Annotated in this window: 84 protein-coding genes, 1 tRNA gene and 1 pseudogene (1 of these 86 cut by a window edge); 56 read left to right on the top strand and 30 right to left on the bottom strand. The window is 65.3% G+C overall.

All coding sequences use genetic code 11. From position 1 onward, the window contains the following. The 10 genes from leuD to JJ959_RS05275 form a co-directional block, all read left to right on the top strand. A partial coding sequence (gene leuD / locus JJ959_RS05320) for a 3-isopropylmalate dehydratase small subunit (RefSeq protein WP_292880456.1) occupies positions 1–525 on the top strand: 525 nt, incomplete at its 5' end. A gap of 128 nt (positions 526–653) precedes the next feature. Continuing rightward, positions 654–1,772 (top strand): 3-isopropylmalate dehydrogenase, encoded by a 1,119-nt coding sequence (gene leuB, locus JJ959_RS05315; protein WP_292880453.1) that lies wholly within the window; start codon positions 654–656, stop codon positions 1,770–1,772. A gap of 101 nt (positions 1,773–1,873) precedes the next feature. Next, entirely contained in the window at positions 1,874–2,899 is a 1,026-nt protein-coding gene (locus tag JJ959_RS05310; protein WP_292880450.1) for an aspartate-semialdehyde dehydrogenase, read from the top strand. Positions 2,900–3,084: 185 nt separating this feature from the next. Next, entirely contained in the window at positions 3,085–3,813 is a 729-nt protein-coding gene (locus tag JJ959_RS05305; protein ID WP_292880447.1) for an RNA polymerase sigma factor, read from the top strand. A gap of 115 nt (positions 3,814–3,928) precedes the next feature. Further along, on the top strand, positions 3,929–4,264 hold the full coding sequence (locus JJ959_RS05300) for a RebB family R body protein (protein ID WP_292880444.1): 336 nt from the start codon (positions 3,929–3,931) through the stop codon (positions 4,262–4,264). A gap of 210 nt (positions 4,265–4,474) precedes the next feature. Beyond that, complete coding sequence (locus JJ959_RS05295) at positions 4,475–4,807, top strand: RebB family R body protein (RefSeq protein ID WP_193185284.1); 333 nt, start codon at positions 4,475–4,477, stop codon at positions 4,805–4,807. A gap of 90 nt (positions 4,808–4,897) precedes the next feature. After that, positions 4,898–5,248: a RebB family R body protein gene (locus JJ959_RS05290; protein ID WP_292880441.1), complete on the top strand. Its 351-nt coding sequence runs from the start codon at positions 4,898–4,900 to the stop codon at positions 5,246–5,248. Between the two features lie 26 nt (positions 5,249–5,274). Continuing rightward, entirely contained in the window at positions 5,275–5,502 is a 228-nt protein-coding gene (locus tag JJ959_RS05285; protein WP_292880438.1) for a RebB family R body protein, read from the top strand. A gap of 126 nt (positions 5,503–5,628) precedes the next feature. After that, positions 5,629–5,949, top strand: coding sequence for a RebB family R body protein (locus JJ959_RS05280; protein WP_193185295.1), 321 nt, complete (start codon positions 5,629–5,631; stop codon positions 5,947–5,949). A gap of 50 nt (positions 5,950–5,999) precedes the next feature. Continuing rightward, the gene (locus JJ959_RS05275) at positions 6,000–6,254 is read left to right on the top strand and encodes a RebB family R body protein (protein ID WP_193185298.1); all 255 of its coding nucleotides are present in this window, start codon (positions 6,000–6,002) and stop codon (positions 6,252–6,254) included. Between the two features lie 81 nt (positions 6,255–6,335). Here JJ959_RS05275 and JJ959_RS05270 read toward each other — a convergent pair whose 3' ends face one another. Beyond that, the gene (locus tag JJ959_RS05270; protein WP_292880433.1) at positions 6,336–6,584 is read right to left on the bottom strand and encodes a hypothetical protein; all 249 of its coding nucleotides are present in this window, start codon (positions 6,582–6,584) and stop codon (positions 6,336–6,338) included. A gap of 19 nt (positions 6,585–6,603) precedes the next feature. Here JJ959_RS05270 and JJ959_RS05265 point away from each other — a divergent pair, with 19 nt between their 5' ends. The 3 genes from JJ959_RS05265 (at position 6,604) to JJ959_RS05255 (ending at position 8,400) form a co-directional block, all read left to right on the top strand. After that, positions 6,604–6,939 carry a RebB family R body protein gene (locus JJ959_RS05265; protein WP_292880430.1) on the top strand — a complete coding sequence of 112 codons (336 nt, stop codon included), beginning with the start codon at positions 6,604–6,606 and terminating at the stop codon, positions 6,937–6,939. A gap of 182 nt (positions 6,940–7,121) precedes the next feature. Beyond that, positions 7,122–7,709 (top strand): hypothetical protein, encoded by a 588-nt coding sequence (locus JJ959_RS05260; protein WP_292880428.1) that lies wholly within the window; start codon positions 7,122–7,124, stop codon positions 7,707–7,709. A 25-nt stretch (positions 7,710–7,734) separates the two neighbouring features. Beyond that, complete coding sequence (locus tag JJ959_RS05255; RefSeq protein WP_292880425.1) at positions 7,735–8,400, top strand: hypothetical protein; 666 nt, start codon at positions 7,735–7,737, stop codon at positions 8,398–8,400. Here the strand turns inward: JJ959_RS05255 and pdxY are convergent. After that, positions 8,351–9,190: a pyridoxal kinase gene (pdxY, locus tag JJ959_RS05250; protein WP_292880423.1), complete on the bottom strand. Its 840-nt coding sequence runs from the start codon at positions 9,188–9,190 to the stop codon at positions 8,351–8,353. The genes JJ959_RS05255 and pdxY overlap by 50 nt on opposite strands. A 142-nt stretch (positions 9,191–9,332) precedes the next feature. Between pdxY and JJ959_RS05245 the strand changes: the two genes are divergently transcribed. After that, positions 9,333–10,214, top strand: a complete 882-nt coding sequence (locus JJ959_RS05245) for a CoA ester lyase (RefSeq protein ID WP_292880420.1) — start codon at positions 9,333–9,335, stop codon at positions 10,212–10,214. Between the two features lie 12 nt (positions 10,215–10,226). On the opposite strand, the gene JJ959_RS05240 is transcribed toward JJ959_RS05245, so the two are convergent. Next, positions 10,227–10,748, bottom strand: a complete 522-nt coding sequence (locus JJ959_RS05240) for a pentapeptide repeat-containing protein (RefSeq protein ID WP_292880417.1) — start codon at positions 10,746–10,748, stop codon at positions 10,227–10,229. A 696-nt stretch (positions 10,749–11,444) separates the two neighbouring features. Here JJ959_RS05240 and sdhC point away from each other — a divergent pair. From sdhC to lpdA, 15 genes are all read left to right on the top strand, one after another. Continuing rightward, positions 11,445–11,828: a succinate dehydrogenase, cytochrome b556 subunit gene (gene sdhC, locus JJ959_RS05235; protein ID WP_292880415.1), complete on the top strand. Its 384-nt coding sequence runs from the start codon at positions 11,445–11,447 to the stop codon at positions 11,826–11,828. Positions 11,829–11,870: 42 nt separating this feature from the next. After that, positions 11,871–12,260 carry a succinate dehydrogenase, hydrophobic membrane anchor protein gene (sdhD, locus tag JJ959_RS05230; protein WP_292880413.1) on the top strand — a complete coding sequence of 130 codons (390 nt, stop codon included), beginning with the start codon at positions 11,871–11,873 and terminating at the stop codon, positions 12,258–12,260. A 5-nt stretch (positions 12,261–12,265) separates the two neighbouring features. Then, a complete protein-coding gene (gene sdhA / locus JJ959_RS05225; protein ID WP_292880411.1) occupies positions 12,266–14,056 on the top strand; it encodes a succinate dehydrogenase flavoprotein subunit in 1,791 nt (596 codons plus the stop codon). Between the two features lie 35 nt (positions 14,057–14,091). Beyond that, complete coding sequence (locus tag JJ959_RS05220) at positions 14,092–14,874, top strand: succinate dehydrogenase iron-sulfur subunit (RefSeq protein ID WP_292880408.1); 783 nt, start codon at positions 14,092–14,094, stop codon at positions 14,872–14,874. Positions 14,875–15,255: 381 nt separating this feature from the next. Next, positions 15,256–15,960: a hypothetical protein gene (locus JJ959_RS05215; protein ID WP_292880406.1), complete on the top strand. Its 705-nt coding sequence runs from the start codon at positions 15,256–15,258 to the stop codon at positions 15,958–15,960. Between the two features lie 45 nt (positions 15,961–16,005). Continuing rightward, entirely contained in the window at positions 16,006–16,755 is a 750-nt protein-coding gene (locus JJ959_RS05210) for an SDR family oxidoreductase (RefSeq protein WP_292880403.1), read from the top strand. Positions 16,756–16,858: 103 nt separating this feature from the next. Then, positions 16,859–17,980, top strand: coding sequence for a cell division protein ZapE (gene zapE / locus JJ959_RS05205; RefSeq protein WP_292880400.1), 1,122 nt, complete (start codon positions 16,859–16,861; stop codon positions 17,978–17,980). A gap of 308 nt (positions 17,981–18,288) precedes the next feature. Continuing rightward, positions 18,289–19,191, top strand: a complete 903-nt coding sequence (locus JJ959_RS05200; RefSeq protein ID WP_292880397.1) for a hypothetical protein — start codon at positions 18,289–18,291, stop codon at positions 19,189–19,191. Between the two features lie 28 nt (positions 19,192–19,219). After that, positions 19,220–20,263, top strand: coding sequence for a hypothetical protein (locus JJ959_RS05195; protein ID WP_292880395.1), 1,044 nt, complete (start codon positions 19,220–19,222; stop codon positions 20,261–20,263). A 152-nt stretch (positions 20,264–20,415) separates the two neighbouring features. Then, positions 20,416–21,369 (top strand): malate dehydrogenase, encoded by a 954-nt coding sequence (gene mdh / locus JJ959_RS05190; RefSeq protein ID WP_292880393.1) that lies wholly within the window; start codon positions 20,416–20,418, stop codon positions 21,367–21,369. Positions 21,370–21,551: 182 nt separating this feature from the next. Next, positions 21,552–22,748, top strand: coding sequence for an ADP-forming succinate--CoA ligase subunit beta (sucC, locus tag JJ959_RS05185; RefSeq protein WP_292880391.1), 1,197 nt, complete (start codon positions 21,552–21,554; stop codon positions 22,746–22,748). Then, positions 22,748–23,623, top strand: coding sequence for a succinate--CoA ligase subunit alpha (sucD, locus tag JJ959_RS05180; RefSeq protein ID WP_292880389.1), 876 nt, complete (start codon positions 22,748–22,750; stop codon positions 23,621–23,623). The genes sucC and sucD overlap by 1 nt, the downstream gene beginning before the upstream one ends. A gap of 229 nt (positions 23,624–23,852) precedes the next feature. Continuing rightward, positions 23,853–26,771 carry a 2-oxoglutarate dehydrogenase E1 component gene (locus tag JJ959_RS05175; RefSeq protein WP_292880386.1) on the top strand — a complete coding sequence of 973 codons (2,919 nt, stop codon included), beginning with the start codon at positions 23,853–23,855 and terminating at the stop codon, positions 26,769–26,771. A 90-nt stretch (positions 26,772–26,861) separates the two neighbouring features. Beyond that, positions 26,862–28,142: a 2-oxoglutarate dehydrogenase complex dihydrolipoyllysine-residue succinyltransferase gene (odhB, locus tag JJ959_RS05170; protein ID WP_292880384.1), complete on the top strand. Its 1,281-nt coding sequence runs from the start codon at positions 26,862–26,864 to the stop codon at positions 28,140–28,142. A 69-nt stretch (positions 28,143–28,211) separates the two neighbouring features. Then, entirely contained in the window at positions 28,212–29,618 is a 1,407-nt protein-coding gene (gene lpdA / locus JJ959_RS05165; RefSeq protein ID WP_292880381.1) for a dihydrolipoyl dehydrogenase, read from the top strand. 163 nt (positions 29,619–29,781) lie between these two features. Here the strand turns inward: lpdA and JJ959_RS05160 are convergent, their stop codons facing one another. Further along, a complete protein-coding gene (locus JJ959_RS05160; protein ID WP_292880378.1) occupies positions 29,782–31,146 on the bottom strand; it encodes an FAD-binding oxidoreductase in 1,365 nt (454 codons plus the stop codon). Positions 31,147–31,287: 141 nt separating this feature from the next. Here JJ959_RS05160 and JJ959_RS05155 point away from each other — a divergent pair, with 141 nt between their 5' ends. Both JJ959_RS05155 and JJ959_RS05150 read left to right on the top strand, forming a co-directional pair. Further along, positions 31,288–31,794 carry a hypothetical protein gene (locus JJ959_RS05155; protein WP_292880375.1) on the top strand — a complete coding sequence of 169 codons (507 nt, stop codon included), beginning with the start codon at positions 31,288–31,290 and terminating at the stop codon, positions 31,792–31,794. Positions 31,795–31,820: 26 nt separating this feature from the next. Further along, entirely contained in the window at positions 31,821–32,324 is a 504-nt protein-coding gene (locus JJ959_RS05150; protein WP_292880373.1) for a hypothetical protein, read from the top strand. A gap of 6 nt (positions 32,325–32,330) precedes the next feature. Here the strand turns inward: JJ959_RS05150 and JJ959_RS05145 are convergent, their stop codons facing one another. Genes JJ959_RS05145 through fsa form a run of 3 tightly spaced genes read right to left on the bottom strand, consistent with a single transcriptional unit; the run spans position 32,331 to position 34,673 of the window. Continuing rightward, positions 32,331–33,278 (bottom strand): tyrosine recombinase XerC, encoded by a 948-nt coding sequence (locus JJ959_RS05145; protein WP_292880371.1) that lies wholly within the window; start codon positions 33,276–33,278, stop codon positions 32,331–32,333. Continuing rightward, positions 33,257–34,003, bottom strand: a complete 747-nt coding sequence (locus tag JJ959_RS05140; RefSeq protein WP_292880368.1) for a DUF484 family protein — start codon at positions 34,001–34,003, stop codon at positions 33,257–33,259. The genes JJ959_RS05145 and JJ959_RS05140 overlap by 22 nt, the downstream gene beginning before the upstream one ends. A gap of 16 nt (positions 34,004–34,019) precedes the next feature. After that, complete coding sequence (gene fsa / locus JJ959_RS05135) at positions 34,020–34,673, bottom strand: fructose-6-phosphate aldolase (RefSeq protein WP_292880365.1); 654 nt, start codon at positions 34,671–34,673, stop codon at positions 34,020–34,022. Positions 34,674–34,860: 187 nt separating this feature from the next. Between fsa and JJ959_RS05130 the strand changes: the two genes are divergently transcribed. The 6 genes from JJ959_RS05130 to JJ959_RS05105 all read left to right on the top strand — a co-directional run bounded on the left by JJ959_RS05130 (position 34,861) and on the right by JJ959_RS05105 (position 42,239). After that, entirely contained in the window at positions 34,861–37,086 is a 2,226-nt protein-coding gene (locus JJ959_RS05130; RefSeq protein ID WP_292880362.1) for a primosomal protein N', read from the top strand. 211 nt (positions 37,087–37,297) lie between these two features. Next, a complete protein-coding gene (locus JJ959_RS05125) occupies positions 37,298–37,849 on the top strand; it encodes a F0F1 ATP synthase subunit delta (protein WP_292880359.1) in 552 nt (183 codons plus the stop codon). Next, entirely contained in the window at positions 37,849–39,384 is a 1,536-nt protein-coding gene (gene atpA, locus JJ959_RS05120) for a F0F1 ATP synthase subunit alpha (protein ID WP_292880356.1), read from the top strand. The genes JJ959_RS05125 and atpA overlap by 1 nt, the downstream gene beginning before the upstream one ends. A gap of 32 nt (positions 39,385–39,416) precedes the next feature. Beyond that, a complete protein-coding gene (locus JJ959_RS05115) occupies positions 39,417–40,301 on the top strand; it encodes a F0F1 ATP synthase subunit gamma (protein ID WP_292880353.1) in 885 nt (294 codons plus the stop codon). Between the two features lie 76 nt (positions 40,302–40,377). Next, a complete protein-coding gene (gene atpD, locus JJ959_RS05110; protein ID WP_292880350.1) occupies positions 40,378–41,802 on the top strand; it encodes a F0F1 ATP synthase subunit beta in 1,425 nt (474 codons plus the stop codon). Positions 41,803–41,834: 32 nt separating this feature from the next. Beyond that, positions 41,835–42,239, top strand: a complete 405-nt coding sequence (locus JJ959_RS05105; RefSeq protein ID WP_292880348.1) for a F0F1 ATP synthase subunit epsilon — start codon at positions 41,835–41,837, stop codon at positions 42,237–42,239. Positions 42,240–42,294: 55 nt separating this feature from the next. Here JJ959_RS05105 and JJ959_RS05100 read toward each other — a convergent pair whose 3' ends face one another. From JJ959_RS05100 to rplU, 14 genes and pseudogenes are all read right to left on the bottom strand, one after another. Then, positions 42,295–43,524: a hypothetical protein gene (locus JJ959_RS05100; RefSeq protein ID WP_292880347.1), complete on the bottom strand. Its 1,230-nt coding sequence runs from the start codon at positions 43,522–43,524 to the stop codon at positions 42,295–42,297. A 111-nt stretch (positions 43,525–43,635) separates the two neighbouring features. Beyond that, complete coding sequence (locus JJ959_RS05095) at positions 43,636–44,115, bottom strand: RNA pyrophosphohydrolase (RefSeq protein ID WP_292880345.1); 480 nt, start codon at positions 44,113–44,115, stop codon at positions 43,636–43,638. Between the two features lie 29 nt (positions 44,116–44,144). Further along, positions 44,145–45,278, bottom strand: a complete 1,134-nt coding sequence (locus JJ959_RS05090) for a divergent polysaccharide deacetylase family protein (protein ID WP_292880343.1) — start codon at positions 45,276–45,278, stop codon at positions 44,145–44,147. A gap of 98 nt (positions 45,279–45,376) precedes the next feature. Further along, complete coding sequence (locus tag JJ959_RS05085) at positions 45,377–46,681, bottom strand: S41 family peptidase (protein WP_292880340.1); 1,305 nt, start codon at positions 46,679–46,681, stop codon at positions 45,377–45,379. A 17-nt stretch (positions 46,682–46,698) separates the two neighbouring features. Then, positions 46,699–48,024 (bottom strand): peptidoglycan DD-metalloendopeptidase family protein, encoded by a 1,326-nt coding sequence (locus tag JJ959_RS05080; RefSeq protein WP_292880337.1) that lies wholly within the window; start codon positions 48,022–48,024, stop codon positions 46,699–46,701. A 12-nt stretch (positions 48,025–48,036) separates the two neighbouring features. Further along, positions 48,037–49,596: a 2,3-bisphosphoglycerate-independent phosphoglycerate mutase gene (gene gpmI, locus JJ959_RS05075; RefSeq protein ID WP_292880335.1), complete on the bottom strand. Its 1,560-nt coding sequence runs from the start codon at positions 49,594–49,596 to the stop codon at positions 48,037–48,039. Positions 49,597–49,630: 34 nt separating this feature from the next. Beyond that, positions 49,631–50,089 (bottom strand): 23S rRNA (pseudouridine(1915)-N(3))-methyltransferase RlmH, encoded by a 459-nt coding sequence (rlmH, locus tag JJ959_RS05070; protein ID WP_292880333.1) that lies wholly within the window; start codon positions 50,087–50,089, stop codon positions 49,631–49,633. Positions 50,090–50,168: 79 nt separating this feature from the next. Next, positions 50,169–50,600: a ribosome silencing factor gene (gene rsfS, locus JJ959_RS05065; RefSeq protein WP_292880330.1), complete on the bottom strand. Its 432-nt coding sequence runs from the start codon at positions 50,598–50,600 to the stop codon at positions 50,169–50,171. Positions 50,601–50,652: 52 nt separating this feature from the next. Further along, positions 50,653–51,303 carry a nicotinate-nucleotide adenylyltransferase gene (locus JJ959_RS05060; RefSeq protein WP_292880328.1) on the bottom strand — a complete coding sequence of 217 codons (651 nt, stop codon included), beginning with the start codon at positions 51,301–51,303 and terminating at the stop codon, positions 50,653–50,655. A gap of 32 nt (positions 51,304–51,335) precedes the next feature. After that, positions 51,336–52,619, bottom strand: a complete 1,284-nt coding sequence (locus JJ959_RS05055; RefSeq protein ID WP_292880470.1) for a glutamate-5-semialdehyde dehydrogenase — start codon at positions 52,617–52,619, stop codon at positions 51,336–51,338. Between the two features lie 44 nt (positions 52,620–52,663). After that, positions 52,664–53,809, bottom strand: coding sequence for a glutamate 5-kinase (proB, locus tag JJ959_RS05050; RefSeq protein WP_292880325.1), 1,146 nt, complete (start codon positions 53,807–53,809; stop codon positions 52,664–52,666). Next, complete coding sequence (obgE, locus tag JJ959_RS05045) at positions 53,806–54,975, bottom strand: GTPase ObgE (protein ID WP_366816913.1); 1,170 nt, start codon at positions 54,973–54,975, stop codon at positions 53,806–53,808. The genes proB and obgE overlap by 4 nt, the downstream gene beginning before the upstream one ends. A gap of 37 nt (positions 54,976–55,012) precedes the next feature. Continuing rightward, a complete protein-coding gene (gene rpmA, locus JJ959_RS05040; protein WP_193185490.1) occupies positions 55,013–55,279 on the bottom strand; it encodes a 50S ribosomal protein L27 in 267 nt (88 codons plus the stop codon). Between the two features lie 111 nt (positions 55,280–55,390). Further along, positions 55,391–55,699, bottom strand: a pseudogene (gene rplU, locus JJ959_RS05035) (50S ribosomal protein L21); the annotation flags it as partial. A 262-nt stretch (positions 55,700–55,961) separates the two neighbouring features. Between rplU and JJ959_RS05030 the strand changes: the two are divergent. After that, positions 55,962–56,051 (top strand) — tRNA-Ser (locus JJ959_RS05030). 69 nt (positions 56,052–56,120) lie between these two features. Here JJ959_RS05030 and JJ959_RS05025 read toward each other — a convergent pair. Together JJ959_RS05025 and JJ959_RS05020 are read right to left on the bottom strand one after the other, a co-directional pair. Then, positions 56,121–58,667 carry an FtsX-like permease family protein gene (locus JJ959_RS05025; RefSeq protein ID WP_292880320.1) on the bottom strand — a complete coding sequence of 849 codons (2,547 nt, stop codon included), beginning with the start codon at positions 58,665–58,667 and terminating at the stop codon, positions 56,121–56,123. A gap of 1 nt (position 58,668) precedes the next feature. Beyond that, positions 58,669–59,349, bottom strand: a complete 681-nt coding sequence (locus tag JJ959_RS05020) for an ABC transporter ATP-binding protein (RefSeq protein ID WP_292880317.1) — start codon at positions 59,347–59,349, stop codon at positions 58,669–58,671. A 179-nt stretch (positions 59,350–59,528) separates the two neighbouring features. Here JJ959_RS05020 and JJ959_RS05015 point away from each other — a divergent pair, with 179 nt between their 5' ends. The 8 genes from JJ959_RS05015 (at position 59,529) to JJ959_RS04980 (ending at position 69,350) form a co-directional block, all read left to right on the top strand. Next, entirely contained in the window at positions 59,529–60,695 is a 1,167-nt protein-coding gene (locus JJ959_RS05015; RefSeq protein WP_292880314.1) for an alanine--glyoxylate aminotransferase family protein, read from the top strand. A 21-nt stretch (positions 60,696–60,716) separates the two neighbouring features. Next, a complete protein-coding gene (locus JJ959_RS05010; protein ID WP_292880311.1) occupies positions 60,717–61,505 on the top strand; it encodes a hypothetical protein in 789 nt (262 codons plus the stop codon). Positions 61,506–61,670: 165 nt separating this feature from the next. Continuing rightward, entirely contained in the window at positions 61,671–63,833 is a 2,163-nt protein-coding gene (locus JJ959_RS05005) for an ATP-binding protein (RefSeq protein WP_292880308.1), read from the top strand. Beyond that, positions 63,830–64,234, top strand: a complete 405-nt coding sequence (locus tag JJ959_RS05000) for a response regulator (protein ID WP_292880305.1) — start codon at positions 63,830–63,832, stop codon at positions 64,232–64,234. The genes JJ959_RS05005 and JJ959_RS05000 overlap by 4 nt, the downstream gene beginning before the upstream one ends. A gap of 107 nt (positions 64,235–64,341) precedes the next feature. Beyond that, a complete protein-coding gene (locus tag JJ959_RS04995; RefSeq protein WP_292880303.1) occupies positions 64,342–64,839 on the top strand; it encodes a PAS domain-containing protein in 498 nt (165 codons plus the stop codon). Positions 64,840–64,895: 56 nt separating this feature from the next. Beyond that, positions 64,896–66,974, top strand: a complete 2,079-nt coding sequence (locus JJ959_RS04990; RefSeq protein ID WP_292880300.1) for a hydantoinase/oxoprolinase family protein — start codon at positions 64,896–64,898, stop codon at positions 66,972–66,974. Then, a complete protein-coding gene (locus JJ959_RS04985) occupies positions 66,971–68,734 on the top strand; it encodes a hydantoinase B/oxoprolinase family protein (protein WP_292880297.1) in 1,764 nt (587 codons plus the stop codon). Before JJ959_RS04990 ends, JJ959_RS04985 begins: the two co-directional genes overlap by 4 nt. A gap of 163 nt (positions 68,735–68,897) precedes the next feature. Continuing rightward, positions 68,898–69,350 (top strand): hypothetical protein, encoded by a 453-nt coding sequence (locus JJ959_RS04980; protein WP_292880294.1) that lies wholly within the window; start codon positions 68,898–68,900, stop codon positions 69,348–69,350. A gap of 6 nt (positions 69,351–69,356) precedes the next feature. Here JJ959_RS04980 and JJ959_RS04975 read toward each other — a convergent pair whose 3' ends face one another. The 3 genes from JJ959_RS04975 to JJ959_RS04965 form a co-directional block, all read right to left on the bottom strand. Then, complete coding sequence (locus JJ959_RS04975; RefSeq protein WP_292880291.1) at positions 69,357–70,607, bottom strand: cyclopropane-fatty-acyl-phospholipid synthase family protein; 1,251 nt, start codon at positions 70,605–70,607, stop codon at positions 69,357–69,359. Positions 70,608–70,809: 202 nt separating this feature from the next. Further along, complete coding sequence (locus tag JJ959_RS04970) at positions 70,810–72,126, bottom strand: radical SAM protein (RefSeq protein WP_292880290.1); 1,317 nt, start codon at positions 72,124–72,126, stop codon at positions 70,810–70,812. A 257-nt stretch (positions 72,127–72,383) separates the two neighbouring features. Beyond that, the gene (locus JJ959_RS04965) at positions 72,384–73,001 is read right to left on the bottom strand and encodes a PAS domain-containing protein (RefSeq protein WP_292880287.1); all 618 of its coding nucleotides are present in this window, start codon (positions 72,999–73,001) and stop codon (positions 72,384–72,386) included. A gap of 300 nt (positions 73,002–73,301) precedes the next feature. Here JJ959_RS04965 and serA point away from each other — a divergent pair, with 300 nt between their 5' ends. Then, positions 73,302–74,555: a phosphoglycerate dehydrogenase gene (serA, locus tag JJ959_RS04960; RefSeq protein ID WP_292880286.1), complete on the top strand. Its 1,254-nt coding sequence runs from the start codon at positions 73,302–73,304 to the stop codon at positions 74,553–74,555. A gap of 55 nt (positions 74,556–74,610) precedes the next feature. After that, complete coding sequence (locus tag JJ959_RS04955) at positions 74,611–75,309, top strand: DUF599 domain-containing protein (protein ID WP_292880283.1); 699 nt, start codon at positions 74,611–74,613, stop codon at positions 75,307–75,309. Here the strand turns inward: JJ959_RS04955 and JJ959_RS04950 are convergent. Then, positions 75,306–77,345: an NADH:flavin oxidoreductase gene (locus JJ959_RS04950; RefSeq protein WP_292880280.1), complete on the bottom strand. Its 2,040-nt coding sequence runs from the start codon at positions 77,343–77,345 to the stop codon at positions 75,306–75,308. The genes JJ959_RS04955 and JJ959_RS04950 overlap by 4 nt on opposite strands. A gap of 89 nt (positions 77,346–77,434) precedes the next feature. Then, positions 77,435–77,899 carry a flavodoxin family protein gene (locus tag JJ959_RS04945; protein WP_292880277.1) on the bottom strand — a complete coding sequence of 155 codons (465 nt, stop codon included), beginning with the start codon at positions 77,897–77,899 and terminating at the stop codon, positions 77,435–77,437. A 187-nt stretch (positions 77,900–78,086) separates the two neighbouring features. On the opposite strand from JJ959_RS04945, the gene JJ959_RS04940 reads away from it, so the two are divergent. From JJ959_RS04940 to JJ959_RS04925, 4 genes are all read left to right on the top strand, one after another. Next, entirely contained in the window at positions 78,087–78,860 is a 774-nt protein-coding gene (locus tag JJ959_RS04940; RefSeq protein ID WP_292880275.1) for a nitroreductase family protein, read from the top strand. 48 nt (positions 78,861–78,908) lie between these two features. Next, positions 78,909–79,772 carry an isocitrate lyase/PEP mutase family protein gene (locus JJ959_RS04935; protein ID WP_292880272.1) on the top strand — a complete coding sequence of 288 codons (864 nt, stop codon included), beginning with the start codon at positions 78,909–78,911 and terminating at the stop codon, positions 79,770–79,772. A 369-nt stretch (positions 79,773–80,141) separates the two neighbouring features. Beyond that, positions 80,142–82,136, top strand: a complete 1,995-nt coding sequence (locus JJ959_RS04930) for a sensor histidine kinase (RefSeq protein ID WP_292880270.1) — start codon at positions 80,142–80,144, stop codon at positions 82,134–82,136. A 133-nt stretch (positions 82,137–82,269) separates the two neighbouring features. Further along, entirely contained in the window at positions 82,270–83,010 is a 741-nt protein-coding gene (locus JJ959_RS04925) for a TVP38/TMEM64 family protein (RefSeq protein WP_292880268.1), read from the top strand. Here the strand turns inward: JJ959_RS04925 and JJ959_RS04920 are convergent. After that, complete coding sequence (locus tag JJ959_RS04920; RefSeq protein WP_292880265.1) at positions 83,007–83,345, bottom strand: HNH endonuclease; 339 nt, start codon at positions 83,343–83,345, stop codon at positions 83,007–83,009. The two genes, JJ959_RS04925 and JJ959_RS04920, sit on opposite strands and share 4 nt — an antisense overlap. 65 nt (positions 83,346–83,410) lie before the next feature. Here JJ959_RS04920 and JJ959_RS04915 point away from each other — a divergent pair, with 65 nt between their 5' ends. After that, a complete protein-coding gene (locus JJ959_RS04915) occupies positions 83,411–84,388 on the top strand; it encodes a DUF2333 family protein (protein WP_292880262.1) in 978 nt (325 codons plus the stop codon). A 6-nt stretch (positions 84,389–84,394) separates the two neighbouring features. Here JJ959_RS04915 and phaR read toward each other — a convergent pair whose 3' ends face one another. Continuing rightward, on the bottom strand, positions 84,395–85,084 hold the full coding sequence (gene phaR / locus JJ959_RS04910) for a polyhydroxyalkanoate synthesis repressor PhaR (protein ID WP_292880260.1): 690 nt from the start codon (positions 85,082–85,084) through the stop codon (positions 84,395–84,397). Positions 85,085–85,583: 499 nt separating this feature from the next. Here phaR and JJ959_RS04905 point away from each other — a divergent pair, with 499 nt between their 5' ends. From JJ959_RS04905 to JJ959_RS04895, 3 genes are all read left to right on the top strand, one after another. Next, positions 85,584–86,873: an alpha/beta fold hydrolase gene (locus JJ959_RS04905; RefSeq protein ID WP_292880257.1), complete on the top strand. Its 1,290-nt coding sequence runs from the start codon at positions 85,584–85,586 to the stop codon at positions 86,871–86,873. After that, entirely contained in the window at positions 86,873–87,994 is a 1,122-nt protein-coding gene (locus JJ959_RS04900; protein WP_292880254.1) for an alpha-hydroxy acid oxidase, read from the top strand. Before JJ959_RS04905 ends, JJ959_RS04900 begins: the two co-directional genes overlap by 1 nt. 132 nt (positions 87,995–88,126) lie before the next feature. After that, a protein-coding gene (locus tag JJ959_RS04895; RefSeq protein ID WP_292880251.1) for an acetyl-CoA C-acetyltransferase crosses the window boundary here: on the top strand, positions 88,127–88,821 show its 5' portion. The gene runs 481 nt beyond the window's last position; 695 of the gene's 1,176 nt are visible here — the first part of the coding sequence; its start codon is at positions 88,127–88,129; its stop codon lies beyond the right edge, outside the window.

Raw genomic sequence — 88,821 nt, 5'->3', positions numbered from 1 at the left:
AAGACGATCAAGCGGTCGGGCCTCGGCAAGCACGCCTTTGCCGAGATGCGCTACAAGGACGACGGCAGCGAGAACCCGGATTTCGTGCTGAACAAGCCGGCCTACCGCAAGGCGCAGGTGATCGTCGCCGGTGAGAATTTCGGCTGCGGCTCCTCTCGCGAGCATGCCCCCTGGGCGCTGCTCGATTTCGGCATCCGCTGCGTGATCTCCACCAGCTTCGCGGACATCTTCTACAACAACTGCTTCAAGAACGGGATCCTGCCGATCAAGGTGACCAAGGAGCAGCTGGACGAGCTGATGGACGATGCGGAGAAAGGCTCCAACGCGGTTCTCGAGATCGATCTGGAAAACCAGGAGATCGGCCGCCCGAACGGCGAGAAGATCGCCTTCGAGGTCGACGAGTTCCGCAAGCACTGCCTGCTGAACGGTCTGGACGATATCGGCCTGACCATGGAAAAGGGCAGCGCGATCGACAAGTTCGAGGACAAGGAGAAGGCCGAGCGCCCCTGGCTGGCCGCGTCCTGACGGATTTTTCCGCGAAGTATGGAACCATTCCGGCGCTCGAGGGTTTCCCAAGAGCGCCGGGCTCTCTATAAGAAGCACGCAGCACCCGGCCCGCGCGAAGGCCGGTCTCACTAGGGTAAGCAGAATTCATGGCCTCCAATCGTAAAATGCTTGTTCTCGGCGGCGACGGGATCGGTCCCGAAGTCGTCAAGGAAGTCCTCCGCGTCGTCGACTGGATGGCGAAGAAGCGGTCCGTCAGTTTCGATCTGCAGGAAGGCCTTGTGGGCGGTGCCGCCTACGACAAGCACGGCACGCCGCTGACCGACGAGACCCTGGCCGATGCGGTGGACTCCGACGCCGTCCTGTTCGGCGCCGTTGGCGGCCCGCAGTATGACAATCTGCCCTTCGAGGTGAAGCCGGAGCGCGGCCTCCTGCGTCTGCGCAAGGAAATGGATCTGTTCGCCAACCTGCGTCCGGCGATGGTGTTCGACGCGATGGCCGACGCCTCCTCGCTGAAGCGCGATCTGGTTGCCGGCCTCGACATCATGATCCTGCGCGAGCTGACCGGCGGCGTCTATTTCGGCCAGCCGCGCGGCATCGACGAGCTGCCGGACGGCACCAAGAAGGGTTACGACACCCAGGTCTACACGACCCCGGAAATCGAGCGCATCGGCCGGGTCGCCTTCGACCTCGCCCGCAAGCGCGACAGCCGGGTGACCTCCGTCGAGAAGGCCAACGTCATGATGTCCGGCGTGCTCTGGCGCGAGGTCATGACCAACCTGCACAAGGCCGAAGGCGAAGGCGTAAAGCTGGACCACATGTATGCCGACAACTGCGCCATGCAGCTGGTCCGCAATCCGAAGCAGTTCGATGTCATCGTGACCGACAACCTCTTCGGCGACATTCTCTCCGATTGCGCGGCGATGCTGACCGGTTCGCTCGGCATGCTGCCGTCGGCCTCGCTTGGCGCCGTCGACGAGGTAACCGGCAAGCGCCACGCGCTTTACGAGCCGGTGCACGGCTCCGCGCCGGACATCGCCGGCAAGGGGATCGCGAACCCGATCGCCGAGATGCTCAGCTTCGCCATGGCGCTGCGCTACTCGTTCGACATGGGCGAGGAAGCGGACATGCTGGAGAAGGCGATCCAGAACGTCCTGAAATCGGGGCTCCGAACCGCGGACATCATGCAGGACGGCATGGCACGCGTCTCGACTACGGTCATGACCGACAGCCTGCTTAAAGAGCTGGACAAACTCGTATCGGGATAGCCCCTCCCAACCAGCATTGCTTGAAATTACTCGGCGGGGGGCGTAAGTCTCCCGCCGAAGTCGTTTATGGACTTCAACAACAAAAGGAATGGACCAGAACCATGGGCTATAAAGTTGCCGTAGTCGGCGCAACCGGCGCCGTTGGTCGTGAAATGCTTTCCACTCTCGCCGAGCGCGATTTTCCGGCGACCGAAGTCGTCGCGCTGGCTTCCGAGAAATCGGTGGGCACCGAAGTGTCCTACGGCGAGGACAAGACACTCAAGGTCCAGAACCTGTCGACCTACGACTTCAAAGGCACCGACATCGCCCTGTTCTCCGCCGGCGGCTCGATCTCCGCGGAATACGGTCCGAAGGCGGCCGCGGCCGGCTGCGTCGTGATCGACAACAGCTCGCATTTCCGCATGGATCCGGACGTGCCGCTGGTGGTGCCGGAAGTGAACGCGAATGCCCTCGCACGCTACGGCAAGCGCAACATCATCGCCAATCCGAACTGCTCCACCGCGCAGCTCGTCGTGGCGCTGAAGCCGCTGCACGACATGGCGAAGATCAAGCGCGCCGTCGTCTCCACCTACCAGTCGGTCTCCGGTGCCGGCAAGGAAGGCATGGACGAGCTTTTCACCCAGACGCGGGCGATCTACGTGAACGACCCGGTCGAGAAGGACAAGTTCACCAAGCAGATCGCGTTCAACGTGATCCCGCATATCGACGTCTTCATGGATGACGGCTCGACCAAGGAAGAATGGAAGATGACCGGGGAGACGAAGAAGATCCTCGATCCGGCGATCGAGCTGGTCGCGACCTGCGTGCGCGTGCCGGTCTTCATCGGCCATTCCGAGGCGGTCTTCATCGAGACCGAGAAGCCGATCAGCGTCGAGGAGGCCCGCGCCGCGATGAGCAACTTCCCGGGGCTGGTCGTGGTCGATCACCGCGAGGACGAAGGCTACGTCACCCCGCACGAATGCGCGGGCGAGGACGCGGTCTATGTCAGCCGTATCCGCAAGGACCCGACCGTGAAGAATGGTCTCGTCTTCTGGTGCGTCTCGGACAACCTGCGCAAGGGCGCGGCCCTCAATGCGGTACAGATTGCGGAAGCGCTGGTGAAGGATCACCTCAAGAAGGCCGCCTGAGCCTCAGCGACGCAACATCAGGAAACGGCCGGGGACATCCCCGGCCGTTTTTTATTTTTTGATTTTTCTACTATTGCGTTCACGGCCGGACTGTCTGTTTCGTCCCTACTGCACGGTCTGAGTAAAAAATTACTCAGACCGTCGCATTCAAAGCACAGAACACTTTCAACGTGTCGGGGCTTCACGTGGGGACTGGTAACCAGGACAGCGGCAATGGCCGGACTGCGCCCGGAGCGGGTCTGTCCGGCGATCTCTTCGCAGAGGCGACGCGGAGCGCGGTGGATCTCATCGCGCGTTCGGCCGGCGGATACGCCGGGCAGGTTCCCGTACGCGAGGTTCCGCCGCCGTCCCGGCGTCCCGCCTCTTCCGAAGCCGGCCAGTTGCCGCCGGAAGACTTCTGGGAACTCTGGTCAACCCATCAGAACCAGCTTCTCAGGCAATGCATGCGCCTGATGTCCGGAAACATGGCGGATGCCGAGGATGCCCTCGGAAACGCTCTGGTCCGGGCCTCGTCGCACTTTGCCGAAGGCGGCGGCGAGGGCATCGCAAACCAGCGCGCCTGGCTGTCGCGCCTGGTCCATAATTCCTGCATCGATTTCTACCGCGCGCGCTCGCGCCAGAAGCGCTGGACCGACGAGGTCCTGGCGATGGCGGACGGCGACGATATCCCCTCGGCTCCCACACCCGAGCCGACGCCGGAGGAAGTGGCGGAGACCGGCGAGGCGATGCGCACGCTGCAATCGGCGCTCGACGAATTGCCCGAGCTGCTGCGCGTGCCGCTGATGCTCCGGTTCCTCGAAGGGCTCTCCTACAAGGAGATCGCCGAACGGCTCTGCATTCCGAATTGCACCGCCCGCAAGCGTGTCCAGCTGGCCCGCGAACGGCTGCGCCGCAGCGGCGCCGGACCAACCTGAGATTTCTGGTTCACACCTATTGCGGGTGGTTCGTCATTGATGTGTTCGCGCCCAGTTGAGAGCAAGGCGAGACGGGGCGGACGGTCCTGAAACCAGCAGTATTGAGGAGACAGAGATGGCAATCCCAACTCCGGTCAACGGCCAGATCACCGACTCCGTCACCCAGGCCAATGTGAAGGTTCTGGGCGACTCACCGGCGATGGCGATGGGAGCGATCTACCAGTCGCTCGCGCATTCCACGGGCATTCTCTATGAGAACGCCGTCAGCTCGCAGCAGCAGCTCGGCATCGCCGCGCAGGCCGCAACCAACCAGGGCGTGATCCAGATCTACAGCATCGACACGATGGCCGACGCGGTCGCGACGTCGAAGATCGGCAACAGCGACGTGCCGAACAACATGCTGTCGCTGCTGACGGCGCTGAAGGCGACGAGCTCGGGTCCGGTCGGCTAAGACCGCCCCGAGATCACTCGACCCTCGCACCCGGGGTAGACCCGCGGCGGTAGGCCCCGGGGTGCGGCAATCCCAACCAGCCGAGAGGATCGGACGCACCAGTGCACCCGGTAGGAAGCCTTAGGCAATGGGGAGTTTGGTTCCATTGTACGAGCGCATGTCCATTGCCGGTGCCCGGATGTCTGCCCCTGCGGCGAATGGAGTAATGCAATGGCAGACAATACACCGGTCAACGGTATGATCACCGACTCCGTCACCCAGGCCAATGTGAAGGTCCTGGGAGATGCGCCGGCAATGAGCATGGGGGCGATTTTCCAGTCGCTCGCGCACTCCACCGGCATCCTTTACGAGAACGCCGTGAGCTCGCAGCAGCAGCTGCAGATCGCGGCCCAGGCCTCGACCAACCAGGGTGTGATCCAGGTTTACAGCGTGGACACCATGGCCGGAGCCGCGGCGACCTCGAAGATCGGCAACAGCGACGTGCCCAACAACATGCTCGCGCTGCTGTCGTCCCTGAAAGCGGCCTCCGCGCCGGTTACCTGAGGTCGAAGGTCCGAAGTGAGCGGAGGCGGCGCGATATAGCGACCGCCTCCCCCCTTCCCCGCACGCATATCGTGCCATGAGGAGAGTGACATGCCGGAACGAAGCTCCGTCAACGATCAGGTGACCGATTCGGTCACGCAGACCAACACGATGACTCTCGGCGTCGCGCCGGCGAGTTCGGCATTGCCGCTCTACACCTCCCTCGCGGAAGCGACGAGCGTGCTCTACGCCAACATGGTGTCGCACCAGCAGCAGAATTCCGTCGTCGGGACATCGTCCCTGGTGGCCTGCGTCGACCGTCTGCTCAGCATCGACAAGCGCTCGTCGGACGCGGCGCAGGGAGCGATGATGAACAAGGTCCTCGACACGCTGAACGAGATGGACCGGCGCAAGACGCTGGCGTTGGCGGGCGAGGCCGCATTGCACTCGTTGGTGAAATGATCCGGCAGACCCGGAGGTAGCGAGCCATGGCAGATTCGGTCAACAGCCAGGTCACCGACGCGGTGACACAGGCGAATGTCAAGGTCCTCGGGGAGGCGCCCGCGGAAGCGGTCGGAATGTCCTTCCAGGCCCTGTCGCACGCGACCGGTCTCGCGATGGAAAACGCCACCTCCACACAGGGCGGCATGCAGCAGGTCGCGAACACGGCGACATCCTCGATCTGCGCCCTCATCGTCGAGCTGGCGAGCCAGTGAGACGAGCCGGAAAAAAAATTCACGAGACGGTTCGAGAACCGTCTCCAGTAAGCCGGATCGGCCGTCGGCCGGTTCCCGGACCAACACCGGCGGTCGCAAAGCCGCCGCTCATGAAGGAGCAAGGATATGGCCATACCGACACCGGTGAACGGAATGATCACAGACTCCGTTACCCAGAGTAACGTCCAGACCCTCGGCTCGGCGCCGTCGGTCGCGATGGGTGCGATCTACCAGTCGCTCTCCCACTCGACGGGGATCCTCTATCAGAACACGGTTCAGCAGCAGCAGCAGGCGGCGATCTGTGCCCAGGCGGCGACCAACCAGGGCGTGATGCAGATCTACAGCGTCAACACCATGGCCGGCGCGACCGCCACCAGCAAGCTGGCCCAGTCGGACACCGCCGACACGCTGATGACGCTGCTGGTTGCGCTGGCAGCCTTGAAATAGGGCGGGCACAGCGACGGAATGGATAGGAGTCGTGTACGAGGGCTGAACCAATGGCAGATGATACGCCCGTCAATTCACAAATCACGGATGCCGTAACCCAGACCAACGTCAAGGTCCTCGGCGAGGCGCCGTCCCAGGCCATGGGCATGGTCTACCAGTCGATGGCGCATTCGATCTCGCTGGCGATGCAGAACGCGATGCAGGCCCAGGGCGGTCTGCAGCAGATCGGAAACGCCGTCACGTCCAGCGCCTGCCGTCTCATTCTCGACGCATCTCAGGGCGGCATGGGCGGTGACAAGAAATAGAGACCGCCCGCAGGCGGTTCGGGGAGACTGACCGATGACAGACGACAGTGTGTTTGGCACGGATGACGCAATGCCGGATAATCAGTCCGGCACCACGCCCGCGACCACAGGCTCCGGATCCCAGGACAGCGGAACGGGCGACGGCGGCTCCGCACCCGGAGCCGGCACGACGGAGACCGGCGGAACCACTGCAAGCGGGAGCACCGGCAGCGGTTCGTCGTCGGGTGGATCTGCTTCGCCGTCCGCCGGGAGTTCGTCCGGTTCGACCGGCGGATCCTCCTCTGGTTCCGGATCGGGTGGATCATCCCCCTCCGGCGCGCTTCCCGCCACGACGAGTTCGGGACCGGGCGTGAACTCCCAGATCCTCGATGCGGTCAAGCAGTCCAACAGCACCGTGCTCGGGTCCGCCGGCAACAACGGGGCGGCGATCGCCTATCAGAAGGTCGCCCAGGCGGCCTCCTTCGCGGTGCAGGATTCAACGGACTATCTGCGCAACATCATGGCGATGAGTTCCGCCGCGACCGGTGTCGCGCTGAAGAAGATGGTGGAGAACCCGGCCACCGCGGCCCAGTACACGCCGGTGCTGACGGCGGCGCAGGATGCCGTGACCGCGGCGCAGGAGAATTTCGCGGCGGTCGGAAGTGCCGCCGGAACGGTCGTCAGCGGGTTCCCCAGCGGCAGTTAGCGTCCTCCCTTTGCCCAGCCTCCGAAGGCCAGCCGACTGGAGCCCCTCGCGGGGTCCTTTTTTTGTCAGTGCCACAAAGTTTCCGTTCACATCTTTCCGCCTTTGGACGTCCGCATGAATGAGGCGCGTGCGGCGCCGGCCCGGCCGGTGTGCCCGCAGCCTCCGGACGTGAGGAGACCGAGATGGCCAAGAAGCCGACCAGCGGAAGACGGTCGCTGCGCCAGCGCGCGCGGGACCGGGTTGAGGATTACATCGAGGAAAAGATCACCGAAGCCGTCGAGCGGCTCGAGGAGAGCCTCGATCCGGATCCCGAAGAATTCGCCGAGCCCGAAGAATTCACCGAGGAGGAACTGATCCTGGCCGCGGGTGATGGGGCGGAGCCGTTGGAGACCCCGGAGGCTGAGACGTCCGCCGAACCGGAGTTTTCCGAAGCGCCGGATGAACCCGGCGAAGCGAACTCTCCGGAGACCCAGGAGACAGACGATTTTCTGGAGCAAGACGCAGCGGTGGCCGCGCCGCCACCGGAACCGGCCGGCCCGTCGAAACCTGCCCCGTCCAGGAGCGCGCCGGCGAAAGGCGGCCCTGTGCCGAAGGATTCGAAACCGGAGACACCGGTTCCGGCGGGCGGGGGTGCGGCCAAGCCGGTCGCTCCGAACTTGAACGCAGCGGCACCGGCGAACGGAGGTGCCGGCGTGGTAAGCGAGGCGGCGGCCGTCGAGGCCGAGGCGCGCGCGGTGGAGGCGGCGGCAGAGGCATTCCAGGGCGGCTGAGCGCCACCGGCTGACGGAGCTCGCGATGAGCGACGAGGAAAACGACAAGAAGACGGATCCGGTTCAGGACCAGGTCGCGGCCGCGACCAACGGTGCCCTTCAGGGAGCGCTCAACACGCTCGCGGCGGCGGCGGTGGAGCGCGACCGGATCCTTGGGCAGTTCCAGGAACAGAAGGAACGGCTGGAATTCCAGCTACAACAGCAGAGGGCGCATGCGATGGATTATGTGGAGCAGACCCGGGCGGACACTCAGCAGCGGACCGGCGCGCCCTCGGGTCCGCCGCCCGGATCGGGCGCAGCCACGGACAAGGAGGCACTGAAACTCTCCCCGGACCAGCAGTTCATCGCCGGCATCAAGATGCTGATCTATCAGGATACGCGCCCCTATGAGGTCTCCACCCAGACCCAGACGCAGGCCGCGTTGCTGCTCCTCGACGCGCTGAAGAAGACGATTCATCAGGAAATCAATGTCCTGTTCGAGCGCGCGCAGGCCCAGGAAGAGGCGAAAAAGGAAGCCGCCAAACAGGAAAGCGCCGCCAAGGATGCCGGACAGCCGGAAACCGGAAGCGGGACGACCGAGGGGGCAGGCGAGCCAAAATCGGAAGCCTCGAAAGCGGAGGGGCAGGACGCGGATGCCCCGGCTAGCAGCGATCCGCCAAAGCCGCCGGGCGACAGCGCTTCAGGTTCCTGAGGATTTCGGGAAGCAGGAGTTCCCGTCGGCCCGCGCGGTCCGTTACCCGAGTCGCCAGTTCGAGGCCGCCGGCGGCGCGCGCGAAGGCCGTCTGCACATTTCCCGACTTCACGAACCAGGCAGCGAGCAGGGCCGCGAAGAGGTCGCCGGTCCCGTTGAACCCTCGGTCGAACCGCCGGGCGCCGGCTTCCAGACAGTGTGCCGCGGTGATCAGAAGATTGGCGATCCGGTCCGTCTGTTCGATTCCGGTGACGGCGATCGCAGTCAGTCCGTGCGCGGCGATCAGGCCGCGAGCGGCCCCGGAGATGTCCCTGCGATCCGCCGCGACCTCACGGCCGCTCAGGACCCCGAGTTCGAACAGGTTCGGCGTGACGATGTCGGCGCGCGGCAGCAGGTCGTCACGGATCGCTTCGGCCACGCCCTCGGCGACGAACCGGCGTCCGTGATCCCCGATGACCGGGTCGAGGATAAAGGGAAGCGCCGGATTGGACATGCGCGCGTCATCGACTGCCTCGGCGACGATCGAGGCCGTGTCCGGGCGCCCGAGATATCCCGACAGTACCGCCGAGAGTCCGGTCAGGACGCCGAGCTGCCGGAGCCCGTCCAGTTCCTCCCGCACCTCCTCCGCCTCGCGGACCCGGCCGCGGAACTGGCCGTGTCCCGGATGGTTCGAAAAGGAGACGGTATCGAGCGGCCAGACCTCGAGCCCGGCGGCCTGGATCGCCGGTACGGCGACGCTGTTGCCGACATAGCCGTAACTGACCCTGGACTGGATCGACAGGATGGCCATGCGATTTCCCCAAACGCGCTCTCGGACCTTCGGGCAGATGAATGCGCCCGGCGTCCGGGGTCAAGCGGCAAGTCATTCGCGCCGCTTGGTTTTCGCCCGCTATCCTCTAGGATGGGGACGGGGAACAAGAGGAGGTCCATTCATGGCCGCATCCGTCAGACCGCGCCGCTCGGCGCTCTATATGCCGGGCTCGAACGCGCGGGCGCTCGAAAAGGCCCGGAGCCTCGAGGCCGACGTCGTGATCATGGATCTCGAGGATGCGGTCTCGCCTGACAAGAAAGAGGCGGCCCGCGAGGCGATCGGCGCGGCGCTGGCCGAGGGCGGCTACGGCGACCGGGAGCTGGTGATTCGCACCAACGGGCTCGAGGGCCCGTGGGGCGCGGAGGACCTGGCTTTCGCCGCCAAGGCCGGCGCCGACGCGGTGCTGCTGCCGAAGGTCGAGCATGCCGAGCAGATCTGGCAGGCGGAGGAGGCGCTCTCGGCCGCAGGCGCGCCCGACAGCCTCTCGATCTGGTGCATGATGGAAACCCCGCTCGGGATGCTGCATGCCGAGGAGATCGCCGCCGCGAGCCCGCGGCTGGGCTGTCTCGTGCTCGGCACGTCGGATCTCGCCAAGGACCTTCATGCCCTTCATACCCGCGACCGGCTGCCCTTCGTGACCAGCCTCGGGCTCTGCGTTCTCGCGGCCCGGGCCTATGGTCTCGCGGTGTTGGACGGTGTGCATCTCGATCTCGACGATGCGGAGGGTTTCGAGGCGTCCTGCCGCCAGGGCCTTGAGCTCGGCTTCGACGGCAAGACCCTGATCCATCCGAAGACTCTCGCCGCGGCGAACCGGATTTTCGCCCCGAGCGGAGAGGAGATCGCTTGGTCGCGCAAGATCATCGACGCGCATGCGGCGGCGGAAGCCGAGGGCAGCGGCGTTGTTCTGGTCAACGGCAAGCTGGTGGAAGCGCTGCATGTGGAGAATGCGCGGCGCATCATCGCGCTTGCCGAGATGATCGAGTTCCGCGAGTCGAACAACTGACACGTCTTCCGGTCAGCGGCAGAAGCTGATCGAGCCCTCGGCGCAGATATGTTTTCCGTCGGTCCAGATCGCGCCGGACAGGTCGGCGCGAAAGAAATCCGCGTTTCGCACCCTGGCGCCGGTCAGATTGGCTCCTCTAAGGATCGCGCTCTGGAATCGGACATCCGCAAGGTCCGCGCCGGTGAAATCGGCGTCGTTCAGCTTGGCCTGGCTGAAATCCGCCCCGCGCAGCTGCGCGTTCCGGAAGGTCGCGCCGGCCATCTTGGCGCGGGCGAAGCGGGCCCGGCCGCGCGCACCGTCGAGATTGGCGCCGGTAAGGTCGGCCCAGTTGAAGCTCGCATCGTTCAGGTTCGCGCCGGTCAGATTGACGCCGGCGAGTGGGTAATTGTCGAAATTGCAGCTGCGCCAGTCGACGCCGGCGCCGGGGGGGTCGGTACAGGCGGCTTCGCTTGCTTTCGGAAGGAGCAGGATCGTCGCGAAGAGGGCGGCCGAGAGGGAAAACAGCAATAACGTCGATCGGGCTTTTTCAAACACGGGTCTGTGCATCCGGCTGGTTTCTCGAGAGCGCGCGGCGCTAACGTAACAGATGGACCTGTCGATTCCATCTTCCACTTCGTCGCTGATTTAAAAGCCTGTGTGAGGAAGCGGTTTGCCGCATCGCCCCCTTCGCGAGCTCCATATACGAACGGGCCGCGTGTCAGAAACACGCGGCCCGTCGGACAAGGGAGGGAGACGCCGATAGTGACCAATGCGACTGTCTTGGCACGGACTCCGCCGGTATATCTGGTGGCGTCCCGTTTGCCCCGCCCCTGGAACAAGGACGAAACGAACAATGCTCCCATGTCTTGAGTAAAATGATCGCTCTTTTGGGTTCCGGGATCAATAAAAATATCGCCTAACCTTCATAATTGTCCTGTCCACCTTTAATCCACAGTAATGATAAAATAATCAACAAAACGAAAGTGAGTTTTTTATTTTTGCCTGTGGAAATGTTTGGCGATAGGTTCCTGATTTTATGAGGATATTTGCAGGAGAATATGTTTTTGCACAATTTATCCACATGAAATTCAGGCTTGGGCCGGGATAAGTCGTGCGGCGTGTGTATAGAATGGAGACAAGAAGCGATATGGGGCTGGACAGTGGCGCAACGTGATCAAAATCAATTGAGGTCTTGTTCGCGCTGCAATATGGTGCGGCCACATTTATGAAGTTCCTCAGGAAAGGTGCGCTATGAGCGTCTCCAATCGCCCTCTTTCCCCGCATCTTCAGATCTACAGACTGCCTCTCACCGCGATTACGTCGATTTTGCACCGCGCCACGGGTGTCGCGCTCGGGATCGGCACGCTGTTTCTCGTCTGGTGGCTGATGGCAACCGCGACCGGGGGGAGCTATTTCGGATTTGTGCAGAGCATCATGGGCTCGTGGATCGGTCTGCTGATCCTGTTCAGCTTTTCCTTTGCCCTGTTCTTCCATCTCTGCAACGGCATCCGCCATCTCTTCTGGGATGCGGGCTACGGCTTCGAGATCGCTACGGCCGAAATGGCCACGAAGCTGGTTATCGCCGCGTCCGCGGTGCTGACCGTTCTGGCTTGGCTGCTCGCCTTCGCCCTTTAAGGGGCGAGGCCAAAAAATAAAGACTCTTTTGAGAGGCTGGTTATGACTGACAACTCCATGCGTACGCCGATCGGCCGTGTGCGCGGCCTTGGCAGCGCCAAGGCCGGATTGCATCACTGGTGGATGCAGCGGATCACCGCCATCGCGCTGATACCGCTCACGCTCTGGTTCGTGGCGTCCCTGATTTCGCTCGCAGGTGCGGGTTACGAAGAGACCGCGGCCTGGCTCGGCTCGCCCTTTGTCGCCATTCTGATGATCGCGCTGATTGTCGCGACCTTTTATCACGCCGCGCTCGGTTTGCAGGTCGTGATCGAGGACTACATCCATCACGAAGGCGCAAAGCTCGCGCTGCTGCTCGGCGTCAAGCTGCTCGCCGCTCTTCTTGCAATCGCCGCGCTCTTCGCGGTGCTGAAACTCGCGTTCGGAGGCTGAACTCCATGGAGTCCTACGAGATCATCGACCATACCTACGACGTCGTCGTCGTGGGGGCCGGCGGCGCCGGTCTGCGCGCCACCTTCGGCATGGCGCAGGAAGGTCTGAAGACGGCCTGTATCACCAAGGTCTTCCCGACCCGCTCTCATACCGTTGCCGCGCAGGGCGGGGTTGGCGCTGCGCTCGACAATATGGGTGAGGGCGACAACTGGAAGTTCCACATGTACGACACCGTCAAGGGGTCGGACTGGCTGGGCGACCAGGACGCGATCGAATACATGTGCCGCAACGCCATTCCCTCGATCATCGAGCTGGAGCATTTCGGCGTGCCGTTCTCGCGGACGGAAGAGGGCAAGATCTACCAGCGTCCGTTCGGCGGTCACACGCTGGATTTCGGCAAGCGCATGGCGAAGCGCGCCTGCGCGGCGGCGGACCGGACGGGTCACGCCATCCTGCACACGCTCTACCAGCAGAGCCTGCGCGCCAATGCCGAGTTCTATATCGAGTATTTCGCCATCGACCTGATCATGGACGATGAGGGCGCCTGCCGCGGCGTGATGGCGATCGACCTCGCGACCGGCAAGATCCACCGCTTCCGCGCTCACCAGACGGTGCTGGCGACCGGCGGTTACGGCCGCGCCTACTTCTCCTGCACCTCGGCCCATACCTGCACCGGCGACGGCGGCGGCATGGTCGTGCGTGCGGGCCTGCCGATGCAGGATCTGGAATTCGTCCAGTTCCACCCGACCGGGATCTACGGCTCCGGCTGCCTGATCACCGAGGGCGCGCGCGGCGAAGGCGGGTATCTGACCAACTCCGAGGGCGAGCGCTTCATGGAGCGCTATGCGCCGACGGCGAAGGACCTCGCGTCCCGCGACGTCGTCAGCCGCGCCATGACCATCGAGATCAACGAGGGCCGCGGCGTCGGTGCGCAGAAGGACCATATCTTCCTGCATCTCGAGCATCTTGATCCGGACGTCCTGGCGCTGCGCCTGCCGGGCATCTCCGAGACCGCGAAGATCTTCGCCGGCGTCGACGTGACGAAGGAGCCGATCCCGGTGCTGCCGACCGTGCACTACAACATGGGCGGCATCCCGACGAACTATCACGGCGAGGTGCTGTCCCCGACGAAGGACGATCCGGACCGCGTCTGCCCGGGCCTGATGGCGATCGGCGAGGCGGCCTGCGTCTCCGTGCACGGCGCCAACCGTCTCGGCACCAACTCGCTGCTCGACATCGTCGTGTTCGGCCGGGCCGCCGCCTTCCGGGCGAAGGAAACCGTTCGTCCGGGCGAGCCGCACAAGCCGCTGCCGTCCGATGCCGGCGAGTTCGCCATCGCGCGTCTCGACAAGATGCGTCACGCCAAGGGCGGGACCAAGACGGCCGAGATCCGTCTCGACATGCAGCGCGCCATGCAGCAGCACGCGGCGGTGTTCCGCACCACCGAGCTGATGCAGGAAGGCGTGAAGAAGATCCAGGACGTGGCCGGCGCGCTGCCGGATATCGGCATCGCCGACCGCTCGCTGATCTGGAATTCGGACCTGGTCGAGGCGCTCGAGCTGGAGAACCTGATGACCCAGGCGGTGATCACGCTGACCTCCGCCGATCTGCGCCACGAAAGCCGCGGCGCCCACGCGCACGAGGATCATCCGGACCGCGACGACGAGAACTGGATGAAGCACACGGTCATGTGGCTCGACGACAAGTACAAGCACAAGGTGATGTATCGCGACGTGCACATGTACACGCTGTCGAACGAGGTCGAGGTCGTGCCGCCGGTGGCGCGCGTCTACTGATCGCTAGAGAACAAAGAAAAGATCGGAAGTGAGAGATGGCTGAATTTTCTTTGCCGGCGAACTCAAAGGTCAAGATCGGCAACACGCACAAGGCTCCGGAGGGAGCGAAGCGGGTCAAGGCCTTCAAGATCTACCGCTATGATCCGGACAGCGGGCAGAATCCGCGGGTCGATACCTACGAGATCGATCTCGACGAATGCGGCCCGATGGTCCTGGACGCGCTGATCAAGATCAAGAACGAGGTCGACACCACGGTCACCTTCCGCCGCTCCTGCCGCGAAGGCATCTGCGGCTCCTGCGCGATGAACATTGACGGCACCAACACGCTGGCCTGCCTGAAGAGCATCGACGAGGTGAAGGACGACGTGAAGATCTACCCGCTGCCGCACATGCCGGTGGTGAAGGATCTGGTGCCGGACCTGACCCGCCCCTATGCACAGCTCGCCTCGATCGAGCCGTGGCTGAAGACCAAGTCGCCGCTGCCGCCGACCGACGAGGAGCGGCGCCAGAGCCCGGAAGAGCGCGAGAAGCTCGACGGTCTCTGGGAATGCGTCCTGTGCTTCTGCTGCTCGACCTCGTGCCCGAGCTACTGGTGGAACGGCGACCGTTATCTCGGCCCGGCCATCCTGCTGCAGGCCTATCGCTGGATCGCGGACAGCCGCGACGAATATACCGGCGAGCGGCTGGACCAGCTGGAGGATCCGTTCCGGCTCTATCGCTGCCACACCATCATGAACTGCACCAAGACCTGTCCGAAGGGTCTGAACCCGGCCAAGGCGATCGGCGAGATCAAGAAGCTGATGGTTCAGCGCATGTAGCGCTCCGGGCGAAACGCCAGAAGAGAAAACGGCCGCTGTCACCAGCGGCCGTTTCGATTCCGGAGACGCTTCCCGACGAGGTCGTCAGGAAGAGACCGGTGCACTTTGTTTGGCTGAGTTGCAGCTACCGGCACCCGCAAACGCCGCGGGAGCCGTAAAGGCCACAACGGCGGCCACAAGAACAAGAATACCAATCATCTTACGCATCTCTGAACCTCCACGGTCAGTTGCGGGCCTACCTTATCGTGATTTCAGCTGTCGAACCAGTCGCGATTGCGTGAAAACACGACGGTTGGTGGAACCAATGTGACCGATACGTCATTTTACCGACGCAATTCGGGGCGATCCTGCGCCCGTTCCCTTCACGTCCGGAGTCAGACCATGATCCGATACTGTCTCTCTCTCGCCCTTGCGGTCCTGATGCTGTTTGCCGGGCCGCAGGTGGTCCAAGCGGATACGGTCCGCGACGACATTGTCACGCTGGATCTCAGCCTGGAGAAATGGGTGGAAACGGACTCCGCGACCGTCACCGTGGCGGCCGACCTCGCGGTCAGATCCGGCGGATTCGGCGAAGCGCGCCAGGCGGTGACGCAGGATCTGGAGAAGGTTTCCGCCAAGGCGGCCTGGCGCCTGGTCGGCTACGACCGGCTGCGCGACGAGGCCGGTTTCGAGCGCTGGCGGATCACCGCCGAGGCGCGCCTGCCGGGTGCCGAACTCGGCGGTCTCGGCGCGAGCGTCAAGGGGCTGGGCGAGGCCGGCCGCAGCTATGCGGTCGAGGGCATCGACTTCACTCCGACCCTGGCAGAACGCGAAGCGGCCTTGGCGGAGCTGAGGGCAGAGATCTACAGGAGCGCGGCGGAAGAGCTGGCGCGCCTGAAGGCGGTCTATCCCGACCGCGGCTACCGCGTCGCGGCGATCAATTTCCAGACCGGTTCCATGCCGCGCCCGCTGCCGGCGCAGTTGATGCGGGCCGAGGCGGCGCCGAAACTCATGGCCGATGGCGGCATGGCGGGCGACACGGTGGCCCAGAAGGCCGAACTGCGTGCCTCCGTCAGGTTTGCAGCAGAGGTTCGCTCCGAGGATTGAACCGCGCTAAGATCCCCCCAAAGAACGCTCTAAGGGGGGATCGGCATGAGTAAGGGACTTTGTATCGTTACCGGCGCGAGCCGCGGGATCGGTGCGGCAACCGCGATCCGCGCCGCGCGGGACGGCTGGGATATCGCCGTCAACTATGTCGGCAACGAGACTGCCGCGCGCGACGTCGCCGCCAGGGTCGAGGCCGAGGGACGGCGCGCCATGGTGATCCAGGGCGACAGCAGCAAGGAAGCGGATATCGTCCGCCTTTTCGACGAGGCGGAAGCTGCGCTCGGCCCGGTCCGCGGCCTGGTGAACAATGCCGGGATCACCGGCAAGATCTCCAAAGTCCAGGATATGAGTGCGGCGGCGATCGCCGAGGTCATGAACCTCAACGTGGTCGGCCTGATCCTCTGCTGCCGCGAAGCCGCGCGCCGGATGTCGGTCAAGGCAGGCCATCAGGGCGGCGCCGTCGTCAATCTCTCCTCGATCGCCGCCCGCCTCGGCGCGCCGAACGAGTTCACCCACTATGCCGCTTCCAAGGGGGCGGTGGATTCCTTCACCATCGGCTTCGCGCGCGAGGTCATCGGTGATGGGGTCCGCGTCAACGCGGTCGCGCCCGGGATGATCGATACAGATATCCATGCGAGTGCCGGCGCGCCGGACCGTGCGGCCCGGCTCGGTCCGACCACGCCGATCGGGCGCGCGGCGGCGCCAGAGGAGGTCGCCGAGGCAATCGTCTGGCTGCTGAGCCCGGCTGCGGGCTATTGTGCCGGCTCCATCCTCGAGGTTTCGGGGGGGCGCTGACAGCGCCTTCGCGCGTCCGCCCGCTTGACCTCGAAGGCCAAAAGCGCGAGTCCTTGGCGCCGGGGGATCGGGCTCCCCGCCCATCCGGCAGGAGAATGGCACAGTGAATCACGAAGGGCCGCTGGCCCGCTACGAAGCCTTGGTCGCGGACGGCTCCATCGCGAAGGACCCGGCGCAGGAAGCCGCGGCGGCAAAGCTGCAATGGCTGCACGACCAGCTGCTCGACTACCGCCCGCCGCAGGCCAAGACCGGCTGGACCGCGAAGCTTGGTTTCGCCCGCAGAAAGCCGACCAATCCGCCGAAGGGCCTCTATATCTACGGCTCCGTCGGGCGCGGCAAATCCATGCTCATGGACCTGTTCTTCGAAGGCGCGCAGGTCGAGCGCAAGCGCCGGATCCATTTCCACGAATTCATGCGCGAGGCGCACGATCTGATCCATCAGTGGCGCCAGGAGAACAAGGTGTCCCGGACTGCGGAGCCGATCCGCCCGACCGCGCAGAAGCTCGCCGACAGCGCCTGGCTGCTCTGTTTCGACGAGTTCGAGGTCCGGGATATCGCCGATGCCATGATCGTCTCGCGCCTGTTCTTCGCCATGTTCGAACTCGGGGTCGTGGTGGTCGCGACCTCCAACCGGGCACCGGACGAGCTCTATAAGGACGGGCTGCAGCGCGATCTCTTCCTGCCTTTCATCGGCATTCTGAAAGCGCGGCACGAGGTTTTCCATCTCGACGACGGCGAGGATTACCGGCTCGGACGACTGCGCGGAAAGACGGTCTACCACGTGCCGAGCGGCCCTGAAGCGGACGCGGCCCTGGACGAGACCTTCGCCGATCTGACCGACGCGACACCAACGCCGGATGTGATCGAGCGCAAGGGCCGGAAGATCCAGGTTCCGGCAGCCGCTGCCGGGGTTGCCCGCTTCGGTTTCCGCGACCTCTGCGACCAGCCGCTGGCCGCCGCCGACTTCCTCGCCGTGGCCGAACGGTTTCACACGGTCATTCTTTCCGATATCCCGGTTCTCGGAGCATCGAACCGGGACCAGGCGCGGAGGTTCATGACCCTGATCGATGCGCTTTACGATCAGGGTGTGCGCCTGATCGCCTCGGCCGAAGCGACGCCGGAGAAGCTCTATGACGGCGACGATTGGGGCTTCGAATTCGACCGCACGATTTCACGCCTGATGGAAATGCAATCCGCCGATTACTTCGAATCCCGGCGCCGCTGACACCTGGGAACACCTGGGAATAGGTGGTGGCGCAGGAGGTTGTTCGGTATTTAAAAAAATGCATAAATTTAAATTGTAATCTTAAGAGTAACTTAAGATGGTGCGTGATATATCGCATGGTGGGCAGAACGCTCCGGATAAGATAGGATTCCCGGGAGAGTGTCATCGCTTATGCCATCGATTTTTCCGCCGCGCGGCCGCCGCTGGTGCCGGATCGTGATCAGGATTCCCTGCATACGCTTGATTGCGCGATCCTTCCCCTGCGTACCAGAGGCGCGCGCAAGTTCCGGCTGATCAAAAACGTTCGCATGGAAACGCGGATCGAGCTCTACCGCGAGAGGGGAATGGGGAGTGGCCAGGTCGCGATCGAGGAGTTGCCGGACTTCGTTGCGGCGACGGACGATCTCGTGCATCACGATATGCCGATGCTGGAAAAAATCGGGGAGATGGAGAGCTTCGATCCCTATTCCCTGCGCCGCGGCCTTCGTGCCGCCGGCATCGAGGTTGACGACGTCTCGGCATTCTCACTGAGTGCGGCGAAGAAGCGTGAACTCCAGCCGCACATGCGCGATCTGACGCGCCCGCTGGTCCAGTATGTATTCGGCGCGCAGGAGATCGAGCTGGGCGATCCCCAGGCGATCCGCGACTTGCTCGATCAGGCGGAGGGCATCGCCGTACGCATGCGGCTCGAGCGTCTCGCGGCCTCCCTGCAGACCAGCCGCCGGGAGCTGCCGGACATGCTCGAGGATTACGGCGACACCTTCCTCTCTCTCGGTTTCTACCGGCATCACCTCGACGACCTCGCGCCGCGCATTGCGGCCCTCCAGGAGTGGATCGAGGAAGCGCGGCGGCCGGCGCATATCGGGAACGACACGGTGATGGGGCCGGCGCTGCGCAAGACGGCGAACCTTCTGGGTGCGCTCTCGCAGTCGCTAAAGACACGCTTCACCAATTTCGACACCAAGACGCAGATCCGCTGGGAGCGCGTCACGATCTCCACCTTCAACCAGGTGCGCACGCTGATCACAGATCACCAGGCCAGCCTGGCTGCCGTGCTGTGCGGTCTTGTCGTGAAGATCTACGAGTGGGAGCAGCGCTTCCCGGGCGGAGGCGGCAGCTTCGAGCGACGTGCGGAATTCGTCATGACCGATCTCCGCTCCGGACTCGACCACCTGGCCGGGATCGAGCGCAAGGCTGCGACCTTCGCCTGACCGGCGCAGACAGATCGACACGGGGTCCATGTCAGATTCGCTCCTCCAGACAGACGCTTCGCGGAAGGCTATCGATCGCGAGGATCGGGACTCGATCAATACTTTCGCCTGCGCCGCCTTGCCGGTGCGCAGCCGGGGCCTCCTCCGGCTGCGTCTGATCAAGAATGTCCGTCTCGAGACCAGGGTGGAGGCGTTCCGCGGAACCGGAACGGGCAGCGGGCAATTCGGCATCGATGAACTCCCGCACTATGTCGATTCGAGCGAGGACCTGACGCGCCACGACATCCCGATGCTGAAACAGGCGGCCGGACTTCCGGCGTTCGATTGTTACTCGCTCAGGCGCGCGGTGCGTACCAGCGGGCTCGATGTCGAGGCGACGGACATCCTCAGCCTGTCCGACGAGAAGAAGCGGGAACTGGCGGGGCACATGCGCAACCTCACGCGCCCGCTGGTCCGTCACGTGTTCGGCGACAGCGATATGGACATCACCGATCCGCGCAGCCTCCGCGACATCATGGCGATGGCCGACAAGGACAGGGCGCGGGAGCGACTGCAGCAGCTTTCGGTCATGCTCGAGACCGATCTCGAGACGCTGCCGGAACTGCTGGAGGATTATGGCGATGCCTTCCTCTCGCTCGGCTATTACCGCAGCTATCTCAACCTCATCGTTCCGCGCATCAAGGAGCTGCACGGCTGGATCGAGGAAGCCGGCGCCCGCGGCAGCTTCCGCCAGGGCGATCAGGCGATGAAACGTCTGAAGCAGGTCTCGGCCGCGATCGACATGATCACCAACAGCGTCGTCGAACGCTTTCGAGGCTTCGACAAGCAGGCGATTTTCGACTGGGAACATCTCACCCTTGAAGAGTTCCGCTCCGCGCGCGACCTGATCCTGGCGCACCAGTCGAGCCTCGCTGAGGTGCTGTGCGGACTGACGGTCAAGGTCTATGAATGGCGGACCCGGTTCGCCAAGCCGAATGTAGGGATTCAGCAGCGTGTGGACTTCGTTCAGTCCGATCTTTATCCCGGCCTGGATCATCTTCTGAAGGTCGAAAGCAGCGCCCCGAAATTCTGATTGTCCGCCCCGGCGCCGGCATAGCCCGGCTCGGGCCTTGCGGGGGGTCTGGAAACGCGCTACACCGCGCCTCGGTTTTCCGCCGTCCAGGAGGAGGCCGAAGCCTTGACGGCGCGGCGGATCTGTCCCGAACCAGAGGAGTGGGGAACAAGATGGCTCGCAACAAGATCGCGCTTGTCGGCGCAGGGAATATCGGCGGCACGCTGGCGCTGCTCGCCGGTCTCAAGGAACTCGGCGACGTGGTGCTTTTCGATATCGTGGAGGGCATCCCCCAGGGTAAGGCGCTGGATATCGCCGAAGCCTCTCCGGTCGAAGGCTTCGACAGCCGCATGCTCGGCGCCAACGACTACGGCGCGCTCAAGGGCTCCGACGTCGTCATCGTCACCGCCGGCATCCCGCGCAAGCCGGGCATGAGCCGCGACGACCTGATCGAAACCAACACCAAGGTCATGAAGGCCGTCGCCGACGGTATCAAGGCGAACTGCCCGGATGCCTTCGTGATCTGCATCACCAACCCGCTCGACGTCATGGTCGGCATCCTGCAGAAGCTGAGCGGCCTGCCGGCCAACAAGGTCGTCGGCATGGCCGGCGTGCTCGACAGCGCCCGCTTCCGCTATTTCCTGGCCGAGGAATTCAAGGTCTCCGTCGAGGACGTCACCGCCTTCGTGCTCGGCGGCCACGGCGACACCATGGTTCCGCTGACCCGCTACTCCACCGTTGCCGGCATCCCGGTTCCGGATCTGGTGAAGATGGGCTGGACCACGCAGGAGAAAGTCGACCAGATCGTTCAGCGTACCCGTGACGGCGGCGCCGAGATCGTCGGCCTGCTGAAGACCGGTTCCGCGTTTTACGCGCCGGCGTCCTCGGCGATCCAGATGGCCGACTCCTATCTCAAGGACAAGAAGCGCGTGCTGCCCTGCGCCGCTCAGTGCTCGGGCGAGTATGACCTCGACGGTCTCTATGTCGGCGTGCCCTGCGTGATCGGCGCGAACGGCGTCGAGCGCATCGTCGAGATCGAAATGAATGCGGACGAGAAAGCCATGTTCGACCATTCGGTGAACGCGGTGAAGAGCCTGAACGAGGTTGCGGCGAAGCTCGGGATCTAAAACGAGAATGGTGGTATGTGGTATACCACCATTTGTGATCCTGCGGTTCGGTGCTACAGTGAAATACTGCGGCACCGGGCCGCTTCCCGCATGTGGGGGATAGGGCCGGCCGTTTCGGCCGGTCGCAGCAACGGGTTCGGCGCCTCCCGCGCCAAAACCGGGGCAAGCGAAATGGGAGAGCCATGAACATCCACGAGTATCAGGCCAAGCAGCTCTTGGCCAAGTTCGGTGTGGCGGTGCCGCGGGGCGGCGTTGCCTACACCCCGGAGGAGGCCGAGAAGGTCGCCAACGATCTCGGCGGTCCGGTCTGGGTCGTGAAATCTCAGATTCATGCGGGCGGCCGCGGCGCCGGACGCTTCAAGGGCAACGAACAGGGCGCCGGTGGCGTCCGCGTGGTCAAGTCGGTCGCGGACGTGAAGTCCAACGCGGGCGAAATGATCGGCGCCACGCTGGTCACCAAGCAGACCGGGCCGGCCGGCAAGGAAGTCAGCCGCGTCTATATCGAGGAAGGCTGCGACATCAAGCGCGAGCTGTACCTCAGCCTGCTGGTCGACCGCGACACCAGCCGCGTCACCGTGATGGCCTCGACCGAGGGCGGCATGGAGATCGAGGAAGTCGCCGAGGCGACGCCCGAGAAGATCATCACCATCGCGATCGACCCGGTCACCGGCATGCAGGGCTTCCACGCCCGCCGCATCGCCTTCGCGCTCGGCCTTGAGGGCGACCAGATCAAGTCGGCGGTCAAGTTCCTGATGGCGATGTACAAGGCCTTCACCGATCTTGACGCCGCGATGGTCGAAGTGAACCCGCTGGTGGTCACCGGCAGCGGAGACGTCATCGCGCTCGACGCCAAGATGGGCTTCGACGACAACGCGCTGTTCCGGCACAAGGACGTGGCCGAGCTGCGTGACGAGACCGAAGAGGATCCGGCCGAGCTCGAAGCCGGCAAGTACGAGCTGAACTACGTGAAGCTCGACGGCTCCATCGGCTGCATGGTCAATGGCGCGGGTCTCGCCATGGCGACCATGGACATCATCAAGCTCTATGGCTCCGAGCCGGCGAACTTCCTCGATGTCGGCGGCTCGGCGACGAAGGAGCGGGTCACCGCCGCCTTCAAGATCATCCTCTCCGATCCGAACGTCGAAGGCATCCTGGTCAACATCTTCGGCGGCATCATGCGCTGCGACGTGATCGCCGAAGGCGTCGTCGCCGCGGCCAAGGAAGTCAGCCTGCACGTGCCGCTGGTGGTGCGTCTCGAAGGCACCAACGTCGACCTCGGCAAGCAGATCCTGGCCGATTCCGGCCTGCCGATCGTCTCGGCGGACAATCTCGCGGATGCGGCCGAGAAAATCGTCAAAGCGGTGAAGGAGGCAGCCTGATGGCCGTACTGGTCAACGAGAATACGAAAGTGATCTGCCAGGGCTTCACCGGAAGCCAGGGCACGTTCCACTCCGAGCAGGCGATCGCCTACGGGACCAAGATGGTCGGCGGCGTCACCCCGGGTAAGGGCGGTCAGACCCATCTCGGGCTGCCGGTCTTCAACACGGTGCACGAAGCCCGCGAGCGGACCGGCTGCGACGCCTCCGTGATCTACGTTCCGCCGCCGTTCGCCGCGGACTCGATCCTGGAAGCGATCGACGCGGAAATCCCGCTGGTGGTCTGCATCACCGAAGGCATCCCGGTGCTCGACATGGTGAAGGTCAAGCGTGCCCTCAGCGGCTCCAAGACCCGCCTGATCGGCCCGAACTGCCCCGGCGTGATCACTCCGGGCGCCTGCAAGATCGGTATCATGCCGGGTCACATCCACCGCCGCGGCAAGGTCGGCATCGTGTCGCGTTCCGGCACCCTGACCTACGAAGCGGTGGCCCAGACCACGGCGGCCGGCCTCGGCCAGTCGACCTGCATCGGCATCGGCGGCGACCCGGTGAACGGCACCAACTTCATCGATGCGCTGGACCTGTTCCTCGGCGATCCGGAGACCGAAGCGATCATCATGATCGGTGAAATCGGCGGCTCGGCGGAAGAGGACGCGGCCGAATTCCTCAAGCAAAACAAGGTGAAGAAGCCGATGTGCGGCTTCATCGCCGGCGTCACCGCCCCTCCGGGCCGTCGCATGGGTCATGCCGGTGCGATCATCTCCGGCGGCAAGGGCGACGCCAACTCCAAGATGGAAGCCATGCGCTCCGCAGGGATCCTCGTGGCGGACAGCCCGGCGTCCCTCGGCACCACCATGGTGAAGGCTATCAAGGGCTGATTTAAGGGGTTCGGGCGGCGAAAGTGCGTTGCCGCCCGGACTCACCCTTGCGATTTTTTGCCATCTGCCATGCAGAACGGCTTCAAGTTCGTAAATTCTTAAGTAGTATAAGAACATGCTTACCGGTGCGGCGGACTGTCGCAACGGTAATTGAGGCCCTGCGCGAGGGGCGCGCGGAGCCAGATCAGGCAGAACCGAACAGCCACTTTGAAAAGGGGCAGGTTCCAATATGGCTACGGCAGTGAGCGATCAATCCTTTCTCTCGGGTGCGAACGCACCCTTCATCGGCGAGCTCTACGAGCGTTATCTCCAAGATCCTTCCCAGGTAGACGAAAGCTGGCGCGATTATTTCGCGACGCTGCATGACGAGGTCGGGTACGTCAAAGGCGACGTGCACGGGCCGAGCTGGGCGGACCGCGGCAACCGGGTCATCGGCGGCACCGGCGAGTCGGCGGACGGCTCGGGCCCCGTTGGCGAGGCGAAACCGGGCAAGGCCGCGGCACCCGCCGACGGCGCCGATGTCCGTCAGGCCACCATGGACTCGCTCCGGGCGATCATGCTGATCCGGGCCTACCGCATCCGCGGTCACCTGAAGGCGAAGCTCGACCCCCTGGGTCTCGAGCCGCCGAACCCGCATCCGGAGCTCGATCCCGCCGAATACGGCTTTACCGAGGATGACTGGGACCGGCCGATCTTCATCAATCACGTGCTCGGTCTCGAGACCGCGACCCTGCGCCAGATCATGGATCTTCTGGAGCGCACCTATTGCGGCTCCATCGGCGTCGAGTTCATGCACATGCAGGATCCGGCCCAGAAGCTCTGGATCCAGGAACGGATCGAGCAGATCCGCAACCGCACCGAATTTACCGAGCGCGGCAAGCACACCATTCTCGAGCGCCTGACCGCGGCGGAGACCTTCGAACAGTTCCTCGGCCGCAAATATGTCGGCACCAAGCGCTTCGGCCTCGACGGCGGCGAGAGCCTGATCCCGGCGATGGAACAGATCCTGAAGCGGGGCAGCCAGCTCGGTCTCGAGGAAGTCGTCATCGGCATGCCGCACCGCGGCCGCCTGAACGTGCTCTGCAACTTCATGAGCAAGCCGTTCCGCGCCATCATCTCCGAGTTCCTCGGCAACCCGGCGAACCCGGAAGATGCTGGCGGCTCGGGCGACGTGAAATACCATATGGGCGTCTCGGCGGACCGCGAGTTCGACGACAAGCAGGTCCACCTGACGCTCAACGCGAACCCGTCCCACCTCGAGATCGTGAACCCGGTGGTGATCGGCCGTGTCCGCGCCAAACAGGCGCAGCGCAACGACAAGGAGCGCCGCAAGGTGCTCGGCATCCTGCTGCACGGCGACGCCGCCTTTGCGGGCCAGGGCGTGGTCGCGGAGACCTTCGCCTTCTCCGACCTGCGCGGCTACAAGACCGGCGGGACGATGCACATCATCGTCAACAACCAGATCGGCTTCACCACGGCCCCGGCCTTCTCGCGCTCCTCGCCCTATCCGACGGATGTCGCGAAGATGGTCGCCGCGCCGATCTTCCACGTGAACGGCGACGATCCGGAAGCGGTCGTCCATGTCGCCCGCATCGCCACCGAGTTCCGTCAGGAATTCGGCGTCGACGTGGTCATCGACATCTTCTGCTACCGCCGCTTCGGCCACAACGAGGGGGATGAACCGATGTTCACCCAGCCCCTCATGTATTCGAAGATCGCGACCCAGAAGACGACCCGCCAGATCTATGCCGAGCAGCTCGAGCGCGAGGGCGTGATCAAGGCGGGCGAGGCCGACAAGATGGTCGAGGATGCGAACAGCTATCTCGACACTGAATTCGAGGCTGGCCTGAACTACAAACCGAACAAGGCGGACTGGCTGGAAGGCAAGTGGTCCGGCTTCACCAAGGCGCATGGCGATGCCCGCCGCGGCGAGACCGCGGTCGCGAAGGACACGCTGCGCGAGGTCGGCATGAAGCTCACCGAGGTGCCGGACGGCGTCAACGTGAACCGCAAGCTGCAGCGCGTGATCGACCAGCGCCGGAAGGCGATCGAGACCGGCGAGGGCATCGACTGGGCCAATGCCGAGAGCCTGGCTTTCGGCACCCTGCTGGTTCAGGGCGACGGGGTCCGGCTCAGCGGCCAGGACTCCGGCCGTGGCACCTTCTCCCAGCGTCACTCGGTCTGGATCGACCAGAAGACCGAAGAGCGCTACATCCCGCTCAATCACCTGGCAGAAGACCAGCAGACCTACGAGGTCATCGACAGCCCGCTCTCCGAAGCCTCTGTGCTCGGCTTCGAATACGGCTTCAGCCAGGCCGAACCGAACACGCTCACGCTCTGGGAAGCGCAGTTCGGCGATTTCGCCAACGGCGCCCAGGTGGTGGTCGACCAGTTCATCAGCTCCGGCGAGCACAAGTGGCTGCGCATGTCCGGTCTGGTCATGCTGCTGCCGCACGGCTATGAGGGCCAGGGTCCGGAGCATTCCTCCGCCCGTCTCGAGCGCTATCTGCAGCTCTGCGGCGAGGACAACATGCAGGTCGTGAACTGCACCACGCCGGCGAACTATTTCCACGTGCTGCGCCGTCAGCAGCGCCGGGATTTCCGCAAGCCGCTGATCGTGATGTCGCCGAAATCCCTGCTGCGCCACAAGCTCTGCGTCTCGACGCTCGACGAGATGTCCGAAGGCACGACCTTCCACCGCGTCATGTATGACAACGAAGTGCTGTGCAAGGACAAGGACGTTAAACGCGTCGTGATCTGCTCCGGCAAGGTCTATTACGACCTTTACGAGGAGCGCGCGCGGCGCGGTCAGACCGACGTCTTCTTCCTGCGCCTGGAACAGCTCTATCCGTTCCCGCGCAAGGCGCTGATGCAGGAGCTGTCGCGCTTCCCGCAGGCCGAGGTGGTCTGGTGCCAGGAGGAGCCCTGGAACATGGGCGCCTGGTCCTTTGTCGACCGGCGGATCGAGAGTGTGCTGATCGAGCTCGACGGCGCCTGCAAGCGTCCGCTCTATGCGGGCCGCGCGGAAGCCGCCTCGCCCGCGACCGGCAACCACGGCCGCCATGTGCGCGAGCAGGAGGCGCTGGTCTCCGAGGCGCTCGCGGTCGGCGAGGAAATGAGCAAGGGCAGCCGCTTCGCGGCGGAATAATCCGAACCAAGTCATTGCCGCCGGCCCATCCCCGGCGGCAATTCACATGATGCGCCGGTCATGGCGCCTTTAAAGAGAATGGACGGAGATATGGCGACGGAAATCAAGGTACCGGTTCTCGGGGAATCGGTGTCCGAGGCAACGGTAGCGCGGTGGATGAAGGCCGTCGGGGACGCGGTCGCGGCCGACGAGCCCCTGGTCGAGCTCGAGACCGACAAGGTCACCCTCGAGGTTCCCGCGCCGGTCGCCGGCACGCTGCAGGAAATCGTGGCCGCCGAGAATGCCACCGTCGGCGTCGATGCGCTGCTCGGCGTGATCGCCGAAGGCGCCGCTCCGGCGAAGAAGGCAGAGCCCGCCAAGCCGGCCGAAGCCAAGGCGGAAGCGGCTCCGGCCCCGGCCAAGGAAGCGCCGAAGCCCGCGCCGGCTCCGGCCGCTGCGCCTGCCGCCGCTGCCGGCACGCATGAAGTGAAGACGCTGTCGCCGGCCGTGCGCAAGCTGGTCGAGGACAACAATCTCGATCCCGCGAAGATCAAGCCGACCGGCAAGGACGGCCGCCTGACCAAGGGCGACGTGCTGGCCGCGATCGAGGCCGGAACCGCCAAGGCGACCGCGTCGGCCCCTGCCGGTGCCGCGCCTGCCGCGGCCGGTCCGCTGCCGCCGCGCGCCGAGGATCCGCGCGAGGAGCGGGTGCGGATGACGCGCCTGCGCCAGTCCATCGCGCGCCGCCTGAAGGACGCGCAGAACACCGCCGCGATGCTCACCACCTTCAACGAGGTGGACATGACCGAGGTCATGGCGCTGCGCAATCTCTACAAGGACGGCTTCGAGAAGAAGCACGGCGTGAAGCTCGGCTTCATGTCCTTCTTCGTGAAGGCCTGTATCGCCGCGCTGCAGGAGCTGCCAGCGGTCAATGCCGAGATCTACGGCGACGAGCTGATCTACAAGAACTACTACGATATCGGCGTCGCGGTCGGCACGCCGCAGGGCCTGGTCGTTCCGGTCCTGCGCGATGCGGATAAGCTGAACTTCGCCGGCGTGGAGAAGGGCATCGGCGATCTCGGCCGCAAGGCGCGGGACGGCAAGCTGACCATGCAGGACATGATGGGCGGCACCTTCACCATCACCAACGGCGGCGTCTACGGCTCGCTGATGTCGACCCCGATCCTGAATCCTCCGCAGTCCGGCATCCTCGGCATGCACAAGATCCAGGAGCGGCCGATGGTCGTGAACGGCAAGGTCGAGATCCGGCCGATGATGTATCTGGCGCTGAGCTACGATCACCGCATCATCGACGGCCGCGAGGCGGTCACCTTCCTGGTCCGCGTCAAGGACGCGCTGGAAGATCCGCGGCGCCTGCTGATCGACATGTAATCCCATCGCGCGCGGGCTTGTCCCGCGCGCGGTCTTTCCAGGAACGAGCTGACAAGAAAGCAATTCATCATGGCTGACAGCTACGATCTCGTCGTTATCGGTGCGGGCCCCGGCGGCTATGTGGCCGCGATCCGCGCCGCGCAACTGGGCATGAAAGTGGCGTGCGTCGAGAAGCGCGCGACCCTCGGCGGCACCTGCCTCAATGTCGGCTGCATCCCGTCCAAGGCGCTGCTTTCCTCCTCGGAGAAATTCGCCGAGGCGCAGGATCACCTGAAGGAGATCGGCGTCGACGTCGGCTCCGTGAAGCTGAATCTGAAGCAGATGATGGCGAACAAGGCGAGTGTGGTCGAAGGCCTGACCGGCGGCGTCGCGTTCCTGTTCAAGAAGAACAAGATCGACTGGAAGACCGGCACCGCGGTGGTGAAGTCCGCGACCGAGGTTGAGGTCACGCCGGAGAAGGGCAAGAAGGAAGTGCTCAAGACCGAGCGCGTCCTGATCGCCACCGGCTCCGAGCCGACCCCGCTGCCGGGCCTCGAGATCGACGAGAAGAAGATCGTCACGTCCACCGGCGCGCTCGAGATTTCCAAGGTGCCGGGTCACATGGTCGTCATCGGCGGCGGCGTGATCGGCCTCGAGATGGCCTCGGTCTGGTCCCGCCTCGGTGCCAAGGTGACGGTGGTCGAGTTCCTCGACCGGATCGTCCCGGGCATGGATGGCGAGGTCGCCAAGAAGTTCCAGCGCGTGCTGCAGAAGCAGGGCATCGAGTTCAAGCTCGGCACCAAGGTGACCGCGTCCAAGAAGACCAAGACAGGCGTCAGCCTGACCGCCGAGCCCGCCAAGGGCGGCGACAAGGAGACCATCGAGGCCGATGTGGTTCTCGTCGCCATCGGCCGCCGTCCCTTCACCGCGGGCCTCGGACTCGACAAGGTCGGCGTGAAGATGGACGAGCGCGGCTTCATCGAGGTCGACGCCGACTTCGAGACCAATGTCGAGGGCATCTTCGCCATCGGCGATGTGATCAAGGGCCCGATGCTGGCGCACAAGGCCGAGGAAGACGGCGTCGCCGCGGTCGAGACCATGGCGGGTCAGTCCGGTCACGTGGACTACAATCTCGTCCCGGGCATCGTCTACACCTGGCCGGAAGTCGCGAGCATCGGCAAGACAGAGGAGCAGCTGAAGGAAGCGGGCGTCGAATACAATGCCGGGTCCTTCCCCTTCTCCGCCAACGCCCGAGCCAAGTCCGTCGGCATGACCGAGGGCTTCGTGAAGGTCCTCGCCGACAAGAAGACCGACGCGGTGCTCGGTGCCCACATCATGGGCCCGGAAGCCGGCAACCTGATCCACGAGATCGCCGCCGTCATGGCGTTCGGCGGTTCCGCCGAGGATATCGGCCGGATCTGCCACGGCCATCCGACGCTGTCGGAAGCGGTCAAGGAAGCCGGTCTCGCGGTCGGCAAGGCCGCGATCCACATCTGATCAGAAGTTTCGATATCGAAACGGAAACCGCGGCCTTCGGGCCGCGGTTTCTGTTTGTGCCTACCGATACAGGCCGTCATCCCGGACCTGATCCGGGACCTCAGGCGGCCGGGCGCAATCCTACGTTCGACAAGGTCCCGGCTCTTCGGCCGGGATGACGTGTTTATGAAGATCCCCGCAGATCCTTCGCGTCCTGGCGCCGGCTGAAGGGCAGCCAGAGCGAGAAGGCGAGCGGCGCGAGGCCCGGCAGCGCCACCGGATCGGGATCGGTGACGGGCAGTGGAAGCTCCTCGTTCGAGCCGCCGTCGAGCCAGAGCGCGAGCTTGCGGCCGAGCGCCGTGGTCATGGCGATGCCGCGGCCGTTGCAGGCGATCGCCGAGAAGGCGCCGTCCCCAAGCCGCATCAGACGGGGCATGTAGTCGCGCGCGGCGGCGAGCCGGCCCTGCCAGGCGAATTCGGGCCGCAGTTCCGGCAGTTGCGGCAGCAGCGCCTGCAGCCGCCCGAGATGGTGGGTGCGCCCGCGCTCGACCGAACCGAAGGGGTTGGCGAGCAGGCCGCCGGTGACGATCCGGTTGTCGTCGGTCCAGCGATAGGCGATCAGGTCCTTGCGGGTATCGGCCGAGCAGCGGTCGTTCGGCAGCACGCTCTTGCGCAGTTCCGGGTCGAGCTGCTGGGTCGCGACCTGGAAGAGGGTGATCGGGAACTGCGTACCTTCCGCCTTCGGGGCGAGCCCGCCGCCTGTGCTGTTCGTGGTCAGCAGCACCCGGTCGGCGACGAGTGTGCCGTGATCGGTCCTGAGGTGCCACTCGGCGCCTTTCTTCTCGATCCCGGTCGCCCGGCTGTCGCTATGGAGGGTGACGCCGGCCCTGACCGCCGCATGCGCGAGGCCCCGTACGAAGGCGAGCGGATTTACATGTCCGCCGGTCGGGTCGAGGAAAGCCCCGTGATAGGCCTCGGAACCGGTTTCGGCGATCGCTTCCTCGCGGCCGAGCAGGCGAACCGGGCGGCCGAGATCCTGCCACTGCTTCACCCGGTCCTTCAGCCACTCGACCTTGTTCGCGGCATGGATCGGCTGCATCCAGCCGGTCTGCTTGCCCCAGCACTCGATGCCGTGGCGCCGGATCAGGTCGAAGACCAGCTCGCCGCCTTCGCCGAGCATGCGGACCAGCAGCTCGCCCTTCTCGGCGCCGAACTTGTCCTTGGCATAGCGCGGATCGAGTCCGGTCAGCAGGTTGGGCACAATGAAACCGGTATTGCGTCCCGAGGCCCCGAATCCGGCCTCGTCGGCCTCCAGAAGCGTGACCTTGTGGCCGGCCTCGGCGAGATGCAGAGCGGTCGAGAGACCGAGGAAACCGCCGCCGACCACAGCGATCTCCGTGCGCGCCTCGCCCTCGAGACGCTTTGCATCGGGTCCCGCCGGAGCGACGGAATGCCAGAAGGAACTCTGGAAACTGAGCGAGGGGTGCGGCGCGCCCGCGAGGTCTTCCCAGATGGTTGGCTTGTAGCCCTTATGCGCGATTTCCGGCATCGGCTCTTCCCTCGTCGGACGGGTTCATTATTGTGGCGGCCGGCCTCGCGCTGTCTGAGACGAAAACCGCCGGTGGGACATGTTGAAGTGAGCATGTCCGAGCGGCCGGAACCGCGCAAGTGGAGTGAGAAGGGTTCGGGAATGAGAGTGGTCTGTCTGGCGCTGGTCCTGTTCGGCGCGCTGACGGCGCCGGGCGTGCGGGCGCAAGATGTATCCGATGGCGAGCTGGCGTCCGAAATGCGCTTCCAGGGCGGTGAGAACGTTTTCCACTACGAGTGGCAGCGGCTGACCGGAGACCTCACCTGCGACGGCGCGGCCGACAAGGTGGCGGGCTATGTCGATCTGGACAATCCGGAAGGTCTGTCGTTTTTCTTGACCGTGGTGACGCGGTCGGAGGGTCACCTGACCTCCGATGCAATGATTGCCTTCTTCGACGACCGGCACGACGACGGTCTCTGCGGCGAAGGCAAGCCGCCGCCGGTTCTGAGCCTGGAGCGCTTCACGGATGAAGAGGCGCGGATCCTGACCGGGGTCGAGAATGCCTGCCCTCTTGCGATCAGGATCGATGACGGATTGTGCCCGGCACACCGCTATTTCTGGATCGCCGGGCGTGACCGGGATGATAGGCTCCTGCTGGTCAAGAACTGAGACCCGGACGGGACCGGAAGCGGCGAATGCGGATATTGATTTTTGCGGCGGCCTTGGTCGTGCTGGGGGCCGGTATCGCCCGGGCGCAGGACATAACCGATGCCGAACTGACAGGCGAAATGCGCTTCCATGGCGGACAGCATGCTTCGGCCTATCAATGGCAGGTGCTCACCGGGGACGTGACCTGCGATGGCGATGCCGACAAGGTCGGCTCCTATGTCAGCCTCGACAACCCGGATGGCCCCCGATTCTTCCTTGTCGTCGTCGCGCGGGAGGAGGGGCAACTGGTCTCCGAATCCGTCGTCACACCCTTCGACAGCGCGGATCAGGCCGGTCTCTGCGGCACCGGCAACCCGCCGCCGAAGATCTCGCTGGAGCAGTTCACCGACGAGGAGGCGCGCGAGATGCTGGGAATCGAAGGCGCCTGCCCGCTGGCCATCATCGTCGAGGACGGGATGTGCGACCTGCACCACTATTTCTGGGTCCCGGAATGGGAAGAGGACCGGAAGCTGATCTTCTTCCGGAACTGACGGAACTTACCGGTCTCTCGGATGGGCGCGCCGATGCACGTCCATCAGCCGCTCCGCATCGACACTCGTGTAGCGCTGGGTCGTGGCGAGCGAGGCATGGCCGAGCAGTTCCTGGATCGCCCTGAGATCGCCGCCGCCGGCCAGCAGGTGGGTGGCAAAGGAATGGCGGAGCGCATGCGGCGTCGCGCTTTCCGGCAGGGCGAGCCAGCCGCGCGCCAGCCGCATCGTGCGCTGGGCGATCCCGGCCTGCAGCCGCTTGCCGCGCGCACCGAGGAAAAGCGGATCGTCGGGTCCGCCGCTGTAGGGGCAGCGGGCGAGGTAATCCTCGATGGCCGAACGGACGGCGGGCAGGATCGGCACGATCCGTTGCTTGTTGCCCTTGCCGGTGACGGCAAGCGTGTCGCCTTTCGGCACATCGCCGCGATTGAGCGCCAGCGCCTCGCCGATGCGCAGGCCCGCGCCATAGAGCAGCGAGACCAGCGCCACGTCCCGGGCTGCGATCCAGGGTTGGGACGCGAGCTCGCCGACCGCTTCCAGCGTTTCCGCCGCTTCCGTGACCGTGAGCGCCTTCGGCACCGAGGCCGGGATGCGCGGGCCGCGAATCGCGAAGATCGCGGCGTTTGCAAGCACGTTCCGGCGCTCGAGAAAGCGGAAGAAGCCCCGCACGACGGAGAGCGCGCGGGCGGTCGAGGTCTTGGCGTAGCCGCCGGACGCCCGGCGCGCCAGCCAGGCGCGGAAGTCGCCCGGTTTGAGCGCCGCAAGGTCGGCAATCTCCGGCGACTGGCCGAGATGGTCCTGGAGAAAGTCGAGGAAGCCTTCGAGATCCCGCTCGTAGGCATCGGTCGTGTGACCGGAGGCGCGTTTCTCGCTCGCCAGCCAAATCCTCCAGGCGGCGATCGCGCCGGGCAGGTTTTTGGGGCGGTCGGCGGCCGCTAGCCCGGCAGGTTCAGCCATTGCCGGATGGTCAGTTCCGTGGTGCGGGCGAGGAAGCTCAGCAGTTCGGTCGCCTGCCCGTGGTGATAGGCCTCGCTGTCCCTTGTCCCGAAGGCCATCAGGCCCATCGGCGAGTGCGGGCTGACCTGGATGCGGGCGAGCGCCATGGAAGAGACCAGCCCCGAGGCCGAGCCGAAGATTTCCTCGTCCCCGTCCACATTCGCGGCCAGCAGCACGTCCTTGCCGGCGCCAAGCTTGCGATCGATGGTGCCCGCCGGGATCGAGCGCACGCCCGAGGCATAGGCCTTCGGGATCGGCACGTCGCCGGCCTCGATGCAGATCGTCACCACGTCGATGCCCAGCATCACCGGCAGGTCGATGGTCACGGTCTGGATCAGATTGTCGAACGAGGTCGCGGCGACGATGCGCAGCACGGCCGCATGGATCCGGTTCTGCGTCGTCTGGTTGCCGCGCGCGGTCGCGATCAGACCGGCATGGGAATCCTTCAGGCGCTGGTTTTCCGAGCGCAGGCGCTCCAGCATGAAGTGCTGCATGTCGACCACCGCCTCACCGCTGGTCCGGCTGGGCGGGGTCAGGATGTCGATCAGCTCCGGATGGGCGACCAGAAAGTCGGGATGGGCCGACAGGTAGTCCGCGACCTGTTCGGCCGTGAGCGTCGAGGCGGGCCGGTTCGCCGCCTCCTTCACGCTCTTGCCCGGCTCCGCCGCGGATCCCTTGCCTGTCATGGCCCGTCCTTCCTGCTCAGAGGATGCTCTGACCGGTCTTCGCCCAGTCCTTCATGAAGGCGTCGAGGCCCTTGTCGGTGAGCGGGTGATTGTAGAGGCTGCGCAGCACGGCCGGCGGCACGGTGGCGACGTCGGCGCCCAGTTTCGCCGCATCGATCACATGCTGCGGGCCGCGCACGGAGGCGACCAGGATCTCGGTGTCGAAATCGTAGTTGGCGTAGATGTCGGCGATATCCGCGATCAGATCCATGCCCGGAACGCCGATGTCGTCGAGCCGGCCGACGAAGGGCGAGATGAAGGCGGCGCCGGCCTTGGCGGCGAGCAGGGCCTGGCCGGCCGAGAAGCAGAGCGTGACGTTGACCGGAATGCCCTCGTCGGCGAGCGCCTTGCAGGTCTTCAGGCCGTCGACCGTCAGCGGCACCTTCACCGCGATATTGTCCGCGAGCTTGGCGAGGAAGAGGCCTTCCTTGAGCATCGTCTCGTGGTCGGTCGCGGTCACCTCGGCACTGACCGGCCCGTCGACGATCTCGCAGATCTCCTTGATCACTTCGAGGATCGGTCGGCCCGATTTCGCGATCAGCGACGGGTTGGTGGTGACTCCGTCCACGAGACCGGTCGCGGCCAGATCCTTGATCTCCGCGACGTCGGCGGTGTCGATGAAGAATTTCATGTCGTCCTGTATCCTCGGCAGGTGGTGAATCCGGGCCCCGTATGACCGAATCGACCGGGCGAGTCTAGCGCATACAAAGGTGCGGTGCCAGTGACGGACATGTTTCGGGGCCAAGCTTCCTCAGCATCGCGCGCGGGGCTTGGCGAACCTGTTGCCGGGGCGCCGCCGCGCCGCCACACTCCGCCCCATGTCCGACCTCTTCCAAGATGAGCTCCGCCGCATCCAGGTGCTGATCCCCCTGCCGCTTGCGGGGCCGTACGACTATCTCGCCGAAGCGGAGTCCGACCTGACGCTCGGCAGCATCGTCGAGGTGCCGCTCGGCAACCGCCGTACCGTCGGCGTGGTCTGGAACATGGAGGTTGCGGAGGCACCCGAAAGCGGCCAGGTGGTGCGGGAGCGGCTGAAGCCGGTATTCCGGCGGCTGCCTGTCCCTTCCTTGCCGGAGCCGGTGATCCGGCTGGTCGACTGGGTCTCCTCCTATACCTTGTCCGCACAGGGCGCGGTGCTGCGCATGGCGATCAGCGTGCCCGACGCCTTCGAGCCGGCGAAACCGGTGACAGCCTATACGGCGCTGCCGGGCGGTCCCGAGGCCGTCGAAGCGCTTGGCCTCAAGCTGACATCCGCCCGCCGCCGGGTCCTCTCGCTGCTGGAAGACGGCCCGCCGCGGACGGCGAAGGAGATCGCGGAGGAGACCGGCGTCGGCACCTCTGTGGTGAAGGGGCTCGCCGAAGGCGGCGGACTGGTCTCGGTCGCGCTGCCCGCGGACGCGCCCTTTCCCGACCCGGATCCCGAGCGCCGGCGCGACACGCCCTTGTCGGAGGAACAAGCGGAGGTGGCGGGGACCCTGACCGAAGCCGTTCGCGCGGAAAGATTCTCAGCCCTGCTGCTCGACGGCGAGACCGGCGCGGGCAAGACCGAGGTCTATTTCGAGGCGGTGGCGGAAGCGCTCCGGCGGGATAAAAAGGTGCTGGTGCTGTTGCCGGAAATCGCGCTCTCCTCGGAATGGCTGAACCGGTTCGAGGCGCGCTTCGGCGTGCGGCCTGCGGAATGGCACTCGGATCTGAAGCCGCGCCGCCGCCGCCATACCTGGCGCGCGGTTTCCGAAGGCAAGGTCCGGGTGCTGGTCGGCGCCCGCTCGGCGCTCTTCCTGCCTTTTCCCGACCTCGGCCTGATCGTCGTCGATGAGGAGCACGAATCCGCCTACAAGCAGGAGGAGGGCGTGGTCTATCACGGCCGGGACATGGCGGTGGTGCGGGCCAGCCTGACGCCCTGTCCGGTGGTGCTGGTCTCCGCGACCCCGGCGCTGGAGAGCATGCGCAATGCCGAGCAGGGCCGCTACGTGCATCTTCGCCTGACCGCACGGCACGGCGCCGCCACGCTGCCGTCGGTGGAGCTGGTCGATCTCCGCCGCCATCAGCCGGAGCGCGGGCGATGGCTTTCCCGGCCGCTGGTCGACGCCATGAAAGCCGCACTGGAAGCGGGCGAACAGTCGCTGGTCTTCCTCAACCGCCGGGGCTATGCGCCGCTCACCCTCTGCCGCGCCTGCGGGCACCGGCTGGAATGTCCGAGCTGCTCCGCCTGGCTGGTCGAGCATCGGCTGCTCGGGCGTCTGCAATGCCATCACTGCGGATACAGCGCTCGGCTGCCGAAAGCCTGTCCGTCCTGCGCCGCGGAGGACAGTTTCGTCGCCAGCGGACCCGGCGTGGAGCGGATGGCGGAGGAGGTCGCCGCGCTCTTTCCCGAGGCCCGCTTCCAGATCGTCTCCAGCGACACGCTGAACGGCCCGGCGGCGGCGGCGGAGTTCGTGCGCAGCGTCAACGAGGGCGAGGTCGACATCATCCTCGGCACCCAGATCGTGGCCAAGGGCTATCATTTCCCGAAGCTGACCCTGGTCGGCGTCGTCGATGCGGATCTCGGTCTCGCCGGCGGCGATCTCCGCGCGGCGGAACGCACCTACCAGCTGCTTCATCAGGTCGCCGGCCGGGCCGGGCGGGCGGAGCATCCGGGCCGGGTGCTGCTGCAGACCCACCAGCCGGAGAACCCGGTGCTGAAGGCGCTGGCCGAGTGGGACCGGGACGGATTCCTCGCCGAGGAGGCGTCCGCGCGCGAACGGCAGGGCATGCCGCCCTTCGGCAGGCTTGCCGGGATCATCGTCAGCGCTGCCGATCCGAACCAGGCGGACATGGTGGCCAGCCGGATCGGCCGTGCGGCGCCGGATTTGGAGGGCGTTTCCGTTCTCGGGCCTGCCCCGGCGCCGCTCGCCCTGCTGCGTGGCCGGCACCGCCGGCGGCTGCTGGTGAAGACCAGGCGCGAGATCAATATCCAGGCCGTTCTGCGAGACTGGCTCTCGCGCGTGGAGGTTCCTTCCGCCGTCCGCGTCACGGTCGATATCGACCCCTACAGTTTCCTCTGAGTTCCGGGTCGATCCGCCCCGGAGGATGCACCATGCGAGAAGCGGGCAGGGACCGCTTGCACGGGGTGAACCACTATGCTAGAGAACCGCCGCGCTCGGCGGAAACTGCCGTCGACGAGGGTAATTTTTGGTCAATATTCGCCTGGAACCGATCTGGTCCGATCCGGATCCGGTAACCCGGTGAAATCTCAGGAAGAAGAGGCGTTCTCTGGTGGCTTCCGAAACGACAGGCTTGGCCGGAAGATATGCCTCCGCCCTCTATGAGCTGGCGGACGGCGAGAAAGCTCTGGACGCCGTCGCGGACGACCTTCGGTCGCTGCGGCAGGCCCTGATTGAAAGCCCCGAGCTGCTGCGTCTGGTTCGCTCGCCCGTGCTTTCGCGGGACGAGCAGACGCGCGGCATCACGGCCGTTCTCGAAAAAATGGGCGCGCAGGCGCTGACCCGGAAATTCATCGGTACCGTCGCGGGCAACCGGCGCCTTTTTGCGCTGGACGCGATGATCACCGCATTTCTTGCCGAGCTTGCCGCGCGCCGCGGTGAAGTCACGGCCGATGTGACCTCCGCCGTCGAACTGAGCAAAGAGCAGCTCGCCGACGTGACCGACGCCATCAAGAAGGCGGTCGGTCAGAAGGTCGCCGTCAATCTCTCCGTCGATCCGGCTTTGATCGGCGGACTTATCGTGCGCGTCGGTTCGCGCATGATCGACAACTCAATCCGTTCCAAGCTGCAGCGTCTGCAACTTGCTATGAAAGGTGTTGGCTGATGGATATCCGCGCCGCTGAGATTTCTTCGATCCTGAAGGAACAGATCGCGAATTTCGGAACCGAAGCAGAGGTGGCCGAAGTCGGTCAGGTTCTCTCCGTCGGTGACGGTATCGCCCGTGTCTATGGCCTCGACCAGGTCCAGGCCGGCGAAATGGTCGAGTTCCCGGGCGGCGTCCAGGGCATGGCGCTGAACCTCGAAGACGACAATGTCGGTGTCGTTATCTTCGGTGAAGACCGCGGCATCAAGGAAGGCGACACCGTCAAGCGGACCGGCGCCATCGTTGACGTTCCGGTCGGCAAGAGCCTGCTCGGCCGCGTGGTCGACGGTCTCGGCAACCCGATCGACGGCAAGGGCCCGCTGAAGGACGTCGAGCGCAAGCGCGTCGAAGTCAAGGCGCCGGGCATCATGCCGCGTAAGTCGGTGCACGAGCCGATGCAGACCGGCCTCAAGGCCATCGACAGCCTGATCCCGGTCGGCCGTGGCCAGCGCGAGCTGATCATCGGTGACCGCCAGACCGGCAAGACCGCGATCGCCATCGACACCTTCATCAACCAGAAGTCCGTGAACGAGGCGGCCGGCGACGACGACAGCAAGAAGCTGTTCTGCATCTATGTCGCGATCGGCCAGAAGCGTTCCACCGTCGCCCAGATCGTGAAGACCCTGGAGGACTACGGCGCGATGGAGTATTCCATCGTCGTGGCCGCCACCGCTTCCGAGCCGGCGCCGATGCAGTATCTCGCGCCGTATACCGGCTGCACCATGGGCGAATACTTCCGCGACAACGGCATGCACTCGGTCATCGTCTATGACGATCTGTCCAAGCAGGCCGTCGCCTATCGCCAGATGTCCCTGCTGCTGCGCCGCCCGCCGGGGCGCGAAGCCTTCCCGGGCGACGTGTTCTATCTGCACTCCCGCCTGCTGGAACGCGCGGCGAAGCTGAACGACGACCAGGGCGCCGGTTCCATGACCGCCCTTCCGGTCATCGAAACCCAGGCCGGCGACGTCTCCGCCTACATTCCGACCAACGTGATCTCGATCACCGACGGCCAGATCTTCCTTGAGACCGAACTGTTCTACCAGGGCATCCGCCCGGCGGTGAACGTCGGCCTCTCGGTCAGCCGCGTCGGCTCCGCCGCCCAGATCAAGGCGATGAAGCAGGTTGCCGGTACCATCAAGCTCGAGCTCGCCCAGTATCGTGAAATGGCGGCCTTTGCGCAGTTCGCGTCGGACCTCGACCCGATCACGCAGAAGCTGCTGGCCCGCGGTTCCCGCCTGACCGAGCTGCTGAAGCAGCCGCAGTACTCGCCGCTCGCGGTCGAGGAGCAGGTGGCGATCATCTTCGCCGGCGTGCGTGGTTATCTCGACCAGCTGCCGCTGGGCGACGTGACGCGCTTCGAGCAGGCCTACCTTTCCGAGATCCGTGCCAAGGGCAAGGACATCCTGGACACAATCCGGAACGAGAAGGCGCTCTCCTCGGAGACCGAAGAAAAGCTGAAGGCGTTCCTCGACGGCTTCGCCAAGACCTTCGCGTAAGGATCCGACGCTAGTCGAGCCGGGGAGCAAAGATGCCCAGCCTCAAGGACCTGAAAATCAGGATCAACAGCGTCAAGTCGACGCGGAAGATCACATCGGCCATGAAAATGGTCGCGGCCGCCAAGCTGCGCCGCGCCCAGGAGCAGGCGGAAGCCTCTCGGCCGTACGCCGAGCGGATGAACCGCATGATCGCGTCGCTGGCCGGCGCCGCGTCGCAGACCGGCGGCCCGAAGCTGCTGGCCGGCACCGGGAAGGACGACGTGCATCTGCTCGTCGTCTTCACCGCGGACCGCGGTCTTTGCGGCGGCTTCAACAGCTCGATCATCCGGGCTGCCCGCCGCCGTATCCGTGCCCTGAGCACGGGCGGCAAGACGGTGAAGATCTATTGCGTCGGCAAGCGCGGCCGTGACGCCCTGAAGCGCGAATTCGGCGAGATGATCGTCAATTCGGTGCAGGACGTGACCCGCAAGGGCGTGGCCTTCTCCAGCGCCGACGAGATTGCTGCCGGCATTCTGAAGATGTTCGAGGACGGCGAGTTCGACGTCTGTTCGGTGCTCTTCAACCGGTTCCAGTCCGCGATGACGCAGATTGTCACGGAACAGCAGATCATTCCGGCAAGCATGCCGGAAACCGGCGAAGGCCCGGCGGAGACCGAGAGCGGTGCGCTCTACGAGTACGAGCCGGACGAGGAAGCGATCCTTGCGGCCCTGCTGCCGCGCAACGTCGCGACCCAGATCTTCACGGCGCTGCTGGAAAGCAATGCCTCCGAGCATGGTGCCCGGATGACCGCGATGGACAACGCCACGCGGAACGCCGGCGACATGATCGACAAGCTGACGCTGAACTACAACCGGGCGCGCCAGGCGGCCATTACGAAAGAGCTTATCGAGATCATCTCCGGTGCCGAGGCCGTCTAGGCCGCGCCGGAAGAAGAACTCGGTCGAAGGAATTAACGAGATCCGGATATCCCGGATAGAGGTTTGGAGCTGACTTATGGCTAAGAATGCGACAGGCAAAGTCACACAGGTTATCGGCGCTGTTGTCGACGTTCAGTTCGACGGTGAGATTCCGGCGATCCTGAACGCCCTGCACACGAAAAACGGCGACAACCTGCTGGTTCTGGAGGTCGCTCAGCACCTCGGCGAGAACACGGTGCGGACCATCGCCATGGACGGTACCGAAGGTCTGGTGCGCGGCCAGCCGGTCGAGGACACCGGGTCCCCGATCATGGTTCCGGTCGGACCGGAAACCCTCGGCCGCATCATGAACGTCATCGGCGATCCGGTCGACGAAGGCGCGCCGGTGAAGACCAAGGCGAAATTCCCGATCCACCGTTCGGCCCCGGCCTTCGAGGAACAGTCCACCGAAGCCGAGATCCTGGTCACCGGCATCAAGGTCGTCGACTTGCTCGCGCCGTACGCAAAGGGCGGTAAGATCGGCCTGTTCGGCGGCGCCGGCGTCGGCAAGACCGTTCTCATCATGGAGCTGATCAACAACGTCGCGAAGGCGCACGGCGGTTACTCCGTGTTCGCGGGCGTCGGCGAGCGGACCCGTGAAGGTAACGACCTCTACCACGAAATGGTCGAATCCGGCGTTATCGTGCCGGGCGGCGAAGGCTCCAAGGCCGCGTTGGTCTATGGCCAGATGAACGAACCGCCGGGTGCCCGCGCCCGCGTCGCGCTGACCGGTCTGACCCAGGCCGAATACTTCCGCGACGAGGAAGGCCAGGACGTGCTGTTCTTCGTAGACAACATCTTCCGCTTCACGCAGGCCGGCTCCGAAGTGTCCGCGCTTCTCGGCCGTATCCCGTCGGCGGTGGGCTATCAGCCGACCCTCGCGACCGACATGGGCGCCCTGCAGGAACGCATCACCACCACCAAGAAGGGCTCGATCACGTCGGTGCAGGCCATTTACGTGCCGGCTGACGACTTGACCGACCCGGCGCCTGCCACGTCCTTCTCGCACCTTGACGCGACCACCGTTCTCAGCCGCCAGATTGCCGAGCTCGGCATCTACCCGGCGGTCGACCCGCTCGACTCCACGTCGCGCATGCTCGACCCGCGGATCATCGGCGACGAGCACTACGCGGTTGCCCGCTCGGTGCAGGAAGTGCTGCAGACCTACAAGTCCCTGCAGGACATCATCGCCATTCTCGGCATGGACGAACTCTCGGAAGAAGACCGACTGACCGTGGCCCGCGCCCGGAAAATCCAGCGCTTCCTCTCCCAGCCGTTCCACGTCGCCGAGGTCTTCACCGGTTCCCCGGGCAAGCTGGTTTCCCTCGAAGACACCATCAAGGGCTTCAAGGGCATCGTTGCCGGCGAGTACGACGATCTTCCGGAAGCGGCCTTCTACATGGTCGGCACCATCGAGGAAGCCGTCGAGAAGGCCAAGAAGATGGCGGCGGAAGCGGCCTGATCGCGTCCGTCTAACGGAGTGGAGCCATAACGATGGCTGAGACGACACAGTTCGAACTGGTATCGCCGGAAAAGCTTCTCTACTCGGAAGAGACCGAAATGGTCGTGGTTCCGGGTGCGGAAGGTAATTTCGGTGTGCTGCCGCGCCACGCGCCGATGATCTCGACGCTGCGGCCCGGCGTGATCGACGTCTATCAGAAGGGCTCGGTCGCCGAGCGCATCTTCGTCGCCGGCGGTTTTGCGGAAGTCACCGAGACCCGCTGCACCGTGCTGGCCGAAGAGGCCCTGCCGCTCGCGGACGTCGATGTGGCGAAGGTCGACAAGGACCTCGCTGATCTCCGCGATGATCTGAAGGACGCGAAAGCGGACCTTGAGCGTGAGCGTATCGAGGCCCGCATCACCGTTCTGGAAGCGATGCGCGCTGCCGCCAGTCACTGACGGCGAGACAAGACATATGCGAATAAGGGACGGCCGGCTTTTGCCGGCCGTTTCCTTATGAGGCCTCCCACCGCGAGCCGCCGTCGTCCTTCTTGGACTTCGATTTCTCGATCCGGTCCTTCAGTTCGAGATCCAGCTCGTCCGTCTGCCACGAATGCATCTGGCTCACCAGCTTGACCCGGGCGCGTTCGACGGAAGACTGGCTGTCGAAGGCATTGCCGTGGAGTTCCTTGTAGGGAATGACCGGCAGGTGCCAGAGGATGTGGATGATCGCGCGCTCCATGCCCTTCTCACCACCGATCAGATGGCTGTTCTCGCTCGCATCGAGCCAGACAGAGACGAGATCGTCCCATCCGTCGAGACCGTAGGCCACGTCACGCCGCAGTTTCTGCAGCTGGTCGACGGAATTCTCGACCTGCTGGAACATGCCGGCAATGCTTGCGAGCAGAGAATCCAGCTTCACGATCCGCTCGCTCACAAACCCGATGGTCTGGTCGAGCACCCTCAGAATGAGCTCGACGGAATCCGAAACCTCCGAACGGGCTTCGGCGGAATAGAGTTTGAGCGATCCGCGGAAATCGAGCAGGCGCAAATGCTGGCGGAAGAGGAAGCCGTCGGTGCGCTTCTCGGTTTGCGAGGCGACGGACCCGAAGGGTGCGATCAACCCGACGAGCGGCTCCAGCCAGTCGCGCACATCCTCGACGGAGCAGCCTGCCCGGAGCGCCGTGTGCGACATCACCTTCGCGACCAGCTCCTCCATGCGGAAATCCGCGATCGCGCTCTTGCCGGACATCAGGTTGAGCAGCGTCTGCGTACTCGCCCGGGCCATGAAGGTATCGCCCTGGGCGACGCCGCATTCGCGTGTCATCTGCGCGATGCAGGACATCCGGACGATCTCCCGCTCCTCGAGGTCGCGCTGCGCCTGTTCGCGGGCCTTCCGCCGGCGCTCCTCGTCCGGATTGTAGGCCGAATCCGCCTGCTGCAGGATCGCGCGGACATTGATCGGGTCGAGATCGAGCGCGTTCCGCGTCGCCATGATCTGCCCGTGCACCTCCTCGTCGCGCTCCGACAAGGTCCCCATATTGGGGAGCTGCTTCCAGTCGACGATGGCAAATTCGCCGCGCCGGGTGCCCGAGAAATTCGGGATCGTCGCTTCGAGGAGTCTGCCGCGGCTGGTGACATACTCGCGCACCCGCAAATGATTGAAGGCGGGCACGGAAAGCAGAGGAACGCAGGTGCCCCGGCGCTCGAATGTCTGCGGTAGGGTGTCGCTGCCCGCGGCCATCGCCCCTCGATTTCAAAATGGATCAAGTCACCGGGGAAACCGCGATGGAAGGCGGAGCCCGGCGTCCGGAAAGATGCCAGCCTACCAGCCCCGCGCGCGATGGCAAGACGACTAGCGCTTCAGATAGGTCTGAAACTGATCAATCACCGATTGATAGACGGGACGTTTGAAATCGACGATCAGCGCCAGCACCTCGTCGCTTCCGGCCCAGCGCCAGGCGTCGAACTCGACCGTGTCTCCGGCAAGGTCGATATCCCGGTCCTCGCCGGTGAACCTGGCGAGAAACCATTTCTGCTTCTGTCCCCGGTAACGGCCCTTGAGCGCTTTTCCCAGCGCTTCCGGCGGCAGGTCGTAGGTCAGCCAGCCGGAGGTTTCGGCCAATAGCTCGCAGGCGGTGACGCCGGTTTCCTCTGCCAGTTCGCGCAAGGCGGCCTCGCGCGGGGCCTCGTCCTTGTCGATGCCTCCCTGAGGCATCTGCCAGGCGTCGGGACGGAAGTTCGCCCGGCGGGCGATGAAGATCTCGCCCTCGTCGTTGATCAGGACGATTCCGACATTCCGCCGATAGGGCAGCGTGGAGGGGTCGACGGGCATGGGTGTCTCCGTAACCGCGATGCAGGAGTTCAGCGCAGGCTTTGCTTGTTTGCGAGCGCGGTGACCGGCGCAAGGACAAGGCCGCGTTCAGGCAAGGTTGCGGCCCAGGAAGCCAGGAGGTCGATGGTGATCGGCAACGGCGGCACCACGCCGAGCGCATAGCCCGAGCGCTGCGCGGTGCGCTCCAACGCCGACAGACGGCGCTGCAACTCGGCCAGCGCCGGACTGTCATCGATGCGCCAGTTGGCGACGGCGCGCGGGAGCTGCAGGGAGCCCGCGGTCTCGAATGCGATCGTCCGCGATGTCGCGGCACTGTCGACATACATGAGGCCGCGCTCCTTCAGGACCGAGAGAACCGGCGTCAGGGCTTCCTCGTCGGTGGTGAACTGGGAGCCTTTCACCCCGATTACACCGGCATAGCCGACTGTCCTGCCAAGGACGGTCTCCAGGCGGTTCAGGTTGTCGACGGCGCTGAGGGAGGTCAGCAGGGTGGTCGGGCCCGGGTCGTTCGCCGGATAACCGAAAGGCTCCATCGGAACGTCGAGAAAGACCTCGTGTCCGGCCTTCTGGGCAAGCGCGACCTGATCGTCGAGATCGGAGATGGTGGTCGAGAAGGAGAACGAGACCTCCGGGGGGAGAACCTCAATCGCGGCCGCGGTCAGGGAACGCGAGATGCCCATCCGGGTCATGATGATGGCGATTCGCGGCAGGGAGGCTTCCGCCTCGAAAGGCTTTGCGTAGACCTCCCAGGCCTTTCGCCCGTCCGGGGCGACGATGGGCAGCATGCCTTTTTCGGTCTCTTCCACGAGGGCGAGTTCGAAGCGGGGCCCCTGTTGCTCGGGAGCCATCGGTTCGGTCGGGGCACCGTGCCCGTCCGATGACCCCGCGGGCGCACCCTGGCCGGCTGCGTCCCCGTGGGAACCGGCGGCCATTTCGCCATGACCCTCCGGCTGTCTGGCCGCCATGGCATCGAGGCTCGAGTTCGGCTCGGGCTGTTCTCCCTCCGCGAGGATCGGAACGGTCAGAACAGGACGCCGGGCGTCCCGTTCGGCAATGGTGTCGGGGCCGTTGACCGCGAGCCATCCAATGACGGCGCCAAGCCCGCCGATCACGCTGATCGCGAGCAGACCCGTTCCGGCGAGCCTGAGAATGCGTCCGAGCATTCCAGGCCCCGCCGGACCGATCTCAACCTCCGCCTCCGGGCCTCTCCTGCGAAAGGGGAGCGCCGGAAGCTTCAGGTTTATTTTGGGTATGGGGAGCTTCAATTCACGATGCGTTGACGATAGAGATCGATGCCGCGCAGCAGGTCAATTGCCCGTGCGAGCTGGTAATCGGCCTGTTCCGGGGGCGGCGCCACGTCTTCACCGTCAGCGGTCTCCGGCTTTGCCGCGCCGTTTCCGTTCGGATTGTTCAGCGCTCCGCGCAGATCCGCCTCGCGTCGGGCCTGGCTGCTGTCGAGCTTCTCGATCCGGGCCAGCGGCACATCGATGTCCGGTGCGATGCCGGTCTGCTGGATCGAGCGCCCGGACGGCGTGTAGTAACGCGCCGTCGTCAGCCGCATCGCGACCTGGCCGGAGAGCGGGATGATCGTCTGCACCGAGCCCTTGCCGAAGCTCTGGGTGCCGAGCAGGATCGCGCGCCGGTGGTCCTGCAGCGCGCCGGCCACGATCTCCGAGGCCGAGGCGGAGCCGCCATTGATCAGCACGATGAGCGGCTTGCCGTCGGTCAGGTCGCCCGGCTTGGCATGGACACGGGACGCGTTCTCCGGATCCCGGCCTCGGGTGGAGACGATCTCGCCCTGCTCAAGGAAGGTGTCGGAGACGGAAATCGCCTCGTCGAGCAAGCCGCCCGGATTGTTGCGCAGGTCGATCACGTAGCCGGTGAGCTTGTCGCCCTTCTCCGCCTTGATCTTCTCGATCGCGCTGTGCAGGCCGGTCGTCGTCTGCTCGTTGAAGGTGGTGATGCGGATATAGCCGATATCGTCGATCATCCGGGAACGGACCGAGCGGATCTTGATGACCGCGCGGGTCAGCGTCACGTCGAACGGCTCCGCGTCCTGCCGCCGAATGGAAATCGTCAGATCGGAATCCACAGGGCCGCGCATCTTCTCGACCGCCTGGCCGAGGGTCAGACCGAGCACCGGCTCGCCGTCGAGATGGGTGATCAAATCGCCCGGCTGCAGGCCCGCCTTGGCCGCCGGGGTGTCGTCGATCGGTGAGACCACCTTGACCAGGCCGTTTTCCATCGAGACCTCGATGCCGAGGCCGCCGAACTCGCCCTTCGTCTGCACCCGCATGTCGCGGAAGCTCTTGGAATTCAGAAAGCTGGAATGTGGATCGAGTGCCGTCAGCATGCCGTTGATGGCGGCCTCGATCAGTTCCTGATCGCTCACTTCCTCGACATATTCGGAGCGTACCCGCTCGAACACGTCGCCGAACAGGCTGAGCTGACGGTAGGTATCGGTGTCGTTCTGGGACTGGGCGTCCGCGTGCTCCATCGCCGGCACCGCCAGCAGGGCGGTTGCGGCGACGGCGCCCAGCAGGGCTACCCGGGACCAGGATTTCATCTGACGGATCGATTTCATCATCGCTTTACCTTGTTCGTGCGCGCGGACCACCATGGTAGCGGATCTATCGGGGCACCATTGTGGCGAAACTCCACATAGAGTCCGTCCGTCCCCTCCGCACCCGTTCCGGCCGCGCCCATGCGGGCAATCGGCTCTCCCGCGAGCACACCCTGTCCAACCTGAACATCGACCGAGGACATACCTGCCAACAAGGTAAGATAGTCGTCGCCATGTTCAATCATCACAATCTGACCATATCCGCGAAACGGCCCGGCATAAATGACTTTTCCGTCAAAAGGCGCGACCACCTGGGCCCTCTCGCGGGTGGCGATCACAACCCCGCGTTCGGTCAGGCCGAGGGCGTTCGCCGCGCCGAACCGCTGGCTGACTTTCCCCGCGGCGGGATAGGTTAGATCGCCCTTGTTGCTCGCGATCCCCGGGCTGCTCGGGAGGCTGGCGACGAAACCCGTGCCGCCAGCTGACGCGGCAGGCGGCGCCGGCGGGGCGGCCCCGGGCGTAACCGCGCTCTCGCTTGAGGGCTCGCCGCCCTTGCCGATGATGGAATTGAGCCGCTTGCGGGCCGAATCGCTCTTCGCCTGGTGTTGCTCGACCCGCTGCATCAGGTCGCGGAGGTCCCGTGCAGAGGCGGCAAGCTCGTTCAGCCTCTCGGCGACCGCGCTGCGTTCGGCAACCATCGAGTTTCGCGCCGCCTGCTTCGCTTCCAGCAGCGCGGCGACCCGAACCCGCTCTTCCTCGAGAGCGGCACCGGCCGAAGCGAGCCGCTCCTGCTCCTCGCGGATCTCGCGCTCGACCGCGGCATGGCGGGCGATCTCACCAGACAGGCGGGCCGCCTCCTGCTGAAGATCCGGAAGGACCGCGCCGAGCAGCATGGCGGTGTGGACGGTGTCGAGCGGATCGGCCGGCGAGGCGATCATGGCGACCGGCGGCCGGGCCGCGAGCCGGCGGAGCGCTCCGGAAACTTTCACCAGTTGCTGTTTCTTGACGGCGAGCGTCCCGAGGCTGGTTTCCCGTTCGGCTTCCAGTTCCGAGAGTTTGGTTTCGACGGCGGTGAGTTCGGCCTCGCGCTCCTGCGTCGCCTCGGCGGCGAGGACGAGCGCACGCCGCAGGCGCTGCAGCTCGCTCTCGACGCTATCGGCGAGCTGGTCGAGATCGCGCTTGCGCGCCGAGCCCTGCTCGAGGGCCCGTTCGACCTTCTTGAGATTCTCGTCGAGCTTCTCCGGATCGGGAAGCGATTCGGCCGATCCGGCAAGCTGAGCCGTGCCGAGCACGATCAGGAGTGACGCGGCGAGCGGTGCCCGGATCTTGCTGGCCGCCTTCCGCATGGCCGGCCGGAACTACTCTGCCGCGCTCGCGGCGCTGGCACGGAGCATAGAGCTCCCGGTCATTTCCGCCGGCTGGTCGACGCCCATGAGCTCAAGCAGTGTCGGCGCGACATCCGCGAGGCGGCCGGTCGCGAGCGACCCGATGCCTGCCGGCGCGTTGACCAGGACGGTCGGCACCAGATTGGTCGTATGCGCGGTGTGCGGTCCGCCGGTCTCGGGATCGAGCATCTGCTCGCAATTTCCGTGATCCGCGGTCAGGAACATGCAGCCGCCGACCTTCTTGAGCGCTGTCTCGATCTGCCCGACGGCGCCGTCGACGGTCTCCACCGCCTTGATTGCGGCTTCGAGGCTGCCGGTATGGCCGACCATGTCCGGATTGGCGTAGTTGACGACGATCAGGTCGTATTTCCGGCTCTCGATCGCCGCGACCAGTTTCTCGGTCACCTCGGGCGCGGACATTTCCGGCTGCAGGTCGTAGGTCCGCACCTTCGGCGACGGCACCATGATCCGGTCCTCGCCCTCGAAGACCTCCTCGCGGCCGCCATTGAGAAAGAAGGTGACGTGCGGATATTTCTCGGTCTCCGCCATGCGGAGCTGGGTCAGGCCGGCATTCGCGACGGTCTCGCCGAGCGTGTTGCGGAGCTCGACGGCCGGGAAGAGGACGGAGAGGAACGGGTCCAGCGCGGCCGAATAGCTCACCATTCCGGCCGCAGCCGCGAAGGACAGCGGGCGCTTGCGCGCGAAACCGTCGAACGCCGGATCGAGCAGGGCGGCGAGGATTTCCCGCATCCGATCGGCGCGGAAATTGGCGGACAGCAGGACGTCGCCGTCCCGCACGCCATCATAGCCCGGCAGCGCCGCCGGGGTGACGAACTCGTCGGTCTCGCCGGCCGCATAGGCGCGGTCGATCTCGGCCAGCGGATCGTCAGCCTTATTTCCTTCCGCCTCCGCAATGACCTTGTAGGCCTGCTCCACCCGTTCCCAGCGCTTGTCCCGGTCCATCGCGTAGAAGCGGCCGGAAATCGTCGCGATGCGGGCGCCCTCTGGAAGGTCTCGCAACAGGCGCTCGATATCTGCCCGCGCACTCTTCGGCGGCGTATCGCGGCCGTCGAGGAAGGCATGCACCAGCACTTCGACACCGGCCTCCGTCAGGGCGCGGGCGAGGGCGGCGATATGGGTCTGGTGGGCATGGACGCCGCCGGGCGAGGTCAGGCCCAGCAGGTGGCAGCGGCCGGTCCCGGCCTTCGCCGCCTCGATCAGCTTCAGAAGTTCGGCGTTCGCCGCCAGCGAGCCGTCGGCGACGGCGGCGTCGATCCGCGGCAGGTCCTGCATGACGACGCGTCCGGCCCCGAGATTCATGTGGCCGACCTCGGAATTTCCCATCTGCCCGACCGGCAGGCCGACATCGGCGCCGCTGGCGCGCATGCGCCCGCTCGGTCCGGCGGCGGTGAGGCGGTCGACATTCGGGGTGTTCGCGAGCAGGACGGCGTTGTTGTCGCGCTCGGCGCGCTGGCCCCATCCATCCATGATGCAGAGGACGACGGGCCGCGGTTTCTGTGTCTGATCTGTCATGATGCGGCGGTTATAACGTGTTCAAGAGCGCCGGTCATTCCCGATGATAAGGGTGTCCGGCCAGAATTTGCTGCGCGCGGTAGAGCTGTTCGGCGATCATGCCGCGCACCAGCATGTGCGGCCAGGTTGCGCGCCCGAGCGAGAGAAGAAGGTCCGCCCGCTTGCGGCAGCTGTCGTGATGGCCGTCGGCCCCGCCGATGAGAAAGACGATGTCGCGTACACCCTCGTCCCGCCAGGCGCCGATCTTTTCGGCGAACTCGGCGCTCGACAGCGTCTTGCCGCGCTCGTCGAGTACCACGGCGATCGCGCCGTCCGGGACCTGTGCAAGCAGCTGGCCGGCTTCCTCCTCCTGCAGCTGCTCCCGCGGCAGTTTGCGGCGGATATCCACCTCTCTCAGCTCGAGGGGCCAGGTCAGGCGGCTGCGGTAATGGGCGAACAGATCGGCATGCACGTCGCGGCGCGCCTTGCCGACCGCGGCGAGGGTCAGTTTCACAGTCTCTTACCTCCGGACCGTTTCTACCGGGCAGGCGCCCGTCCGTGCCTGTAACGCCGTGCCCCGATCCGGTCAGGCCTCAGGCGTGCGCCATCTCGCGGGCTCCGGCCCCGTCGCCGATCTGCACGACCTTGGCATGTGCCGGCGGCTCGCCGCCCCACAGCTTCTCGCGCGCGGAGAATTCGCGGACTTCCGGCCGGAAGAGATGGACGATGATGTCGCCGGCATCGATCAGAACCCAATCGCCCTGCGACTGGCCCTCGACCGAGATGCCCTTCACACCGACAGATTTGAGCTTTTCGACGAGATGCTCCGCCATGGCGGAGACTTGGCGGGTGGATCGCCCGCTTGCGATCAGCATGTGATCGCTGATGGAGGATTTGCCTTCGAGGTCGATGACGACCAGATCCTCGGCCTTGCTGTCGTCGAGCGAGCGAGAGGCCAGTTCGACGAGGCTTTCCCGGGACGGGAGAGCGGCTTTTTTCTGTATGACTGTCTCCTTTCGCGCCAAAGGGCGCTAAGCCGATAATCGTGCGGCACCGCCGTTCCGGAGCGGCACCAGCTCATTGCTTTTGTCGGGTTCGACCTTTGCCGTCCGGCCGATCCGATCCGTATCGGATGCTGGTTGCGGACAACGCGTTCAACGGGGTGTGAAAGAACACCCACGCCGGTGCCCGTCGTCTGCCGAGGCGCCGGCCGGACCGTTGCCGGATGCGGGCCTTGGCAAAACGGCGGGCCGCCGGGCCCGACAAGGCCCTTAAAGAATAGGTTGGCCGGTCGAAAACTGCAATGACGACACTGTTGAAGATTTGTTGCCATTCCGCCCAGCGGTGAAAGCCGACCAGATTGTCGGCGCCCATGACCCAGATGAAGCGGGTGAAGGGTGCGCCGGCGGCGAGGGCGCCGAGCGTGTCGGCGGTGAAGCGGGTGCCGAGCAGCACCTCGATATCGGTGACCCGGATCCGGCGGTGGGTCCGGGCGAGCCGTTCGGCAGAGGCCTTGCGCTCTTCGAACGGCGCCATGTCGTCGGCCGTCTTCAGCGGATTCTGCGGCGAGACCATCCACCAGACCTCGTCCGCCCGCAGCTTCTGCAGGGCCAGCAGGGCGATGTCGAGATGACCTTCATGCGCCGGGTTGAAGGAGCCGCCCATGATCGCAATGGTTCTGCCGCGCACGGAGGCGAGCAGGCGGCGGGCTTCGGGGTTCTCGATCATGGGGTCACTGCAGGCGGGGAGCCGCGCCCGGTTCAGGGCCGCGTCTGGCCGGAGCCGGTCACGACATATTTGAAGCTGGTGAGCTGCTCGGCGCCGACGGGGCCGCGCGCATGCATCTTGCCGGTGGAAATGCCGATCTCCGCGCCCATCCCGAACTCGCCGCCATCGGCGAACTGGGTCGAGGCATTGTGCAGCACGATGGCGCTGTCGACATGCGAGGTGAAGCGCGCCGCCGCCGCGGCGTCACCGGTCACGATGCTGTCGGTATGGTGCGAGCCGTAGCGGTTGATGTGCTCGATCGCCGCATCCAGCCCATCGACAACGCGCACGGAGAGCACGGCGTCGAGATATTCCGTCGACCAGTCCTCCTCGGTCGCTTGCTGCATCGACGGGACGATCCTGCGGGCAGCCTCGTCGCCCTTCAGCAGGCAGCCTTTCTCGGCGAGCGCCTTCGCGATGGCGGGCAGCTGGGCCTCGGCGACTTTCGCATCGACCAGCAGGGTCTCCGCCGCGCCGCAGACGCTGGTCCGCCGCATCTTGGAATTGAGCACGATGTCGACCGCCATCGCCGGATCGGCGGCCCGGTCGACATAGACGTGGTTGATCCCGTCGAGATGGGCGATCACGGGGATCCGGCTCTCGCGCTGCACCCGTTCGATCAGGCTCTTGCCGCCGCGCGGCACGATGATGTCGACGAATTTTGTCATGGTCAGCAGGGCGCCGACCGCCGCCCGGTCGCGGGTCGGGATCAGCTGCACGGCCGCTTCCGGCAGGCCGGCTTCCTTCAGACCCTCGTGCAGGCAGGCGACCAGGGCGTTGGAGGAATGAAAGCTCTCCGAGCCGCCGCGCAGGATCGCTGCGTTGCCGGACTTGAGGCAGAGACTGCCCGCGTCCGCCGTCACGTTCGGGCGCGACTCGTAGATGATGCCAATGACGCCGAGCGGCACGCGCACGCGGGCGATCTTCAGTCCGTTCGGCCGTTCCCACTCCGCCATCACGGCGCCGATCGGATCGGGCAGGGCGGCGACGTCCTCAATCCCCTGGGCGATGGCCTCGACCCGGCCCGCATCCAGCTTCAGACGGTCCATCAGCGACTCGCGCACGCCCTTCTCGCGGGCGAAGGCGAGGTCCTTCTCGTTCGCGGCGAGGATCTCCGGCAGCGCATTGCGGATCGCCGAAGCAGCAGCGGTGAGCGCTTTGTTCTTCTGTTCCGTCGTGGCGAGCGCGAGCGCGGCGGACGCGGTGCGGGCCGCGGCGCCGAGACCGGCCATCATCGTTTCGATATCGGAATCGTCCGTCCGGGCGATATCAAGCATGGCCATGGGTCCGTTCGCTCCCAACTCTTGCCCGTGCCCCCGCTTCAGCGGTCGAGCACCAGGTCGTCTCTATGGACCAGTTCGTCGCGGCCACGGTAGCCGAGGATCCGCTCTATTTCACGGGATTTGTGCCCGGCGATCCGCCGCGCATCGGCGGCGCCATAGGCCGAGAGCCCGCGCGCGACAGGACGTCCCTCGGCATCGAGGATCTCGATCAGGTCGCCGCGCTCGAAATTGCCGCCGACCTCTGTCACTCCGGCGGGCAACAGGCTTTTTCCGCGCTTCAGTGCCTTCAGCGCACCCTCGTCGAGGCTGACGCTGCCTTTCGGCGTGAGCGAGCCGGCGATCCAGTTCTTGCGCGCGCCGCGCGGCGAGGTGGCGGCCGCGAACCAGGTGACGCGCGTGCCCTCCTCGATCGCCTTCAGGGGATGCGGATCGTGCCCGCGCGCGATCGCCATGCGGCAGCCGGCGGCGGACGCGATCTTTCCCGCGGCGAGCTTGGTTACCATGCCGCCCGAGGCGTATTCGCTGCCGACGGTGCCGGCCATCGCCTCGATGCCCTCGTCGATCCGTTCCACATGTGGAATGTGTTCCGCCGCCGGATTGCTCCGCGGATCGGCGGTATAGAGCCCGTCGATGTCCGAGAGCAGGATCAGGGTGTCGGCCATGACCATCTGCGCGACCCGGGCGCCGAGCCGGTCGTTGTCGCCATAGCGGATTTCCTCGGTCGCGACCGTGTCGTTCTCGTTGATCACCGGCACCGCACCGAGGGCGAGAAGGGCGTTCAGCGTCGCACGGGCATTCAAGTGGCGGCGTCGCTCCTCGGTATCCCCGGGGGAGAGCAGGATCTGCGCCGCCATGATGCCGTGGCGGGCGAGCGCTTCCTGATAGGCATGGGCAAGGCGGACCTGGCCGGTCGCGGCGGCGGCCTGCTTGTCCTCGAGCTTCAGCGCGCCTTTCGGCAGGCCGAGCAGGCGCCTCCCGACGGCGATGGCGCCGGAGGAGACCACGAGGACCTGCTTGCCGCGCGCCTTGAGGCCGGCGATGTCGTCGGCGAGCGCGTTCAGCCAGTCCCGGCGAATCTCGCCGCCCTTTTCGTCGACCAGAAGGGCGGAGCCGATCTTGACGACGATGCGTTCGGCCGTATCGAGGCCGGAACGAGTACCCGTTTCGGCGGCCTCGGGGCTCACAGGGGCGACCAGCCGGAGGAAGACTCCTCTTCGGCTTCCACGATCTCTTCTTCCTCGAACGCGTCCGCCTCGTCCGGCATCTCGGCCTTGCGGGCGCGGCGCGCCTCCGTCACGGGCTCGAGCAGGGTCGCCAGTGCCGTGTCGAGACCGGCTCCGGAGACTGCGGAGAGGGTGAGGACCTTCTTGCCGAGCTCCTGCTCTACCATTTCGACCAGGACCGGCAGGTCTTCCTCGGTCACCGCGTCGATCTTGGAGAGGGCGATGATCTCGGGCTTGTCGGTCAGGCCCCCGCCATATTCCTCGAGCTCCTGGCGGACGGTCCGGTAGGCCTCCGCCGGATCGTCCTGGGTCGCGTCGATCAGGTGCAGGAGAACGGCGCAACGCTCGACATGGCCGAGGAAACGGTGGCCGAGACCGGCGCCTTCCGAGGCGCCCTCGATCAGGCCCGGAATGTCGGCGATGACGAATTCCTGCTCGCCGACCGAGGCGACGCCGAGGCCGGGATGCAGGGTGGTGAAGGGATAGTCCGCGATCTTCGGCCGCGCCCGGGTGACGCTGGAGAGGAAGGTCGACTTGCCGGCATTGGGCAGGCCGACGAGACCGGCATCGGCGATCAGCTTCAGACGCAGCCAGACCCACATCTCCTCGCCCGGCCAGCCGGGCAGGGCCTTGCGCGGTGCCTGGTTGGTCGAGGTCTTGTAATGCGTGTTGCCAAACCCGCCGTCGCCGCCCTTCAGCAGCACGACGCGCTGCCCGATCCGGGTCAGGTCGGCAATCACCTCCTCGCGTTCCTCGTCGAGGATCTGCGTTCCGACCGGCAGGCGCAGCACGATGTCGCCGCCCTTCGCACCCGTGCGGTTACGCCCGGCACCGGGCCGGCCGCTCTCGGCCTTGAAATGCTGCTGGTAGCGGTAGTCGATGAGCGTGTTGAGGCCGTCGACGCATTCCGCGATCACGGAGCCGCCGCGCCCGCCGTCGCCGCCGTCCGGCCCACCGAACTCGATGAATTTCTCGCGCCGGAAACTGACGGAGCCCGGCCCGCCGTCGCCGCTCTTCAGAAAGATCTTCGCCTGGTCGAGAAACTTCATCTCATGCAATCCCGGCCTGTCATGAATCCCGGCCTCGGGACACGAAAAAAGGGAACAGCCGCAGGACCGTTCCCTCATCCGCAATCGCTGGCCCGCCGGAGCGGGCGCGACATTGTTATTCCGCTGCTTCGGCCAGCGCGACTTCCACGAAAGTGCGGCCGTTGCTCTTCCGACGGAAGCCAACCTTGCCGTCCGTCAGCGCGAACAGGGTGTGGTCACGTCCCATGCCGACATTCTCGCCCGGATGGAACTTGGTGCCACGCTGGCGCACGATGATGTTGCCGGCAATGACGGCTTCGCCACCGAACTTCTTCACGCCGAGACGGCGGCCTGCGCTGTCGCGGCCGTTACGGGAACTACCGCCTGCTTTCTTGTGAGCCATCGATTACTCCTTCGTCTCGGCTTCGGCCGCCGGAGCCGCGTCTTCGGCCTTCGCCTTCGGCGCGGCCTTTTTCGCGGCTGCCTTCTTCGGCGCGGCCTTCTTGGAACCGTCGGCCAGGATGTCGGTCACGCGCAGCACCGTCAGTTCCTGACGGTGACCGCGGGTCCGGCGATAGCCCTGACGGCGCTTCTTCTTGAAGACGACGACCTTGTCGCCTTTGGTCTGCTCAAGCACTTCGGCGCGGACCACAGCACCCTCGACGGTCGGCGCACCGACCTTGAGATCGTCGCCTTCCCCGAGCATCAGAACGTCGGCAAGATCGACGGAAGAACCGGCTTCGCCGGCGAGCTTCTCGACCTTGATGACGTCGTTCGGGGCGACCTTGTACTGCTTACCGCCGGTTTTAACGACTGCGAACATTGTCAATACTCTGGCAATGAGAACTGGGCGCGCGGACTGTTACCTCCGCGTCGGAGCGGCGGACTATACTCCGGGCGACGTTCAAGTCAACAGGGAATCCGGCCCTCGAACCAGAGAATCTTCAGCCCGCCCGGCGCGTCCGAAATCGTGCGCTCTCTGGCGCTATATATAGTGTGTTCCGGCAGCCGGCGCCAGAGACGCGCACGGATGCAAATAGGCTATTGAATCCGCCCATCCACATCGTTATGGTCCCGCCCCGTTCGGAGAGGTGCCGGAGTGGTTGAACGGGGCGGTCTCGAAAACCGTTGTGCGCGCAAGCGTACCGAGGGTTCGAATCCCTCTCTCTCCGCCAGTTTCCCTGAGGTCAGGATCATCATTCGACCTCTTCTGCTTCCCTAAAATATGGCAACCCGCCGACCGATCAGCTGGAGAGTAGCCGCGCGAGCTGCCCGCGACCGCGCGGCAGGGCGCCCAGTCCGCCCGCCAGACCTGCGGCAACGGCCGTCAGCATTCCGAGCGCAAGCGGGAGCGCGATGGCGCCGAGGCCGGGTGTCCAGTCGACCCGGAGCGCTCCCGCGGCGATCCACCAGCTGCCGAGCAGACCGGCCATGCCGCCGACCAGAGCGGCAACCAGGCCCGTCGCGGCGGTCTCCGCAAGGCGCGCGAGGGAGATTTCACGCCGGGTCGCCCCGACCAGCGATAGCGCAACGGCCTCGCGGCGGCGGGCGTCGACATCGGCGGAGACCGTTGCCGCGAGGGACAGCGATCCCGCCAGCAGCAGGACCGCCGCGATCAGCATGGTCCCGAGGATCGCCGCCTCGATGATCTCCGTCGCCTCGCCGACCAGACGCCGGACATCGATGACCGTGACGTTCGGTGCGTTCTCCGACAGCTCCGCGATAAAGGCGTTCAGGCTCTCGGCGTCCCGCCCCTGCAGGGAAACGATCCATCCGTGTGGGGCATCGCGGAAGGGGGTCGGACTGGCGACGATGAGAAATTCCGGCCGCATGGTGCGGTGATATTCCTTGCGGATGTTCGCGACCTCGGAAGTGAAGACCCGGCCGAGCACGCTGTAGGTGAGCTCGTCTCCAGGTTTCAGGTCGAACGCCTGCATCACGTCTTCCTCGGCGGAGATCAGGGGCGGACCGTCGTAATCCGCCGGCCACCACTCGCCCGCGAGGAGTTCCGCGCCGGTCGGCTCGGCCGTCCAGGAGAAACTCCGGTCCCCTTCGATCACCCAGTCCTTGTCGGGATTGGCCAGGGCCTGTTCGACCGGCTGGCCGTTGACCTGTAACAGGCGTGTCCGCATGAAGGGAGTGGCCTGCAGGCCGCCGAGGCCCGGGGTCTCGGCGACCTGGTCCCGGATCTGCTGCACTTGCGCCGCCTGGACATCGAGTAGGACGATGTCCGGCGCCTTTTCGGGGATCTGGGTCTCGAATGCAGATTCGAGGGAATGCTGGATCGCGACCACACCGGTGATCCCCGCGATCCCGATGCCGAGCGCGATGGTCCGAAGCATCACCGCGCGGGAGGCGCTGAGGCCCTGCTTGATGGCCATGGGGAGAAACCGGTGCGTTCGGAGCGCGCCGGCGCCCCGCGCGATCAGGTTGCCGAGGACGGCGAGAATGCCGGCTACCGCGGCCAGGCCGGTCGTGGCTGCGGCGGCCATGAGCGGGTTCGGGAGACCGGCGACCGCAAGAGCCGCGGCGCCGGCGATGAAACCGGCCGCGATCGTTGCGTCCTTGCGGTGGATCCGCGCTCCGCCGGTCTCGTCACGCAAGGCGCGGATCGGCGCGATCCGGACGATTCCGGACAGGCCGGCGACCAGAGCGCCGCCGAGCCCGAGCGCCAGCGTAGCGAAGACCAGGATTGCGGTGGGCCAGAGATCCGAGGGAGACCAGAGCAGGTGAAGCTGCTCCGTCAGCATCTCCAGGAGCGCAACGGCACCGAACGTGGCCAGCGCCAACCCGAGGAACAGGGCAATCAGCCCGGCGACCGCGATGATCACCGCATGGAGCGCGACGACCGTGCCGGTGGTTGCGCCGGACAGCCGGTACTGGGCGATGGAGCGGCTCCGCCGTCCGATCCACATCGCAACGGCCGCCCAGGCTCCGGTCATTCCGACAGCGAAAGCGGCCAGGCCGGATATTCCGAGGAATGTCGTGGTTCTGTTCGTGACCTCGCGCACGCGCTCGGCCGCCTCTTCCGGGCTCTGGATTTCCCAGCCACGATCCGGTTCGGCGGCCTCTACCGCGCGTCTGGCGGCGATCGGGTCGGTGTCCGTCTCGAACCGGATCCGGGTCCGGTATTCGAGCAGCGATCCCCTCTCGGTGAGACCGGTGCCGGTCAGCCGATCGCGTCCGATCAGTATCCGGGGGCCGACCATGAAGGTGCCCGCCGAGAGCCTGTCCGGTTCCCGCAGAAGGATGTCGCGGATCTCGAATAGGGTATTGCCGATCCTGACGCTATCGCCGAGTTCGAGGCCGAGCCGGGAGAGCAGCGTCTCTTCCGCCACTGCTCCGGGCAGGCCGCGCCGCTCGGCGAGCGTGTCATGCAGGTCCCGGCCGCTTGCGAGATCGACGTTGCCGTAAAGCGGATAGGACCCGTCGACGGCCTTGAGCTCGACGGTCATCCGCCGCTTGTCGTCCGGCTTTTCGAAAATTGCGGTCGCGCGCAGCTCGGCGACCTCTGAGATCTGTCCGGTTGCCGCCAAAGCGCTGACGACGCCCGCCTCGAGCGGCGTATTGACGACCGTGACCCCCATATCCCCGCCGAGAATGCGTTTGGCGTTGTCCCGCATCGCATCGGCAAGCCCGGAGCTGAGGAGCCAAATCAAACCGAGCATGGTGCTGGCGATCAGGACGCAGGCCATGAACAGGCGCAGCCCCAGGATGCCGAACGCGGCCTCCGCCTTCAGCAGCTTTGCCAGAAGCGCGATGCGCGCGGGCAGGGAGTCCGTTTCCGCCATCTCAGGAAACGACCCGGCCGTCTTCGATGACAAGCGTGCGGTCGCACCGCGCGGCAAGGCCCGGATCGTGCGTGACCAGCAGCAGCGCACTGCCGGAGCTGCGGGCGAGGTCAAACATGGTGTCGATCACCACACTGCCGGTGCGCTGGTCCAGATTTCCCGTCGGTTCGTCGGCGAGGACCAGACGCGGCGCGGCGACGAAGGCGCGCGCGACGGCGACCCGTTGCTGCTCGCCGCCCGAAAGTGCCGACGGGCGGTGCGTCAGCCGATGTCCGAGGCCCACGCGTTTCAGCATTTCGGCTCCGGCGTTCTGGGCGTCCGTCCGTCCGGCGAGGGTCAGCGGCAGCGCGGCATTCTGCTGCGCCGTCAGAGAGGGAACCAGATGGTAGGCCTGAAACACGATGCCGATGTCCTGGCGCCTCAGCAGCGTGCGGCCCCGTTCGTCGATCTCCGACATGTCGGTCCCGAGGACGTGGGCCGCGCCGCCGGAAAGCGGCTCGAGCCCGCCGATCACGGCGATCAGGGAAGATTTACCGGACCCGGATGGCCCGGTGACGGCCGTGATCTCGCCCGGGGCGACGGACAGATCGATGCCTTTGAGAACTTCGATCTCGCCCTCCGGCGAGGGATAGGAAAGCCGGACCTGGGAAAGCTGAACGACGGGAGCGTGAGAAAAATCCATGGGCCTCGATGCTGGAAGTGTGAGGTTTCGATCGGCGGCAACCCCGTTCTATTTAGGGCCCGTGCGGCCAAATCAAGCGCGGCGGCTCCCGAAACGCCCTGCAGCCTTGCCTTGTCGCCTTGCCACTGCTTCCATATGCCGGTCTCGATTTCCCGAGATCCTGTTTCACGAGTCACGCCATGTCCGCTACCTCTTCCGGGGCCCCGCTGCCCTACCGTCTCCGCCTGCCCGGGCCGACCGCCGTTCCGGAGCGCGTGCTCCAGGCGGCCGCCCGTCCCTTGACCGCGCATCGCGGGCCCGAGTTCCTTCCCCGCTTCAAATCGATCCTGGACCGGCTGCAGCCGATCCTCGGGCGCTCCGGCATTCCGTCCTTCATCTTCGCCTCGACCGGGATCGGGGCGATGGAATCGGCGGTGGTGAATGTCGCCGGGCCGGGCAAGCGGGTGCTGATCACCACCAACGGGCAGTGGGGGCCGGTGTTCCGGCGGCTGGCCGAGGAGATCGGGGCCGAGGTGGACGAGGTGGTCTCGCCGCTCGGCGCGCCGGTCGATCTCGACGGCGTGCGCCGTGCGCTCGCCGAGAAGGAGTATGCGGCGGTCCTGACGGTGCACAGCGAGAGCTCCACCGGGGCGCTGACCGACCTCGAAGCGCTCGGCGCCATCGTCGGCGAAACCGATGCCCTGCTCTGCTGCGACAGCGTCAGCGGGCTCGCCGGCGCGGAGATGCGGGCGGACGAATGGGGCGTCGACGTCGTCGTCTCGGCCTCGCAGAAATGCCTGATGTGCCCGCCGGGCCTCGGCATCGCCAGCGTCAGCGAGAAGGCCTGGGGGGTGATCTCCCGCGACGACAGGGGGCCGCGGGGCTATTTCGACTATCGCAAGTTCCGCCCGAACTCGGAAAAGGGCGAGCCGACCTATACCGCGCCCGTCGCCATGCTGAACGCGCTCGACGAGTCCCTGACGATGATCGGCGAGACCGGGCTCGAAGAGACGCTGGCCCGGCACAAGCGGCTCAATCGCGCGCTCACCGCCGGATTGCAGGCGCTCGGCTTCTCTATCTTCCCGAACGGAACACCCAGCCCGACCCTGGTGGTGATGCGGACGCCGGACGGCGTTTCCGCGCCGAAGCTGATCGCGCATCTGCAGGATCACTATAATTGCGCCATCGCGGGCACCCGCTTCGAGGAACTGAAGGAGAGCCTGATCCGGATCGGCACCATGGGCTGGGTCTCAAAAGCGGATATCCGGACCGATCTGGAACAGATTGCAGGGTCGCTGAAAGCTCTCGGTCGCGCGGCGGACATCGATGCCGGGCTGGCGGCTGCGGAAGCGGCACGCGCCGAATAACCTGAAACGGAGGAGACGGACATGACTGCACGGGACAATTGGGGCTGGAAGGCCCGCTTCGGCATGTTCATCGTCTCCAGCGAAGCCGTTCCGGAAGCGGAATGGTGGGCGATGCTGCCGCCGGATGTTTCCGTCCACGCCGCCCGCATCGCGGCGCCGGCGCCCTGGGCGAGTTGGAACGGAGGACGGAGCGATATCGAGCTTTCCCCGGATCTCGCCCGCGGAGCGGAGCATTTCCGGGGCATGCGGCTCTCGGCGGTGGTGCTCGGGCACAGTTCCTCCAGCCTCCTCGGCGGCAAGGGCTGGGACGTGGCGGTGATCGCACGGCTCTCGGAACTTCTCGGACCGGGCGTTGCCGTGACGACCAACATGTTCGACTGCTTCGCGGCGCTGAAAGCGTCCGGCGTCGAACGCCCCTTCCTGGTCTTCCCGCCCTGGTTCAATGACGCGACGCTGGAGAAGGGCCTCGCCTATATCGAAGCGCACGGGATCGCGGCCGCGGGCCATCTCCGCTACGACCCCGGCCCCGGCTGGCGCGAGGTACCGTTCTCCGAGATGTACCCGCGTGGCCTCGGTTTCGAGCAGCAGATCGAGCCGCTCTATGCGCAGACCATGGCGGCCTGCCCGAAGGAGGCCGACGGCATGCTGATCCTCGGCACCGGCTTCCGCTGCGTCGGTATCATCGAGGCGTTGGAGCGGGACCTTGCACGTCCGGTGATCACGGCGAACCAGGCGAGCCTCTGGCATTGCCTGAAACTCGCGGGCGTGAAGGCGGAGATCGAGGGATACGGGCAGCTGCTCAGGGGCTGACGCCTGCGGCGCGGCTCGCTTGATACAGGTCAACTCGCCGCCGCCGGCTCTCGGGCATGATGCCGTCCGTCTGATCACAGCCGACGCGCGGGAGTAATGGCCGCATCCGAGAATAAACGCGAAGCTTCGCCCGGTCCGGTAGCCGCACGCGGTCCCGGCACCGGCATGCTTATCGGCCTGATCCTCGGCGTGCTCGCTCTCGCGGCGGTGGCGATGGCGGTTGCGGTCGAACGCATCCAGACCGCCATGCTGGAGCGCGATGCGATCTCGACGGGGCTGCGCTGGACGGACGGGCTCGCCGGCCATCTCGACTCGCTGGTCCCTGTACTCCGGGGCGAGGAGCTGTCGGAGACGGACCGGCGCACCATTGCGCTCGCCTCTCAGCTCGGCGGGCTGCGCGATTTCGTCATTTTCGATCAGCAGGGACGCGCCGTCGCCTCCTCGAACGAGAATGAGATCGGCCGCGTCAACAGTTCGGCCTACTGGGAGGACCAGGTGCTGCGCGGTCAGCCCCATGTGGCGCTTGAAAGTGTCCCGGACCCGGCGGGTGGCCGGACCGCCGTGGTCGCCGAGACCTATTTGCCGGTGTTTGACCCGGCGCCCGGTGCGCGGCGGGTGATCGGCGCGTTCGAGGCCTATCTCGACGTCACGGCGAGTGCCGAAGCCTATAGTCGGCTCGGTCTCTACATGTCGGTCGTCGGGGTGGCCCTGATCCTGCTCTCGGGAGGGACCGCGATCGCTTTCGTCTGGCGCAATGCCGTCCACCGCTCCGAACGGGAGGAGACGCTGGCACTCGCGCGCGAGGCGGCGGAGGCCGCGAACGAGGCCAAGTCGCGTTTTCTCGCGACAATGAGCCACGAAATCCGCACGCCGATGAGCGGCGTGCTGGCGACCCTCGAGCTGATGGAGCGCACACCGCTGCAGGACAGCCAGCGGGAGATGCTGACGGTGGTCCGCCGCTCGGCCGAGGCGCTGCTGGAACTGCTCAACCAGATCCTCGATCTCTCGAAAATCGAGGCAGGCAAGCTCGGTCTGAGCCGGCGGCCCTTCGATCCGCGGGAGATGCTGGAAAACGCCGTCGCGATCATGCGTCCGGCCGCCGCGCGGAAGTCGATTGCGCTAGAGCTTTCCATCGCGCCGGACCTGCCGCCGGTCGTGCTGGGCGACGACGCCCGGATACGGCAGATCCTCCTCAATCTGCTCGGCAACGCGGTCAAGTTCACCGAGACCGGCAGCGTGACCGTTGCCGTCGAGCGGGACGGTTCGCTCGCCGAAGCCATCGCGATCTCTGTCGCCGACAGGGGGATCGGCATCGAGCCGTCGGCGCTCGAGCGCCTTTTCATGCCGTTCGAGCAGGCCGACAGCGCGACGGCGGCGCAATATGGCGGGACCGGCCTTGGACTGGCGGTTTCCCGGCAACTCGCCGAACTGATGGGGGGGCGGCTCGAGGCCAAGTCCGTTCCGGGTGCGGGGAGCACGTTCCGTTTTCTCGTTCCGCTGCCGGCCAGCGACGAAAGGCCGCTCGGCGCTTCCGCCGAACGTTTCGACGCGGCACATCTCGGCCTCTCCGTTCTCGTGGCGGATGACGACGCGACGAACAGATGGGTGGTCGAGCGTCAGCTCGGCCTGTTGGGATGCAGCGTGACGGTTGCGGAGAACGGCGCGGAGGCCCTGGAGCTTTGGCGCCGGGACCCCGAACGCTGGCAGGCCCTGATCACGGACTGGCACATGCCGGTACTGGACGGTCCGGGGCTCCTGCGTGCGCTGAGGATGGATGCGTCGGTTCCCGACCGCCTGGTGATGATGACGGCCGCGGGGGCGCCCGAGGATATCGCGGCGGCGCGGGCTGCGGGTGCGGATGCGGTCCTGATCAAGCCGGTCTCGCTGCGGGCGCTTTCGGATGCATTGGTTCCCGGTGGCCTGTCTGCGACGGCTGCGCCTCGTTCGACCGGAGAAGATTCCGGCGGAGCGACCGGCCTGTCGGTGCTCGATGTGAGGGAGCTTGCTGAAATGTGCGGCGGCGACGCGGCGCTTCTTGGCGGTGCACTCGAGCGGTTTGCCGCGCGGCTGGAAGTCTCGCTGGATCTCTTGTCCTCCGGAGAGGCCCCGGGGCGGATTGCGGCTGAAGCTCACAAGCTCAGAGGGGCCGCGGCCTCGGTCGGTGCGGAGAGGCTGGCCGCCGCCGCAGGTGCGCTGGAAGACCATGCGCGGAGCTCCGCCGGAAGCCGGATCGATGCGGCGGATCTGGAGACTTTGAACCGAGAAGCGGTACTGTTGCGGGAAGCGCTGGCGGATGACCCGGCGGGAAAACTGGGAGAGAATGCGTGACCGATCCTTATGACGGCATCGATGTCCTGGTCATCGAGGATGACGAGTTCCAGCGCGGGCTCAGCGTGCAGGCGCTCCAGGTGCTCGGCTTTCCGGTGATCCGCGAGGCCGGTGACGGCGAGGAGGGGCTGAAGGCCTGCGTCGCTAAGCTGCCGGATCTCATCCTGTGCGATATCGAGATGGAGCCGATGGACGGGATCGCCTTCCTCAAGGCCCTTCGCCGCACGAAATCGAATGTCGTCCGAGAGATCCCGATCGTCTTCCTGACCTCGCATAACGAGTCTGAAACGGTACGGGAAGCCATCGCGGCCGGCGTCGATGCCTTCATCATCAAGCCGCTGACGCTGAAGAAGTTGAAGGACCGGGTCGACGCGATCTTTGCCAGGCCGCGCGCGCTCTGACTTGGTTGCATAGGTCCCGCCATGTGACGCAAAGAGCCATGGCATAAAAATTGATTAAGGATTTGATCGGAAAATGAGTGCAACCGAGGCAAATCCGGAAATCAGGCGTGAACCGGCAAGACGAAATATCATCAACGAGCGAGGATCCCTCGATCCAGAGATTTCTCCGGCTCTGGGAAGAGCGCCGCGAGGGACAGGCCCTGCCCTCGCGCAAATCGTTCGAGGTGGCGGACCTGAAGGAGTGGCTCGGCCATATCCTGATCCTCGACGTGATCGGCGGAGGGGCGGACTTCCGCTACCGGCTGGTCGGCGTGGAGATAGCTCGGGCCGTTGGCCGGGATTATACCGGCCGGCTGATGTCCGAATGCGAATTCGAGGTGCCGGCCAGTGAGGTCATCGGGGAGTTTCGCGAGGTGGTGACGGCCCGCCGCCCTCTGGTGCGCCGCGGCCATGTTACCTGGGCGCCGGACCGGAGCTGGCGCAGTTTCGAGTCCGTTCATATGCCGCTCGCTTCCGACGGCCATACTGTCGACAAGACCATGGGTGTCCTGCTGATCGGCGACGTGGCGGCCCGCTCTCCCGGCATGGGGTCTTACGTTCGCTGAACCGGGCGCGCTAGAGTGCGGGTTCTTGTTCTGCCCAGCCCCGAGAGTTTTCCCTCATGATTTCCCTCAAGGCCCCCTGGCGGATCGGCGTCGATGTCGGGGGCACCTTCACGGATATGGTCGTCGCCGGTGCGGACGGCGCGCTGCACGTCTTCAAGGTGCCGTCGGTGCCGTCCGACCCGGCGAAGGGGGTGATGAACGCGGTGGCGAAGGCGGCGTCGGATCTCGGTCTCTCCGAAGCCGGTTTCCTCGGGCAATGCACCTTTTTCGCGCACGGCTCGACGGTGGCGACCAACACGCTTCTGGAACGCAAGGGCGCGCGGGTCGGGATGCTGACGACCGCGGGGTTCCGGGATTCCCTCGAGATCCGTCGCGGCATCCGGCCCAATCCCTGGGACCATCGCACGCCCTATCCGGAGGTCCTGGTGCCGCGCTATCTGCGCCGTCCGGTCGCCGGACGGCTGGACACGCACGGGCGGGAGCTGACGCCGCTCGATCTCGATCAGGTGCGGGAGATCGGCGCACGCTTCCGCGCCGAGGGTGTGGAGGCGGTGGCGATCTGCCTGATGAACGCCTTCGCCAATCCGGCGCACGAGATCGCAGCGGCGGAGATTCTGGCCGAGAGCTGGGGCGGCGGCTGGATCGCCCGTTCGAGTGCTGTCGCACCGATCATCGGAGAATACGAGCGCGGCTCGACCACCGTGGTCAGCGCCTATGTCGCGCCGCGCGTGGTCGGCTATCTGCAGGAGCTCGAGGCGGCGCTGGCGGCGGCCGGCCTCCGCCACAAGCTCTTCATGCTGCAATCGAACGGCGGCGCGGTTTCGGTCGGGCAAATCGCGGAAAGGCCAGTCAACCTGATCCTCTCCGGCCCGGCGGCCGGAGTCGGCTCGATGCGGCATCTGGCGCAGGTCTCCGGCCATGACGACCTGCTCTCGATGGAGATCGGCGGCACGAGCTGCGACGTCATGCTGATGTCCGGCGGCCGGATCGCGATCACGGACGAGCTTGCCGTGGCCGATTACGACCTCGTCATCCCCTCGGTCGACATCCACACGGTCGGGGCGGGTGGCGGCACCATCGCCGGGGTGGACGGGGCAGGCATGCTTTTCGCCGGACCGAAAGGCGCCGGCGCCGATCCCGGACCGGCCTGCTACGGCCTCGGCGGGAGCGAGCCGACAGTGACCGACGCCAATCTCGTGCTCGGCCGCCTGAAGCCCGGCGTCTATGCCGGCGGGTCGGTCACGCTGGATCTGGAGAAGGCCCGCGCGGCGGTGCGGAGCCGGGTCGCCGATCCGCTCGGGCTGAAGATCGAGGAAGGGGCCGCCGGGATCATCCGTCTGGTCGAGCAGAACCTGCTGCATGCGGTGGAGCGGATCTCCATCCAGCGCGGACAGAATCCGCGCCGCTTCCGGCTCGTCGCCTGCGGCGGGGCCGGGCCGATGCATGGCGTGCCGGTCGGGCGCAGGCTCGGCTGCGCTTCGGTCTATGTCCCGCGCCAGGCGGGTGCCTTCTGCGCCCTCGGCATGCTGCATTCCGACGTGCGGCAGGATTTCATGGACGTGCATTTCCAGGATCTCGATACGCTCGCGGCACAACCTGTCGAGACCCGCTATCGGGCGCTGGAGGAGCGGGCGAGGAGCCTTCTTGCGGACGAGGGCTTTGCGGAAGAGGGCATGCAGACCGAGAGGGAGCTGGACCTGCGCTATGACGGCCAGCAATGGGACCTCCGCATTCCGGTCGCACCGGCGGATGGCGCGGAGGCGATCCGTGCCGCCTTCGAGCGGGAGTACGAACAGCGCTTCGGCCATCTCGTGCCGGGCGGCCGCATCCTGATCACCGCGCTCCGCGTGGTCGGCAAGGGCCTGCTGCCGCCGCTTGCCGAAGCGAGGATGCCAAGGGCCGAGGGCCCGGCAGTGCCGGTGGAACGGCGCCCGGTCTTCATCGATGAGCGGCACGGCATGATGGAGACGGCGGTCTATCGCGGCGGCGATCTTCTGCCGGGGCATGACTTGCCGGGGCCGCTGCTGATCGAGGAGGCGACGACGACGATCTTCGCCGGTCCGGGCGACCGGGTGACGGTCGATGCGGCGGGGAACTATCTGATCAGCTTCGAGGACAGGGAGGGTGCGGCATGAGCGCGAAGACCGGTAATGCCGCCGATCCGGTCCTGCTCGCCCTGACGCAGAACCGGCTCGACCATATCTCGCAGCAGATGGGTCATGTGATGGTGCGCACCGCGCGCAGCCCGATCTTCAGCCAGGCGCACGATTTCACCTGTTTCATCGCCGGCCCGGACGGTCGGGTGACGGCGCAGGCGGACGGTATTCCGATCCATAGCGGCGGCGGCGGTTTCGCCGCGCGCGCGATCCTAAGGGACTTCGCGGACGATATCGCCGACGGCGACGTCTTCCTGCTGAACGATCCCTGGGCGGCGGGCGGCAATCACCTGCCGGACTGGGTGATCGCCCGCCCGGTCTTCGTCGGCGGGCGGCTGGTCTCGCTGGTCTGCAACCGCGCGCACCAGTCCGACATCGGCGGCGGCGCGGCCGGGACCTACAATCCGGAGGCGACGGAGGTCTGGCAGGAAGGCGTCCGGCTGCCGGTGCTGAAGCTGGTCGAGGCCGGGAAGGTCCGCCGTGATCTCTGGAAACTGCTGCTGCTGAACACCCGCACGCCGGACCTGCTGGAAGGTGATCTCGGCGCCATGCTCGGTTCGACCAAAATCGGCGGGGAGCAGGTCGCGAGTCTGGTGGAGGAGCTCGGGGTCGAGGAGGCGCTCGGCTATTTCGACGGCATCCTCTCCCATGCGGCGGGCCGCATGGGTGCCGCGCTCGCGGAGTTGCCGGACGGGGTCTACGAGGGCGAGGAGCGCAGTGACAACGACTGCTTCGAGCTGCGCGACATCTGGGTCCGCGCGAAGGTGACGATCGCGGGCGGCCGGGCGACGGTCGACTTCACCGGCACCGATCCGCAGATCCGCGGTTTCAAGAACTCCACCCTCGCGAACACCCATTCGGCGGTCTACACAGCTTTCGCTTCCTTCTTCGACCCGGCGATCCCGCGCAACGAGGGCACTTTCTCCGTCATCGATATCGTGGCGCCGGAAGGCAGCCTGGTGAATGCGCGGGAAGGCGCGCCGACCACCATGGACACGGTCTTCGTCGCGCATGAGATCATCCACGCGGTCTGGAAGGCGCTGAATCAGGCGGCCCCGGAGCGCGCCGCGGCCGGTTGGGCGAAGAATATCTTCGGCGTCACATCCGGCCACGGCGGGGAAGGCCGACCCTACGTCTTCTATCACGGTCTGGCGGCGGCAGGCGCCGGTGCGGTCGAAGGCCGCGACGGATTCAACCAGATCGGCCATCTCTGCACTCTCGGCGGCCTGACCATTTCCAATGCCGAAACCTACGAGCGGCTCTATCCGGTGCATTTCCGGCGTCAGGAACTGCGCAATGACGGCGGCGGGGCAGGCCGGTGGCGCGGCGGCACGGGAGCTCATTACGATGTCGAGATTAAGACCCCCGCGCTCTATTCCTTCCGCGGCGAGGGCCTGCGCTATGAGACTGGCTTCGGGATCAAGGGCGGCGCCTACGGGGCTGCCGGAGAGATGCATGTCCAGGAAGAAGGCGCGGCGCTGGAGCTTGCCCCGAAATTCGGCCTGAAACGCATGGGCGCGGGCCGCCTGACGGCAAGCTCGCCGGGCGGTGGCGGCTGGGGCGACCCGAAGACGCGTCCCCTCGAAGCGGTCTGGCGCGACTGGCGCGATGGCCTTGTGTCGACCGAAGCCGCGCGGAAGAGCTACGGCGTGGCATTTGTCGGAGATCCTGACGATCCGGGTTCGACGTTCGCCGGGTCTCTCGATGCCGCTGAAACCGCACGCCTGCGGGCGTCCTGAGCCGCTTCGGCGCGCGGTCTTTCCCAAGAGTCGCCCCCAATGGTCGCCAAAGGGTGTTCCGGTGCGGGCCGGACTCTCGTCCCGATGGTCCGGTTATTGCTTTTGCTCTTTCCACCGCCCGGCATCGCGCCGGGCTGCACCGGAAAGGTGAGAGCGGAACAGAATGTCGATCGTCTTCAATGCGGATTATCCCGGCACCGGGTTCGTCGCGGCCGAACGGAGCGTGCAGTGGCACCTCGGGTTCGCGCCGGGCGCCGGAACGGCCGATATCGTCGAGACCCAGCTTTCGGGGGAGCGGATGATGCGCCGCGCCACGGACCGCGATCCGACGGAGGTCTCTCCCGAGATGCCGGCCGAGATGGCGGGGACTCCCGATACGCAGACGGCGATCCGGAACCTGCTTGCAGCTTACGGAGAAGACGAGGCGCGGGACCATTTCGATGTGAAGGGCGTCGAGCCGACGGGGCGGATAGACAGTTACGACATCGCATTGATCAATCCTGCGACGGAAACCACACCGCAGCCGGCACGGGCCGCGGAGGTGTCTGAATTCTCCGTTCTGCACGAGATGCCCGGAAACTCGATCATGAGTGCGGAGGACTTCCTGCTGCTCTGAGGCCGGTCAGTTTGCTTTCGCCCTTGCCTTCTCGTTAGGGATGCGGCGCAGGGCCGGTGTGGAGGCTTTCTCGAAAGTCCCGATATAGTCGCGGGTCAGCGGCACCGCTTCGATGTCCTTCGCCAGCTGGATCTGGAAGACCATGTGGCCCATGCGCCGGAAGGCGAGTTCCGAGCCGATCAGGTACATCTCCCACATCCGGCAGAAGCGCTCGTCGTAGAGCTCCGCCATCTCGTCTCGGTGCTGTTCGAAGCGCTCGCGCCAATGCCGAAGGGTCTCGGCGTAATGCAGGCGCAGGATCTCGATATCGGTTGCCCAGAGCTTCTCGCGTTCGATCGCCGGCAATACCTCGGAAAGTGCGGGCGAGTACCCGCCCGGAAAGATGTAGCGGCGGATCCAGGGATTGGTGACGCCCGGCCCGTCATGCCGGCCGATCGAATGCAGCAGCGCCACGCCGTCGTCCTTCAGCAGGGTCCGCACCTTGGCGAAGAACTCGCCGTAATGGCCGACCCCGACATGCTCGAACATGCCCACGGAGACGACCCGGTCGAACTGCTCCTCGAGCAGGCGGTAGTCGCGCAGCTCGAAGCGGACCCGATCCTCGAGACCGGCGGCGCGGGCGCGCTCCGTTGCGTATCTATGCTGCTCGACCGACAGGGTGACGCCGAGCACCTCGACATCCGCCATCCGGGCGAGCGCGAGCGCGAGACCGCCCCAGCCGCAGCCGATATCGAGCACCCTCTGACCCGGTTTCAGCAGCAGCTTTGCCGCTATATGGCGGATCTTCGCCTCCTGAGCGGCGTCCAGTCCCATCTTCGGGTGGGTGAAATAGGCGCAGGAATACTGCCGTTGCGGATCGAGGAAACTGTCATAGAGCGCATCGGAGAGATCGTAATGATGCGCGACGTTGCGCCGGGCGCGGTGCAGCGGATTGTGCTGCTGCAATCGGCGCAGCAGCGCCGCCGTGCCGTCGATGATCCGCTGCAGCGGATGCGCCGCCAGCCGGTCAAGATTGACTGCCGCGATGTCGACGAAATCGTAGAGTGTACCTTCTTCGATCGTCAGCCGGCCGTCCATATAGGCCTCGCCGACGGCCATTGTCGGATACAGGCCGAGGCGGAGGTCCGTTTTCCAGTCGTGAATCCTGAGTGTCACCTGCGGCGTGCCGGTACCGACGGTCCGGCGCCGTCCCGACGGGTCGACAACAACTATCGTTCCCGTCCTGACCACTTGGGTCAGCAGCTTCGCAAAAAACATCTGACGCCCACCCCACCAACGGCGAAGGCGTAAACCGGAGCGCAGACGATCGCTCCGGCCTCGCGATCGCATGTTTCACGGATGTGTTGTGGTTAATGATGCGCCCAAATGGGGAAAAATTCAAATGGCCTCACTCTTGGTGAGGCTTCATGGGGGTCTGCCCGGGCCGGTCAATTTCCCGGTATCGCCGGTGCCGTCCCGGTCAGGCCGCGAAGACGTGCAGGTCCCGCCGCTTGAAGAACTCGACATACTCGCGGATCGTCGCTTCCAGCATGGCACGCTCCTCGGCCGGCCGGACGTCGGGCATGATGAAGTCTTTGACCGGTTCCCGGCAGAAATCGTCCCAGTGATCCCGTTCGAAACGTCCTTCCGCCAGCAGCTGGCTGTAGAACGGAGTCTCCGCAAGTGGCGAGAGAATATTGAAGTAGGGAATCCTGATGTTCATTTCCTCGATCAGCGAGGGGAGCCTGCGGCGGTATTCTTCGGTTTCCCCGGGTGATCCGAGAATGAAATAGCCGAGAATGTCGATGCCATGCTTTGCGCAGTGGTTGGCGAATTTCTCCACATGTTTCACGCGCTGCGACTTCTTCAGGTTCTCGAGCACAGTGTCATCAAGGCTCTCGATACCGACATGCAGTCTCTTGCACCCCGCCGCCGCCAGTTCGGCGACGACTTCCTCGCGAACCTCGACCGTGCCGCGCGCGCTCCAGTCGATATTGACCCCGCGCGAGGTTAGTTCCCGGCTGATGTCGACGACCCGGCTTTTACGGATGTTGAACGCGTCGTCGAGGATATGGATCGAGGTGGCACCGTAATCGATCAGGTCCTCGAATTCATCGCCCACACGCTCCGGGCTCTTGAAATTGAAGGTCTTCTGCTGCACGTCGCAGTAGATGCAGCTGAAGGGGCAGCCCTTTGAAGTGAACAGGGGAAGGCGAAGCCGACCGACGTCGAAGAGAAGGTCTTCGTTCTTCTCGATATAGTAATCTTCCTTGTTGAGGAGCCGGCGGGCGGGCAGCGGGAGAGCGTTAAGGTCGGCCTGGCCGCCATCGAAGATCCCTTTCGGACACCCGTCGGCAAGCCATTTCGGGAAGGTAACCTCCGCATCGTCGATGAAGACGGCATCGGCGCCCTGTTCGAGTATATAGGCCGAACTCTTGGTCGTGTGCGGGCCGCCGACGACTTTCACCGGCGCAGAGCAGCGCTTCAGGATCTGGACCATAGACCAGGCGCGATAGGTGACGACGGACAGACCGAGAATGTCAGGCTCGAAGGCTTCGATTTCGGCGATCGTTTCCTCAAGCGTCAAGCCGCGGCTGGCCGCGTCCAGCACCTTGACCTCGTAATCGGGCGGGATGCAGGCGGCAATGCTGAGAACGCCGAGCGGCATGTATTTGACGGCGCTGTTCTTGTAGAACTTGTCCGTGACCTTGTCGCGCACCTCGCCTTCATAGGGCATGACCGCAAGGAGGATTTTCCGGGGGCGCAGATTTGGCAGCCAACTGACCTTCGGGATCATTGAAGCCTTCCTTTCGACAGCATTCTGTTGTCTCGCGAATCAGGGCAAATCAGGCTCTCGCCAAGCGTCGCATCACTCACCAAGTCAAAGGCAAAGCAAAACTAGTGCCACAAGTCGCAATCCCGAAAATAGCATATTCACAACTTATTGGATACCGGCCCCGCAAGGGCCAACAGGCGCGCACTTCCGAACGTTTGCGCCTATCGGGGTGAACCCGGAGAGACCCGTGCGGACATGACTGGGATCCTGCTCCCGCCTCATTTGCTCGCGCGAACGAGATCCTCGAAACGCTCGTCGACGCCGAATCCGAGATCGATCAGATCGCGTTGGACGACGATCGCTTCCTCGAGCTTGGGATTGCTGTTCCGAATGCGTGCGGGCGGCGTGGAAGACTCGTCGGCAAAAAGGATGAACCCGTCGATTTCGGGGTCCGGGGAGCGCAATGGGAAGGCGCAGGCTTCAGCCGGCAACTCTGTTCCGTTGGAATAGCGCTGAATAAGCTCGACGCGAAAGCCGCAGGGAACGCTGACCACCATGTCCATCGACCGCATCGCATGGCTGCGCCGGGCCGGGTTGACGAGATCGTAGTAGTTGTGGCCGACGAGTTTGCGTCCGAACCTGGAGCGTATTTCTTCGCCGGCGATCCGAAAGGCGCAGGCGGAGCCGAGCTTGACCGCGGCAAGCGCGACATTCGCCATCGCCGGCGCGATACCTGAGAGGTCGAGACCGTTCTTGCACGGAATCTCTCCCTCCGCCCGCTCTAGGAGGGCTGCATAGGCGGACGCTACGAGGCGGCAGCTCTCGGTCCTGAATCCGGGCAGCGCGGCGGCTACGCTTGCGTAATAGCCAGGTCGGCGGGTGGCCCAGCGCGACATGTTGTTTCCCCCAAAGGCACACGGGACGACCAATCCCCCGACGGTTACGCCCGCGTGCAAGCCAGACAGAAAATGCATCGCAAGGCTTTCGAAAGGGTAAACGCTGGATCTCGGGGGGCGTCCGACTGGCGCAGGGAAACCTTAAGGCCAGCGCAAGCCCTAAACTGCGGCATGTCACCATCTTGCGGTTTCGGCCCCGTCTCTATATGTCTAGCGCCCCGTCGACGGTCCGCGTTCAGCGGCGCGCCGTACGACAGCGCGTCGAGAAGACGCCGGTAACCGATCCGGACCTGTTCCTGCATGAGCAAAATTCAGAATCCGTCCCTGCCTAAGGACAAGATCAAGTTTCTCCTTCTCGAGGGGATTTCCGAAACCGCCACGCGGCAGCTCGAGCTGGCCGGGTATTCCTGTGTCGAGCGCCATGCCAAGGCTCTCGAAGAGGAGGCGCTCAAGGACGCGCTGGCCGATGTGCGGCTGCTCGGCATTCGCTCCCGGACCAAGGTGACTGAAAGCGTGATCGCCTCGACGGACAAGCTGATCGCGCTCGGCTGTTTCTCGGTCGGCACCAACCAGGTCGATCTCGAGGCCGCGAAGCGCAAGGGCATTCCGGTCTTTAACGCGCCGTTCTCCAATACGCGCAGCGTCGCGGAGCTGACGATCGCAGAGATCGTCATGCTGTTCCGGCAAACCTTCCCGCGCTCCGTCGGCGCGCATGAGGGCCGCTGGGAAAAGTCCGCGATTGGCAGCCGAGAGGTCCGGGGCAAGACCCTCGGGATCGTCGGTTACGGAAATATCGGCACCCAGCTCGCGGTGCTGGCCGAAGCGATGGGGATGCGGGTGATCTTCTTCGACCGGACGGACAAGCTGCGTCATGGCAATGCGGAGCCGGCGGAGAGCCTGGATGCGCTGCTCGAAGCCTCCGACGTGGTCTCGCTGCATCTGCCGGAGACGCCCGAGACGAAGGACATGATCGGCGCGCGCGAGATCGGCAAGATGAAAAAGGGCGCCTGTCTCATCAACAATGCCCGCGGCACGATCCTCGATGTCGCCGCGCTCGCGGCGGCTCTCAAGAGCGGCCATCTCGCCGGGGCGGCGGTGGACGTCTTCCCTGTGGAGCCGAAATCCAACGCAGACGTCTTCAACTCGCCGCTTCAGGGGCTGGACAACGTGATCCTGACCCCGCATGTCGGCGGGTCGACCGAGGAGGCGCAGGAGCGTATCGGCGAGGAAGTGATCCGCAAGCTGATCGAATATTCCGATGTCGGCTCGACGGTCGGCGCGGTGAACTTCCCCGAGGTGCAGCTTCCGCCCCGCCCGGCCGGGACTCGCTTCATCCAGGTCCAGCGCAATCTGCCGGGAGAACTCGGCCGCCTGAACGATGTCTTCGCCGCCTACAACGTCAATATCGCCGCCCAGCATTACCAGACGGACGGCGAGATCGGGTACGTGGTGCTTGATGCCGAGGGGCATGTCGAGAAGTCGGACGACCTGATCCGAGAGGTTCGGGCGCTCGACGGGACGATCCGTGCCCGGGTGCTGAACAGCATCGACTGACTTGGAGCCGGCCCGAGCCCGGGACTAGACTGCGAACGGGCGCGGGGGGCTTCATATGGAATCGGTTCTGGAAATCATGCGGCGCGACGATCTGATCGCGCTTGCTCTCTTCATGGTTTGCTGGCTGGGCTACGAGAGTTTCGTGGCCGTCAGCATCCGGCGCGGCAAGGGTCTCCCTGCCGCGATGCAGGCCTGGCGCCGGGACTGGTTCTCCGCCGCGGTCGAGCGCGAGAACCGCATCATCGACGTCCAGATCGTCCGCTCGCTCGCCGGAAATTCCGCCTTCATGGCCTCGACGAGCATTTTTGTCGTGGGCGGTCTCGCCGCCGTCTTTGGCGCTTCGGAGCAGGTGGTTGCGGCGCTGAACCGGTTCAGTTTCCTGATCGAAACCTCGCAGGACAGGTTCGGCCTGAAGATCGCGCTGCTGATCTTCATCTTCACCTTCGCGTTCTTCCGTCTCGCCTGGTCGATCCGGCTTCACAACAATGCCGCCGTCGTTCTGGGCGCGATCCCGCAGCCCGAGTTCAGGGACCAGAGGGAGACCGGTATTGCGCGGGCGGCGGTGGCGGCCGAACTCGCGAGCCTCGCGGCGCGGCACTATAACGGCGGCGTGCATTCCTATTATTTCGGGCTGGCGGTCTGCACCTGGTTCCTGCATCCCTTCGCTTTCATGGCCGCCTCGCTCTGGGTGGTGGCCATCCTCTACAGGAGGGAATTCCGCTCCCGCGCCCTCAGGACCGTCCGGCGCAGCTAGAGGTCCTTGGCAAATCGCAGTCCGTCGTAGATTGCCGCATGGATATTGCGCGACGCCACCGCGTCGCCGATCCGCGCGAGAAAGAAGCGGCTCTCCGGATTGCGGGCCGGGTAGGCGTCCGCGCCCCGGATCAGCGCCTTGTAGTCGACGGCGCCCAGATTGCGCGATTGAGGTTTCAGGGCGAAATAGAGCTCGTCCAGCGGCAGCGTACCGTGTTCCATCACCACGTGATCGACCTCGCGCTCCTCGGTCCGCTGGTCATAGTCCGATCCCAGCGTCGCGGTCAGGGCGTTCCCGTTCCGGGTCACGCCGGTGAGCCTCGTGTTGATGGTGATCCGGCTTGCGGAGCGGTGCAGCGAGGCTGCGTAAGGCACGTGGTTGAGGCCGCCGATCTCCGGCGCGAAAAACCGTTCCGGCGTGACGATCTCGACCACCGCGCCCTTGTCGATCAGCATTTCCGCCGCCTGCATCGCGGGATGGCCGCCATTGTCGTCATAGACCAGCACCCGGCCGCTCGGGCTGACCTCGCCCGAGAGGATGTCCCAGGTCGAGTGCACGAGCTCATTGCCGGTTTCCAGGATCTCCGGGTTCGGCAGACCGCCGGTCGCGACGAATACCATGTCCGGTTCTTCCGCGAGGACGTCCGTTGCCTCGGCGTAATGATTGTAGCGGATCTCCACGCCCGCGGCCGCGAGCTGTTCGAGGCGCCAGTCGACGATCCCGATAAGCTCCGAACGGCGTTTGCTCTGCGCCGCGAGGCGCACCTGGCCGCCGGCTTCGGGTCCGGCCTCGAAGACGGTGACCGAGTGGCCCCGCGCGGCGGCGACGCGCGCGGCTTCGAGTCCGGCGGGACCGGCGCCGACCACGATAATCCGTTTTCTCGGCCCTTCCGCCGGTGAGATCACCTGCGGCATGGTCAGCTCGCGCCCGGTGGCGGCATTGTGGATGCAGAGCGCCTCGTGGCCCTCGTAGATCCGGTCGAGGCAGTAGGTCGCGCCGACACAGGGCCGGATGTCCTGCTCGCGTCCCTGACTGAGCTTCAGGGCAATATGCGGATCGGCGATATGGGCCCGGGTCATGCCAACCATGTCGAGCTTGCCTTCCGCGACGGCGTGCCGCGCGGTGGCGACATCCTGGATCCGGGCGGCGTGGAACACCGGGAACTTGGTCTCGGCACGGACCTCGCCCGCGAAATCGAGATGCGGGGCGGAGGCCATGCCCTGGATCGGGATTACGTTCGAGAGCGCGGCGTCGCTGTCGATATGACCGCGGATCACGTTCAGGAAGTCGATCTGCCCGGTGCCGACCAGACGCCGGCAGATCTCGATCCCCTCCTCGCGGGAGAGGCCCTTCTCCCATTGCTCATCGGCCACCAGCCGCAGCCCGACGATGAAGTCCGGTCCGACGCGATCGCGGATACTGTCGAGCACCCGGCGGGTAAAACGCAGCCGGTTGTCGAGGCTGCCGCCATGCTCGTCGCTGCGGAAATTCGTCGCAGGAGACCAGAAGCCGTCGAGCAGATGGCCGTAGCATTCGAGCTCGATGCCATCCAAGCCGGCGGCCTGCATGCGCTCGACGGCGGTTGCGTAATCCGCCGCGATCCGGTCGAGATCCCAGTCCTCGGCCTCTTTCGGGAAAGCCCGGTGGGCGGGTTCGCGCACGGGGGAGGGGGCGAGGACGGGAAGCCAGTCGGCCTCGTTCCAGTTGGTGCGGCGGCCGAGATGGGTCAGCTGGATCATCACCGCGGTGCCGTATTCGTGACAGTCGTCGGCGAGCCGTTTCAGATAGGGAACGATCTCGTCCTTGTAGGCATAGAGGTTGCCGAAAGCGGCGGGACTGTCCTCGGAGACGACGGCGGAACCGGCGGTCATGGTAAGCGCGATGCCGCCCTTCGCCTTTTCCAAATGATAGAGCCGGTAGCGGTCGGTCGGCATGCCGTCCTCGGAATAGGACGGTTCGTGCGATGTCGACATCAGCCGGTTGCGCAGGGTCAGGTGCTTCAGCTGATAGGGCTGCAGCAGCGGGTCGCTCGACATGGGCCTTCTCCGGGTCGGAAGGGACATTCATCCGGAGGCTAGCACTCCCGCAGGACCGCATTCGTTCCTTGCCGACATTTTTGCCGCTCCTAGAAGATTCCGGCCTCCAGTCCGGCCGCGATTCCGGCGCCGAGCTCCCTGCATTGATCGACGAAGTTGGGATCGTAGGCTCCCCGGCAGACCAGCGGTTCCTGGACGGCGCGCCAGCGCAGGCCCGTGGTGATGCTCGCAACGGCGCGGCACGTACCGGTGCCGTCATGTCCGGCGCGCACGAAAAGGGCATAGGGCAGGCCTTGGGTTTCCTCGAGGCAGGGATAGTAGATCCGGTCGAAGAAGTCCTTCAGCGCCCCGCTCATGTAACCGAGATTCTCGGTGGTTCCGAGCAGGATGGCGCCGCAGGTCCGCACCGCGTCTGCGTCGGCCTCGAATGGTGTGAGGCAGCGGACGGTCACGGCGGATCCGCCGGCCTCCCGGGCGCCGTCAAGGGCCGCGTCGCGCAGGGCTTTCGTGTTTTCGGACGGCGCGTGAGCGACGATCAGCAAGGATCTGGACATGGGTGCCAGCCTAGCAAACCGGGGACCGCGCCGCGCAAGTCCTATTCGTGCCGTCACGGCATCGCTGGTTTTCCCGTGTTTTCGCCCCACATTGCGGCAGGGCGGCTTGCGGCGTGGTTTCTTCCGCGTAGAGTCCCCGCAAATCGGCGCGGCCCGGCCGCGCGCACGAACCGGAGAAAGACACGAAATGCCCGACTCCCAGCAGATCCTCTCGAACGATGTGATCGACACGCTCCTCAACCGGGTCAGCGTCCGCAAATACACCGACGAGCCGGTGAGCGAGGCGATGGTCGAGACCATCCTGAAGACCTCTTTCCGCGCGCCGACCTCCTCGAACATCCAGGCCTACAGCGTGGTCGTGGTGCGCGACGCGGAGAAGCGCAAGGCGCTCGCCGCCGCCTGCGGCGGTCAGCGCCATGTCGCCGAGGCGCCGGTTTTCCTCGCTTTCTGCGCCGACCTGACGCGGATCGAGGACGCGCTCGTGCGCAACGGCCACAGCATCGAAAGCAACAATCTTGAAACCGGACTGGTTTCCGCGATCGACGCCGCGCTGGTTGGCATGTCGGCCTATCTCGTCGCCGACAGCCTCGGCATCAAGGGCGTGATGATCGGCGGCGCCCGCAACAAGCCGGTCGAGGTCGCCCGCATTCTCGGTCTGCCGCACCGCGTCTTCTGCGTCTTCGGCATGTGCCTCGGCTGGCCGGAGGAAGCGCCCGCGCAGAAGCCGCGCATGGACTATGACGGGCTGGTGCATTTCGAGGAATACGGCAAGAGCCGGACCGGCGCGGATGCGAAGAAGATCGTCGACGATTATGACGATGCGCTGGCGAAACATTATCGCGGGCAGGGACGGCAGACGACGGACGCGTCCTGGTCCGACGACATGGATAAGAAGTTCCATCCGTGGCTGCGTGACGACCTGCGCGAGCGGCTGAAGGAACTCGGCTTCGATTTCCGCTAGAGCGGGCAAACCGCCTTAAAGCGGATCTGAAAACAAGGGGAGGATCAGATGGACTGGAAAGACCGCCGCCGGAAGTTCCGGCAGGTGATCGGGGGGACGCGCTGCATCCGCCCCGGTTCCGTGCATGACGCATTGTCGGCGCGGATCGCGGAGGATCTCGGCTTCGAGGCCGGAATGCTCGGCGGCTCCGTCGCTTCGCTCGCCGTGCTCGGTGCTCCGGACGTCATGGTCCTCACCCTGAGCGAACTTGCCGGGCTGGTGCTGCGGATCAACCGCGCGGGCAACCTGCCGCTGATGATCGATGCCGATCACGGCTTCGGCAATGCACTCAATGTGCGGCGCACGGTGGAGGAACTCGAGGTGGCCGGCGCGGCCGGTCTCTCGATCGAGGATACCGACCTGCCGGAGCCTTACGCCAGCCACGGCAAGACCCGCCTCCTGTCACTCGAGCAAGGTGTCGGCAAGATGCGCGCCGCGCTTGCCGGTCGTCAGGACCCCGATCTGGTGATCGCGGGCCGGACCAGCGCACCCTCGGTCACCGGGCTCGAGGATGCGATCGCCCGGGCGAAGGCCTATGAGGAGGTCGGGGTCGACGCGATCTTCATGATCGGACTGAAGACCCGCGCCGACCTCGATGCCGTGTCCGCGGCTGTCAAGCTGCCCCTGATCATCGGCGGGGTTCCGGCGGAGCTGGACGACTGGGACTATCTCTCGGAGCGCCGGGTGCGCATCGCGCTTCAGGGGCATCAGCCGATCTCCGCGGCGATTGCAGCGATCGAGCAGACCCTGCGGGCGCTCCGTGATGGAGCCCATCCGTCGGAAATCGGCGGGCTCGCCGATCCGGACCTGATCCGGCGCGTCACCCGTGCGGACGATTACGAGGCGCTGGCGGATCGCACCCTCGGGCGTTGAAGCAACCGGCCTCGGCATGTCCGAATGGTGAGGAAATCCGCCGATTCGCAGCTGGGTTTGCGGCCGGGCGGCTGGAGCCGGGATTATCTATGCGCGAAGGTCTCGGCGCCGGTCGGTAAATGGGGAGACGCTCGCGGCACACCCGGCGCCGCCGGGCGATATCCTTCTACAACCGTGAATTTTGCCGTTCGAACAGTCAGTTATGAATTTGCCGCCGGCCCCTGTCGGCCGATACGGGAATTTTGCACTGCAACAGCCTGAAGTAGGGGAGGCGAAAAGCCCCGCGTATCAATTCCCTTTCCGGTGCGGTTCAGGCAGTCTGCTGCCGATCAGCTGCCGAATCTAACGACAGGGACCCAGAACCGCGCCATGGACAGCCCGGCGGCCTATACCGCTATTTTGCGCCAGGAAGAGTACCAGAATGCGATCCCGTCGGAGCTTCGCGGTCCCGATCTTGTGGTTCGGCGCCGGACGCCCGGGTTCGAGGCGCTGTTGCGGGAATTGTCGGTTGAGGGATTGGATGCTGTCGACCCGGGCTATCTGTCACTGCTCCGCTCGGTGCTTGCCGGAGGCGAGCCGCGCAGCAGGAACCTCCGTGCGACTGTGGACGATGCGGCCCGGTTTCTGCGCATCGATGTCTACCCCTGTTTCTCCGACGACGGCGCCGTTGCCGGCGTGATCGTGGTCGCCGCGGACAACGCACCGGCGGCGCGGCGAGAGAACGCAATCCTCCGCAATCTCGAACTCGAGCGCTCCCGGTTCGACGATTATCCGGTGGGCACCTCGGATGAGGACTGGACCGGTGCGCGCCGGGTTCTGGAGCGACTGAGCCGGGAAGGGCATACCGACTTTCGGCAATATGTCCGCGAGCATCCGGAGATCCTGACGGACCTCGTTGCCGGCGCTCGTGTCGTGGATCTGAACGAAGCAACCGTGCGGACCTATAACGCACCGGACAAGCGCGCGCTGATCGACCACTTCAATCAGCCCCCGGATCTATCGAGCTACAATCAGGAGACCGGGTATTCGGATATTTTCGTCTCGCTGCTCGCGCGTTTCTTCGCCGGCGAGACCAAGGTCGTCGTCGAAGGCTGGGACCGGACGTTCGACGGCAAGGATATCTATCTGCGGACGACCACGAGCGTCATGCCCGGTTTCGAGCATAGCTGGGGCTGGGTCCTGCAGACGGTCGAGGACATCACCGACCGCAAGCAGATGGAGGATCAGCTGCGGGAGGCGCAGGAGCGCTACGAACTTGCGGTCGAGGGCGCCCGCGACGGTCTCTGGGACTGGAATTTCGGCGCCGGCGAGTTCTTTGCTTCGGCGCAGATGTGCCGCACGGTCGGCTGGGGTGATGTAGCGCGCACCATGTCGCCGAGGGAATCCGCGAGACACATTCACCCGGACCATCGCAAGGCGGTCCGTCGTGCTCTGATCCGTCATCTGCGGTCCGACGTGGACACCTTCTCTCTGGAGTACCGGACTCACGACAGGAAACAGGGCCCGGTGTGGGTCTCCAACCATTGCCGCGTCGTCCGCAATGCGTCCGGGAAAGTGATCCGGATGGCCGGGTCGGTCACCGACGTGACCGCCCGCAAGCAGCACGAGAACGAGCTGCGCATGGCCAAGGAGCAGGCCGAGATCGCGAACCGTGCGAAGACCGAGTTCCTGGCCAACATGAGTCACGAGCTGCGGACGCCGCTCAACGCCATTCTCGGCTTTTCCCAGACCATCGAGTCCGAGCTTTTCGGCGCTCTGCCGAACGCAAAATACAAGGAATATGCAGGGGACATTCACAGCAGCGCCCTGCATCTGCTCGAGGTGATCAACGACATTCTCGACATGTCGAAGATCGAGGCGAACGAGTTCGTGGTGTCCGATGACTTGTTCGACGCCACCGCGGCGGTGAGGCGCTGCGTCCGCTTCATGAGCGAGCGGGCCGCGCGCAAGGGCATCGAGATCGCCGTCTCCATCGAGGCGGAGCGGATCGCGATCGAGGCGGACCAGCGCATGTTCCGGCAGATCATGCTGAACCTGCTCTCGAACGCGGTGAAATTCACGGACAGTGGCGGCAAGGTCTGGGTCGAGGGCGGCGAACTGGTCGACGGCCATCTCGAATTTCGTGTCGGCGATACCGGGATCGGCATGGCGCCGGAGGATGTGGAGATCGCGCTGACGCCCTTCGGTCAGGTCGGGAAGGGCCGGATGGTGGCGCAGGAGGGCTCCGGGCTCGGGCTTTCGATCGTCGCCCGGTTGATGACCCTGCATGGCGGCGACCTGGCAATCCACAGCGAGCCCGGGAAAGGTACTCTGGTCGTCCTGCGTTTTCCGGGCGAGCGCTTCAGAGCCGATATCCTGGCCTGATCCTTGAGCCCGTCCGCGGAAAGGTCACGCTGCTGTGATTTCCTTTCATGTGCCTGCGAGCGTCGGATGCATTACCTCCAAGCTGACCCGGTAAGCGGAACAGGCGAGGTGGCAGGTGGCCGAGGAAACCAACGTGGGTAGCGGACTGGACGAGGAGCGGGGCCGGAGCGGATGGCTGTCCCGGCTTGTTCCGGTTCTTTGCCTTGTGCTCGCCACCGCGTTGTTCTTCGCCCTCGGACTGGACCGCTATGTCAGCCTCGAGCTGCTGCGTGACAACCGAGAGCTGCTGACGGGTTTCGTTTCCGACCATTATCTTCTGGCGGCGCTCGCCTTCATTGCGCTCTATGCCGTGGTGACCGGGCTTTCGGTTCCGGGTGCGGCGGTGCTCACCCTGAGCGGCGGGTTTCTGTTCGGCACCGTTGGCGGCACGGCCTATGCCGTTGTCGGCGCCACGCTCGGCGCGACGGCGATATTTCTTGCCGCCCGCACCGCCTTCGCCGATGCGCTGCGGGCGCGGGCCGGCCGCGCGATCGGCATGATGCGGGAAGGTTTCCGCAGGGATGCCTTCAATTACCTCCTGTTCCTCCGCCTCGTCCCGGCCTTTCCGTTTTTCCTGGTCAATCTGGTGCCGGCGTTTCTCGGCGTGTCGACCCGGACCTACATCCTCGCCACCGTGATCGGGATCATCCCCGGCGGGTTCGTCTTCGCCTCGGTCGGCGCAGGCCTCGGGAGTATTTTCGACCAGGAGGGCGAGATCGGCCTCGCCGACGTGATGACGCCTGAGATCATTCTGGCCATGGTCGGGCTCGGCGTTCTCGCGCTGGTGCCGGTGATCGCCAAACGCCTGCTCGGACGGGGAGCGCCGCGCAACTAGCGCCGGCGGCGCGGCTTCTTGTGCCAGTCGTTGAAATCCGGCGGCCGCCGTTTCACCCAGTCGATGAACCTTGCTATCTCGGGATGGGCCCGGATCCTTTCCGCGTCCGGATAGTCCCGGGCCAGTTCGGTTTCGCTGAAGAGCGCGTGGATCTTGCGGTGGCAGACCTGGTGCATCCAGTCCCAGTCACGGCCGTCGCGGGCCCGCGGGATCCAGTGATGGCGGTCTACGGCCACGCCCTCGAGCATCGGCCGGCGGCAGATCGGGCAAAAAGCCGGGAAATCCTTGTCCGCAGCGGCGTCCGGAGTTGTTTCGGGAGTGCGGCGTTTCCTCAAATCGATTGCGCTCCGTTCCGATCCTTCCCATCTTTAGCGGGTAATCGAAGGAGCGGAAATCACCGATGGCACAGAAGCACGAACTCAACTGGGACGAGGACGCCCCGGCGGGGAGGTCCCTCGCGCCGTGGATAGCGCGCGCCGGTGGATACGGCTTCATCCTGCTCGTCCTGGCCGTCGCCGCCTATTATCTCGTGGGCATGGCGCTGACGCACCGGATCTCCGACGATGTCGATCAGGCGCTGAGCGAGACGCCTCCGGGTGCCAGCCGTGCGGTGCAGATGGCGGCCGATCTGATTTATCGTGAAACCGAGCAGAATTCCTGGACCGCCAACAATCCCTTCTTCCTGCCGGGCTACATGCTCGACAACATGCCGAATTACCAGCAGGGCATCATCTCCGCGCTTAGCCGTTTCGCGATCGAAATGTCTGACCAGCTTGGCCGGACGCGCGGAACGAGCGAGGTCGACAGGGACCTCGACAAGGCGGCGGGGCTGCTGAAATGGCCTGGCACCGTCTGGCATTTCGACCTCTCGACCTCCTGGGCGCCGACCACGCCGGCGGAAAAACAGTACCTTGCCGCCCGCAAGGCGCTGCTCGCCTATAACGACCGCCTGGCGGCCGGCGATGCCGTGTTCGAGAAACGGGCGGACAATCTGCAGGCGACTCTGGAGCGGATGACCGCCGATCTCGGTTCTGCCTCTGCAGTGATCGACCGGCATCTGATGCAGGCCGGCGGTTGGGGCGTGGACCGCAAGGTCGACGACATCTTCTACAACGTGAAGGGCCGTCTTTACGGCTATTACATGCTGCTGCGCGAACTCGGCGTCGATTTCGACCGGGTGATCCGGGACCGCGAACTCACCGCCGCCTGGAGCCAGATGCTGGAGTCCATGCGCGCCGGCGCACAGCTCGACCCGCTGGTGATCGTGAACGGCACGCCGGACGGCCTGTTCTTCCCGAGCCATCTTGCAGTGCAGGGCTTCTACCTGCTGCGCGCCCGCACCCAGCTTCGGGAAATCACCAATATCCTGCAGAAGTGACCGGACTTACTTGTCCTGGTCCTTTGGCTGTTTCGCGGTTGCGGAACTGAGTTCGGCGAGCTGTTTCTGCAGCAGCATCATCTGCTCCTGCAGGGATTGCAGGGCATCCGCCGCACCCTTGGCCGCGTCCTGGGAGGAGGGTTTCGCGCTGCTCTCGGGCGCCCCGTTGCCTTCTGCATCTTGCTGCCGGTACGGATTGAAGAGCCGCATGGTCTGCTCGAGCATCGCCATGTTCTGCTTACCCATTTCCTCGAAATGGGAGAACGGGAACAGACCGCCGAGCGCTTCCTGCATATAGTCGCGGGTCCGGTCCTGCTCCTTGGAGAAGGCGGCCATCGCGAACTCGAGATAGCGCGGAACGACCATCTGCAGATTGTCGCCATAGAAGCTGATCAGTTGCCGCAAGAAGCTGATCGGCAACATGTTTTGCCCCTTGGCCTCTTCCTCGACGATGATCTGGGTGAGCACCGGCCGGGTGATGTCCTCGCCGGTCTTGGCGTCATAGACGACGAAATCCTGGCCGTCCTTCACCATCTGGCAGAGGTGATCGAGCGTTACGTAGCTGCTCGTCGCCGTGTTGTAGAGACGCCGGTTGGCGTACTTCTTGATCGTGATGACCCCGGAGGCATTCTTGGCCGATCCCGGGGCTCCCGTTTCGGAGGTATTCTGGGCCGCCCGTTTGCGCTGAGTTGCCATGCCGGTTTCCCTTTTGCTTCCGCCCTGCGCGCCATCACTGAGTTTCACGGCGCAATGATCGGCGATTTTGCATCGCACTACGGAAAAGCCTATTCGGAAATTCTTTCGTTGCAATGCGAAATATTGCCATGATCTTTCCGGCAATTGAAATTTTGCCGCAAGGATTGCGGAAATCCGCGCAGGCGTTCAGGATTCGCCCGGCGCTGGACGCGCCAGTGAAACCGGCGGACAATTGGCGGCTCGGGACGAATGCCGAAACAGATCGACTATGACGCGCTGGCCCGCAGCTTTCTTGATCTTTGGCAGGATCAGGCGAGCCGGCTGGCCAGGGATCCCGAGATGCGTGCCATGGCGGAGCAATGGACGGCCATGTTCATGCCCTTCGCCCACGGTGCCGCGCCGCGGGCGGATCCGGAGCGGCAGGAGGACGGTTTTTCACCGGACTACCGGGCGGGTGGCATCGGCCGTGCACGGGGCGCTAGCGGGATAGGAGATACGGGTGGCGACGACGGGAACGGCAACAGACAGTCCGGCGCGCCAGGGGCGGCTGGGCCCGCGTCCCCTGCCGCTGTACCTGACGACCGCGATGCTGAACTGGAGCGGCTCGCGGCTCGCGTCAGAGAGCTTGAGGAACGGCTTGCCGGCCTGGAATCACGCGCTCGAGAGCGTGCAGCAGGATCTGGAACGGCAGCTGAAAGACAACGGCGAGGAGACAGCCGGAAGCGCCGCTCCTGACGAGGGAGATGCCTGGCGCGACTTCGTTGCCGCGGTCGACCGCGCGATCCTCGAACGCAGCCGGGATCTGCTCGACGCGATCCTGATCTACCGCAAGCATCCCTACAAACGTGAAACGGAACCGGCGCCGGTCGCCTGGCGCGCCGGGACCACCTCGCTGCTCGATTACGGCACGCGCAATCTCGACGGCCCCCCGGTGCTGGTCATCCCGTCGCTGATCAACCGCTTCTACATTCTCGATCTCAAATCCGACCGCTCGCTGCTGCGCGATCTCGAAGCGCGGGGCTACCGGCCTTTCGTCATCGACTGGGGCCGTCCAGGCGCCGAGGAGGCGCGTTATCATCTTACGGACTATGTCGCGGGCCGCCTTGAAGCGTGTCTCGATGCAGTGCGCGCGATCACCGGCAAGCCGCCTCTCGTTCTCGGCTACTGCATGGGCGGCCTGCTCGCGCTCGCGCTCGCGGCCCGCCGCCAGCGTGACATGCGGGCGCTCGGCCTGCTGGCGACGCCGTGGGACTTCTCCGCCGGCTCGCCGCCGGTCGCGGCCTTCCTTCCGCTCATTCGTCCGCTTCTGATGCTGGCGTCGGACCAGGGCAAGGTGATCGGCACCGATCTGCTGCAGGCACTGTTCCACATGCTTGACCCGATGCTGGTGATCAAGAAGTTCCTGCGCTTCGGCGAGCTCGAGGCCGACGGGGCGGCGGCGGAGGATTTCGTCGCGCTGGAGGATTGGCTGAATGACGGGGTGCCGCTCTCGGGGCCGGTCGCGGCGGAAGCGCTGCTTGGCTGGTATGGGGAGAACCAGCCCGGGCGCCTGCTGTGGAAAGTGGCCGGCCGCACCATCGATCCGGGTCAGATTTCCCTGCCGGCAAAGGTGATCATTCCCTCGCGCGACAGGATCGTTCCGCCGCCATCTGCGGAACCTCTCGGGGGACTTTTGCCGCATGCCGAAACTCTGCATGTGCCGCTCGGCCATGTAGGCATGATGGCAAGTACGAATGCAAAGAAGGCGGTCTGGGAACCGCTCGGCGCGTGGATGGAGGAGTACGCATAATGAGTATCGCAGTGTCCGGCATGAACGAGGCGGACAATACGGATCCGACGGAGCGGTTTCTGTGCCTGCACGAGATCGTCGCGGCGGCCCAGGCGGCGCTGGATCCGAATATATGGAACTATCTGCGCGGCGCGACCGAGACGGAGACGACGGCGAAGCGGAACCGGATGGCGCTCGACAGCGTCGCCTTCCGTCCCCGGGTCCTGAATGACATGCGCGAGGTTTCCGTCGGCGGCCGGTTGCTGGGCAAGGATCTGACCCTGCCGGTGCTTCTGGCGCCGGTTGGGTCGCTGGAAAGCTTCGAGCCCGGCGGCGGCAAGACCGCGATGCGGGCCGCGGCCGGTTTCGGCAACGCTCTCATGCTGAGCAATGTCGGCACCATCCCGATCGAGGAGGTCGCGGCGGCGGCGGACGGGCTGCTGATCTCGGCGCTCTACAAGCGCGGCGACGACGGCTGGCTCGACGAGCAGGTGCAGCGGGCGAAGGATACCGGCTGCTTCGCGGTCTCGCTGACCGTCGACAGCGCCTATTACAGCCGCCGAGAGCGGGATATCGCCGCCCGCTTCGTGAAGCCCTGGCGCGCCGGCTCCGGTGCGGACTGGCAGGCGGCGCTGAACTGGAAGGACGTGGCGCGCTTCAAGGAGCGCTATGACATTCCGCTCATCCTGAAGGGCATCGCCACGGCTGAGGATGCGAAGATGGCGGTCGAGCGCGGCGTCGACGTGGTCTATGTCTCGAACCATGGAGGCCGGCAGCTCGACCACGGGCGCGGCTCTCTCGATGTATTGCCGGAAGTGGTCGAGGCGGTTGCCGGGCGGGCCGAGATCGTCGTCGACGGCTCGATCCAGCGCGGCACGGATCTGGTCAAGGCCATTGCGCTCGGCGCCAACGCGGTCGGCATGGGGCGTCTGTTCTGTTGCGGCCTCGCCGCGGCGGGTGAGGCCGGTGTGCTGCGCATGCTTTCATTGCTGCGTGACGAGGTGCGGACGGCGGTCGCCCTGCTCGGCGTCAATTCCCTTTCCGAGGTTGGCGCGCGCCATGTCCACCCGGCCGCGCCGGCGACGGAGCCGGGTGTCTTCAGTGCGTTCCCGTTGCTTTATCCGGAGAGTTCACAATTTTGATCTGGAACAAAGCAGCGGTCGTGAATTGCCTGTAGGAGGCTATTGTGTGACGGTGCTTCGAACAGGCCGCCGCCGGGCGGCGGCCTTTTCTGTTGGCTAGGAGCGCCGGGGTCGGCGCGAGGGAGAGAGACTATGACCGAAGTGGTGATTGCCGGGGCTGCACGGACCCCGATCGGGGCGTTTGGCGGCGGCCTGAGTTCACTTTCCGGTGCCGATCTTGGCGTGATCGCGATCAAGGAAGCCCTCAAGCGGGCGAAGGTCGATGCCGCCGAAGTCGACGAAGCGATCCTCGGGCAGGTGCTGACCGCGGCGGCGGGCATGAACCCCGCGCGTCAGGCGGCAATCGGGGCCGGCATTCCGCAGGAGCGGACGGCGATCACCATCAACCAGGTCTGCGGCTCGGGCCTGCGTGCGGTGGCGCTCGGCGATCAGGCGATCCGCGCCGGAGACAGCAAGATCGTCGTCTGCGGCGGGCAGGAGAGCATGAGCAACGCGCCGCATGCCCAGACCCTGCGCAACGGCTACAAGATGGGCGATGTGCAGCTCATCGACACGATGATCAAGGACGGGCTCTGGGACATCTTCAACGGCTACCATATGGGCAATACGGCGGAGAACGTCGCGGCCCAGTGGCAGATCACCCGCGATGAGCAGGATGCCTTTGCACAGGCCTCCCAGGCAAAGGCCGAAGCGGCTCAGAAAGCCGGCAAGTTCAAGGATGAGATCGTTCCCGTAACGATCACCTCGCGTAAGGGTGAGACCGTGGTCGATACCGACGAGCATCCGCGTCACGGCACTACCATCGAGGCGCTGGCCAAGCTGCGTCC

The sequence above is a fragment of the Nisaea sp. genome, from assembly GCF_017640745.1.
In the GTDB taxonomy this organism is placed as follows: Bacteria; Pseudomonadota; Alphaproteobacteria; order Thalassobaculales; family Thalassobaculaceae; genus Nisaea.
Note: the sequence above shows the minus strand (reverse complement) of the source record. Positions and strands in the feature narration are given on the sequence as shown.

Bases quoted from the DNA above. Each gene is read 5' to 3' on its own strand.
- leuB (WP_292880453.1), top strand. From the start codon at position 654: ATGGCCTCCAATCGTAAAATGCTTGTTCTCGGCGGCGACGGGATCGGT.
- JJ959_RS05310 (WP_292880450.1), top strand. From the start codon at position 1,874: ATGGGCTATAAAGTTGCCGTAGTCGGCGCAACCGGCGCCGTTGGTCGT.
- JJ959_RS05300 (WP_292880444.1), top strand. From the start codon at position 3,929: ATGGCAATCCCAACTCCGGTCAACGGCCAGATCACCGACTCCGTCACC.
- JJ959_RS05295 (WP_193185284.1), top strand. From the start codon at position 4,475: ATGGCAGACAATACACCGGTCAACGGTATGATCACCGACTCCGTCACC.
- JJ959_RS05290 (WP_292880441.1), top strand. From the start codon at position 4,898: ATGCCGGAACGAAGCTCCGTCAACGATCAGGTGACCGATTCGGTCACG.
- JJ959_RS05285 (WP_292880438.1), top strand. From the start codon at position 5,275: ATGGCAGATTCGGTCAACAGCCAGGTCACCGACGCGGTGACACAGGCG.
- JJ959_RS05280 (WP_193185295.1), top strand. From the start codon at position 5,629: ATGGCCATACCGACACCGGTGAACGGAATGATCACAGACTCCGTTACC.
- JJ959_RS05275 (WP_193185298.1), top strand. From the start codon at position 6,000: ATGGCAGATGATACGCCCGTCAATTCACAAATCACGGATGCCGTAACC.
- JJ959_RS05260 (WP_292880428.1), top strand. From the start codon at position 7,122: ATGGCCAAGAAGCCGACCAGCGGAAGACGGTCGCTGCGCCAGCGCGCG.
- JJ959_RS05255 (WP_292880425.1), top strand. From the start codon at position 7,735: ATGAGCGACGAGGAAAACGACAAGAAGACGGATCCGGTTCAGGACCAG.
- pdxY (WP_292880423.1), bottom strand. From the start codon at position 9,190: ATGGCCATCCTGTCGATCCAGTCCAGGGTCAGTTACGGCTATGTCGGC.
- JJ959_RS05245 (WP_292880420.1), top strand. From the start codon at position 9,333: ATGGCCGCATCCGTCAGACCGCGCCGCTCGGCGCTCTATATGCCGGGC.
- sdhC (WP_292880415.1), top strand. From the start codon at position 11,445: ATGAGCGTCTCCAATCGCCCTCTTTCCCCGCATCTTCAGATCTACAGA.
- sdhD (WP_292880413.1), top strand. From the start codon at position 11,871: ATGACTGACAACTCCATGCGTACGCCGATCGGCCGTGTGCGCGGCCTT.
- sdhA (WP_292880411.1), top strand. From the start codon at position 12,266: ATGGAGTCCTACGAGATCATCGACCATACCTACGACGTCGTCGTCGTG.
- JJ959_RS05220 (WP_292880408.1), top strand. From the start codon at position 14,092: ATGGCTGAATTTTCTTTGCCGGCGAACTCAAAGGTCAAGATCGGCAAC.
- JJ959_RS05215 (WP_292880406.1), top strand. From the start codon at position 15,256: ATGATCCGATACTGTCTCTCTCTCGCCCTTGCGGTCCTGATGCTGTTT.
- JJ959_RS05210 (WP_292880403.1), top strand. From the start codon at position 16,006: ATGAGTAAGGGACTTTGTATCGTTACCGGCGCGAGCCGCGGGATCGGT.
- JJ959_RS05200 (WP_292880397.1), top strand. From the start codon at position 18,289: ATGGAAACGCGGATCGAGCTCTACCGCGAGAGGGGAATGGGGAGTGGC.
- JJ959_RS05195 (WP_292880395.1), top strand. From the start codon at position 19,220: ATGTCAGATTCGCTCCTCCAGACAGACGCTTCGCGGAAGGCTATCGAT.
- mdh (WP_292880393.1), top strand. From the start codon at position 20,416: ATGGCTCGCAACAAGATCGCGCTTGTCGGCGCAGGGAATATCGGCGGC.
- sucC (WP_292880391.1), top strand. From the start codon at position 21,552: ATGAACATCCACGAGTATCAGGCCAAGCAGCTCTTGGCCAAGTTCGGT.
- sucD (WP_292880389.1), top strand. From the start codon at position 22,748: ATGGCCGTACTGGTCAACGAGAATACGAAAGTGATCTGCCAGGGCTTC.
- JJ959_RS05175 (WP_292880386.1), top strand. From the start codon at position 23,853: ATGGCTACGGCAGTGAGCGATCAATCCTTTCTCTCGGGTGCGAACGCA.
- odhB (WP_292880384.1), top strand. From the start codon at position 26,862: ATGGCGACGGAAATCAAGGTACCGGTTCTCGGGGAATCGGTGTCCGAG.
- lpdA (WP_292880381.1), top strand. From the start codon at position 28,212: ATGGCTGACAGCTACGATCTCGTCGTTATCGGTGCGGGCCCCGGCGGC.
- JJ959_RS05160 (WP_292880378.1), bottom strand. From the start codon at position 31,146: ATGCCGGAAATCGCGCATAAGGGCTACAAGCCAACCATCTGGGAAGAC.
- JJ959_RS05155 (WP_292880375.1), top strand. From the start codon at position 31,288: ATGAGAGTGGTCTGTCTGGCGCTGGTCCTGTTCGGCGCGCTGACGGCG.
- JJ959_RS05150 (WP_292880373.1), top strand. From the start codon at position 31,821: ATGCGGATATTGATTTTTGCGGCGGCCTTGGTCGTGCTGGGGGCCGGT.
- JJ959_RS05145 (WP_292880371.1), bottom strand. From the start codon at position 33,278: ATGGCTGAACCTGCCGGGCTAGCGGCCGCCGACCGCCCCAAAAACCTG.
- JJ959_RS05140 (WP_292880368.1), bottom strand. From the start codon at position 34,003: ATGACAGGCAAGGGATCCGCGGCGGAGCCGGGCAAGAGCGTGAAGGAG.
- fsa (WP_292880365.1), bottom strand. From the start codon at position 34,673: ATGAAATTCTTCATCGACACCGCCGACGTCGCGGAGATCAAGGATCTG.
- JJ959_RS05130 (WP_292880362.1), top strand. From the start codon at position 34,861: ATGTCCGACCTCTTCCAAGATGAGCTCCGCCGCATCCAGGTGCTGATC.
- atpA (WP_292880356.1), top strand. From the start codon at position 37,849: ATGGATATCCGCGCCGCTGAGATTTCTTCGATCCTGAAGGAACAGATC.
- JJ959_RS05115 (WP_292880353.1), top strand. From the start codon at position 39,417: ATGCCCAGCCTCAAGGACCTGAAAATCAGGATCAACAGCGTCAAGTCG.
- atpD (WP_292880350.1), top strand. From the start codon at position 40,378: ATGGCTAAGAATGCGACAGGCAAAGTCACACAGGTTATCGGCGCTGTT.
- JJ959_RS05105 (WP_292880348.1), top strand. From the start codon at position 41,835: ATGGCTGAGACGACACAGTTCGAACTGGTATCGCCGGAAAAGCTTCTC.
- JJ959_RS05100 (WP_292880347.1), bottom strand. From the start codon at position 43,524: ATGGCCGCGGGCAGCGACACCCTACCGCAGACATTCGAGCGCCGGGGC.
- JJ959_RS05095 (WP_292880345.1), bottom strand. From the start codon at position 44,115: ATGCCCGTCGACCCCTCCACGCTGCCCTATCGGCGGAATGTCGGAATC.
- JJ959_RS05090 (WP_292880343.1), bottom strand. From the start codon at position 45,278: ATGCTCGGACGCATTCTCAGGCTCGCCGGAACGGGTCTGCTCGCGATC.
- JJ959_RS05085 (WP_292880340.1), bottom strand. From the start codon at position 46,681: ATGAAATCCTGGTCCCGGGTAGCCCTGCTGGGCGCCGTCGCCGCAACC.
- JJ959_RS05080 (WP_292880337.1), bottom strand. From the start codon at position 48,024: ATGCGGAAGGCGGCCAGCAAGATCCGGGCACCGCTCGCCGCGTCACTC.
- gpmI (WP_292880335.1), bottom strand. From the start codon at position 49,596: ATGACAGATCAGACACAGAAACCGCGGCCCGTCGTCCTCTGCATCATG.
- JJ959_RS05060 (WP_292880328.1), bottom strand. From the start codon at position 51,303: ATGATCGAGAACCCCGAAGCCCGCCGCCTGCTCGCCTCCGTGCGCGGC.
- JJ959_RS05055 (WP_292880470.1), bottom strand. From the start codon at position 52,619: ATGCTTGATATCGCCCGGACGGACGATTCCGATATCGAAACGATGATG.
- obgE (WP_366816913.1), bottom strand. From the start codon at position 54,975: ATGAGGGAACGGTCCTGCGGCTGTTCCCTTTTTTCGTGTCCCGAGGCC.
- rpmA (WP_193185490.1), bottom strand. From the start codon at position 55,279: ATGGCTCACAAGAAAGCAGGCGGTAGTTCCCGTAACGGCCGCGACAGC.
- JJ959_RS05025 (WP_292880320.1), bottom strand. From the start codon at position 58,667: ATGGCGGAAACGGACTCCCTGCCCGCGCGCATCGCGCTTCTGGCAAAG.
- JJ959_RS05020 (WP_292880317.1), bottom strand. From the start codon at position 59,349: ATGGATTTTTCTCACGCTCCCGTCGTTCAGCTTTCCCAGGTCCGGCTT.
- JJ959_RS05015 (WP_292880314.1), top strand. From the start codon at position 59,529: ATGTCCGCTACCTCTTCCGGGGCCCCGCTGCCCTACCGTCTCCGCCTG.
- JJ959_RS05010 (WP_292880311.1), top strand. From the start codon at position 60,717: ATGACTGCACGGGACAATTGGGGCTGGAAGGCCCGCTTCGGCATGTTC.
- JJ959_RS05005 (WP_292880308.1), top strand. From the start codon at position 61,671: ATGCTTATCGGCCTGATCCTCGGCGTGCTCGCTCTCGCGGCGGTGGCG.
- JJ959_RS04990 (WP_292880300.1), top strand. From the start codon at position 64,896: ATGATTTCCCTCAAGGCCCCCTGGCGGATCGGCGTCGATGTCGGGGGC.
- JJ959_RS04985 (WP_292880297.1), top strand. From the start codon at position 66,971: ATGAGCGCGAAGACCGGTAATGCCGCCGATCCGGTCCTGCTCGCCCTG.
- JJ959_RS04980 (WP_292880294.1), top strand. From the start codon at position 68,898: ATGTCGATCGTCTTCAATGCGGATTATCCCGGCACCGGGTTCGTCGCG.
- JJ959_RS04975 (WP_292880291.1), bottom strand. From the start codon at position 70,607: ATGTTTTTTGCGAAGCTGCTGACCCAAGTGGTCAGGACGGGAACGATA.
- JJ959_RS04970 (WP_292880290.1), bottom strand. From the start codon at position 72,126: ATGATCCCGAAGGTCAGTTGGCTGCCAAATCTGCGCCCCCGGAAAATC.
- JJ959_RS04965 (WP_292880287.1), bottom strand. From the start codon at position 73,001: ATGTCGCGCTGGGCCACCCGCCGACCTGGCTATTACGCAAGCGTAGCC.
- serA (WP_292880286.1), top strand. From the start codon at position 73,302: ATGAGCAAAATTCAGAATCCGTCCCTGCCTAAGGACAAGATCAAGTTT.
- JJ959_RS04955 (WP_292880283.1), top strand. From the start codon at position 74,611: ATGGAATCGGTTCTGGAAATCATGCGGCGCGACGATCTGATCGCGCTT.
- JJ959_RS04950 (WP_292880280.1), bottom strand. From the start codon at position 77,345: ATGTCGAGCGACCCGCTGCTGCAGCCCTATCAGCTGAAGCACCTGACC.
- JJ959_RS04945 (WP_292880277.1), bottom strand. From the start codon at position 77,899: ATGTCCAGATCCTTGCTGATCGTCGCTCACGCGCCGTCCGAAAACACG.
- JJ959_RS04940 (WP_292880275.1), top strand. From the start codon at position 78,087: ATGCCCGACTCCCAGCAGATCCTCTCGAACGATGTGATCGACACGCTC.
- JJ959_RS04935 (WP_292880272.1), top strand. From the start codon at position 78,909: ATGGACTGGAAAGACCGCCGCCGGAAGTTCCGGCAGGTGATCGGGGGG.
- JJ959_RS04930 (WP_292880270.1), top strand. From the start codon at position 80,142: ATGGACAGCCCGGCGGCCTATACCGCTATTTTGCGCCAGGAAGAGTAC.
- JJ959_RS04915 (WP_292880262.1), top strand. From the start codon at position 83,411: ATGGCACAGAAGCACGAACTCAACTGGGACGAGGACGCCCCGGCGGGG.
- phaR (WP_292880260.1), bottom strand. From the start codon at position 85,084: ATGGCAACTCAGCGCAAACGGGCGGCCCAGAATACCTCCGAAACGGGA.
- JJ959_RS04900 (WP_292880254.1), top strand. From the start codon at position 86,873: ATGAGTATCGCAGTGTCCGGCATGAACGAGGCGGACAATACGGATCCG.